Origin of the sequence: Streptomyces sp. NPDC052016, assembly GCF_044548445.1 — a bacterium.
Lineage (GTDB): Bacteria > Actinomycetota > Actinomycetes > Streptomycetales > Streptomycetaceae > Streptomyces.
On the sequence record NZ_JBIUBX010000014.1, the window covers coordinates 79,931 to 194,642 of the forward strand.

At 72.1% G+C, this 114,712-nt stretch carries 103 protein-coding genes, 1 pseudogene and 1 riboswitch (2 of these 105 cut by a window edge); of the genes and pseudogenes, 82 read left to right on the plus strand and 22 right to left on the minus strand.

The genetic code is table 11. From position 1 onward, the window contains the following. From pdxS to ACIHAR_RS18975, 11 genes are all read left to right on the plus strand, one after another. On the plus strand, positions 1-327 hold the end of the coding sequence (gene pdxS, locus ACIHAR_RS18925; RefSeq protein WP_360345081.1) for a pyridoxal 5'-phosphate synthase lyase subunit PdxS. It extends 579 nt beyond the left edge of the window; only the last 327 of its 906 coding nucleotides appear in the window; the start codon falls outside the window, past its left edge; the stop codon is at positions 325-327. A gap of 30 nt (positions 328-357) precedes the next feature. Continuing rightward, the gene (gene pdxT / locus ACIHAR_RS18930) at positions 358-963 is read left to right on the plus strand and encodes a pyridoxal 5'-phosphate synthase glutaminase subunit PdxT (RefSeq protein ID WP_365455482.1); all 606 of its coding nucleotides are present in this window, start codon (positions 358-360) and stop codon (positions 961-963) included. 76 nt (positions 964-1,039) lie between these two features. After that, on the plus strand, positions 1,040-1,792 hold the full coding sequence (locus ACIHAR_RS18935; RefSeq protein WP_132853616.1) for a YebC/PmpR family DNA-binding transcriptional regulator: 753 nt from the start codon (positions 1,040-1,042) through the stop codon (positions 1,790-1,792). Positions 1,793-1,932: 140 nt separating this feature from the next. After that, complete coding sequence (gene ruvC, locus ACIHAR_RS18940; protein ID WP_365455479.1) at positions 1,933-2,463, plus strand: crossover junction endodeoxyribonuclease RuvC; 531 nt, start codon at positions 1,933-1,935, stop codon at positions 2,461-2,463. Further along, positions 2,460-3,065 carry a Holliday junction branch migration protein RuvA gene (ruvA, locus tag ACIHAR_RS18945; RefSeq protein WP_388751867.1) on the plus strand — a complete coding sequence of 202 codons (606 nt, stop codon included), beginning with the start codon at positions 2,460-2,462 and terminating at the stop codon, positions 3,063-3,065. The genes ruvC and ruvA overlap by 4 nt, the downstream gene beginning before the upstream one ends. Before the next feature lie 25 nt (positions 3,066-3,090). Next, positions 3,091-4,185, plus strand: coding sequence for a Holliday junction branch migration DNA helicase RuvB (gene ruvB, locus ACIHAR_RS18950; protein ID WP_365455473.1), 1,095 nt, complete (start codon positions 3,091-3,093; stop codon positions 4,183-4,185). A gap of 226 nt (positions 4,186-4,411) precedes the next feature. Then, positions 4,412-4,900: a preprotein translocase subunit YajC gene (gene yajC / locus ACIHAR_RS18955; protein WP_365455470.1), complete on the plus strand. Its 489-nt coding sequence runs from the start codon at positions 4,412-4,414 to the stop codon at positions 4,898-4,900. A gap of 137 nt (positions 4,901-5,037) precedes the next feature. Continuing rightward, positions 5,038-6,801 carry a protein translocase subunit SecD gene (secD, locus tag ACIHAR_RS18960; protein ID WP_365455467.1) on the plus strand — a complete coding sequence of 588 codons (1,764 nt, stop codon included), beginning with the start codon at positions 5,038-5,040 and terminating at the stop codon, positions 6,799-6,801. A gap of 2 nt (positions 6,802-6,803) precedes the next feature. After that, entirely contained in the window at positions 6,804-7,916 is a 1,113-nt protein-coding gene (gene secF / locus ACIHAR_RS18965) for a protein translocase subunit SecF (protein WP_400020650.1), read from the plus strand. Further along, complete coding sequence (locus ACIHAR_RS18970; protein ID WP_365455464.1) at positions 7,913-8,452, plus strand: adenine phosphoribosyltransferase; 540 nt, start codon at positions 7,913-7,915, stop codon at positions 8,450-8,452. The genes secF and ACIHAR_RS18970 overlap by 4 nt, the downstream gene beginning before the upstream one ends. A 194-nt stretch (positions 8,453-8,646) precedes the next feature. Beyond that, positions 8,647-11,175, plus strand: coding sequence for a bifunctional (p)ppGpp synthetase/guanosine-3',5'-bis(diphosphate) 3'-pyrophosphohydrolase (locus ACIHAR_RS18975; RefSeq protein WP_365455461.1), 2,529 nt, complete (start codon positions 8,647-8,649; stop codon positions 11,173-11,175). Between the two features lie 224 nt (positions 11,176-11,399). Here the strand turns inward: ACIHAR_RS18975 and ACIHAR_RS18980 are convergent, their stop codons facing one another. The 3 genes from ACIHAR_RS18980 to ACIHAR_RS18990 form a co-directional block, all read right to left on the minus strand. Beyond that, the gene (locus ACIHAR_RS18980; RefSeq protein ID WP_365455458.1) at positions 11,400-11,609 is read right to left on the minus strand and encodes a hypothetical protein; all 210 of its coding nucleotides are present in this window, start codon (positions 11,607-11,609) and stop codon (positions 11,400-11,402) included. A gap of 94 nt (positions 11,610-11,703) precedes the next feature. Next, positions 11,704-12,933 (minus strand): DUF349 domain-containing protein, encoded by a 1,230-nt coding sequence (locus ACIHAR_RS18985; protein WP_365455455.1) that lies wholly within the window; start codon positions 12,931-12,933, stop codon positions 11,704-11,706. Positions 12,934-13,076: 143 nt separating this feature from the next. Next, on the minus strand, positions 13,077-13,892 hold the full coding sequence (locus ACIHAR_RS18990) for a peptidylprolyl isomerase (RefSeq protein ID WP_400020520.1): 816 nt from the start codon (positions 13,890-13,892) through the stop codon (positions 13,077-13,079). Between the two features lie 178 nt (positions 13,893-14,070). On the opposite strand from ACIHAR_RS18990, the gene ACIHAR_RS18995 reads away from it, so the two are divergent. The 19 genes from ACIHAR_RS18995 (at position 14,071) to nusB (ending at position 33,211) form a co-directional block, all read left to right on the plus strand. Further along, a complete protein-coding gene (locus tag ACIHAR_RS18995) occupies positions 14,071-14,778 on the plus strand; it encodes an MBL fold metallo-hydrolase (protein ID WP_400020522.1) in 708 nt (235 codons plus the stop codon). Positions 14,779-14,791: 13 nt separating this feature from the next. After that, positions 14,792-16,054 carry a histidine--tRNA ligase gene (gene hisS, locus ACIHAR_RS19000; protein ID WP_400020524.1) on the plus strand — a complete coding sequence of 421 codons (1,263 nt, stop codon included), beginning with the start codon at positions 14,792-14,794 and terminating at the stop codon, positions 16,052-16,054. A 197-nt stretch (positions 16,055-16,251) separates the two neighbouring features. Further along, positions 16,252-16,911, plus strand: a complete 660-nt coding sequence (locus ACIHAR_RS19005) for a vitamin K epoxide reductase family protein (protein WP_365455443.1) — start codon at positions 16,252-16,254, stop codon at positions 16,909-16,911. Positions 16,912-16,997: 86 nt separating this feature from the next. Further along, the gene (locus ACIHAR_RS19010; RefSeq protein WP_365455440.1) at positions 16,998-18,353 is read left to right on the plus strand and encodes a replication-associated recombination protein A; all 1,356 of its coding nucleotides are present in this window, start codon (positions 16,998-17,000) and stop codon (positions 18,351-18,353) included. A 338-nt stretch (positions 18,354-18,691) separates the two neighbouring features. Beyond that, on the plus strand, positions 18,692-19,306 hold the full coding sequence (gene rpsD / locus ACIHAR_RS19015) for a 30S ribosomal protein S4 (protein WP_208781099.1): 615 nt from the start codon (positions 18,692-18,694) through the stop codon (positions 19,304-19,306). A gap of 222 nt (positions 19,307-19,528) precedes the next feature. Continuing rightward, entirely contained in the window at positions 19,529-19,975 is a 447-nt protein-coding gene (locus tag ACIHAR_RS19020) for a DUF948 domain-containing protein (RefSeq protein ID WP_365455436.1), read from the plus strand. 7 nt (positions 19,976-19,982) lie between these two features. Next, entirely contained in the window at positions 19,983-20,330 is a 348-nt protein-coding gene (locus tag ACIHAR_RS19025) for a hypothetical protein (protein ID WP_365455433.1), read from the plus strand. Then, positions 20,330-23,002 carry an alanine--tRNA ligase gene (gene alaS, locus ACIHAR_RS19030; protein ID WP_365455430.1) on the plus strand — a complete coding sequence of 891 codons (2,673 nt, stop codon included), beginning with the start codon at positions 20,330-20,332 and terminating at the stop codon, positions 23,000-23,002. Before ACIHAR_RS19025 ends, alaS begins: the two co-directional genes overlap by 1 nt. Beyond that, a complete protein-coding gene (gene ruvX / locus ACIHAR_RS19035) occupies positions 23,002-23,466 on the plus strand; it encodes a Holliday junction resolvase RuvX (RefSeq protein ID WP_400020528.1) in 465 nt (154 codons plus the stop codon). Before alaS ends, ruvX begins: the two co-directional genes overlap by 1 nt. 122 nt (positions 23,467-23,588) lie before the next feature. After that, positions 23,589-25,364 carry an endolytic transglycosylase MltG gene (gene mltG, locus ACIHAR_RS19040; RefSeq protein ID WP_400020530.1) on the plus strand — a complete coding sequence of 592 codons (1,776 nt, stop codon included), beginning with the start codon at positions 23,589-23,591 and terminating at the stop codon, positions 25,362-25,364. A gap of 4 nt (positions 25,365-25,368) precedes the next feature. Then, positions 25,369-26,220 (plus strand): shikimate dehydrogenase, encoded by an 852-nt coding sequence (locus ACIHAR_RS19045; protein ID WP_400020532.1) that lies wholly within the window; start codon positions 25,369-25,371, stop codon positions 26,218-26,220. 52 nt (positions 26,221-26,272) lie between these two features. Then, on the plus strand, positions 26,273-26,722 hold the full coding sequence (locus ACIHAR_RS19050; protein ID WP_400020533.1) for a hypothetical protein: 450 nt from the start codon (positions 26,273-26,275) through the stop codon (positions 26,720-26,722). A 173-nt stretch (positions 26,723-26,895) separates the two neighbouring features. Then, positions 26,896-28,080: a chorismate synthase gene (gene aroC, locus ACIHAR_RS19055; RefSeq protein WP_365455415.1), complete on the plus strand. Its 1,185-nt coding sequence runs from the start codon at positions 26,896-26,898 to the stop codon at positions 28,078-28,080. After that, positions 28,077-28,589, plus strand: a complete 513-nt coding sequence (locus ACIHAR_RS19060) for a shikimate kinase (protein WP_365455412.1) — start codon at positions 28,077-28,079, stop codon at positions 28,587-28,589. Before aroC ends, ACIHAR_RS19060 begins: the two co-directional genes overlap by 4 nt. After that, entirely contained in the window at positions 28,586-29,677 is a 1,092-nt protein-coding gene (aroB, locus tag ACIHAR_RS19065) for a 3-dehydroquinate synthase (RefSeq protein ID WP_400020536.1), read from the plus strand. Before ACIHAR_RS19060 ends, aroB begins: the two co-directional genes overlap by 4 nt. A 214-nt stretch (positions 29,678-29,891) precedes the next feature. After that, positions 29,892-30,803 (plus strand): Pro-rich N-terminal domain-containing protein, encoded by a 912-nt coding sequence (locus ACIHAR_RS19070; protein WP_400020538.1) that lies wholly within the window; start codon positions 29,892-29,894, stop codon positions 30,801-30,803. Positions 30,804-31,054: 251 nt separating this feature from the next. Next, entirely contained in the window at positions 31,055-32,161 is a 1,107-nt protein-coding gene (locus ACIHAR_RS19075) for an aminopeptidase P family protein (RefSeq protein WP_365455403.1), read from the plus strand. Between the two features lie 52 nt (positions 32,162-32,213). Beyond that, positions 32,214-32,780 (plus strand): elongation factor P, encoded by a 567-nt coding sequence (efp, locus tag ACIHAR_RS19080; RefSeq protein WP_014671526.1) that lies wholly within the window; start codon positions 32,214-32,216, stop codon positions 32,778-32,780. A 2-nt stretch (positions 32,781-32,782) separates the two neighbouring features. Then, complete coding sequence (gene nusB / locus ACIHAR_RS19085) at positions 32,783-33,211, plus strand: transcription antitermination factor NusB (protein ID WP_365455400.1); 429 nt, start codon at positions 32,783-32,785, stop codon at positions 33,209-33,211. Between the two features lie 271 nt (positions 33,212-33,482). Here nusB and bldD read toward each other — a convergent pair whose 3' ends face one another. Beyond that, a complete protein-coding gene (gene bldD / locus ACIHAR_RS19090; RefSeq protein ID WP_009313753.1) occupies positions 33,483-33,983 on the minus strand; it encodes a transcriptional regulator BldD in 501 nt (166 codons plus the stop codon). Positions 33,984-34,236: 253 nt separating this feature from the next. Here bldD and pyrR point away from each other — a divergent pair, with 253 nt between their 5' ends. From pyrR to ACIHAR_RS19160, 14 genes are all read left to right on the plus strand, one after another. Next, positions 34,237-34,830 carry a bifunctional pyr operon transcriptional regulator/uracil phosphoribosyltransferase PyrR gene (gene pyrR, locus ACIHAR_RS19095; protein ID WP_365455397.1) on the plus strand — a complete coding sequence of 198 codons (594 nt, stop codon included), beginning with the start codon at positions 34,237-34,239 and terminating at the stop codon, positions 34,828-34,830. An 82-nt stretch (positions 34,831-34,912) separates the two neighbouring features. Beyond that, complete coding sequence (locus ACIHAR_RS19100; protein WP_365455395.1) at positions 34,913-35,902, plus strand: aspartate carbamoyltransferase catalytic subunit; 990 nt, start codon at positions 34,913-34,915, stop codon at positions 35,900-35,902. Between the two features lie 6 nt (positions 35,903-35,908). Then, on the plus strand, positions 35,909-37,195 hold the full coding sequence (locus ACIHAR_RS19105) for a dihydroorotase (protein ID WP_365455393.1): 1,287 nt from the start codon (positions 35,909-35,911) through the stop codon (positions 37,193-37,195). After that, the gene (locus ACIHAR_RS19110) at positions 37,192-37,761 is read left to right on the plus strand and encodes a hypothetical protein (protein WP_365455390.1); all 570 of its coding nucleotides are present in this window, start codon (positions 37,192-37,194) and stop codon (positions 37,759-37,761) included. Before ACIHAR_RS19105 ends, ACIHAR_RS19110 begins: the two co-directional genes overlap by 4 nt. Beyond that, complete coding sequence (gene carA / locus ACIHAR_RS19115) at positions 37,758-38,915, plus strand: glutamine-hydrolyzing carbamoyl-phosphate synthase small subunit (protein WP_400020543.1); 1,158 nt, start codon at positions 37,758-37,760, stop codon at positions 38,913-38,915. Before ACIHAR_RS19110 ends, carA begins: the two co-directional genes overlap by 4 nt. Continuing rightward, on the plus strand, positions 38,908-42,216 hold the full coding sequence (gene carB, locus ACIHAR_RS19120; protein WP_400020545.1) for a carbamoyl-phosphate synthase large subunit: 3,309 nt from the start codon (positions 38,908-38,910) through the stop codon (positions 42,214-42,216). The genes carA and carB overlap by 8 nt, the downstream gene beginning before the upstream one ends. Before the next feature lie 58 nt (positions 42,217-42,274). After that, positions 42,275-43,381, plus strand: coding sequence for a quinone-dependent dihydroorotate dehydrogenase (locus ACIHAR_RS19125; RefSeq protein WP_365455381.1), 1,107 nt, complete (start codon positions 42,275-42,277; stop codon positions 43,379-43,381). Next, positions 43,378-44,220, plus strand: a complete 843-nt coding sequence (gene pyrF / locus ACIHAR_RS19130; protein WP_400020548.1) for an orotidine-5'-phosphate decarboxylase — start codon at positions 43,378-43,380, stop codon at positions 44,218-44,220. Before ACIHAR_RS19125 ends, pyrF begins: the two co-directional genes overlap by 4 nt. Positions 44,221-44,498: 278 nt before the next feature. Next, positions 44,499-44,822: an integration host factor gene (locus ACIHAR_RS19135; protein ID WP_189936491.1), complete on the plus strand. Its 324-nt coding sequence runs from the start codon at positions 44,499-44,501 to the stop codon at positions 44,820-44,822. Between the two features lie 60 nt (positions 44,823-44,882). Continuing rightward, positions 44,883-45,440 carry a guanylate kinase gene (gmk, locus tag ACIHAR_RS19140; protein WP_400020550.1) on the plus strand — a complete coding sequence of 186 codons (558 nt, stop codon included), beginning with the start codon at positions 44,883-44,885 and terminating at the stop codon, positions 45,438-45,440. 53 nt (positions 45,441-45,493) lie between these two features. Then, complete coding sequence (gene rpoZ, locus ACIHAR_RS19145) at positions 45,494-45,766, plus strand: DNA-directed RNA polymerase subunit omega (RefSeq protein ID WP_003977348.1); 273 nt, start codon at positions 45,494-45,496, stop codon at positions 45,764-45,766. 184 nt (positions 45,767-45,950) lie between these two features. Then, positions 45,951-47,153, plus strand: coding sequence for a bifunctional phosphopantothenoylcysteine decarboxylase/phosphopantothenate--cysteine ligase CoaBC (coaBC, locus tag ACIHAR_RS19150; RefSeq protein ID WP_400020552.1), 1,203 nt, complete (start codon positions 45,951-45,953; stop codon positions 47,151-47,153). A 239-nt stretch (positions 47,154-47,392) separates the two neighbouring features. Continuing rightward, a complete protein-coding gene (gene metK, locus ACIHAR_RS19155; protein WP_365455368.1) occupies positions 47,393-48,601 on the plus strand; it encodes a methionine adenosyltransferase in 1,209 nt (402 codons plus the stop codon). Positions 48,602-48,818: 217 nt separating this feature from the next. After that, positions 48,819-50,993, plus strand: coding sequence for a primosomal protein N' (locus tag ACIHAR_RS19160; protein ID WP_400020555.1), 2,175 nt, complete (start codon positions 48,819-48,821; stop codon positions 50,991-50,993). A gap of 110 nt (positions 50,994-51,103) precedes the next feature. Here the strand turns inward: ACIHAR_RS19160 and ACIHAR_RS19165 are convergent, their stop codons facing one another. Next, positions 51,104-51,646 (minus strand): hypothetical protein, encoded by a 543-nt coding sequence (locus ACIHAR_RS19165; protein WP_365455362.1) that lies wholly within the window; start codon positions 51,644-51,646, stop codon positions 51,104-51,106. Positions 51,647-52,008: 362 nt separating this feature from the next. On the opposite strand from ACIHAR_RS19165, the gene fmt reads away from it, so the two are divergent. From fmt to ACIHAR_RS19225, 12 genes are all read left to right on the plus strand, one after another. After that, positions 52,009-52,941, plus strand: coding sequence for a methionyl-tRNA formyltransferase (gene fmt / locus ACIHAR_RS19170; protein WP_400020557.1), 933 nt, complete (start codon positions 52,009-52,011; stop codon positions 52,939-52,941). A gap of 767 nt (positions 52,942-53,708) precedes the next feature. Beyond that, a complete protein-coding gene (locus ACIHAR_RS19175) occupies positions 53,709-55,127 on the plus strand; it encodes an RsmB/NOP family class I SAM-dependent RNA methyltransferase (RefSeq protein WP_400020559.1) in 1,419 nt (472 codons plus the stop codon). Between the two features lie 446 nt (positions 55,128-55,573). Next, positions 55,574-56,260, plus strand: coding sequence for a ribulose-phosphate 3-epimerase (rpe, locus tag ACIHAR_RS19180; RefSeq protein WP_365455353.1), 687 nt, complete (start codon positions 55,574-55,576; stop codon positions 56,258-56,260). A gap of 78 nt (positions 56,261-56,338) precedes the next feature. Then, positions 56,339-57,382, plus strand: coding sequence for a sugar-binding domain-containing protein (locus ACIHAR_RS19185; protein ID WP_365455350.1), 1,044 nt, complete (start codon positions 56,339-56,341; stop codon positions 57,380-57,382). 80 nt (positions 57,383-57,462) lie between these two features. Next, positions 57,463-57,774, plus strand: a complete 312-nt coding sequence (locus ACIHAR_RS19190; RefSeq protein ID WP_365455347.1) for a barstar family protein — start codon at positions 57,463-57,465, stop codon at positions 57,772-57,774. 170 nt (positions 57,775-57,944) lie between these two features. After that, positions 57,945-59,387, plus strand: a complete 1,443-nt coding sequence (locus ACIHAR_RS19195) for a GuaB1 family IMP dehydrogenase-related protein (protein ID WP_365456123.1) — start codon at positions 57,945-57,947, stop codon at positions 59,385-59,387. A 94-nt stretch (positions 59,388-59,481) separates the two neighbouring features. Next, positions 59,482-59,973, plus strand: a complete 492-nt coding sequence (locus tag ACIHAR_RS19200) for a GNAT family N-acetyltransferase (protein ID WP_400020653.1) — start codon at positions 59,482-59,484, stop codon at positions 59,971-59,973. A gap of 235 nt (positions 59,974-60,208) precedes the next feature. Beyond that, on the plus strand, positions 60,209-61,687 hold the full coding sequence (locus tag ACIHAR_RS19205; RefSeq protein WP_365455344.1) for an amino acid permease: 1,479 nt from the start codon (positions 60,209-60,211) through the stop codon (positions 61,685-61,687). A 10-nt stretch (positions 61,688-61,697) separates the two neighbouring features. Further along, positions 61,698-62,150: an Lrp/AsnC family transcriptional regulator gene (locus ACIHAR_RS19210; RefSeq protein WP_189936465.1), complete on the plus strand. Its 453-nt coding sequence runs from the start codon at positions 61,698-61,700 to the stop codon at positions 62,148-62,150. Positions 62,151-62,452: 302 nt separating this feature from the next. Continuing rightward, positions 62,453-63,631, plus strand: a complete 1,179-nt coding sequence (locus tag ACIHAR_RS19215; protein ID WP_365455341.1) for an MFS transporter — start codon at positions 62,453-62,455, stop codon at positions 63,629-63,631. Between the two features lie 1,097 nt (positions 63,632-64,728). Further along, on the plus strand, positions 64,729-65,517 hold the full coding sequence (locus ACIHAR_RS19220; RefSeq protein WP_365455338.1) for a carbon-nitrogen hydrolase family protein: 789 nt from the start codon (positions 64,729-64,731) through the stop codon (positions 65,515-65,517). 48 nt (positions 65,518-65,565) lie between these two features. Then, positions 65,566-67,263 (plus strand): flavin monoamine oxidase family protein, encoded by a 1,698-nt coding sequence (locus ACIHAR_RS19225; RefSeq protein WP_400020563.1) that lies wholly within the window; start codon positions 65,566-65,568, stop codon positions 67,261-67,263. A gap of 16 nt (positions 67,264-67,279) precedes the next feature. Here ACIHAR_RS19225 and ACIHAR_RS19230 read toward each other — a convergent pair whose 3' ends face one another. Next, positions 67,280-67,987 (minus strand): DUF5995 family protein, encoded by a 708-nt coding sequence (locus ACIHAR_RS19230; RefSeq protein WP_388751925.1) that lies wholly within the window; start codon positions 67,985-67,987, stop codon positions 67,280-67,282. Positions 67,988-68,129: 142 nt separating this feature from the next. Between ACIHAR_RS19230 and ACIHAR_RS19235 the strand changes: the two genes are divergently transcribed. Further along, entirely contained in the window at positions 68,130-69,227 is a 1,098-nt protein-coding gene (locus ACIHAR_RS19235) for a glycoside hydrolase family 6 protein (RefSeq protein ID WP_400020655.1), read from the plus strand. On the opposite strand, the gene ACIHAR_RS19240 is transcribed toward ACIHAR_RS19235, so the two are convergent. Next, positions 69,209-70,612 carry a uracil-xanthine permease family protein gene (locus ACIHAR_RS19240; RefSeq protein ID WP_400020565.1) on the minus strand — a complete coding sequence of 468 codons (1,404 nt, stop codon included), beginning with the start codon at positions 70,610-70,612 and terminating at the stop codon, positions 69,209-69,211. The genes ACIHAR_RS19235 and ACIHAR_RS19240 overlap by 19 nt on opposite strands. Before the next feature lie 153 nt (positions 70,613-70,765). Here ACIHAR_RS19240 and ACIHAR_RS19245 point away from each other — a divergent pair, with 153 nt between their 5' ends. Beyond that, positions 70,766-71,224, plus strand: a complete 459-nt coding sequence (locus ACIHAR_RS19245) for an acyl-CoA thioesterase (protein ID WP_400020567.1) — start codon at positions 70,766-70,768, stop codon at positions 71,222-71,224. On the opposite strand, the gene ACIHAR_RS19250 is transcribed toward ACIHAR_RS19245, so the two are convergent. Then, positions 71,184-72,395, minus strand: a complete 1,212-nt coding sequence (locus ACIHAR_RS19250) for an MFS transporter (protein ID WP_365455324.1) — start codon at positions 72,393-72,395, stop codon at positions 71,184-71,186. The genes ACIHAR_RS19245 and ACIHAR_RS19250 overlap by 41 nt on opposite strands. 152 nt (positions 72,396-72,547) lie before the next feature. Between ACIHAR_RS19250 and ACIHAR_RS19255 the strand changes: the two genes are divergently transcribed. Further along, the gene (locus ACIHAR_RS19255; RefSeq protein ID WP_400020569.1) at positions 72,548-74,026 is read left to right on the plus strand and encodes an ROK family transcriptional regulator; all 1,479 of its coding nucleotides are present in this window, start codon (positions 72,548-72,550) and stop codon (positions 74,024-74,026) included. Positions 74,027-74,285: 259 nt separating this feature from the next. On the opposite strand, the gene ACIHAR_RS19260 is transcribed toward ACIHAR_RS19255, so the two are convergent. Beyond that, positions 74,286-75,029: an NAD(P)H-binding protein gene (locus tag ACIHAR_RS19260; protein ID WP_365455318.1), complete on the minus strand. Its 744-nt coding sequence runs from the start codon at positions 75,027-75,029 to the stop codon at positions 74,286-74,288. Positions 75,030-75,204: 175 nt separating this feature from the next. Then, positions 75,205-77,628, minus strand: coding sequence for a chitinase C-terminal domain-containing protein (locus ACIHAR_RS19265; protein ID WP_400020572.1), 2,424 nt, complete (start codon positions 77,626-77,628; stop codon positions 75,205-75,207). A 215-nt stretch (positions 77,629-77,843) separates the two neighbouring features. Then, positions 77,844-77,974, plus strand: a riboswitch (FMN riboswitch). 146 nt (positions 77,975-78,120) lie between these two features. Between ACIHAR_RS19265 and ACIHAR_RS19270 the strand changes: the two genes are divergently transcribed. From ACIHAR_RS19270 to ACIHAR_RS19310, 9 genes are all read left to right on the plus strand, one after another. After that, positions 78,121-78,726 (plus strand): riboflavin synthase, encoded by a 606-nt coding sequence (locus ACIHAR_RS19270; protein ID WP_400020573.1) that lies wholly within the window; start codon positions 78,121-78,123, stop codon positions 78,724-78,726. Beyond that, positions 78,723-79,364, plus strand: a complete 642-nt coding sequence (pnuC, locus tag ACIHAR_RS19275) for a nicotinamide riboside transporter PnuC (RefSeq protein ID WP_400020575.1) — start codon at positions 78,723-78,725, stop codon at positions 79,362-79,364. The genes ACIHAR_RS19270 and pnuC overlap by 4 nt, the downstream gene beginning before the upstream one ends. Further along, positions 79,361-80,650, plus strand: coding sequence for a bifunctional 3,4-dihydroxy-2-butanone-4-phosphate synthase/GTP cyclohydrolase II (locus ACIHAR_RS19280; RefSeq protein WP_365455306.1), 1,290 nt, complete (start codon positions 79,361-79,363; stop codon positions 80,648-80,650). Before pnuC ends, ACIHAR_RS19280 begins: the two co-directional genes overlap by 4 nt. Positions 80,651-80,685: 35 nt before the next feature. After that, positions 80,686-81,171 (plus strand): 6,7-dimethyl-8-ribityllumazine synthase, encoded by a 486-nt coding sequence (gene ribH, locus ACIHAR_RS19285; RefSeq protein ID WP_189936439.1) that lies wholly within the window; start codon positions 80,686-80,688, stop codon positions 81,169-81,171. A 34-nt stretch (positions 81,172-81,205) separates the two neighbouring features. Beyond that, entirely contained in the window at positions 81,206-81,478 is a 273-nt protein-coding gene (locus tag ACIHAR_RS19290) for a phosphoribosyl-ATP diphosphatase (protein WP_365455302.1), read from the plus strand. Between the two features lie 46 nt (positions 81,479-81,524). Beyond that, positions 81,525-82,373, plus strand: a complete 849-nt coding sequence (gene hisG, locus ACIHAR_RS19295; protein ID WP_365455300.1) for an ATP phosphoribosyltransferase — start codon at positions 81,525-81,527, stop codon at positions 82,371-82,373. Between the two features lie 39 nt (positions 82,374-82,412). After that, entirely contained in the window at positions 82,413-82,868 is a 456-nt protein-coding gene (locus tag ACIHAR_RS19300) for a PH domain-containing protein (RefSeq protein ID WP_400020579.1), read from the plus strand. 235 nt (positions 82,869-83,103) lie between these two features. Then, positions 83,104-84,429, plus strand: a complete 1,326-nt coding sequence (locus ACIHAR_RS19305) for a hemolysin family protein (RefSeq protein ID WP_365455294.1) — start codon at positions 83,104-83,106, stop codon at positions 84,427-84,429. After that, a complete protein-coding gene (locus ACIHAR_RS19310; protein WP_400020581.1) occupies positions 84,426-85,529 on the plus strand; it encodes a hemolysin family protein in 1,104 nt (367 codons plus the stop codon). Before ACIHAR_RS19305 ends, ACIHAR_RS19310 begins: the two co-directional genes overlap by 4 nt. 141 nt (positions 85,530-85,670) lie before the next feature. Here ACIHAR_RS19310 and ACIHAR_RS19315 read toward each other — a convergent pair whose 3' ends face one another. Both ACIHAR_RS19315 and ACIHAR_RS19320 read right to left on the minus strand, forming a co-directional pair. Further along, a complete protein-coding gene (locus tag ACIHAR_RS19315; protein ID WP_365455288.1) occupies positions 85,671-87,536 on the minus strand; it encodes an AAA family ATPase in 1,866 nt (621 codons plus the stop codon). Positions 87,537-87,977: 441 nt separating this feature from the next. Then, positions 87,978-88,598, minus strand: coding sequence for a uridine kinase (locus ACIHAR_RS19320; RefSeq protein ID WP_400020657.1), 621 nt, complete (start codon positions 88,596-88,598; stop codon positions 87,978-87,980). Positions 88,599-88,845: 247 nt separating this feature from the next. On the opposite strand from ACIHAR_RS19320, the gene ACIHAR_RS19325 reads away from it, so the two are divergent. From ACIHAR_RS19325 to ACIHAR_RS19335, 3 genes are all read left to right on the plus strand, one after another. Further along, the gene (locus tag ACIHAR_RS19325; protein WP_400020584.1) at positions 88,846-90,246 is read left to right on the plus strand and encodes a peptidase C39 family protein; all 1,401 of its coding nucleotides are present in this window, start codon (positions 88,846-88,848) and stop codon (positions 90,244-90,246) included. Positions 90,247-90,372: 126 nt separating this feature from the next. Next, entirely contained in the window at positions 90,373-90,513 is a 141-nt protein-coding gene (locus tag ACIHAR_RS19330; RefSeq protein WP_365455282.1) for an SCO1431 family membrane protein, read from the plus strand. A gap of 97 nt (positions 90,514-90,610) precedes the next feature. Continuing rightward, positions 90,611-91,270 carry a TetR/AcrR family transcriptional regulator gene (locus ACIHAR_RS19335; protein WP_365455279.1) on the plus strand — a complete coding sequence of 220 codons (660 nt, stop codon included), beginning with the start codon at positions 90,611-90,613 and terminating at the stop codon, positions 91,268-91,270. A gap of 54 nt (positions 91,271-91,324) precedes the next feature. Here the strand turns inward: ACIHAR_RS19335 and ACIHAR_RS19340 are convergent, their stop codons facing one another. Continuing rightward, complete coding sequence (locus ACIHAR_RS19340; RefSeq protein WP_400020587.1) at positions 91,325-92,566, minus strand: glycoside hydrolase family 18 protein; 1,242 nt, start codon at positions 92,564-92,566, stop codon at positions 91,325-91,327. A 207-nt stretch (positions 92,567-92,773) separates the two neighbouring features. Here ACIHAR_RS19340 and ACIHAR_RS19345 point away from each other — a divergent pair, with 207 nt between their 5' ends. Beyond that, positions 92,774-93,949 (plus strand): acyl-CoA dehydrogenase family protein, encoded by a 1,176-nt coding sequence (locus tag ACIHAR_RS19345; RefSeq protein ID WP_400020589.1) that lies wholly within the window; start codon positions 92,774-92,776, stop codon positions 93,947-93,949. Positions 93,950-94,477: 528 nt separating this feature from the next. On the opposite strand, the gene ACIHAR_RS19350 is transcribed toward ACIHAR_RS19345, so the two are convergent. Next, positions 94,478-94,936 (minus strand): hypothetical protein, encoded by a 459-nt coding sequence (locus ACIHAR_RS19350; RefSeq protein ID WP_365455270.1) that lies wholly within the window; start codon positions 94,934-94,936, stop codon positions 94,478-94,480. Between the two features lie 264 nt (positions 94,937-95,200). Here ACIHAR_RS19350 and ACIHAR_RS19355 point away from each other — a divergent pair, with 264 nt between their 5' ends. From ACIHAR_RS19355 to fxsA, 4 genes are all read left to right on the plus strand, one after another. Beyond that, complete coding sequence (locus ACIHAR_RS19355) at positions 95,201-95,641, plus strand: Lrp/AsnC family transcriptional regulator (RefSeq protein ID WP_365455267.1); 441 nt, start codon at positions 95,201-95,203, stop codon at positions 95,639-95,641. Between the two features lie 309 nt (positions 95,642-95,950). Continuing rightward, positions 95,951-97,552, plus strand: a complete 1,602-nt coding sequence (locus ACIHAR_RS19360) for an amidohydrolase (protein ID WP_400020592.1) — start codon at positions 95,951-95,953, stop codon at positions 97,550-97,552. Positions 97,553-98,111: 559 nt separating this feature from the next. Further along, complete coding sequence (locus ACIHAR_RS19365; RefSeq protein WP_400020594.1) at positions 98,112-99,044, plus strand: polyprenol monophosphomannose synthase; 933 nt, start codon at positions 98,112-98,114, stop codon at positions 99,042-99,044. A gap of 46 nt (positions 99,045-99,090) precedes the next feature. After that, positions 99,091-99,660 (plus strand): FxsA family membrane protein, encoded by a 570-nt coding sequence (gene fxsA / locus ACIHAR_RS19370; protein WP_400020596.1) that lies wholly within the window; start codon positions 99,091-99,093, stop codon positions 99,658-99,660. A 202-nt stretch (positions 99,661-99,862) separates the two neighbouring features. Here the strand turns inward: fxsA and ACIHAR_RS19375 are convergent, their stop codons facing one another. The 4 genes from ACIHAR_RS19375 to ACIHAR_RS19390 all read right to left on the minus strand — a co-directional run bounded on the left by ACIHAR_RS19375 (position 99,863) and on the right by ACIHAR_RS19390 (position 103,383). Further along, positions 99,863-100,237: an RNA polymerase-binding protein RbpA gene (locus ACIHAR_RS19375; RefSeq protein ID WP_010357981.1), complete on the minus strand. Its 375-nt coding sequence runs from the start codon at positions 100,235-100,237 to the stop codon at positions 99,863-99,865. 278 nt (positions 100,238-100,515) lie between these two features. Continuing rightward, positions 100,516-101,862, minus strand: coding sequence for an MFS transporter (locus ACIHAR_RS19380; protein WP_400020598.1), 1,347 nt, complete (start codon positions 101,860-101,862; stop codon positions 100,516-100,518). 70 nt (positions 101,863-101,932) lie between these two features. Continuing rightward, a complete protein-coding gene (locus ACIHAR_RS19385; protein WP_365455252.1) occupies positions 101,933-102,700 on the minus strand; it encodes a glycerophosphodiester phosphodiesterase in 768 nt (255 codons plus the stop codon). Then, positions 102,697-103,383: a hypothetical protein gene (locus ACIHAR_RS19390; RefSeq protein WP_365455249.1), complete on the minus strand. Its 687-nt coding sequence runs from the start codon at positions 103,381-103,383 to the stop codon at positions 102,697-102,699. The genes ACIHAR_RS19385 and ACIHAR_RS19390 overlap by 4 nt, the downstream gene beginning before the upstream one ends. Positions 103,384-103,447: 64 nt before the next feature. Between ACIHAR_RS19390 and ACIHAR_RS19395 the strand changes: the two genes are divergently transcribed. Then, on the plus strand, positions 103,448-104,956 hold the full coding sequence (locus ACIHAR_RS19395; protein WP_388752080.1) for a PLP-dependent aminotransferase family protein: 1,509 nt from the start codon (positions 103,448-103,450) through the stop codon (positions 104,954-104,956). 61 nt (positions 104,957-105,017) lie between these two features. Here the strand turns inward: ACIHAR_RS19395 and ACIHAR_RS19400 are convergent, their stop codons facing one another. Beyond that, positions 105,018-106,589, minus strand: a complete 1,572-nt coding sequence (locus ACIHAR_RS19400) for a hypothetical protein (protein WP_400020601.1) — start codon at positions 106,587-106,589, stop codon at positions 105,018-105,020. Between the two features lie 52 nt (positions 106,590-106,641). Further along, positions 106,642-106,836, minus strand: a complete 195-nt coding sequence (locus ACIHAR_RS19405) for a hypothetical protein (RefSeq protein WP_365455240.1) — start codon at positions 106,834-106,836, stop codon at positions 106,642-106,644. Positions 106,837-107,097: 261 nt separating this feature from the next. On the opposite strand from ACIHAR_RS19405, the gene ACIHAR_RS19410 reads away from it, so the two are divergent. From ACIHAR_RS19410 to ACIHAR_RS19430, 5 genes and pseudogenes are all read left to right on the plus strand, one after another. Then, on the plus strand, positions 107,098-107,490 hold the full coding sequence (locus tag ACIHAR_RS19410) for an ankyrin repeat domain-containing protein (protein ID WP_365455237.1): 393 nt from the start codon (positions 107,098-107,100) through the stop codon (positions 107,488-107,490). A 322-nt stretch (positions 107,491-107,812) separates the two neighbouring features. Next, the gene (locus tag ACIHAR_RS19415) at positions 107,813-109,234 is read left to right on the plus strand and encodes a HEAT repeat domain-containing protein (RefSeq protein WP_400020604.1); all 1,422 of its coding nucleotides are present in this window, start codon (positions 107,813-107,815) and stop codon (positions 109,232-109,234) included. A 170-nt stretch (positions 109,235-109,404) separates the two neighbouring features. Continuing rightward, complete coding sequence (locus ACIHAR_RS19420; RefSeq protein ID WP_400020606.1) at positions 109,405-110,532, plus strand: glycosyltransferase family 4 protein; 1,128 nt, start codon at positions 109,405-109,407, stop codon at positions 110,530-110,532. Positions 110,533-111,017: 485 nt separating this feature from the next. After that, positions 111,018-112,184: pseudogene (locus ACIHAR_RS19425) on the plus strand (glycosyltransferase); the annotation flags it as partial. Between the two features lie 233 nt (positions 112,185-112,417). Further along, positions 112,418-113,278, plus strand: coding sequence for an SGNH/GDSL hydrolase family protein (locus ACIHAR_RS19430; protein WP_400020608.1), 861 nt, complete (start codon positions 112,418-112,420; stop codon positions 113,276-113,278). 385 nt (positions 113,279-113,663) lie between these two features. Here the strand turns inward: ACIHAR_RS19430 and ACIHAR_RS19435 are convergent, their stop codons facing one another. Next, on the minus strand, positions 113,664-114,533 hold the full coding sequence (locus ACIHAR_RS19435) for a biotin-dependent carboxyltransferase family protein (protein WP_400020610.1): 870 nt from the start codon (positions 114,531-114,533) through the stop codon (positions 113,664-113,666). Further along, a protein-coding gene (locus tag ACIHAR_RS19440) for an allophanate hydrolase subunit 1 (RefSeq protein ID WP_400020612.1) crosses the window boundary here: on the minus strand, positions 114,530-114,712 show its 3' portion. Its footprint extends 444 nt past the window's final position; only the last 183 of its 627 coding nucleotides appear in the window; its start codon lies off the right edge, out of view; its stop codon occupies positions 114,530-114,532. Before ACIHAR_RS19440 ends, ACIHAR_RS19435 begins: the two co-directional genes overlap by 4 nt.

Consider the following 114,712-nt stretch of genomic DNA (forward strand, 5'->3'; position numbering starts at 1 on the left):
AAGGAGCTGCGCGCCCCGTACGAGCTGGTCAAGGAAGTCGCCGAGCTGGGCAAGCTCCCGGTGGTCCTGTTCTCCGCCGGTGGCGTCGCCACCCCGGCCGACGCCGCCCTGATGCGCCAGCTCGGCGCCGAGGGCGTCTTCGTCGGCTCCGGCATCTTCAAGTCGGGCGACCCGGCCAAGCGCGCGGCCGCCATCGTCAAGGCGACCACCTTCTACGACGACCCGAAGATCATCGCGGACGCGTCCCGCAACCTCGGCGAGGCCATGGTCGGCATCAACTGCGACACCCTCCCCGAGACCGAGCGCTACGCCAACCGCGGTTGGTAACCAGCCTGGCAAGGATCCGGTAACCACTCCATGAACACCCCTGTCATAGGCGTCCTGGCCCTCCAGGGCGACGTACGGGAGCACCTCATCGCCCTGGCCGCGGCCGACGCCGTGGCCAGGCCGGTGCGGCGCCCCGAGGAACTCGCCGAGGTCGGCGGCCTGGTCATCCCCGGCGGCGAGTCCACGACCATCTCCAAGCTGGCCATCCTGTTCGGCGTGATGGAGCCCCTCCGCGCGCGCGTGCGCGACGGCATGCCCGTCTACGGCACCTGTGCGGGCATGATCATGCTCGCCGACAAGATCCTCGACCCGCGCTCGGGTCAGGAGACCGTCGGCGGCATCGACATGATCGTGCGCCGCAACGCCTTCGGACGGCAGAACGAGTCCTTCGAGGCGTCCGTCGACGTCAAGGGCGTCGACGGTGATCCCGTGGAGGGCGTCTTCATCCGCGCCCCCTGGGTCGAGTCCGTCGGCGCGGGGACCGAGGTGCTCGCCGAGCACGACGGTCACATCGTCGCCGTCCGTCAGGGCAACGCGCTCGCCACGTCGTTCCACCCGGAACTCACGGGCGACCACCGCGTGCACTCCCTTTTCGTCGACATGGTGCGCGCGAACGGGGCAGCGGAGTCCTTGTAGGATCTCCGGGGTACCTCCCAGGCTTCTGAAGCGTGGGGGAGTTCGTCAGGATGGGTTACGCGAAGGAGACAGGCAGATGTCCGGCCACTCTAAATGGGCCACGACGAAGCACAAGAAGGCCGTGATCGACGCCAAGCGCGGCAAGCTCTTCGCGAAGCTCATCAAGAACATCGAGGTCGCGGCGCGCATGGGTGGTGTCGACCTCGAGGGCAACCCGACGCTGTACGACGCCGTCCAGAAGGCCAAGAAGCAGTCGGTGCCGAACAAGAACATCGACTCCGCGATCAAGCGCGGTGGCGGTCTCGAGGCCGGTGGCGCCGACTACGAGACGATCATGTACGAGGGCTACGGCCCGAACGGCGTCGCCGTGCTGATCGAGTGCCTCACCGACAACCGCAACCGCGCCGCCTCCGAGGTCCGCGTCGCCATGACCCGCAACGGCGGCTCCATGGCCGACCCGGGTTCGGTGTCGTACCTCTTCAACCGCAAGGGCGTCGTGATCGTCCCCAAGGGCGAGCTGACCGAGGACGACGTGCTCGGCGCCGTCCTGGACGCGGGCGCCGAGGAGGTCAACGACCTCGGTGAGAACTTCGAGGTCATCAGCGAGGCCACCGACCTGGTCGCGGTCCGTACCGCTCTGCAGGACGCCGGCATCGACTACGACTCCGCCGAGGCCAACTTCGTCCCGACCATGCAGGTCGAGCTGGACGAGGAGGGCGCCAAGAAGATCTTCAAGCTGATCGACGCGCTCGAGGACAGCGACGACGTGCAGAACGTCTTCGCCAACTTCGACGTCAGCGACGAGGTCATGGAGAAGGTCGACGCGTAGCACCGCCGCGGGCTGAACCGGCTCAACGGGCCGACGGGACACACCCGTCGGCCCGTCGCTTTGCCGGGCGTGGCCGGCGGGCCTTGTCAGTGGCACCCGATAGCCTGCACAAACAGGCGATCGAGAGGGAGGGGGCGCGCATGCGCGTACTCGGGGTGGACCCCGGTCTGACGCGGTGCGGTGTCGGCGTGGTCGAGGGGGTCGCGGGCCGCCCGCTCAGCATGCTGGGAGTCGGCGTCGTCCGCACGCCCGCGGACGCCGAGTTGGGGCAGCGCCTCGTCGCCGTCGAGCAGGGCATCGAGCGGTGGCTGGACGAGCACCGGCCCCAATGCGTCGCCGTGGAGCGGGTGTTCAGCCAGCACAACGTCCGTACGGTGATGGGCACCGCCCAGGCCAGCGCCGTCGCCATGCTGTGCGCCGCCCGCCGCGGCATCCCCGTCGCCCTGCACACGCCCAGCGAGGTCAAGGCCGCCGTCACCGGCAGCGGCCGCGCCGACAAGGCCCAGGTCGGCGCCATGGTCACCCGACTGCTGCGGCTCGACGCGCCGCCCAGACCCGCCGACGCCGCCGACGCCCTCGCCCTCGCCATCTGCCACATCTGGCGCGCCCCCGCGCAGAACCGACTCCAGCAGGCCGTCGCCCTGCACGCATCGAAAGGCCGTACGGCATGATCGCCTTCGTCAGCGGTCCGGTCGCCGCCCTCGCCCCCGACTCCGCGGTCGTCGAGGTGGGCGGCATCGGCATCGCCGTCCAGTGCACGCCGAACACCCTGTCCGGGCTGCGCACGGGCCAGCACACCAAGCTCGCCACGTCCCTCGTCGTCCGCGAGGACTCCCTGACGCTGTACGGCTTCGCGGACGACGACGAGCGGCAGGTCTTCGAGCTGCTGCAGACGGCCAGCGGGGTCGGCCCGCGCCTCGCCCAGGCCATGCTCGCCGTGCACACCCCGGACGCCCTGCGCCGGGCCGTCGCCACCGGTGACGAGAAGGCGCTCGTCGCCGTCCCCGGCATCGGCAAGAAGGGCGCCCAGAAGCTGCTGCTGGAGCTGAAGGACCGGCTCGGCGAGCCGACCGGGGCCCCCGCGATCGGCTCCCCGGTCACCCAGGGCTGGCGCGACCAGCTCCACGCGGCCCTCATCGGCCTCGGGTACGCCACCCGCGAGGCCGACGAGGCCGTGGCGGCCGTGGCCCCGCAGGCCGAGGCCGCCGAGGGCACCCCGCAGGTCGGCCACCTGCTGAAGGCGGCCCTGCAGACCCTGAACCGAGCCCGCTGACCCACCACCTTCGTAAGGCACACACATGAACTGGGACGACCCGACCGACACCCCGGCGCCCGAAGGGCTCGTCGGCCCCGCCGCGGAGCGGCTGGTGGGCTCCGTCGCCGACCGGGAGGACCAGGCCGTCGAGGCCGCCCTGCGCCCGAAGGACCTGGGCGAGTTCATCGGCCAGGAGAAGGTCCGCGAACAGCTCGACCTCGTCCTGCGCGCCGCCCGCGCGCGGGGCGCCACCGCCGATCACGTGCTGCTCTCCGGCGCCCCCGGCCTCGGCAAGACCACCCTCTCGATGATCATCGCCGCCGAGATGGGCGCCCCCATCCGCATCACGTCCGGCCCCGCCATCCAGCACGCCGGCGACCTCGCCGCGATCCTCTCCTCCCTCCAGGAGGGCGAGGTCCTCTTCCTCGACGAGATCCACCGCATGTCCCGGCCCGCCGAGGAGATGCTCTACATGGCGATGGAGGACTTCCGCGTCGACGTCATCGTCGGCAAGGGCCCCGGCGCCACCGCCATCCCGCTGGAGCTGCCCCCGTTCACGCTGGTCGGCGCCACCACGCGCGCGGGCCTGCTGCCGCCCCCGCTGCGCGACCGCTTCGGCTTCACCGCCCACATGGAGTTCTACGAGCCCGCCGAACTGCAGCGCGTGATCCACCGTTCGGCGAACCTCCTCGACGTCGAGATCGACGGTGCCGGCGCCGCCGAGATCGCCGGCCGCTCCCGCGGCACCCCCCGCATCGCCAACCGCCTGCTGCGCCGCGTCCGCGACTACGCGCAGGTCAAGGCCGACGGCGTCGTCACCCGCGAGATCGCCTCGGCCGCCCTCGCCGTCTACGAGGTCGACGCCCGAGGCCTCGACCGCCTCGACCGCGCGGTCCTGGAGGCCCTGCTGAAGCTGTTCGGGGGCGGTCCGGTCGGCCTGTCCACGCTCGCCGTCGCGGTGGGGGAGGAACGCGAGACCGTCGAGGAGGTCGCCGAACCCTTCCTGGTCCGCGAGGGGCTGCTCGCCCGCACACCGCGCGGCCGTGTCGCCACCCCCGCGGCCTGGGCCCACCTGGGCCTCACCCCGCCCCGCTCCGCCACCACGGGAAACGGACAACAGGACCTGTTCGGGGCGTGACGCCGCGTGACGGCGGACGGGGCGCCCCGCCGGCCGGACACCGACGGCCGGTGACGTGACATCGGCGAGGGCATTGGCCGGGTCAGGAACCCAGGTGCCATCCTGAACGTTGTTCCCTGCGCGCGGACTCGCTTAGACTCCGCCGATGCCGCCGTTGTCGGCAGCACACATACCCCCAACCATCAGGCCGCTCACCATCGCGGTCACGTGAAGGAAGTACCGACCCGTGAGTCTCGTGACCCTCCTCCCGTTCATCGTGCTCATCGGGGCCATGTTCCTGATGACCCGGTCGGCCAAGAAGAAGCAGCAGCAGGCCGCCGACATGCGGAACGCAATGCAACCCGGCAGTGGTGTCCGCACCATCGGGGGCATGTACGCGACCGTCAAGGAGGTCAGCGAGGACACGGTCCTCCTTGACGCCGGCCCGGGGGTGGAACTGCTCTTCGCCAAGAACGCGATCGGCGCCGTCCTGTCCGACGACGAGTACAACCGCATCGTCCACGGCGTCGAGCACGACCTGAAGTCCGACTCCGACGTCGTCCCGGACGACGCCTCCTCCCTCACCGAGACCGACGGGTCCGCCGACGCTGCCGCCGCCTCCGAGGACAAGCCCGTCGACTTCGGCAAGAAGGACGCGACCGAGGAGCAGACCGCCGACGCGGAGGCCGACGCAGAGCCGAAGAAGACCGACGGCGACTCCGACGCGAAGAAGTAGCCACGCCCCCCGGGGTCAGCGGGCACGACCCGCTGCCCCGGGGCGCGCGCATCTCGCACATAGGGGATCCCGACACCATGTCATGGCCGCCACCGCGCTGACCCGGCGCGGGGCGGCCCGAGAGGGAGTACGAGAAGGTGGCAGCACCTAAAAAGGGCCGGAGCGCGAGTGCCCAGAGCAAGCCGGGGCGCTCGCTGGCCCTGATCCTGATCGCCATCGTGGGGCTCACCGGGGGCATGTTCGCCACCGGGGACACCACCCCGCGTCTGGGCATCGACCTTGCCGGCGGTACCAGCATCACGCTGGAGGCGAAGGCCGACCAAGGGTCCGCGATCAACAAGGCCAACATGGACACCGCGGTCGAGATCATGAACCGCCGTGTCAACGGCCTGGGCGTGACCGAGGCGGAGGTGCAGACCCAGGGCGACCGCAACATCATCGTGAACATTCCCAAGGGCACCGACTCCAAGGAAGCCCGGGAACAGGTCGGCACCACCGCAAAGCTGTACTTCCGTCCCGTCCTGGCCAGCGAGCCCAGCGGCACCGCCGCCGACGCCTCGCCGAGCCCCTCGGCGAGCGGCTCCCCCAGCGCCTCGCCGAGCCCGTCCGTGAGCGCCTCCGGCGCCGACGACAAGGCCACCTCCTCCTCCACCCCGTCGGCCTCCGCCACCTCCCAGGGCCGCGCGGTCACCAACGGTCTGAAGGCCGACGCCACGCCGTCGGCTTCGGCCTCCGCTACCGCCTCGCCCTCGGCTTCCGCGGACGGGACCGCCGCCAACGACGAGGCGAAGATCCAGGCCCAGTACGCCTCCCTGGACTGCTCGAAGGAGTCGGTCCGCGCCGAGGCCGGCGAGGGCGCCAAGCCCGGGGACACCACCGTGGGCTGCGGTGAGATCCAGGGCGTCTGGTACAAGTACCTGCTCGGCGCCGCCGCCGTCGACGGAACCGAGGTCGAGAAGGCCCAGGCCGTCTTCGACACCCAGACCGCCGCCGGCTGGCAGGTCACGATGAAGTTCAACTCCAAGGGTGCGAAGAAGTTCGCGGACATCACCGGCAAGCTGGCGCAGAACCAGGACCCGCAGAACCAGTTCGGCATCGTCCTGGACGGCGACGTCGTCTCCAGCCCGTTCGTCAGCTCGGCCATCACCGGCGGCCAGGCCCAGATCTCCGGCAGCTTCACGCAGGAGGAGGCCCAGGGCCTCGCCAACATGCTGTCCTACGGTGCGCTCCCGCTCTCCTTCCGCGAGCAGAGCGTGACCACGGTGAGCGCCGCCCTCGGCGGTGACCAGCTGCAGGCCGGTCTGCTGGCCGGCGCCATCGGCCTCGCCCTGGTCGTCATCTACCTGGTGGCCTACTACCGAGGCCTGTCCCTCATCGCGATCGCCTCGCTGCTGGTCTCCGCGGCCCTGACCTACCTGCTCATGTCGCTGCTCGGCCCGGCCATCGGCTTCGCGCTGAACCTGCCGGCCGTCTGCGGTGCCATCGTCGCCATCGGCATCACGGCGGACTCGTTCATCGTGTACTTCGAGCGCGTCCGCGACGAGATCCGCGAGGGCCGCTCGCTGCGCCCCGCCGTCGAGCGGGCCTGGCCGCGTGCCCGGCGCACCATCCTGGTCTCCGACTTCGTGTCGTTCCTCGCCGCCGCCGTGCTGTTCGTCGTCACCGTCGGCAAGGTCCAGGGCTTCGCGTTCACCCTGGGGCTGACCACCGTCCTCGACGTCGTCGTGGTCTTCTTCTTCACCAAGCCGCTGATGACGCTGGCCGCGCGCCGGAAGTTCTTCGCGAACGGTCACAAGTGGTCCGGCCTCGACCCGAAGAGCCTGGGTGCCAAGCCGCCGCTGCGCCGCACCCGCCGTCCCGCCGGTCCCGTCGCCGGCCCCGTCGAGACGAAGGAGGCGTGAGCGTGTCGAAACTCGGCAACCTCGGCGCCCGACTGCACCGTGGCGAGGTCAGCTACGACTTCATCGGCCACCGCAAGATCTGGTACGGCATCTCGATCCTGATCACCATCACGGCCATCGTCGGCCTGGCGGTGCGCGGCCTGAACATGGGCATCGACTTCCAGGGCGGCGCGGTCTTCACCACCCCGAAGACCAGCGTCTCCGTCTCGCAGGCCGAGGAGTACGCGCACGACGCGTCAGGCCACGAGGTGGTCGTGCAGAAGCTGGGCAACGGCTCGCTGCGCATCCAGATCGCGGGCATGGACACCCAGCAGTCCGACAAGATCCAGAGCGCCCTCGCCGAGGACTTCAAGGTCGACCGGGACGCGATCAACGCGGAACTGGTCGGTCCCAGCTGGGGCGACCAGATCGCCGACAAGGCCTGGCAGGGTCTCGCGATCTTCATGGTCCTCGTCGTGATCTACCTGGCGATCGCCTTCGAGTGGCGCATGGCCGTCGCCGCGCTCGTCGCCCTGATCCACGACATCACCATCACCGTCGGCATCTACGCCCTCGTCGGATTCGAGGTAACGCCGGGCACGGTGATCGGTCTGCTGACCATCCTCGGTTACTCGCTGTACGACACGGTCGTCGTCTTCGACTCCCTCAAGGAACAGACGAAGGACCTCACGAAGCAGACCCGCTTCACCTACAGCGACGTCGCCAACCGCTCCATCAACAGCACCCTGGTCCGCTCCGTCAACACCACCGTGGTCGCGCTGCTGCCGGTCGCGGGCCTGTTGTTCATCGGCGGCGGCTTCCTCGGCGCGGGCACGCTCAACGACATCTCGCTGTCGCTGTTCGTCGGCCTCGCGGCCGGTGCGTACTCCTCGATCTTCATCGCCACGCCGCTCGTCGCCGACCTCAAGGAGCTCGAGCCGCAGATGAAGGCCCTCAGGAAGCGTGTCCTGGCCAAGCGGGCCCAGGGCTCTGCCGACGAGGACTACAGCCGGCCGCACGGCGACGAGGTGCACGACGACGAGCCTGAGGACCACGCGGCCGCGGTGGTCGGCCCGCGTCCCCAGCCCGCCGCCCGCAGCCGGGGCCGCAGCCGGCCCTCGGGGAAGCGCCGATGACGGACATCAAGGAGCTGCTGCTCAGCCGCATCCGGGACGTGACCGACTACCCGGAGCCGGGCGTGGTGTTCAAGGACATCACCCCGCTGCTCGCGGACCCCGCGGCGTTCACCGCGCTCACCGACGCGTTCGCCGAGATCGCCGCGCGCACCGGCGCCACCAAGGTCGTCGGCCTGGAGGCCCGGGGCTTCATCCTCGGCGCCCCCGTCGCCGTCCGCGCCGGCCTCGGCTTCGTTCCCGTGCGCAAGGCGGGCAAGCTCCCCGGAGCGACCCTCGCCCAGGCCTACGACCTCGAGTACGGCTCCGCCGAGATCGAGATCCACGCCGAGGACCTGACCGCCGACGACCGCATCCTGATCGTCGACGACGTCCTCGCCACCGGCGGCACCGCCGAGGCGTCGATCCAGCTCATCCACCGCGCGGGCGCCGAGGTCGCGGGCGTCGCCGTGCTGATGGAACTCGGCTTCCTGGACGGGAGGCCCCGCCTCGAGGCGGCGCTGAACGGAGCGCCGCTGGAGGCACTGCTCACGGTCTGAGCACCGTCGTACGCCTCGCTTGCTGCGGGTCGTACGGACAGGGGGCGGGCCCGGAGGAATCCGGTGCCCGCCTCTCGTGTTTCACGGGTAGACGGTCCTCACAACGGCCTGGAGGCGATCCAGGAGCCCAGGATCGCTACGATGGGTGCTCCGGAGCCTGACCGGGGGACCCGGATCGCGCACGAGGAGTCCTCTTGCCAGACGAGGCCCAGCACCTGACCGCCGCAAAGCCCGAGTCCGCCTCGGCGCCCGCGGCAACGCCCGCGTCGCAAGCGCAGAACGACGCACGCGGGCCGGTCGAGCACGACCGTTCCGCGCCCGTCGACAAGCCGGCCGAGCAGCCCCGCCCCAAGCCGGCCCCGCCCGAGCGGGCCGCGACCCCGCCCGCGGCCCGCCCGGCCGCCGCGCAGCCGCCCGCCCGCTCCGGCTCCTCCAACCGCGTCCGTGCCCGCCTGGCCCGCCTCGGCGTCCAGCGCGCCAACCCCTACAACCCGGTCCTGGAACCGCTGCTGCGGATAGTCCGCAGCAACGACCCCAAGATCGAGACGGCGACGCTGCGCCAGATCGAGAAGGCCTACCAGGTCGCCGAGCGCTGGCACCGGGGCCAGAAGCGCAAGAGCGGCGACCCGTACATCACCCACCCCCTCGCGGTCACCACGATCCTCGCCGAGCTCGGCATGGACCCGGCCACCCTCATGGCGGGCCTGCTGCACGACACCGTCGAGGACACCGAGTACGGCCTGGAGGACCTGCGCCGCGACTTCGGCGACGTGGTCGCCCTCCTCGTCGACGGCGTGACCAAGCTCGACAAGGTCAAGTTCGGCGAGGCCGCGCAGGCCGAGACCGTCCGCAAGATGGTCGTCGCCATGGCCAAGGACCCGCGTGTCCTGGTCATCAAGCTCGCCGACCGCCTGCACAACATGCGCACCATGCGCTACCTCAAGCGCGAGAAGCAGGAGAAGAAGGCGCGCGAGACCCTCGAGATCTACGCGCCCCTCGCCCACCGCCTCGGCATGAACACCATCAAGTGGGAGCTGGAGGACCTCGCCTTCGCGATCCTCTACCCCAAGATGTACGACGAGATCGTACGGCTGGTGGCCGAGCGGGCACCGAAACGCGACGAGTATCTGGCCATAGTGACCGACGAGGTCCAGGCCGACCTGCGCGCCGCCCGCATCAAGGCGACCGTCACCGGCCGGCCCAAGCACTACTACAGCGTCTACCAGAAGATGATCGTCCGCGGCCGTGACTTCGCGGAGATCTACGACCTGGTGGGCATCCGCGTCCTCGTGGACACCGTCCGCGACTGCTACGCGGCCCTCGGCACGGTGCACGCGCGATGGAACCCGGTCCCCGGCCGGTTCAAGGACTACATCGCGATGCCCAAGTTCAACATGTACCAGTCGCTGCACACGACGGTCATCGGCCCCAACGGCAAGCCGGTCGAGCTGCAGATCCGCACCTTCGACATGCACCGCCGCGCCGAGTACGGCATCGCCGCGCACTGGAAGTACAAGCAGGAGGCCGTCGCGGGGGCGTCCAAGGTGCGCACCGACGCGCCGAAGTCGTCCGGCAAGGACAAGGACGCCATCAACGACATGGCGTGGCTGCGGCAGCTGCTGGACTGGCAGAAGGAGACCGAGGACCCCAGCGAGTTCCTCGAGTCGCTCCGCTTCGACCTCTCCCGCAACGAGGTCTTCGTCTTCACCCCGAAGGGCGACGTCATCGCGCTCCCGGCCGGGGCCACGCCGGTGGACTTCGCTTACGCCGTCCACACGGAGGTCGGCCACCGGACCATAGGAGCACGGGTCAACGGCAGGCTGGTGCCCCTCGAATCCACCCTGGACAACGGCGACCTGGTGGAGGTCTTCACGTCCAAGGCGCCCGGCGCCGGCCCGTCCCGGGACTGGCTCGGCTTCGTCAAGTCGCCGCGCGCCCGCAACAAGATCCGGGCCTGGTTCTCCAAGGAGCGCCGCGACGAGGCGATCGAGCAGGGCAAGGACGCCATCGCGCGCGCGATGCGCAAGCAGAACCTGCCGATCCAGCGCATCCTCACCGGCGACTCCCTGGTCACGCTGGCCCACGAGATGCGCTACCCGGACATCTCCTCGCTCTACGCGGCGATCGGCGAGGGCCATGTGGCCGCGCAGAACGTCGTGCAGAAGCTGGTGCAGGCCCTCGGCGGCGAGGAGGCGGCCACCGAGGAGATCGACGAGGCGGTCCCGCCGTCCCGCACCCGCGGCCGCAAGCGGCGCACCAGCAACGACCCGGGTGTCGTGGTCAAGGGCGTCGAGGACGTCTGGGTCAAGCTGGCCCGCTGCTGTACCCCCGTTCCCGGCGATCCCATCATCGGGTTCGTCACGCGGGGTAGTGGTGTATCGGTTCACCGCAGCGACTGCGTCAACGTCGAGTCACTGTCCCGCGAGCCGGAGCGCATCCTGGACGTCGAGTGGGCGCCGACCCAGTCCTCGGTCTTCCTGGTCGCCATCCAGGTCGAGGCCCTGGACCGCTCCCGGCTCCTCTCGGACGTCACCCGCGTCCTGTCCGACCAGCACGTCAACATCCTCTCGGCGGCCGTCCAGACCTCCCGCGACCGCGTCGCCACCTCCCGCTTCACCTTCGAGATGGGCGACCCCAAGCACCTGGGCCACGTCCTGAAGGCCGTACGGGGTGTGGAGGGCGTGTACGACGTGTACCGGGTGACGTCGGCGCGGAGACCGTGACCTAGGGGGTTGCTCACCGCCGTCGACGGCCCGACCGGGGACAGCGAGGCCTGGGACCGCGTCCAGCGCGAGGCCCGCGCCCGCCCCGGCCCGGACCGACCACCCCGGCGTCGTCACGCCGTACGACAGCGGTGTCGACGACGGCACTCCAGGACGCCGGCCGTGTGGCCGGCTCCGAGGGATTCCGCGATGCCGAACGCCACCGTGCGCACCACCGGGGTCGGTCACGGCGCCCACCGCGAGACCAGGTCGGCCAGGCTCGTGCCGTCGTGCACCTGCATCACGAGGTACGGGCCGACGGCGAGCGCCGCACCGCCTTCACCGGGGGACTCCTCGGCGTCCCGCGCCACGGCGTCGAGGACGGCTCCGCGCTCCGCCGTCGCCCGCCTCCCGCGCGCCGAGGCCTGCGAGGTGCTCGAGCACGCCCTGGACATCAGCGAGCGGAGCGGGCCGGGCCGAGGCCACAACGCGCAACGGCCCGGCCGTGGTCTCCCACAGCCGGGCCGCGACGCCCGCGACGGGTCCCGCTCAGCCGCCGAACTCCTGCAGACCCTTCAGCGCCTGGTCCAGCAGTGCCTGACGGCCCTCCAGCTCGCGCTCCAGCTTGTCCGCCTTCGCGGTGTTGCCCTGGGCGCGCGCCTGCTCGATCTGGGACCGCAGCTTGTCCACGGCCGCCTGGAGCTGACCGGTCAGACCCTCGGCACGCGCGCGTGCCTCCGGGTTGGTCCGGCGCCACTCGGCCTCCTCGGCCTCCTGGATCGCGCGCTCCACGGCGTGCATCCGGCCCTCGACCTTCGGCCGGGCGTCCCGCGGCACATGGCCGATGGCCTCCCAGCGCTCGTTGATCGAGCGGAACGCGGCCCGGGCCGCCTTCAGGTCCTCGATCGGCAGGAGCTTCTCGGCCTCCTCGGCCAGCCCCTCCTTCAGCTTCAGGTTCTCCCCCTGCTCGGCGTCCCGCTCCGCGAAGACCGAGCTGCGGGCGGCGAAGAAGACGTCCTGGGCACCGCGGAAGCGGTTCCACAGGTCGTCCTCGTGCTCGCGCTGGGCGCGGCCCGCGGCCTTCCACTCCGCCATCAGCTCGCGGTAGCGCGCGGCCGTCGGACCCCAGTCCGTCGAGCCCGACAGCGACTCGGCCTCGGCGACCAGCCGCTCCTTGGTCCGGCGGGCCTCCTCGCGCTGCGCGTCCAACTGCGCGAAGTGCGCCTTGCGGCGCTTGGAGAACGCCGAGCGCGCGTGCGAGAACCGGTGCCACAGCTCGTCGTCCGACTTGCGGTCGAGGCGGGGCAGGCCCTTCCAGGTGTCCACCAGGGCACGCAGCCGCTCGCCGGCCGCCCGCCACTGGTCGGACTGCGCCAGCTGCTCCGCCTCCGTGACCAGGTCCTCCTTGGCCTTGCGGGCCTCGTCGGACTGCCTGGCGCGCTGCTGCTTGCGCTCCTCCCGGCGCGCCTCGACCGTCGCCACCAGCTTGTCCAGCCGGGCCCGCAGCGCGTCCAGGTCGCCGACCGCGTGGTGCGCGTCCACCTGCTCGCGCAGGTGGTCGATGGCGGCCTGGGCGTCCTTCGCCGACAGGTCGGTGGTCTGGACTCGCTTCTCGAGGAGGCCGATCTCGACAACCAGGCCCTCGTACTTGCGCTCGAAGTAGGCCAGCGCCTCCTCGGGGGAGCCTGCCTGCCAGGAGCCGACGACCTGCTCGCCGTCGGCCGTACGCACGTACACGGTCCCCGTCTCGTCGACGCGGCCCCACGGGTCGCTGCTCACAGCGCCTCCTCCACATGATGCCTCCGTGGGGCTTCCTCGCCCCCGGGCATCGTCCACAGTTTCGTCACGGCCAACATAGGCGACCGGCGGGTCGCCTGTCCGCATCCGCGCGACCGAAATTGCGCAGTTGACCGCCCTTGTCGTCAGGACTTCGCGACCGTCGCCTTGTTGATCACGACCGTCGCGTTCGGGGCGCCGTCACCGGCGCCCGTGTTCTCACCCGCGGCGGCGATCTTCTTCAGGACCGTCATGCCTTCGGCCGACACCGTACCGAACGGTGTGTAGCTGGGCGGGAGCGAACTGTCCTGGTAGACGAGGAAGAACTGGCTGCCGCCGGTGTTCGGCTGGCTGGTGTTGGCCATCGCCACCGTGCCCGCCGGGTAGATGTTGTCCTTGAGGCTCTTGTCCTTCAGGTTCTCGTCCGGGATGGTGTAGCCCGGTCCGCCGCTGCCGCTGCCCGTCGGGTCGCCGCACTGCAGCACGTAGATGCCGTTGGTGGTGAGGCGGTGGCACTTGGTGTGGTCCAAGTAGCCCTTGCCCGCGAGGAAGTTGAACGAGTTCACGGTGTGCGGGGCGGCCGACGCCTTCAGCGCGATGTCTATCTCGCCGCACGTCGTCGCGAGCTTCATCGTGTACTTCGCCGACTTGTCGATCGTCATCGCCGGCTCCTTCTTCCAGGTCTGCGACTTGACCGAGCCCGCGGCGGGCTTCTCGCACGGGTCCTCGACCGCGCTGGGGGTGGCGGACGGGGTCGACTCCGCGCTCGCGTTCGACTTGTCGTCGTCCTTCAGGACGCCCGTGGTGTACAGGGTGAGGCTGCCCACCACGATCACGCCGAGCACCGACGCGATCACCGAGTTGCGCACGCGCGCCTTGCGCCGCGCGGCCGTGCGGCGCTGCTGCTGCCGCAAGAACTTCTCCCGGGCGAGCTGACGCTTGCGCTGTTCCTGGGTGACCACCGGGTTCTCTCCTCATGCGTCTCGTACGTCGGCCGGTACGCGTGCGTGGGTGAGCCGACCGCCCGCGTGTGCCCCGTACCGTATATGGGTTCGCTGAGGAAACGGCAGCGCCGGTAGGCTCTGACGACGGGCGCAGCCGCTCGCAAGCCACCCGTACCGATACAAACGAAGGACGATCGTGCTCATTGCCGGGTTCCCCGCCGGGGCCTGGGGGACGAACTGTTATCTCGTCGCCCCCGCCGCCGGTGAGGAGTGCGTGATCATCGACCCGGGCCACCAGGCGGCCCCCGGAGTCGAGGAAGCGATCAGGAAGCATCGGCTCAAGCCCGTCGCCGTCGTCCTCACCCACGGCCACATCGACCACGTGGCCTCGGTCGTCCCGGTGTGCGGCGCACACGACGTGCCGGCCTGGATCCACCCCGAGGACCGGTACATGATGAGCGACCCCGAGAAGGCGCTCGGCCGGTCCATCGGGATGCCGCTGATGGGCGAGCTGACGGTGGGGGAGCCGGACGACGTCCGCGAGCTGACCGACGGCGCCACGCTGGCCCTGGCGGATCTGGAGTTCTCCGTCGCGCACGCGCCGGGCCATACCAAGGGGTCGGTGACCTTCCGGATGCCCGAGGCGGCGGACATCCCGCCCGTCTTCTTCTCGGGCGATCTGCTCTTCGCCGGCTCCATCGGACGCACCGACCTGCCCGGCGGTGACATGGCCGAGATGCTCGACTCGCTGGCCCGCGTGTGCCTGCCGCTCGACGACTCGACCGTGGTGCTGTCCGGCCACGGCCCCCAGACGACCATCGGCCAGGAGCGCGCCACCAACCCGTATCTGCGGCAGGTGGCCGCCGGCCAGGGAGCCTCACCGGCTCCCCGACGAGGAATGTGACGAGAGACTTCCCGTGAGCACCTTTCAGGCCCCCAAGGGCACGTACGACCTGATCCCGCCGGACAGCGCCACGTACCTCGCCGTCCGCGAGGCCATCGCCGCCCCCCTGCGCACCTCCGGCTACGGCTACATCGAGACGCCTGGCTTCGAGAGCGTCGAGCTCTTCGCGCGTGGTGTCGGCGAGTCCACCGACATCGTGACCAAGGAGATGTACGCCTTCGAGACCAAGGGCGGCGACAAGCTGGCCCTGCGTCCCGAGGGAACCGCGTCCGTCCTGCGCGCCGCGCTGGAGGCCAACCTCCACAAGTCGGGCAACCTCCCGGTCAAGCTCTGGTACTCGGGTTCGTACTACCGCTACGAGCGCCCGCAGAAGGGCCGCTACCGCCACTTCTCCCAGGTCGGTGCCGAGGCGATCGGCGCCGAGGACCCGGCCCTGGACGCCGAGTTGATCATCCTGGCCGACCAGGCGTACCGCTCGCTGGGCCTGAGGAACTTCCGCATCCTCCTGAACAGCCTGGGCGACAAGGAGTGCCGCCCCGTCTACCGGGCCGCTCTCCAGGACTTCCTGCGCGGCCTGGACCTGGACGAGGACACGTTCCGCCGCGCGGAGATCAACCCGCTGCGCGTGCTGGACGACAAGCGCGAGTCGGTGCAGAAGCAGCTCGGAGGCGCCCCCCTCCTGCGTGACTACCTCTGCGACGCCTGCAAGGCGTACCACGAGGAGGTCCGTGAGCTGGTCACCGCGGCGGGCGTCGCCTTCGAGGACGACCCCAAGCTGGTCCGCGGCCTGGACTACTACACGCGCACGACCTTCGAGTTCGTCCACGACGGACTCGGTTCGCAGTCCGCGGTCGGCGGCGGCGGCCGCTACGACGGCCTGTCCGAGATGATCGGCGGCCCCGCGCTGCCGTCCGTCGGCTGGGCCCTCGGCGTCGACCGCACGGTCCTCGCGCTGGAGGCGGAGGGCGTCGAGCTCGAACTCCCCTCGACCACCAGCGTGTACGCCGTCCCGCTCGGCGAGGAGGCCCGCCGCGTCCTCTTCGCCAAGGTGACCGAACTGCGCAAGCTGGGCGTCGCCGCCGACTTCTCCTACGGCGGCAAGGGCCTCAAGGGCGCGATGAAGAACGCCAACCGCAGCGGGGCCCGTTACGCGATCGTCGCCGGTGAGCGCGACCTCGCCGAGGGCGTCGTCCAGCTCAAGGACATGGAGTCGGGCGAGCAGACGGCGGTCGGGGTCAACGAGATCGTCGCGGAGCTCGAGTCGCGGCTCGGCTAGAGCGGCACGCGCGCGTGGGCGCCGGATGCCTGAGGCGTCCGGCGCCTTCCTCGTCCCCGGGCGGTGGCCGGAACCGGGCGTTCACCGCGCGTCGCTCGTTCATCCTTATGTGAAGCGAACGGTGCGCAGACGCACGTGTGCGGCACAATGGCCCCTGCCCGAAGATGGTCCAAGTCTCAAGTGACGGAATCGGCGTGATGAGCAAGACGACAGTCCAAGACGTCTCCACCGAGCCCGAGCCGGAGGGCGCCGGGGCGGCCGCGCCGGGAACGGCGGGCGGCAGCCGGGCGTTCGCCCTGCTGCTGGTGATCACCGGCGCGGCCGGTCTGCTCGCCGCGTGGGTCATCACGATCGACAAGTTCAAGCTGCTCGAGGCGAAGGTCGAGGGCAAGACGTTCACGCCCGGCTGCAGCCTGAACCCCATCGTCTCCTGCGGCAGCGTCATGGAGAGCAAGCAGGCAGCCGCCTTCGGCTTCCCGAACCCGATGCTCGGCCTCGTCGCCTACGGCATCGTCATCGCCGTCGGCATGACCCTGCTGGCCCGCGCCCGCTTCCCCCGCTGGTACTGGCTCACCTTCAACTTCGGCACGCTCTTCGGCGTCGCCTTCTGCACCTGGCTGCAGTTCCAGTCCCTGTACCGGATCAACGCCCTGTGCCTGTGGTGCTGCCTGGCCTGGGTCGCGACGATCATCATGTTCTGGTACGTGACCTCGTTCAACGTCCGCAACGGCTTCCTGCCCGCCCCCGGCTGGCTGAGGAGCTTCTTCGGCGAGTTCACCTGGGTCATGCCCGTCCTGCACATCGGCATCATCGGCATGCTGATCCTGACCCGCTGGTGGGAGTTCTGGACCAGCTGACCCCCGGCGCCGGGCGGCCGCCGGCACCGTCCCGGGCCGCCGACTGCGCCGGCCGGATTGTCAGTGCGGTCCTTTAGGGTTTCAGCGTGGAGCCCGACCTGTTCACCGCCGCAGCAGAAGAACGCCAGGAGAAGGACCCCGCCGGCAGCCCCCTGGCGGTCCGCATGCGCCCGCGCACCCTCGACGAGGTGGTGGGCCAGCAGCACCTGCTGAAGCCGGGCTCACCCCTGCGCCGCCTGGTCGGCGAGGGCGCCAAGGGCCCGGCAGGCCCCTCCTCCGTGATCCTCTGGGGCCCTCCCGGCACGGGCAAGACGACCCTGGCGTACGTCGTCTCCAAGGCCACCAACAAGCGCTTCGTGGAACTCTCCGCGATCACCGCCGGCGTCAAGGAGGTCCGCGCGGTCATCGACGGAGCCCGCCGCGCCACCGGCGGCTTCGGCAAGGAGACCGTCCTCTTCCTCGACGAGATCCACCGCTTCAGCAAGGCCCAGCAGGACTCCCTCCTCCCGGCCGTCGAGAACCGCTGGGTCACCCTCATCGCGGCGACCACCGAGAATCCGTACTTCTCGGTGATCTCGCCCCTGCTGTCCCGCTCGCTGCTGCTGACCCTCGAACCCCTCACCGACGACGACCTCCGCGGACTCCTGCGGCGGGCGCTCGACGACGAACGCGGCCTCAAGGGCGCCGTCACCCTCCCCGATGACACCGAGGCCCACCTCCTGCGCATCGCCGGCGGTGACGCCCGCCGCGCCCTGACCGCCCTGGAGGCCGCCGCCGGGGCCGCACTCGACAAGGGCGAGACGGAGATCGCCCTGTCGACGCTCGAGGAGACGGTCGACCGGGCCGCGGTGAAGTACGACCGCGACGGCGACCAGCACTACGACGTCGCCAGCGCGCTCATCAAGTCCATCCGCGGCTCCGACGTCGACGCCGCCCTGCACTACCTGGCCCGGATGATCGAGGCCGGCGAGGACCCCCGCTTCATCGCCCGCCGTCTGATGATCTCCGCCAGCGAGGACATCGGCCTCGCCGACCCCAACGCGCTGCCCGTCGCCGTCGCCGCCGCCCAGGCCGTCGCCCTGATCGGCTTCCCCGAGGCCGCCCTCACCCTCAGCCACGCCACCATCGCCCTCGCACTGGCCCCCAAGTCGAACTCCGCGACGACCGCGATCGGCGCCGCCCTGGACGACGTGCGCAAGGGACTGGCCGGACCCGTGCCGCCGCACCTGCGGGACGGGCACTACAAGGGCGCGGCCAAGCTGGGTCACGCGCAGGGGTACGTGTACCCGCACGACCTGCCCGAGGGGATCGCCGCGCAGCAGTACGCCCCGGACGCGATCAGGGAGCGGGAGTACTACACGCCCACCCGGCACGGCGCCGAGGCCCGGTACGCGGACGCCGTGGAGTGGACCCGCAAGCACCTCGGTCGCAAGCGGTCCTGAGCACCCTGTAGACTCGCGTGAAGTGCTGAGTCCTGTGTCCGGGCCCTTGTCGAAGAGGGACCGGCTCACCAGAGCGGGACATCCAGCCGGAGACCTGGTCCGCCAGGCACTCCAGGAGCGTCGCGCACCGTCGAACGGTGTCGCGGGCAGCCCACCACCACCCCGGATGCCGGGAGCGGTCGGTGGGCCACTCGCGTGCTGCACGTATGTGCCCAGACCAGGGGAGCGGCTGCCCTCCAGGCCCCGAGCGGGCCCGGCGGGTTTCCCCGGCTGCGGATGCGACCTCCCCTAACCCTGGTGAAGCCGTATTCGCATAAGAAACACGAGGTGTTTGGTTCATGGCGAACCAGTCCCGCCCCAAGGTCAAGAAGTCGCGTGCCCTCGGCATCGCGCTGACCCCGAAGGCCGTCAAGTACTTCGAGGCCCGCCCCTACCCGCCGGGTGAGCACGGCCGTGGCCGCAAGCAGAACTCGGACTACAAGGTCCGTCTGCTGGAGAAGCAGCGTCTGCGCGCGCAGTACGACATCTCCGAGCGCCAGCTGGTCCGCGCCTACGAGCGTGCCTCCAAGGTGCAGGGCAAGACCGGTGAGGCCCTGATCGTGGAGCTCGAGCGCCGTCTCGACGCCCTGGTCCTGCGTTCGGGCATCGCCCGCACCATCTACCAGGCCCGTCAGATGGTCGTTCACGGCCACATCGAGGTCAACGGCCAGAAGGTCGACAAGCCGTCGTTCCGCGTCCGTCCCGACGACGTCGTGATGGTCCGCGAGCGCAGCCGCGAGAAGACCCTCTTCCAGATCGCCCGTGAGGGCGGTTTCGCCCCCGACGGCGAGACCCCGCGCTACCTGCAGGTGAACCTCAAGGCCCTGGCGTTCCGCCTGGACCGCGAGCCGAACCGCAAGGAAGTTCCGGTCATCTGCGACGAGCAGCTCGTCGTCGAGTACTACGCCCGCTGATCCCTCGGCGGTCGTAGGACTTCTGCGCCCTGAACCCGTCGTCCCCCCGCCCTTCCGGGCGGGCGGGGCGGCGGGTTCGCGCATGTGCGCGCATGGGCGGGGGAGCCGTGGCTACCCGGCTGTCCGCACCGGCAAATCCGGTTCGGAGCGCCGCCCCCGGCGCGATAGGCTCGGTGCACGACTTTTTCGATGCAGAGGCACGTATCAGGGAGCGGGTGCGCAGTGTCCGGTGGAGAAGTGGCCGGCATCCTGGTGGCCGTGTTCTGGGCGATCCTGGTCTCCTTCCTCGCCGTCGCGCTGGCGAGGCTGGCCCAGACGCTCAGGGCGACCACCAAGCTGGTCGCGGACGTGACCGACCAGGCCGTTCCGTTGCTGGCCGACGCGTCCGCCGCGGTGCGCTCGGCGCAGACCCAGATCGACCGGGTCGACGCGATCGCCTCGGACGTCCAGGAGGTCACGTCGAACGCCTCCGCGCTGTCCACCACGGTCGCCTCCACCTTCGGCGGACCCCTGGTCAAGGTCGCCGCCTTCGGCTACGGCGTCCGCCGGGCCCTCGGCGGCCGCAAGGACGACGTGCCCGCCGAGGAGCCCAGGCGTACCGTGATCGTGGGCCGGACCGTGCCGGCCTCACGGCGGGCGAGGCGCACCTCCCGTGGAAAGAGGGACTGACGCAGCGATGTTCCGCCGTACGTTCTGGTTCACCACGGGCGTCGCCGCCGGTGTGTGGGCCACCACCAAGGTCAACCGCAAGCTGAAGCAGCTGACCCCCGAGAGCCTCGCCGCGACCGCGGCCAACAAGGCACTCGAGACGGGAGCGCGCCTCAAGGACCGCGCGGTGGGCTTCGCGCTCGACGTCCGCGACAACATGGCCCGGCGGGAGGCCGAGCTGGAGGAGGCCCTCGGGATCCACGCGGACCCCGGACTCCAGGCACCCCGGCGGCCCGCCGCCATCGAGAACGACCGCAGCAACCCGAAGTACATCGAGAACACGACGTACTCGTACAACCGGAATGAGGACCACTGATGGAGTCGGCTGAGATCCGCCGCCGCTGGCTGAGCTTCTTCGAGGAGCGCGGGCACACCGTCGTCCCTTCGGCGTCGCTCATCGCGGACGACCCGACTCTGCTCCTCGTCCCGGCCGGCATGGTGCCCTTCAAGCCCTACTTCCTGGGTGAGGTCAAGCCGCCCTTCGCCCGCGCCACCAGCGTGCAGAAGTGCGTGCGCACGCCGGACATCGAAGAGGTCGGCAAGACCACGCGCCACGGCACGTTCTTCCAGATGTGCGGCAACTTCTCCTTCGGCGACTACTTCAAGGAAGGCGCCATCAAGTACGCCTGGGAGCTGCTCACCAGCCCCCAGGACAAGGGTGGTTACGGCCTGGAGCCGGAGAAGCTCTGGATCACCGTCTACAAGGACGACGACGAGGCCGAGCGCATCTGGCACGAGGTCGTCGGTGTGCCGAAGGAGCGCATCCAGCGCCTCGGCATGAAGGACAACTACTGGTCCATGGGCGTCCCCGGCCCCTGCGGCCCCTGCTCCGAGATCAACTACGACCGCGGCCCCGAGTTCGGCGTCGAGGGCGGCCCCGCCGTCAACGACGAGCGGTACGTGGAGATCTGGAACCTCGTCTTCATGCAGTACGAGCGCGGCGAGGGCATCGGCAAGGACAACTTCGAGATCCTCGGCGAGCTGCCGAGCAAGAACATCGACACGGGCCTCGGCCTGGAGCGCCTCGCCATGATTCTGCAGGGCGTGCAGAACATGTACGAGATCGACACCTCCATGGCCGTCATCAAGAAGGCCACCGAGCTGACCGGCGTGGCCTACGGCGACGCCCACGACTCGGACGTCTCCCTGCGCGTGGTCACCGACCACATGCGCACGTCCGTCATGCTCATCGGCGACGGCGTCACCCCCGGCAACGAGGGCCGCGGGTACGTGCTGCGCCGCATCATGCGCCGCGCCATCCGCAACATGCGCCTGCTCGGCGCCACCGGCCCGGTCGTCAAGGACCTCATCGACACCGTCATCGGGATGATGGGCCAGCAGTACCCCGAGCTGGTCACCGACCGCGAGCGCATCGAGAACGTCGCCCTCGCCGAGGAGGCCCGCTTCCTCAAGACCCTCAACGCCGGCACCAACGTCCTGGACGGCGCCGTCAGCGAGACCAAAGCCGCCGGATCCACCGTGCTGCCCGGCGACAAGGCCTTCCTGCTCCACGACACCTGGGGCTTCCCGATCGACCTCACCCTCGAGATGGCCGCCGAGCAGGGCCTGTCCGTGGACGAAGAGGGCTTCCGCCGCCTGATGAAGGAGCAGCGGGAGCGCGCCAAGGCCGACGCCCAGGCCAAGAAGACCGGCCACGCCGGCGCCGGCGCCTACCGCGAGATCGCCGACAAGGCCGGCGCGACCGACTTCATCGGCTACACCGACACCCAGGGCGAGTCCACGATCGTCGGCATCCTCGTCGACGGCGTCTCCTCCCCGGCCGCCGGCGAGGGCGACGAGGTCGAGATCGTCCTCGACCGCACCCCCTTCTACGCCGAGGGCGGCGGCCAGATCGGCGACACCGGTCGCATCAAGGTCGACACCGGCGCCGTCGTCGAGATCCGCGACTGCCAGAAGCCCGTCCCCGGCGTCTACGTGCACAAGGGCGTCGTCCAGGTCGGCGAGGTCACCGTCGGCGCCAAGGCCCACGCCTCGATCGACGCCCGCCGTCGCACGGCCATCGCCCGCGCCCACTCGGCCACCCACCTCACCCACCAGGCCCTGCGTGACGCGCTCGGCCCGACGGCCGCCCAGGCCGGTTCCGAGAACCAGCCCGGCCGCTTCCGCTTCGACTTCGGCTCGCCGTCCGCCGTCCCGACGGCCGTGATGACCGACGTCGAGCAGAAGATCAACGAGGTGCTCGCCCGCGACCTCGACGTGCACGCCGAGGTCATGGGCATCGACGAGGCCAAGAAGCAGGGCGCCATCGCCGAGTTCGGCGAGAAGTACGGCGACCGGGTCCGTGTGGTGACCATCGGCGACTTCTCCAAGGAGCTGTGCGGCGGCACGCACGTGCACAAGACCTCCCAGCTGGGCCTGGTCAAGCTGCTCGGCGAGTCGTCGATCGGCTCGGGCGTGCGCCGTATCGAGGCTCTCGTCGGTGTGGACGCCTACAACTTCCTCGCCCGCGAGCACACCGTCGTCGCCCAGCTCCAGGAGCTGATCAAGGGCCGTCCGGAGGAGCTCCCGGAGAAGGTCTCCGCCATGCTCGGCAAGCTGAAGGACGCCGAGAAGGAGATCGAGAAGTTCCGCGCCGAGAAGGTGCTGCAGGCCGCCGCCGGTCTCGCCGAGTCCGCCAAGGACGTACGCGGCATCGCTCTCGTCACCGGTCAGGTGCCGGACGGCACGACCGCCGACGACCTGCGCAAGCTCGTCCTCGACGTCCGTGGCCGCATCCAGGGCGGCCGGGCCGCCGTCGTCGCCCTGTTCACCGTGGCGAACGGCAAGCCGCTCACGGTGATCGCCACCAACGAGGCCGCCCGCGAGCGCGGCCTCAAGGCCGGAGAGCTGGTCCGTACGGCTGCCAAGACCCTCGGCGGCGGCGGTGGCGGCAAGCCGGACGTCGCCCAGGGCGGTGGCCAGAACCCGGCCGCCGTCGGCGAGGCCGTCGACGCCGTCGAGCGCCTCGTGGCGGAAACGGCCAAGTGATGCGCCGCGGCCGTCGCCTCGCGATCGACGTCGGGGACGCCCGCATCGGGGTCGCCTCGTGCGACCCCGACGGCATCCTCGCCACCCCGGTGGAGACCGTCCCCGGGCGCGACCTCCCCGCGGCCCATCGCCGGCTGAAGCAGCTGGTCGAGGAGTACGAACCGATCGAGGTCGTCGTCGGTCTCCCTCGCTCCCTGAAGGGGGGCGAGGGCCCGGCGGCCGTCAAGGTCCGCGGTTTCGCCCAGGAGCTGGCCCGGGGCATCGCGCCGGTCCCGGTCCGGCTCGTCGACGAGCGGATGACGACCGTGACGGCCGGCCAGAGCCTGCGGGCCTCCGGCGTGAACGCCAGGAAGGGACGTTCCGTCATCGACCAGGCGGCCGCTGTGATCATCCTCCAGCAGGCGCTGGAATCCGAACGAGTGTCAGGCACAGCACCCGGCGAGGGCGTCGAAGTGGTCATCTGATCGCGATACGGTAACGTTCCGCGCGATGCGGCGGTGTTCGAACAGCCGCCGCACAGAGAGAGGCGGAGCGGAAGCCGGGCCCACAGGCCGCGCGTCCGCCGCCTCGCGGCTCTAGGGGATCGATGACTGAGTATGGCCGGGGTCCAGGCTCCGAACCGTGGCATCCGGAGGACCCGTTGTACGGGGACGGCGGATGGGAAGGGCAGCAGGCCCACGTCGGCCATCAGCCTGCCCACGGCGGCCAGCCACAGCACTACCCGCAGCAGCCGCAGCAGGCGCAGTACGGCGACTGGGGCAACGGACAGGCGCAGCAGTACGGCCAGCACTACGACCCGCAGCAGTACCAGCAGCCCTACGACCCGCAGCAGTACCAGCAGTACGCCCAGGCCCACCAAGGTCACCCCGGCCAGCAGGGCCATCCCGGACAGCAGGGCCACCCGGGGCAGCAGGGTCACCCGCAGACGTACCACGAGGGCGGCTGGGACGGCACCGGCACCCACGCGCACGTCCCGTACGCCGCCGACCCCGGTGACCCGTACGGCCAGCAGGCAGCGGCCTACGGGGCCGAGCAGCCGGACTTCTACGGCACCCCGGACGCCTACCCACCGCCCGAGCCGCCCGCCCGTCGACGTCCCGAGCCGGAGCCCGAGGCCGTACCGGAGGCCGAGCAGCCGCGGCCCGACTGGGACCCGGGACCCGACCAGGGCGAACACGCCTTCTTCGCGGGTGGCGGGGGCGACGACGAGGACGACGAGCCGGAGGGCCGGGAGAGCCGCCGGGGCCGGGGCGGCAAGGGCGCCAAGGACCCCAAGGGCAAGAAGCGCCGCAACGGATGCGCCTGCCTGGTCGTCGTGCTCGTGTTCGGCGGCGGTATCGGCGGCGTCGGCTACTTCGGCTACCAGTTCTACCAGAATCGTTACGGCGCGGCCCCGGACTTCGCGGGCGCGGGAAACAGCCAGACGGTGAGCGTCGAGGTGCCCAAGGGCGCGGGCGGCGCGGAGATCGGCCGCAGGCTGAAGGAGGCGGGCGTCGTCAAGAGCGTCGACGCCTTCGTGTCCGCGTTCACCAGCAATCCCGAGGGCGCCAAGATCCAGGCGGGCGCGTACATCCTGAAGAAGGAGATGTCCGCGAAGAGCGCCGTCGAGATGATGCTGGACCCGAAGAGCCAGGCCAACGTGATGGTCACGCCCGGCCAGCGCAACATCAAGGTCTACCAGGCGATCGACGCGAAACTCGGCCTGTCCTCCGGCACCACCCGGGGCGTCGCCGAAAAGGAGTTCAAGAGCCTCGGGCTGCCCAGTTGGGCCAACAGCGACAGCGACATCAAGGACCCGCTGGAAGGCTTCCTCTACCCCGGCACCTATCCCGCGGCCAAGGGCATGAAGCCGGCCGCGGTGCTCAAGGAGATGGTGCAGCGGGCCAACGAGGCCTACGGCAAGTACGACCTGCAGGCCAAGGCCGAGTCGCTCGACCTGGAGAACCCGCTGCAGGTCATCACGGTCGCCAGCCTCGTCCAGGCCGAGGGCAAGACGGACGACGACTACCGCAAGATGGCCGAGGTCGTCTACAACCGTCTCAAGCCGACGAACACCGAGACCAACCAGTTGCTGCAGTTCGACTCGACGTTCAACTACCTGAAGAACGAGAGCAACATCCACATCAGCGAGTCCGAGATCAACAGCAACAAGGACCCGTACAACACGTACACCCAGAAGGGTCTGCCGCCGGGTCCGATCGGGAACCCGGGCGCCAACGCCCTCGCGGCGACGCTGAATCCGACGAGCGACGGCTGGATCTACTTCGTCGCGACCGACGGTGCGCACAAGACCGAATTCGCGAAGACCTATGCGCAGTTCGAGGAACTCAAGGCCAAGTTCAACAAGAATGCCGGTAACTGAGGAAATGAGCGGCACAAACCGGACGCGTGACGTCCGTCGTCACCGGGCGGCGGTGCTCGGCAGCCCCATCGCCCACTCCCTCTCGCCGGTGCTGCACCGCGCCGCGTACCGGGCGATGGAACTCACCGACTGGACGTACGACCGCTTCGACGTCGACGAGGCGGCCCTGCCCGGGTTCGTCGAGGGGCTCGGCCCCGAGTGGGCGGGGCTGTCGCTGACCATGCCGCTCAAGCGGGCGGTGATCCCGCTGCTCGACGAGATCAGCGAGACGGCGGCCTCCGTCGAGGCGGTCAACACGCTCGTGTTCACCGAGGACGGCCGACGCGTCGGCGACAACACCGACATTCCCGGCATGGTGGCCGCGCTGCGTGAGCACGGTGTCGAGCAGGTCGACACGGCGGCCATCCTCGGCGCCGGCGCCACCGCCTCCTCCGCGCTGGCCGCCCTGGCCCGCGTCTGCACCGGCGAGGTCGTCGCCTACGTGCGCAGCGCTGCCCGGGCCGCCGAGATGCGGGAGTGGGGCGAGCGCCTCGACGTCGAGGTCCGTACGGCGGACTGGGCGGAGGCGGCCGAGGCGCTGCGCTTCCCGCTGGTCGTCGCGACCACCCCCGCCGGAGCGACGGACGCCCTCGCCGCCGCGGTGCCGGAGCGGCCCGCGACCCTCTTCGACGTGCTGTACGAGCCGTGGCCGACCGAGCTGGCCGCCCGCTGGTCCATGTTCGGCGGCGCCGTCGTCAGCGGGCTGGACCTGCTGGTGCACCAGGCGGTGTTCCAGGTGGAGCAGATGACCGGCCGCTCGCCGGCCCCCGTCGACGCCATGCGAAAAGCGGGCGAACACGCCCTCGCCTCCCGCTAGGATCCGCTGAGTTCCGCAGGGGGCGGAGCATGGTGTGGGGGGAGTCAGGTACATGCCCAACGTGTCGGCCGGGGAGTCGCTGGCGTCGGTCAAGGGTGAGATCTTCGAGGCCGTGCTGTGGTTCCTGCCCGAGTGGGCGCAGCTCACGGTGCTCGCGCTGATCGTGCTGGCCGTCCTCGCCTCGTGGATCCTGAAGCTGAAGCGCAGGATCGCCCACCGGCGGGCCGTGCGGGCCGGTGCGGCCGTGCCCGCGGCCGCGCAGTCCGGGCAGGGGCGCGGCGCGGACCACCTCGGCGCGTACGCCCCGCAGCAACGGCGCGGCGGGCAGAACCCGTCACCGGGCCGGCCGAGCGGCGCCGACTTCCTCGGCGCCTACGCTCCGCAGCGGGACCAGCGGAGCCCTGGCGGCCTGCCTGAGCAGCCCCAGGCGCCCGCCGGGCCCAGCGGCGCCGACTTCCTCGGCGCCTACGCCCCCCAGTCGCGGCAGGGCGACGCGCGCTGACCCCGGCCACCGCGCCAGCCCCGTCCGCCTGGTGGACCGGCGGCCGGTTCCGGGTCGCGGACGTGGGAGGATCGTAGGTGGCGGGCCTGGGTCGCGCACCCGGTCACGTCGTTGCCGTACGCGAGGACGCGCGTGCGCAGGGCAGTACCAGGCGCGAGCACTGAGGAGCACCGTTGAGCAGGTTGCGCTGGCTGACCGCGGGGGAGTCCCACGGTCCCGCACTCGTGGCGACGCTGGAGGGCCTTCCCGCCGGCGTGCCGATCACCACGGAGATGGTGGCGGACCATCTGGCGAGGCGCCGGCTCGGCTATGGGCGCGGTGCGCGAATGAAATTCGAGCGGGACGAGGTCACCTTCCTCGGCGGTGTCCGGCACGGCCTCACCCTCGGCTCCCCGGTCGCGATCATGGTGGGCAACACCGAGTGGCCGAAGTGGGAGCAGGTCATGGCGGCCGACCCGATCGACCCCGAAGTGCTCGCCGGACTCGCCCGCAACGCGCCGCTGACCCGGCCGCGCCCCGGCCACGCCGACCTGGCCGGCATGCAGAAGTACGGCTTCGACGAGGCCCGCCCGATCCTGGAGCGCGCCTCCGCGCGCGAGACGGCCGCCCGTGTCGCGCTCGGCGCCGTCGCCCGGTCGTACCTGAAGGAGACGGCCGGCATCGAGATCGTCAGCCACGTCGTCGAGCTGTGCTCCGTGAAGGCCCCGCAGGGTGTGTACCCCACCCCGGCCGACGTCGAGAAGCTGGACGCCGACCCGCTGCGCTGCCTGGACGCGGACGCGTCGAAGGCGATGGTCGCCGAGGTCGACCAGGCCCACAAGGACGGCGACACCCTCGGTGGCGTGGTCGAGGTGCTGGCGTACGGCGTTCCCGTCGGCCTCGGCTCGCACGTCCACTGGGACCGCAAGCTGGACGCCCGCCTGGCCGGTGCGCTGATGGGCATCCAGGCCATCAAGGGCGTCGAGGTCGGCGACGGCTTCGAGCTGGCGCGCGTGCCGGGTTCCAAGGCGCACGACGAGATCGTCAACACGCCCGAGGGCATCCGGCGTGTGTCGGGCCGCGCGGGCGGTACCGAGGGCGGCCTGTCCACCGGTGAGCTGCTGCGGGTGCGCGCCGCCATGAAGCCGATCGCGACCGTGCCGCGGGCGCTGCAGACCGTCGACGTGACCACCGGCGAGGCCGCGCAGGCCCACCACCAGCGCTCCGACGTCTCCGCGGTCCCGGCCGCCGGCATCGTCGCCGAGGCCATGGTGGCCCTCGTCCTGGCGGACGCGGTGGCGGAGAAGTTCGGCGGCGACAGCGTGGCCGAGACCCGCCGCAACGTCACCTCGTACCTCGAGAACCTGGCCATCCGATGAACCCCGTCGTGGTGCTCGTCGGCCCCATGGGCGTGGGCAAGTCCACGGTGGGGCAGCTGCTGGCCGCGCGGCTCGGCGTCGGCTACCGGGACACCGACGACGACATCGTGGCCGAGCAGGGCCGGACGATCGCCGAGATCTTCGTCGACGAGGGCGAGCCCGCCTTCCGGGCGATCGAGAAGGAGGCCGTGCGGCGGGCGCTCGGCGAGCACGACGGCGTTCTGGCGCTCGGCGGCGGGGCGATCCTCGACGAGGACACCCGCGCGCTGCTGGCCGGGTCGCGGGTGGTCTACCTCTCCATGGACGTCGAGGAGGCGGTCAAGCGCACCGGCCTGAACGCGGCCCGCCCGCTGCTCGCGATCAACCCGCGCAAGCAGTGGCGCGAGCTCATGGAGGCCAGGCGGCACCTGTACGAGGGGATCGCCACGGCGGTCGTCGCCACGGATGGCCGTACGCCCGAAGAAGTCGCCGAAGTCGCCCTGGACGCCCTGGAGTTGAAGGAAGCATGAGTGAGGCAGTGACGCGTATCCGGGTCGGCGGCAGCGCGGGTGCCGACCCCTACGAGGTGCTGATCGGCCGTCAGCTCCTGGGGGAGCTCGGCGGACTGATCGGCGACCGGGCCCGGCGGGTCGCCGTCATCCACCCCGAGGCGCTCGCCGAGACCGGCGACGCGCTCCGCGCCGACCTGGCCGAGCAAGGCTACGAGTCCGTCGCCATCCAGGTGCCGAACGCGGAGGAGGCGAAGACCGCCGAGGTCGCCGCCTACTGCTGGAAGGCGCTCGGCCAGTCCGGGTTCACGCGCACGGACGTCGTGGTGGGCGTCGGCGGCGGCGCGACCACCGACCTCGCCGGGTTCGTCGCCGCGACCTGGCTGCGCGGAGTGCGCTGGATCGCCATCCCGACGACGGTACTGGCCATGGTGGACGCGGCCGTCGGCGGCAAGACCGGCATCAACACCGCCGAGGGCAAGAACCTCGTCGGAGCCTTCCACCCCCCGGCCGGCGTGCTGTGCGACCTGGCCGCGCTGGACTCGCTCCCGGTCAACGACTACGTCTCCGGGCTCGCGGAGATCATCAAGGCCGGCTTCATCGCCGACCCGGTGATCCTCGACCTCATCGAGGCCGACCCCGAGGCCGCCCGCACACCGGCCGGCCCGCACACCGCCGAGCTGATCGAGCGCTCCGTCCAGGTCAAGGCGGACGTCGTCTCCTCCGACCTGAAGGAGTCGGGCCTCAGGGAGATCCTCAACTACGGCCACACCCTGGCCCACGCGATCGAGAAGAACGAGCGGTACAAGTGGCGCCACGGCGCCGCCGTCGCGGTCGGCATGCATTTCGCCGCCGAGCTCGGCCGACTCGCCGGCCGGCTGGACGACGCCACGGCCGACCGCCACCGCACCATCCTCCAGGCGGTGGGCCTCCCGCTGCACTACCGCTACGACCAGTGGCCCAAACTGCTGGAGACCATGAAGGTCGACAAGAAGTCCCGCGGCGACCTGCTGCGCTTCATCGTCCTGGACGGCCTGGCCAAGCCCACCGTCCTGGAAGGCCCCGACCCGGCGGTCCTGCTCGCCGCGTACGGCGAAGTGGGGGAGTAAGTCCGCGGGCTTCCCTTCCGCCCGATTCGCTTTCCACAACGGGCACTTCGCACCGCCCCCGGCCGTTCACCCATCGACGGCCGGGGGCGGTACCGTTCAGTGGCGAGCGGGCGGTCCGCCTTCCCGCTGCCAGCGTCAAGCGCCTGCGGCGAGCGAGCCGAAGGGGCGTGCCGGGGGCGACCCAGCCCAGAAGAACGAGACGGAGTGGCACCGGATGCAGCACGCAGTGGGTTCTCCGCTGCCGCCGCCCCACCAGCCGGGGCACGGACCGGCCGTCGGCTGGTCACCGGCCGCACAACACCCGGGACCGCACCACCCGCGCGGCAACCCCCCGCAGCCGGCCCCCGGGCCCCCGCCGCACCCAGCGCCGGGCTTCACCGGAGCACCCCCCTCCGGCCCGGTCCCGCCCATGCCCCGGCCACCGGTCCCGCCCGTGCCGCACCCCCCGACACCGCAGCACGCCTCCGTCCCGCCGGGCACCGACACCACCGGCCACGTCCCGCTGCCCCCCGGCGGCCCCGTCGCCGTGCCCAGCGCGTCCCCCGCCGCGAGCGCCCCCGACCCGGCGGCCACCACCCTCGCGGTGCTGCTGATCGGCCCCGCGGGCGCCGGGAAGACCAGCGTCGCCAAGTTCTGGGCCGACCACCGCCGGGTGCCGACCGCCCACATCAGCCTGGACGACGTGCGCGAATGGGTCCGCTCCGGCTTCGCCGACCCGCAGCGGGGGTGGAACGACAACTCCGAGGCCCAGTACCGTCTGGCCCGCCGCACCTGCGGCTTCGCCGCCCGCAATTTCCTGGCCAACGGCATCTCGTGCATCCTGGACGACGCGATCTTCCCCGACCGCCCGGCCGTCGGCCTCGGCGGCTGGAAACGCCACGTGGGCCCCGGGCTGCTCCCGGTCGTCCTCCTCCCCGGCCTCGAGGTCGTCCTGGAACGCAACGCCGAGCGCTCCGGCAACCGCCGCCTCACCGACGAGGAGGTCGCCCGCATCCACGGCCGCATGGCCGGGTGGTACGGCTCCGGCCTGCCGATCATCGACAACTCCCAGCTCGACGTCCCCGCGACGGCCAGGGCCCTGGACGAGGTCCTGGCGAGGGCGATCGCGAGTCCTCCGAAGTGGTAGGGGGCCGGCCCGGCACCTGATGCCGGGTGCGCGCCCGCGCGCCGCAGCCGCACGGGGGGTACCGCGTGCCCCTGGCAGGCCGGTCCCCACCGGCCCGCACCCGGCGGACCAGCCCACCTGGCCTCTCGCCACCGGCCCGCACCCGGTGGACCAGCCCACCTGGCCTCTCGCCACTGGCCCGCACCCGGCTAATCAACCCACTCGGCCCCTCCCAACCGGCGCAAACCGGTCATGGCTCCTACGCTCGACTCATGTCAGAGGTGTACGCGTCCCGCCGAACCCGCCTACGGGAACGCTGCAACGCGTCGGGCAACGCGGCAGCGCTGATCTCCCGCCCCGCCAACGTCAGATACCTGGCGGGCGCGGCGCCCCTGGGCGCCGTCCTCCTGCTGGGCAAGGACGAGGACCTCCTCGTCTGCACGGGCCCGCCCGACGAGCGCCCCACCGAGGGCCGGCCCGACGAAGCGCTGAAGGTGCACGTCCTTCCCCGCACCGGAGGCGACCCCGCCGTGGCCGCCACGGGCATCCTCGCGGCCGAGGACGCCGACTCCCTCGCGGTGGAGGAACATCACCTCACGGTGGCCCGCCACCGTGCCCTCCGCTCGGTCGCACCGCGGGTGCGCCTGGCCGACCTCGGCGGCGCGGTCGAACAGCTGAGGATCGTCAAGGACGAGGAGGAGATCTCCTGCCTGCGCATCGGCGCCGAGATCGCCGACCAGGCCCTGGGGGAACTGCTCGAATCCATCCTCGTCGGCCGCACCGAGCGCCATCTCGCCCTCGAACTGGAGCGTCGGCTGGTCGACCACGGCGCCGACGGCCCCGCGTTCCCCACCGCCGTGGGCACCGGCCCCCACTCCGGCCGGCGCGGCCACCGGCCCACCGACCGGCGCGTGGAGGAGGGCGACTTCCTCTCCGTCTGCCTGGGTGCGACCTACCGGGGCTACCGCTGCGAGATCGGCCGCACCTTCGTCATCGGCACGTCGCCGGCGGACTGGCAGGTCGAGCTGTACGACCTCGTCTTCGCCGCCCAGCGGGCCGGCCGCGAGAGCCTGGCACCCGGGGCCGCCTACCGTGACGTGGACCGTGCCGCACGCCAGGTGCTGTACTCCGCGGGGTACACGGAGGGTCTGCCGGCGATGACCGGGCACGGCGTCGGGCTCGAAATCGACGAGGACCCGCAGTTGGCTCCCGCGGCCATGGGTAAACTGGACGCTTGCGTGCCGGTCACCGTCGAACCGGGGGTCCACCTCCCGGGCCGGGGCGGTGTCCGGATCGATGACACGCTCGTCGTACGCCCCGAGGCGGACGGCGGACCCGAGCTACTCACCATCACGACCAAGGAGCTGCTCGCACTATAGGCAGGTGCGTGCCCCCGGGGTCGTCCACGTCAGTCCAGGAGATTCCGCAACCGTGGCTTCCACGAACGACCTCAAGAACGGCATGGTGCTCAAGCTCGAAGGCGGCCAGCTCTGGTCCGTCGTCGAGTTCCAGCACGTCAAGCCCGGCAAGGGCCCCGCCTTCGTGCGCACCAAGCTCAAGAACGTGCTCTCCGGCAAGGTCGTCGACAAGACCTTCAACGCCGGCGTCAAGGTCGAGACGGCCACTGTCGACAAGCGCGACATGCAGTTCTCGTACATGGACGGCGAGTACTTCGTCTTCATGGACATGGAGACCTACGACCAGCTGCACATCGACCGGAAGGCCGTCGGCGACGCCGCCAACTTCCTCGTCGAGGGCTTCACCGCCACCGTCGCGCAGCACGAGGGCGAGGTGCTCTTCGTCGAGCTGCCCGCCGCCGTCGAGCTGACCATCGCCGAGACCGAGCCGGGCGTCCAGGGCGACCGCTCCACCGGTGGCACCAAGCCCGCCACCCTGGAGACCGGTCACCAGATCCAGGTCCCGCTCTTCATCACCACCGGTGAGAAGATCAAGGTCGACACCCGCACGAGCGACTACCTCGGCCGGGTGAACAGCTAACCGTGGCCGCCCGCAACACGGCCCGCAAGCGCGCCTTCCAGATCCTCTTCGAGGGCGACCAGCGCGGCGCCGACGTCCTGACGGTCCTCGCGGACTGGATCCGGCTGTCCCGGGACGACACCCGGCAGCCGCCGGTGAGCGAGTACACGATGCAGCTGGTCGAGGGCTACGCGAAGCACGCGAAGCGCATCGACGAGCTGATCGCCCAGTACGCGGTCGGCTGGACGCTCGACCGGATGCCGGTCGTCGACCGCAACATCCTGCGGCTCGGCTCCTACGAGCTGATCTGGGTCGACGAGACCCCGGACGCCGTCGTCCTCGACGAGATGGTGCAGCTGGCGAAGGAGTTCTCCACGGACGAGTCGCCCTCGTTCGTCAACGGTCTGCTCGGCCGGCTGAAGGAGCTCAAGCCTTCGCTGCGCCGCGACTAGCTCCGCCGGGAGACGCGACCGGCTCCGCCGGGAGAGCCGGGGAACTGCGGGCCGTACATGGCCTGCGGGCCGATCGCGGCTCGTCACGCGGTTCCCCGCGCCCCTCGCGGGGCGCGCACGGCGCCGGAGGGCCCACAGCACACGCTGTGGGCCCTCCGGCATGTGCGGGGAAGGCGAGCGCGGAAAGCGTGCGCGGCAAAAAGCCGGGGTGGCCGGAACCGTCTGGTTCCGGCCACCCCGGCGGCACGTTTCTGCTGAGACGCTACGGCGCTCAGCTCTCCTCGTGGGAGACCGCGCGACGCGCGTCCGCGTCCAGCACGCCCCAGCTGATCAGCTGCTCGGTGAGGACCGAGGGGGACTGGTCGTAGATGACGGCGAGCGTGCGCAGGTCGTCCTGGCGGATCGAGAGCACCTTGCCGTTGTAGTCACCGCGCTGCGACTGGATCGTCGCGGCGTACCGCTGCAGGGGGCCCGCCTTCTCGACCGGCACGTGGGCCAGCCGCTCAAGGTCCAGGACGAGCTTCGGCGGGGGCTCGGCGGCGCCGCCCGGGGTGGTGCCCGGGAGCAGTTCCTGGACGGGGACGCCGTAGAAATCGGCCAGCTCCGCAAGGCGCTGCACGGTCACGGCGCGGTCGCCGCGCTCGTAGGAACCGACCACGACCGCCTTCCAGCGTCCCTGGGACTTCTCCTCGACACCGTGGAGGGAAAGGCCCTGCTGGGTGCGGATCGCCCGGAGCTTGGCCCCGAGCTGTTTGGCGTATTCGCTGGACATATAGCTCCCCGGCACTGGGTCGACGCGGCCGGATTGGCTTCCATGCCGCGCGGTTGGTAACTCACTGTGAGGTTACGCAGCGTGATTCTTCTGCGTCAAGCCGAATGGTCCACACCGACTCTTCCGTGGTATCGGTGGCTGATTAGGCCAAGGGGGTGATCGGGGGTGTGACCCCGGCCTGCTACCGTGGATGGCGCAATTCCGACGTCCTTTAAGGTCCGTCCCGTGAGGCGGAGAAGGAGGTCCGTTTCGTATGGACAAGCAGGACACGCGGCGCGAGCCGCAGCAGTCCGATGCGCGGCCCGTTCTCGAAGGCCCCGACATCGCGCGGGTACTGACCCGCATCGCCCACGAGATCGTCGAACGCGCCAAGGGCGCCGACGACGTGGTGCTCCTCGGCATCCCGACCCGTGGCGTCTTCCTCGCCCGGCGGCTCGCCGCCAAGCTCGAGCAGATCACCGACCGCACGATCCCGGTCGGCTCCCTCGACATCACCATGTACCGCGACGACCTCCGCATGCACCCGCCGCGTGCGCTGGCCCGCACCGAGATCCCCGGTGACGGCCTCGACGGCAGGCTCGTCGTCCTCGTCGACGACGTGCTCTTCTCCGGCCGCACCATCCGCGCCGCCCTCGACGCCCTGAACGACATCGGGCGCCCGCGCGCCGTGCAGCTCGCGGTCCTGGTCGACCGCGGGCACCGTGAACTGCCCATCCGAGCCGACTACGTCGGCAAGAACCTCCCCACGTCGCTGCGGGAGACGGTCAAGGTCCAGCTCGCCGAGGAGGACGGTCGCGACACCGTGCTGCTCGGTGTGAAGCAGACCACCCCGGGCGCGCAGCAGTAGCAGTCCGGCGTACGCCCCCGCGTGCGCGCTCCCATGCGCCCGCATGCCCGAAAACTCCCGAATGTCTTACGGAGCCTGACAGATGCAGCGTCATCTCATCTCGGCCGCCGACCTCACCCGCGACGACGCCGTCCACATCCTCGACACCGCCGAGGAGATGGCCCGGGTCGCCGACCGGCCCATCAAGAAGCTGCCGACCCTGCGCGGCCGCACCATCGTCAACCTCTTCTTCGAGGACTCCACCCGCACCCGGATCTCCTTCGAGGCCGCCGAGAAGCGCCTGTCCGCGGACGTCATCAACTTCTCCGCCAAGGGTTCCAGCGTCTCCAAGGGCGAGTCCCTCAAGGACACCGCCCAGACGCTGGAGGCCATGGGCGTCGACGCCGTCGTCATCCGGCACGGCGCCTCAGGAGCCCCCTACCGCCTGGCCAACTCCGGCTGGATCGACGCCGCCGTCATCAACGCCGGTGACGGCACCCACCAGCACCCCACCCAGGCCCTGCTCGACGCCTTCACCATGCGCCGCCGGCTCGTCGGCCGGGACGCGGGGATCGGCCAGGACCTGTCCGGCAAGCACATCACCATCGTCGGCGACGTCCTGCACAGCCGGGTCGCCCGCTCCAACGTCGACCTGCTGCACACCCTCGGCGCCGAGGTGACCCTCGTCGCCCCGCCCACCCTGGTGCCGGTCGGCGTCGAGACCTGGCCCTGCGAGGTGTCGTACGACCTCGACACCACGCTGCCGAAATCCGACGCGGTCATGATGCTGCGCGTCCAGCGCGAGCGGATGAACGCCGCCTTCTTCCCCACCGAGCGCGAGTACTCGCGCCGCTACGGCCTCGACGGGGACCGGATGGCCCGGATGCCCGAGCACGCCATCGTGATGCACCCCGGCCCGATGGTCCGCGGCATGGAGATCACCGCCGAGGTCGCCGACTCCGACCGCTGCACCGTCGTCGAGCAGGTCGCCAACGGCGTCTCCATCCGCATGGCCGTCCTGTACCTGCTCCTGGGCGGGAACGAACCCGCCGTCAGCCACGCCCGTACCACCGGTTCCACCGAGGAGAAGTAAGCGACCATGAGCAAGATCCTGATCCGTGGTGCGAAGGTGCTCGGCGGCGAGCCGCAGGACGTCCTCATCGACGGCGAGATCATCGAGGCCGTCGGCAGCGGGCTGTCCGCCGAGGGCGCCGAGGTCGTCGAGGCCGACGGCAAGGTGCTGCTGCCGGGCCTGGTCGACCTGCACACCCACCTGCGCGAGCCCGGCCGCGAGGACTCCGAGACCGTCCTGACCGGCACCCGGGCCGCGGCGAGCGGCGGGTACACGGCCGTGTTCGCGATGGCCAACACCTTCCCCGTCGCCGACACCGCCGGCGTCGTCGAGCAGGTGTACCGGCTCGGGCGGGAGCACGGCTACTGCGACGTGCAGCCCATCGGCGCCGTCACCGTCGGCCTGGAGGGCAGGAAGCTCGCCGAGCTGGGCGCCATGCACGAGTCGGCGGCCGGTGTCACCGTCTTCTCCGACGACGGCAAGTGCGTCGACGACGCCGTGATCATGCGGCGGGCGCTGGAGTACGTGAAGGCCTTCGGCGGGGTCGTCGCCCAGCACGCGCAGGAGCCGCGGCTGACCGAGGGCGCCCAGATGAACGAGGGCGTCGTCTCCGCCGAGCTGGGGCTGGGCGGCTGGCCCGCGGTGGCCGAGGAGTCGATCATCGCCCGGGACGTCCTGCTCGCCGAGCACGTCGGCTCCCGCGTCCACATCTGCCACCTGTCGACCGCGGGCTCGGTCGAGATCGTCCGCTGGGCGAAGTCCCGCGGCATCCAGGTCACCGCCGAGGTCACCCCGCACCACCTCCTCCTCACCGACGAGCTGGTGCGCACCTACAACCCGGTCTACAAGGTCAACCCGCCGCTGCGCACCGAGCGTGACGTGCTCGCCCTGCGGGAGGCGCTCGCCGACGGCACGATCGACATCGTCGCCACCGACCACGCCCCGCACCCGCACGAGGACAAGGACTGCGAGTGGGCCGCGGCCGCCATGGGCATGGTCGGCCTGGAGACCGCGTTGTCGGTGGTCCAGGAGACCATGGTGGAGACCGGGCTCCTCGACTGGGCCGGTGTCGCCGACCGCATGTCCTCCACGCCCGCGCGGATCGGGCAGGCCAGGGGCCACGGGCGTCCCGTCTCGGCAGGTGAGCCCGCCAACCTCACGCTGGTCGACACGGCATACCGTGGGTCGGTGGACCCCGCGGGCTTCGCCTCGCGCAGCCGCAACACCCCGTACGAGGGGCGTGAGCTGCCGGGCCGTGTCACGCACACGTGGCTCCGGGGCAAGGCCACGCTCGTCGACGGGAAGCTCACGTGACACCTGTAATCCTGCTCGCGGCCGAGAAGGAATCGGCCGAAGTGACCGACTGGGCCGCCCGGATCGGCTGGGTCGTCGGCCTCGCCCTGTTCGTCGCGCTCGTCTACTGGCTGATGCGCGAGGGCTGGAAGTGGCGCGGCACGCTCCAGAGCGACCTGCCCGAGCTGCCCACCGCGCCGGACGACCCGGGCCCGGCGAGACTGAGCATGAGCGGTCGCTACCACGGCTCCACCACCGCCGGGCAGTGGCTCGACCGCATCGTGGCCCACGGCCTGGGCACCCGTAGCCGGGTCGAGCTCACCCTCACGGACGCGGGACTGGAGGTCGTACGCCCCGGTGCGACCGACTTCTTCATCCCGGCCGGTGCGCTGCGCGAGGCCGTGCTCGGCAAGGGCATCGCGGGCAAGGTCCTCACCGAGGGCGGACTGCTCGTGGTGACCTGGGCACACGGCGACAAGCTGATCGACTCCGGCTTCCGCTCGGACCACGCGGCCGAGCACACCGAGTGGGTCGACGTCATTAACTCCATGATCGAAACAACCACCAGGGAAGGCGCCGAACGATGACGACCTCCATCCAGGGGACCGCCTCGCAGAGGCACAAAGCGGCTCCCGCCGTACTCGTCCTGGAGGACGGCCGGACCTTCCGCGGCCGCGCCTACGGGGCCGTGGGGGAGACCTTCGGCGAAGCGGTGTTCTCCACCGGCATGACGGGCTACCAGGAGACTCTGACCGACCCCTCGTACGACCGCCAGATCGTCGTCGCCACCGCTCCGCAGATCGGCAACACCGGCTGGAACGACGAGGACGACGAGTCCAAGCGCATCTGGGTCTCCGGCTACGTCGTGCGCGACCCCGCGCGCGTGCCCTCCAACTGGCGGGCCCAGCGCTCCCTCGACGACGAGCTGGTCGCCCAGGGCATCGTCGGCATCTCCGGCATCGACACCCGCGCCCTCACCCGCCATCTGCGCGAGCGCGGCTCCATGCGCGCCGGCATCTTCTCCGGCGAGGCGAGCGCCCCCGAGCCGGAGCTCCTCGCGCGCGTGCAGGCCCAGCCGCACATGAAGGGCGCGAGCCTCTACGAGGAGGTCGCCACCCAGGAGGCCTACGTCGTCCCGGCGGTCGGCGAGAAGCGCTTCACCGTCGCCGCGATCGACCTCGGCATCAAGGGCATGACCCCGCACCGGATGGCCGAGCGCGGCATCGAGGTGCACGTGCTGCCGGCCACGGCCACGGCGGACGAGATCTACGCCGTCAACCCCGACGGCGTGTTCTTCTCCAACGGCCCCGGCGACCCGGCGACCGCCGACGGCCCGGTCGCGCTGATGAGCGAGGTGCTCGAGCGCAAGACGCCCCTGTTCGGCATCTGCTTCGGCAACCAGATCCTGGGCCGCGCCCTCGGCTTCGGCACCTACAAGCTGAAGTACGGCCACCGCGGCATCAACCAGCCGGTCCAGGACCGTACGACCGGCAAGGTCGAGGTCACCGCGCACAACCACGGCTTCGCCGTGGACGCGCCCCTCGACAAGGTCAGCGAGACCAAGTTCGGCCGCGCCGAGGTCTCCCACGTCTGCCTCAACGACAACGTCGTGGAGGGGCTGCAGCTGCTCGACCAGCCGGCCTTCTCCGTCCAGTACCACCCCGAAGCGGCAGCCGGCCCGCACGACGCCGCCTACCTGTTCGACCGCTTCGTTTCCCTGATGGAGGGCCAGCGTGCCTAAGCGCACCGATATCCAGTCCGTCCTGGTCATCGGCTCCGGCCCGATCGTCATCGGCCAGGCCGCCGAGTTCGACTACTCCGGCACCCAGGCGTGCCGGGTCCTGAAGTCCGAGGGCCTGCGGGTCATCCTCGTGAACTCCAACCCCGCGACGATCATGACCGATCCGGAGATCGCCGACGCCACCTACGTCGAGCCGATCACCCCGGAGTTCGTCGAGAAGATCATCGCCAAGGAGCGTCCCGACGCCCTGCTGCCCACCCTGGGCGGCCAGACGGCCCTCAACACCGCCATCTCGCTGCACGAGAACGGCGTCCTGGAGAAGTACGGCGTCGAGCTGATCGGCGCCAAGGTGGAGGCCATCCACAAGGGCGAGGACCGCGACCAGTTCAAGCTGGTCGTCGAGGCGGTCAAGGCCAAGATCGGGCACGGCGAGTCCGCCCGCTCGGTCATCTGCCACTCCATGGACGACGTCCTGGCCGGCGTCGAGGAGCTCGGCGGCTACCCCGTCGTCGTCCGCCCCTCCTTCACCATGGGCGGCGCCGGCTCCGGGTTCGCCCACGACGAGGAGGAGCTGCGCCGCATCGCCGGCCAGGGCCTCACCCTCTCGCCGACCACCGAGGTGCTCCTGGAGGAGTCCATCCTCGGCTGGAAGGAGTACGAGCTGGAGCTGATGCGCGACAAGCACGACAACGTCGTGGTCGTCTGCTCCATCGAGAACTTCGACCCGATGGGCGTGCACACCGGTGACTCGATCACCGTCGCGCCGGCGATGACGCTGACCGACCGCGAGTACCAGATCCTGCGGGACATCGGCATCGCCGTCATCCGCGAGGTCGGCGTCGACACCGGCGGCTGCAACATCCAGTTCGCGGTGAACCCCGTCGACGGCCGGGTCATCGTCATCGAGATGAACCCGCGCGTGTCGCGCTCCTCGGCGCTGGCCTCCAAGGCGACCGGCTTCCCGATCGCCAAGATCGCGGCCAAGCTCGCCGTCGGCTACACCCTCGACGAGATCCCGAACGACATCACCCAGGAGACCCCGGCCTCCTTCGAGCCGACGCTCGACTACGTGGTCGTGAAGGCCCCGCGCTTCGCCTTCGAGAAGTTCCCGAGCGCCGACTCCACGCTGACGACGACCATGAAGTCGGTCGGCGAGGCCATGGCCATCGGCCGCAACTTCACCGAGGCGTTCCAGAAGGCGCTGCGCTCGCTGGAGAAGAAGGGCAGCCAGTTCACCTTCGTCGGCGAGCCCGGCGACAAGGAGACCCTGCTGGAGGAGGCCGTCCGCCCCACCGACGGCCGGATCAACACCGTCATGCGGGCCATCCGCGCGGGTGCCACGCCCGAGGAGGTCTTCGAGTACACGAAGATCGACCCCTGGTTCGTCGACCAGCTCTTCCTGATCAAGGAGATCGCCGACGAACTGGCCGCCGCCCCCGAGCTCACGCCCGATCTGCTCGCCGAGGCCAAGCGGCACGGCTTCTCCGACCAGCAGATCGCCGAGATCCGGGGCCTGCGCGAGGACGTCGTGCGCGAGGTGCGGCACGCGCTGGGCGTCCGCCCGGTCTACAAGACGGTCGACACCTGCGCCGCGGAGTTCGCCGCCAGAACGCCCTACTTCTACTCGTCGTACGACGAGGAGAGCGAGGTCGCCCCGCGCGAGAAGCCGGCCGTCATCATCCTGGGCTCCGGCCCGAACCGCATCGGCCAGGGCATCGAGTTCGACTACTCCTGCGTCCACGCCTCCTTCGCGCTGTCCGACGCCGGGTACGAGACCGTGATGGTCAACTGCAACCCGGAGACCGTCTCCACCGACTACGACACCTCCGACCGCCTGTACTTCGAGCCGCTCACGCTCGAGGACGTGCTGGAGATCGTCCACGCGGAGGCGCAGGCCGGCCCGATCGCCGGCGTCGTCGTCCAGCTCGGCGGCCAGACCCCGCTGGGCCTGGCGCAGGCGCTCAAGGACAACGGCGTGCCGATCGTCGGCACCTCGCCCGAGGCCATCCACGCGGCCGAGGACCGGGGCGCCTTCGGGCGCGTGCTCGCGGAGGCGGGTCTGCCGGCCCCGAAGCACGGCACGGCCACCACCTTCGCCGAGGCGAAGTCCATCGCGGACGAGATCGGCTACCCGGTCCTGGTGCGGCCGTCGTACGTCCTGGGCGGACGCGGCATGGAGATCGTCTACGACGAGGCCCGGCTGTCCTCCTACATCGCCGAGTCGACCGAGATCAGCCCCACCCGGCCGGTCCTGGTCGACCGCTTCCTCGACGACGCCATCGAGATCGACGTCGACGCCCTGTACGACGGCGAGGAGCTGTACCTCGGCGGTGTCATGGAGCACATCGAGGAGGCCGGCATCCACTCCGGCGACTCGGCGTGCGCCCTGCCCCCGATCACCCTCGGCGGCTTCGACATCAAGCGCCTGCGCGCCTCCACGGAGGCCATCGCCAAGGGCGTCGGCGTACGCGGCCTGATCAACATCCAGTTCGCGATGGCCGGCGACATCCTCTACGTCCTCGAGGCCAACCCGCGCGCGTCCCGCACGGTGCCCTTCACCTCGAAGGCGACCGCGGTGCCGCTGGCGAAGGCCGCCGCCCGGATCTCCCTGGGCGCCACCATCGCCGAACTGCGCGCCGAGGGGCTCCTCCCGGCGACCGGCGACGGCGGCGAGCTGCCGCTGGACGCGCCGATCTCCGTCAAGGAGGCCGTGATGCCGTGGACCCGCTTCCGGGACACCTCCGGCCGCGGCGTCGACACCGTCCTCGGCCCGGAGATGCGCTCCACCGGCGAGGTCATGGGCATCGACTCCGTCTTCGGCACGGCGTACGCCAAGTCGCAGGCGGGAGCCTACGGCCCGCTGCCGACCAAGGGCCGCGCGTTCATCTCGGTCGCCAACCGCGACAAGCGCTCGATGATCTTCCCGGCGCGCGAGCTGGTCGCCCACGGCTTCGAGCTGCTCGCCACCTCCGGCACCGCCGAGGTCCTCAAGCGCAACGGCATCAACGCCACGGTCGTGCGCAAGCAGTCCGAGGGCACCGGTCCCAACGGCGAGAAGACCATCGTCCAGCTCATCCACGACGGCGAGGTCGACCTCATCGTCAACACCCCGTACGGCACCGGCGGCCGCCTCGACGGCTACGACATCCGTACGGCCGCCGTGGCGCGCTCCGTGCCGTGCCTGACGACGGTCCAGGCGCTCGCCGCCGCCGTCCAGGGCATCGACGCCCTCCACCACGGTGACGTGGGCGTCCGTTCGCTCCAGGAACACGCGGAACACCTGACCGCGGCCCGCGACTAGCAGCCGACGAGGGGGACACCGGAAACGGTGTCCCCCTCCGTATGAGGACACGTCTGAGATGTACAAGCTCTTCTTCCGCCTGGTGTTCCAGCGCATGGACCCCGAGCAGGCCCACCACCTCGCCTTCCGCTGGATCCGCCTCGCCGTCCGCATCCCCGTGCTGCGCACCTTCGTCGCGGCCGCCCTCGCCCCCCGCTACAGGGAACTGCGCACCGAGGCCTTCGGGCTGCGCATGCACGGCCCCTTCGGGCTCGCCGCCGGCTTCGACAAGAACGCCGTCGCCGTCGACGGCATGGCGATGCTGGGCTTCGACCACGTCGAGATCGGCACCGTCACCGGGGAGCCGCAGCCCGGCAACCCGAAGAAGCGGCTGTTCCGGCTCGTGCCCGACCGGGCGCTGATCAACCGCATGGGCTTCAACAACGAGGGCTCGCTGGCCGTCGCCGCCCGCCTGGCCTCCCGCGAGCCCGTGTTCAGGACGGTCGTGGGCGTCAACATCGGCAAGACCAAGGTCGTCCCGGAGGCCGAGGCCGTCCTCGACTACGTGAAGTCGACCGAACGTCTCGCACCGTACGCCGACTACCTCGTCGTGAACGTCTCCTCGCCGAACACGCCCGGCCTGCGCAACCTGCAGGCCACCGAGGCGCTGGGCCCCCTGCTCAGCGCCGTGCGCGAGGCCGCCGACCGCACGGTGACCGACCGCCGGGTGCCGCTGCTGGTGAAGATCGCCCCGGACCTGGCCGACGAGGACGTCGACGCGGTCGCCGACCTGGCCGTGGAACTCGGCCTGGACGGGATCATCGCCACGAACACCACCATCGCGCGCGACGGGCTCGGCCTGACGTCCGCCCCCTCCCTGGTCAAGGAGACCGGCGGACTGTCCGGCGCGCCGCTGAAGGCGCGCTCCCTCGAGGTGCTGCGCCGCCTGTACGCGCGCGTGGGCGACCGCATCACCCTGGTGGGCGTCGGAGGCGTGGAGAACGCCGAGGACGCCTGGCAGCGCATCCTCGCGGGCGCCACGCTCGTCCAGGGCTACAGCGCCTTCATCTACGAGGGGCCCTTCTGGGGCCGCGCGATCCACAAGGGGCTCGCGGCACGGCTGCGCCAGAGCCCGTACGCCACCCTGGCCGACGCGGTCGGCGCCGACGTGAGGAGCACGGCATGACCCTGGAACCCTTCGGCGCGCGTCTGCGCCGGGCCATGGACGAGCGCGGCCCGCTCTGCGTCGGCATCGACCCGCACGCGTCCCTGCTCGCCGAGTGGGGGCTGAACGACGACGTCGCCGGGCTGGAGCGGTTCAGCAGGACGGTCGTCGAGGCGATGGCCGACCGGGTCGCCGTCCTGAAGCCGCAGAGCGCCTTCTTCGAGCGGTTCGGCTCGCGCGGTGTCGCCGTCCTGGAGAAGTCCGTCGCGGAGGCGCGGGCGGCCGGCGCCCTGGTCGTGATGGACGCCAAGCGCGGCGACATCGGGTCGACCATGGCCGCGTACGCCGAGTCGTTCCTGCACAAGGACGCCCCGCTGTTCTCCGACGCCCTCACCGTCTCGCCGTACCTCGGCTACGGCTCGCTCAGCCCCGCCGTCGTGCTGGCACGGGAGAGCGGCGCCGGGCTGTTCGTGCTGGCGCTGACCTCCAACCCGGAGGGCGGTGAGGTGCAGCACGCGGTGCGCGCCGACGGGCGGAGCGTGGGCGCCACGATGCTGGGCCACCTGGCGGCCGAGAACGCGGGGGAGGAGCCGCTGGGCTCCTTCGGGGCGGTCGTCGGGGCCACCCTGGGCGATCTGTCGACGTACGACCTCGACATCAACGGGCCGCTCCTCGCGCCCGGCATCGGGGCCCAGGGCGCGACGCCCGCGGACCTGCCCCGCGTCTTCGGCGCCGCCGTCCGCAACGTCGTGCCGAACGTGAGCCGCGGAGTGTTGCGCCACGGTCCCGACGTGGTCGCTCTGCGTGACGTCGCGGAGCGGTTCGCGGACGAGGTCAGAACCGCGGTGACGGCCGCCTGAACGCCGTCGGGCGCCCGACCGGGGACTCCGGCGGGCGGCCGCAGGACGATTTGAGCCTGGATACATCCTCAAATCAGGGGCATTATGTCCTAAATATCCGTCCTGACGGAGGCTGACCAGGACTTTTCCTCTGTTCTCGCTGACTCTCGCGGACTTGACCGCTAGTCTCCGACGGAGAGTGAACGGGCAAGCGTGTTGCTCGTGGCTCCCCAGGTGTGGGGCGACTAGGTTCCTCACCGGTCCGTATCCGACAGTTCGACATCCGAGGTGACGTAGGCGTGGCTCTTCCGCCCCTTACCCCCGAACAGCGCGCAGCCGCGCTCGAAAAGGCCGCCGCGGCTCGCCGGGAGCGGGCCGAGGTCAAGAATCGACTGAAGCACTCCGGCGCCTCCCTTCACGAGGTCATCAAGCAGGGCCAGGAAAACGACGTCATCGGCAAGATGAAGGTCTCCGCCCTGCTCGAGTCCCTGCCGGGCGTGGGCAAGGTCCGCGCCAAGCAGATCATGGAGCGACTCGGCATCTCCGAGAGCCGTCGTGTGCGCGGCCTCGGGTCCAACCAGATCGCCTCTCTGGAGCGTGAGTTCGGCGACACCGCCAAGTGAGTCCGAGGTGCTCCGGGCGGACCGTCCCGGGCACTGCGGCACAACTGGAATAATCGCTGCATGAGTGAACGTCCGCGGCTGACCGTGCTCTCCGGCCCCTCCGGGGTCGGCAAGAGCACGGTCGTCGCCCATATGCGCAAGGAACACCCCGAGGTCTGGCTCTCGGTGTCGGCGACGACCCGCAAGCCCCGCCCCGGCGAGCAGCACGGAGTCCACTACTTCTTCGTCACCGACGACGAGATGGACAAGCTGATCGCCAACGGCGAGCTGCTGGAGTGGGCCGAGTTCGCCGGCAACCGCTACGGCACCCCGCGGGCCGCCGTGCTGGAGCGACTGGAGGCGGGTGAGCCCGTCCTCCTGGAGATCGACCTCCAGGGCGCGCGGCAGGTCCGCGAGTCCATGCCCGAGGCCCAGCTGGTGTTCCTGGCTCCGCCCTCCTGGGAGGAGCTGGTGCGCAGGCTCACCGGACGCGGCACCGAGCCGCCCGAGGTGATCGCACGCCGTCTGGAGGCGGCGAAGATCGAACTCGCGGCCGAGCCGGAGTTCGACGTGACCCTGGTCAACACCTCCGTCGAGGACGTGGCGGGCGAGCTGCTAGCCTTGATGGATGTTGTGTGATCACGCGTGATGTGATCACGGCCGATCTTTTCCCACCCATCGGAAGGTAGAGCGTGTCCTCTTCCATCTCCGCGCCCGAGGGCATCATCAACCCGCCGATCGACGAGCTCCTCGAGGCCACCGACTCGAAGTACAGCCTCGTGATCTACGCGGCCAAGCGGGCGCGCCAGATCAACGCGTACTACTCGCAGCTCGGCGAGGGCCTCCTCGAGTACGTCGGTCCGCTCGTCGACACCCACGTCCACGAGAAGCCGCTCTCGATCGCCCTCCGCGAGATCAACGCGGGACTCCTGACGTCCGAGGCCATCGAGGGCCCCGCGCAGTAGTCTTCTCGGCTCGCAGTTCTTCCCACAGGCCCGGCAGTGCGACTGCCGGGCCTGTGGTCTGCTCCGGGTGCCTCTGCTCGGGGTGCATCCGCCCGGGGGCGCGGACGCCGTCCCGCCGCGATGATGCAGCATGGACTCGCACGCGGGAGCCCGCGGCGTTCGTTTCGAGGTCCGGGGAGAGACGGTGGACAAGCCGAAGGTCGTTCTGGGGGTCAGCGGTGGCATCGCCGCGTACAAGGCCTGTGAGCTGCTGCGCAGACTGACGGAGTCCGGCCACGACGTGCGCGTCGTCCCCACCGCCTCCGCCCTGCACTTCGTCGGCGCCGCCACCTGGTCCGCCCTCTCCGGCAACCCGGTCTCCACCGAGGTCTGGGACGACGTCCACGAGGTCCCGCACGTCCGTATCGGCCAGCACGCCGATCTGGTGGTCGTCGCCCCCGCCACCGCCGACATCCTCGCGAAGGCCGCCCACGGCCTGGCGGACGACCTGCTGACGAACACGCTGCTCACCGCCCGCTGTCCGGTCGTCTTCGCCCCCGCGATGCACACGGAGATGTGGGAGCACCCGGCCACCCAGCAGAACGTGGCGACGCTGCGCCGCCGCGGGGCCGTCGTCGTCGAACCGGCCGTGGGCCGGCTCACCGGCGTCGACACCGGCAAGGGCCGGCTGCCCGACCCGGCCGAGATCTTCGAGATCTGCCGCCGGGTGCTGGCCAGGGGCGTGCGTGAACCCGACCTCGCCGGCCGGCATGTGGTCGTCAGCGCCGGCGGCACCCGTGAGCCCCTCGACCCCGTCCGCTTCCTCGGCAACCGCTCCTCCGGCAAGCAGGGCTACGCCCTCGCCCGTACGGCCGCCGCCCGCGGCGCCCGCGTCACCCTGGTGGCCGCCAACACCGGCCTGCCCGACCCGGCGGGTGTCGACGTCGTCCAGGTCGGCACCGCCGTGCAGCTGCGCGAGGCGGTCCTGAAGGCCGCCGCGGACGCCGACGCGGTCGTCATGGCCGCCGCCGTCGCCGACTTCCGCCCGGCGGCGTACGCGGCCGGCAAGATCAAGAAGAAGGACGACCGGGAGCCGGACCCCATCGTCCTCGTACGGAATCCGGACATCCTCGCGGAGATTTCCGCCGAGCGCGCCCGCCCTGGTCAGGTGGTCGTCGGCTTCGCCGCCGAGACGGACGACGTGCTGGCCAACGGCCGGGCGAAGCTTCGGCGCAAGGGCTGCGACCTGCTCGTGGTGAACGAGGTCGGGGAGCGCAAGACCTTCGGCTCCGAGGAGAACGAGGCCGTGGTCCTGGGCGCCGACGGCAGCGAGACCCCCGTCCCGTACGGCCCCAAGGAAGCTCTGGCCGAAATCGTGTGGGACCTGGTGACGCCACGCCTGGTCTGACGGTCTGATGCGCTGCACCGTGCCCACCGGGCTCGCCCGAACGGACGTGGCTCGTCTGGCCAACGGCGCTCCGCATTCGGCAGAATGCTTGTGCCGCAGGTCACAGCGCTCCCGAGAGGCGAGACAGGTGGGCCGGCGGTCGGGCGCGACCGATAAACTGTTCTCGGACGTGTCCGGGCGCAGCCCCCGCCGCGTCCGCCAATGATCAGCCAGCAGCCGCTGCAACCCCAGGGAGCGTTGTGTCCCGTCGCCTGTTCACTTCGGAGTCCGTGACCGAGGGTCACCCCGACAAGATCGCTGACCAGATCAGCGACACCATTCTCGACGCGTTGCTCCGTGAGGACCCGACGTCCCGTGTCGCCGTCGAAACGTTGATCACGACCGGTCTGGTGCACGTGGCCGGCGAGGTCACCACGAAGGCGTACGCGCCGATCCCGCAGCTCGTCCGGGACAAGATCCTCGAGATCGGGTACGACTCCTCGAAGAAGGGCTTCGACGGCGCCTCCTGCGGTGTCTCCGTGTCGATCGGCGCGCAGTCCCCGGACATCGCCCAGGGCGTCGACACCGCGTACGAGTCGCGGGTCGAGGGCGACGACGACGAACTGGACCGACAGGGCGCCGGCGACCAGGGACTGATGTTCGGCTACGCGTCCGACGAGACGCCGACGCTGATGCCGCTGCCGATCTTCCTGGCCCACCGCCTGTCCAAGCGCCTGTCGGACGTCCGCAAGAACGGCACGATCCCCTACCTGCGCCCCGACGGGAAGACCCAGGTCACCATCGAGTACGACGGTGACAAGGCGGTCCGCCTCGACACGGTCGTCGTCTCCTCGCAGCACGCGTCCGACATCGACCTGGACTCGCTGCTCGCTCCCGACATCCGCGAGTTCGTCGTGGAGCCGGAGCTGAAGGCGCTCCTCGACGACGGCATCAAGCTCGACACCGAGAGCTACCGCCTGCTGGTCAACCCCACCGGCCGCTTCGAGATCGGCGGCCCGATGGGTGACGCCGGACTGACCGGCCGCAAGATCATCATCGACACCTACGGCGGCTTCGCCCGCCACGGCGGCGGCGCCTTCTCCGGCAAGGACCCGTCCAAGGTGGACCGCTCCGCGGCCTACGCGATGCGCTGGGTCGCCAAGAACGTGGTCGCCGCGGGCCTGGCCGCGCGCTGCGAGGTCCAGGTCGCCTACGCGATCGGCAAGGCCGAGCCGGTCGGCCTGTTCGTCGAGACCTTCGGCACCCACAAGGTCGACCCGGAGAAGATCGAGAAGGCCATCGACGAGGTCTTCGACCTCCGCCCGGCCGCGATCATCCGCGACCTCGACCTGCTCCGCCCGATCTACGCCCAGACCGCCGCGTACGGCCACTTCGGCCGTGAGCTGCCCGACTTCACGTGGGAGCGCACGGACCGGGTGGACGCGCTGCGGGAGGCGACGGGGCTGTAAGCCCCCCGCGACAGCTGGTACGCGAGGCCCGGCAGCCCTTCGGGGGTGCCGGGCCTCCGTGCTGCCGGTCTCACGCCCGCGCACACCGGGTCCGTGTGCGGGGTCCTCAGCCAGGCCGGCCACGGTGGGGCCGGGGTTCCCCCGCTCACGCGGGCCGCCCGCGGGGAGCGACAGCCGTGGCGGGACCGTTGTCAGTGCCGTTTGGAAGAATGCAAGCGTGAGCAGCGAGAACGGGCAGGGGGGCGGTGACGCCGCGGGGGAGGCGGCGGCGCCGGAGCAGCTCGCGCTGATTCGGGAGAGCGTGCGCAAGGCCAAGGTGCCGCGGGCGAAGCCGCGGACGTGGCGGGGGGCCGCGCTGGCCGGGGAGCTGCCGATCGCTCGGGTGCTCGTCGACAAGGGGGTGCTGCATCTCGACCGGTACTTCGACTACGCGGTGCCGGCCGAGCTGGACGCCGACGCTCAGCCGGGCGTGCGGGTGCGGGTGCGGTTCGGGGCCGGCCGCGGGCGGGTGCGCGAGGGGAGGCGAGAGGGCGGGGGACTCATCGACGGGTTCCTGGTCGAGCGGCTCGCCGAGTCGGACTACTCGGGCCCGCTGGCCGCCCTCGCCCAGGTGGTGTCGCCCGAGCCCGTGCTCAGTCCGGAACTGCTCGGACTGGCGCGAGCCGTCGCCGACCGGTACGCGGGCAGCCTGGCGGACGTGCTCCAGCTGGCCGTGCCGCCGCGCAGCGCGCGGGCCGAGCAGCGACCGTCGCCCGCGCCTCTTCCGCCGCCGGAGGTCCCGGCGGTGGGGTCCTGGGCGCGGTACGAGCACGGGGACGCCTTCCTCCGGGCCCTGGCCTCGGGAGCGTCCCCTCGGGCCGTGTGGAACGCGCTGCCCGGCCCCGAGTGGAGCGAGGAGGTGGCGCGTGCCGTCGCCGCGACGCTGGCCTCCGGGCGGGGTGCCCTCGTCGTCGTACCGGACGGGCGGGCCGCCGCGCGGGTGGACGCCGCGCTGACCGGTGTGCTGGGGGAGGGGCGGCATGCGCTGCTCACCGCCGACGCCGGGCCCGAGAAGCGGTACCGCGAGTGGCTCGCCGTGCGGCGGGGGGCCGTGCGGGCGGTCGTCGGCACGCGGGCCGCCATGTTCGCGCCGGTGCGTGACCTGGGGCTGGTGGCGGTCTGGGACGACGGGGACGACAGCCACAGCGAGCCGCACGCTCCCCAGCCGCACGCGCGCGACGTGCTGCTGCTGCGCGCCGCACACGACAAGTGCGCCTTTCTGCTGGGGGGTTGGAGCTGCACCGTCGAGGGCGCGCAGCTCGTCGAGAGCGGGTGGGCGCGGCCGCTGGTCGCCGCGCGGGAGCAGGTGCGGCGCGCGGCTCCGCTGGTGCGGACCGTGGGGGACCAGGATCTCGCGCGCGACGAGGCGGCCCGGGCCGCCCGGCTGCCCACGCTCGCCTGGCAGGCGGTCCGGGAGGGGCTGCGGCGCGGGCCGGTGCTCGTGCAGGTGCCGCGGCGGGGGTACGTGCCGCGGATGGCGTGCGCCGCCTGCCGTGCTCCGGCACGCTGCCGGCACTGTTCCGGGCCGTTGGAGACACGGGACGGCGGAGCGTTGGCGTGCGGGTGGTGCGGGCGGGAGGAGACCGCCTGGCACTGCCCGGAGTGCGGGGGCTTCCGGCTGCGGGCTCAGGTCGTCGGGGCGCGGCGCACCGCCGAGGAGCTGGGGCGGGCCTTCCCCGCCGTCCCGGTGCGGACGTCCGGACGTGAGCAGGTGCTGGACACCGTGCCGGGGACGCCCGCGCTCGTCGTGAGCACACCGGGCGCCGAACCGGTCGCCGAGGGCGGGTACGCGGCGGGCCTGCTGCTGGACGGCTGGGCCATGCTCTCCCGGCCCGACCTGCGGGCCGGGGAGGACGCGCTGCGGCGGTGGATCGCGGCCGCCTCGCTGGTGCGGCCGCAGGAGGACGGGGGGACCGTGGTCGTCGTCGCCGAGCCCACCCTGCGGCCGGTGCAGGCGTTGGTGCGGTGGGATCCCGTCGGGCACGCCGTGCGGGAACTCGCCGAGCGGGCCGAGCTCGGGTTTCCGCCGGTGTCGCGGATGGCGGCGGTCGCGGGGCCGCAGGAGGCGGTGCTCGCGTTCCTGGGGACCGTGGAGCTGCCCGCGGAGGCCGAGGTGCTGGGGCCCGTTCCGCTGCCGGTCACCCCCGCCGGGCGGACACGGCGGCCCGGGACGCCGCCTCCCGGGGAGCTGTGGGAGCGGGCGTTGATCCGGGTGCCGCCGGGGAAGGGGGCCACGCTGGCCTCGGCGCTCAAGGCCGCCCAGGCAGCGAGGATGGCCCGGAGCGGAAGCGGGAACGGCGGGGGTGGCGGATCCGCGGTGTGGGTGCGGATCGATCCGCCCGACATCGGGTGAGGGCCGGTGCGCCGGGCGGGCGCCGCGGTACCGGTGGACCTGATCGGCGCCGGATACGCGACTGCCCTCTCGGGCGGGGTGCGTACCGAGAGGGCAGGCGGGGCCGCGCGTCAGCCGTTGCGCGGGCCGGGGACGGCCGAGGGTCTCGCCTCGTCGCGCAGGGACGGGCTGCCCGCCGTCGGCTGGGTCGGCATCGAGCGGGCCGCGGGGACCGTCGGCACCACGGGGATGCCGGTGCCCACGTTGACCGTGCGGGTGCCCGACGGCTCCGTCGTACGGTCGGGCTCCGGGGTGGCCTGGGCGGCGGCGCGGCGGGAGCCGTAACGGCGGTGGACCGCCTGCTTGGTGACGCCGAGTGCGGAACCCACCGCGTCCCACGAGAAGCCGAGCGAGCGGTCGAAGTCCACCGCGGCGGTGACCAGGGTCTCGACGCTGTCCCGCAGCTCCTGCGCGAGGCGCACGGTGGGGGCGGGGGCGCGTCCGTAGACGACGAAGCCCGTGGACGGGCCGGAGCGGCGCGGGCGGTAGACGTTGCCCAACTGGGCGGTCAGGGTGCGCAGCGCGTCCACCTGCCGGCGGACCCGCTCGATGTCCCGCACCAGCAGGTGCAGGCTGGCCCGGGCCTGGGCGTCGTGGGTTGCGTGGTCGGCCATGAACAAGCCTCTCGAACCGGCGTTGAAGAAGGGTTCGGGCCGCTGCGGGGAGCGGTCCGGTGTGGTCAACTCTTTCTTGACCAACGCGGGTTCGCTCCGCGGGTCACGGTGTGGGGGCGTATGGGCATATGCGTACGCCCCCCCGCGGCGGAGTGCGCGCGGCTCGGCCTCCGGCCGTCGCCGTCGCCGTCCTGCATCCGTGCACCGCCGGTGCGGTTCGGGCAGGAAGCGGACCCCTCACGTCGGGGTGGGACGCCGTCGGCGGCTTGACGTCCGGGGGCGGCGCGCCGGCTTCGGCCGACCTCCCTGCCCATAAAATCGTGCGTTGCCCTGTCCACCCCTCCGAGAGGCCCGTCCCACCCATGAAGCTCGTCTTCGCCGGTACCCCCGAGGTCGCCGTTCCCGCTCTGGACGCACTGATCGCCTCCGGGCGGCACGAGGTGGCCGCCGTCGTCACGCGGCCCGACGCTCCCGCGGGGCGGGGGCGCAGGCTGGTCGCGTCCCCTGTGGCCCAGCGGGCCGAGGAGGCCGGGATCGAGGTGCTGAAGCCGGCCCATCCGCGGGAGCCGGAGTTCCTGGAGCGGCTGAAGGAGATCGCCCCGGACTGTTGTCCCGTCGTCGCCTACGGCGCCCTGCTGCCCAAGGCGGCCCTCGACATCCCGGCCCACGGCTGGGTCAACCTGCACTTCTCCCTGCTGCCGGCCTGGCGGGGGGCCGCACCCGTGCAGCACGCCATCATGGCGGGGGACGAGATCACCGGCGCGTCCACCTTCCTCATCGAGGAGGGACTCGACTCCGGTCCTGTTTACGGGACGGTCACGGAGGAGGTCCGGGCCACCGACACCAGCGGTGACCTGCTGACCCGGCTCGCCTTCGCGGGCGCCGGGCTCCTGGCCGCCACCATGGACGGGATCGAGGACGGCACGCTGAAGGCCGTACCGCAGCCGAACGACGGCGTCACCCTCGCCCCGAAGATCACCGTCGACGACGCGCGCGTCGACTGGAACGCCCCCGCGCTGCGGGTCGACCGGGTGGTGCGCGGGTGCACGCCGGCCCCGGGCGCCTGGACCACCTTCCGGGGCGAGCGGCTCAAGCTGATCCAGGTGCAGCCGGTTCCGGGGCGCGACGACCTCGCTCCGGGGACGCTGGCCGTCGGCAAGAACAGCGTGCACGTGGGCACCGGGTCGTACGCCGTCGAGCTGCTGTGGGTCCAGGCGCAGGGCAAGAAGCCGATGCGCGCGGCCGACTGGGCCCGCGGGGTCCGCATCGCGGACGGCGAGCACGTCGGCGCGTGACGCGACCGCGCGGGCTCCGTCGGCTTCGGTGTATGGCTGCGGCGGGCGCTCCGTCGGCTCCGGCGTATGGCTGCGGCGGGGGCTCCGTCTGCTCCGGTGTATGGCTGCGGCGGGGGCTCCGCTGGCTCCGGTGTATGGCTGCGGCGGGGGCTGCCCCGCCCCGGGCGTTGGCTGCTGAGCCGCTTCCGATGGTCTCTGAGCGTGCTGCCGTACGGCTCCGGCTGTGTCCCGGCGTAAAGCCTCTGCGGGCGGGCTCGCTGGGCCCCGCGTACGGCTGCTGCGCCGGTTCCGTTGATCCTTGAGCACGCTCCTGTGCGGGTCCGGGTGGTCCCGGCGTAACGCTTCTGCGCGCGCTGCGGCCTCCCGGTGCTCGCGGCGTGACGCTGCCGCGCCGGCGGCCCGTCGCGCGCCTCTGCGGGGGCCTCGGTGCCGTGCGCTCCTATGCGGGCCCCGGTTCGGCGTGTGCTCTTGCGCCGGCCTCGGTTCGGCGCGTGCTCCTGCGGGGCCCCGGTTCCGGCGCGCGCTCCTGGGCCGGCTCCGGTTCCGGCGTGTGCTCTTGCGGGGGTCCCGATGCGGCCTGTGCTCATGCGCGGGGCCCCGGCCCGTCGCGCCCTTCTGCGCGGCGCCGGTCGTGTGCTCCTGCGCCGGACCCCGGTGCGAGGCGAGCTCCTGCGGGCCCCGGTTCGGCGTGTGCTCCTGCGCGGGCCGTGGTGCGCCCGACGTACGCTGGTGGCGTCTTTCTTCCTGCAATCCGGAGCACCTTTTTCGTGAGCGATCAGCCCCGCCGTTCCCGCCCCACCGGCAAGCCCTACCGTCGGCCCAAGAAGGACCCCGTCCGTGTCCTCGCCTTCGAGGCGCTGCGGGCCGTGGACGAGCGGGACGCCTACGCCAACCTCGTGCTGCCGCCGCTGCTGCGCAAGGCGCGCGAGAGCGGGGACTTCGACGGGCGGGACGCCGCGCTCGCCACCGAGCTCGTGTACGGCACGCTGCGGCGGCAGGGGACGTACGACGCGATCATCGCCGCCTGCGTCGACCGGCCGCTGCGGGAGGTCGACCCGCCGGTGCTCGACGTCCTCGGTCTCGGTGCGCACCAGTTGCTCGGAACGCGGATCCCGACGCATGCCGCCGTGTCCGCCTCCGTCGAGCTGGCGCGGGTGGTTCTCGGCGACGGGCGGGCCAAGTTCGTGAACGCCGTACTGCGCAAGGTCGCGCAGCACGACCTCGACGCGTGGGTCGAGCGGGTCGCTCCGCCCTACGACGACGACCCCGAGGACCACCTGGCCGTCGTGCACTCGCACCCCCGCTGGGTCGTCTCCGCCCTGTGGGACTCCCTCGGCGGCGGGCGGGCCGGCATCGAGGACCTGCTGGAGGCCGACAACGAGCGGCCGGAGGTAACCCTGGTCGCCCGGCCCGGGCGGGCCACGGTCGACGAGCTGCTGCGCGAGGAGGCCGCGATGCCGGGGCGCTGGTCGCCGTACGCCGTACGGCTCACCGAGGGCGGCGAGCCCGGGGCCGTCGAGGCCGTACGGGAGGGGCGCGCGGGTGTGCAGGACGAGGGAAGTCAGCTGGTGGCGCTCGCCCTCGCCAACGCGCCGCTCGACGGGCCCGACGGGCGGTGGCTCGACGGGTGCGCCGGTCCCGGCGGCAAGGCCGCACTCCTGGCGGCCCTCGCGGCCGAGCGGGGTGCCGTGCTGCTCGCCTCGGAGAAGCAGCCGCATCGGGCCGGGCTCGTGGCCAGGGCCCTGGACGGGAATCCGGGGCCGTACCAGGTGATCGCCGCCGACGGGACGCGGCCGCCGTGGCGGCCCGGGTCCTTCGACCGCGTGCTGATGGACGTGCCCTGCACCGGGCTCGGCGCCCTGCGGCGACGGCCCGAGGCGCGGTGGCGGCGCCGCCCGGAGGATCTGGAGGGCTTCGCGCCGCTGCAGCGCGGGCTGCTGAGGACCGCGCTGGAGTCCGTACGGGTCGGGGGCGTCGTCGGGTACGCCACCTGCTCGCCGCACCTCGCCGAGACCCGGGCCGTCGTCGCCGACGTCCTCAAGCAGTACCCGGAGGCCGAGCTGATCGACGCCCGGCCCCTCCTCCCGGGTGTGCCGGCCCTCGGCGACGGGCCCGACGTGCAGCTGTGGCCGCATCTGCACGGGACGGACGCGATGTATCTGGCGGTCGTCCGGCGGACCGGGTGAGCTGAGGGGGCGGGGACGGGCCGCTGCGCGCGGCCGCGCGTGCACAGGCGACGCCGCGCTTCCCGGCGCGCCTGCACGGAGACCCGGTCGCCTTCGGTACGCCCCGGCCGCGCGCTCGAACTGCGGAAGGCCGCGACCGCACTCGACCGTCACGCACGGCCCGGGCGCGGCGAAGGCACCGGTCAGGTCACGCCCGAGGGCGGCGAGGGCACCGGTCAGGTCACGCCCGAGGGCGGCGAGGGCACTGGTCATGACCGGGCCGCCCGCACCACGGCCACCGTCATGGCGAGGCCGCGCGCGGCAGCGCCGGGCAGGGGACGCCGGCTGTGCCTGTGCGGCTCCGCCGCGTGGGCGCGGCCGGTCGCAGCCGGTCCGCGATCGCCGTACCGCGGCCTCCACCCGGCACCGATGTCCGCAACCCCCGGAGGGCATGGCAGGCTTGGGTCATGGCCGCGCAGATCAATCCCAGCATCCTGTCCGCCGACTTCGCCCGCCTCGCGGACGAGGCCCGGGCGGTCGCGGGAGCCGACTGGCTCCATGTCGACGTCATGGACAACCATTTCGTCCCGAACCTCACGCTCGGTGTGCCGGTCGTGGAGTCGCTGGCCCGTGCGACGGACACCCCGCTGGACTGCCACCTGATGATCGAGAACCCCGATCGGTGGGCTCCGCAGTACGTCGAGGCGGGCGCCTCCTCGGTCACCTTCCACGTCGAGGCGGCCGCCGCACCCGTGCGGCTAGCCCGCGAGATCCGGGCGAAGGGCGCCCGTGCCTCCATGGCGCTCAAGCCCGCGACGCCGATCGAACCGTTCGAGGATCTGCTGCCCGAGCTCGACATGCTGCTGATCATGACGGTCGAGCCGGGCTTCGGAGGTCAGGCCTTCCTCGACATCATGCTCCCGAAGATCCGCCGCACCCGCGAACTGATCGCCAAGCACGGCCTCCAGCTGTGGCTCCAGGTCGACGGCGGTGTCTCGGCCTCGACGATCGAGCGGTGCGCCGACGCCGGCGCGGACGTCTTCGTGGCCGGATCCGCCGTGTACGGGGCCGAGGACCCGGCGGAAGCGGTACGTGCACTGCGCACGCAGGCGGAGACGGCCACCGCCAAGGCGTCGTGGGCGTGCGACCACTGAGCCACAGCTACGTGAACGGCTCTCATCAGGGCTGATCGACCGCGCCGGATCTGCAAGGATGAACGGCGAATCCAGAGTGTGAACAGCAGTGAGGAGATCGCCGTGTCGGGTATGTCGGCGGGCCGGTCAGCCATGCGGATGGGACCCGCAGAGCTGGTGCAGGCGGCGGCCATGGCCCGCCGCTTCTACCTCGAGGGCAAGTCCAAGATCCAGATCGCGGAGGAGTTCGGCGTCAGCCGCTTCAAGGTGGCCCGGGTCCTGGAGACCGCTCTCGAACGGGATCTCGTACGCATCGAGATCCGCGTGCCGGCCGAACTGGACGCCGAGCGCTCCGACGCGCTCCGCGCCCGTTACGGCCTCCGGCACGCCGTCGTGGTCGAGTCCCCGGCCGATGCCGAGGAGTCGCCCGATCCCGAGAACCTGGGGGAAGTGGCCGCCGACCTGCTCGGCGAGCTCGTCAACGAGGGGGACGTCCTGGGCCTGGCCTGGGGCCGCTCCACCATCCACATGGCGGCGGCGCTGGACCGGCTGCCACCGTGCACGGTGGTGCAGCTGACGGGCGTGTACGACGCCGGGACCGCCGAGCGCGGCTCGGTCGAGGCCGTCCGCCGTGCCGCCCAGGTGTCCGGCGGCGACGCGCACCCCATCTACGCGCCGATGCTGCTGCCGGACGCGGCCACCGCGGCGGCGCTGCGGCACCAGACCGGGATCGCCCGGGCCTTCGAGTACTTCGACAAGGTCACGGTCGCCTGCGTGTCCATCGGCTCCTGGGAGCCGGGCATCTCGACGGTGCACGACATGCTCAGCGACGAGGAGCGCGGGCACTACGCCTCGCTCGGTGTCGCCGCGGAGATGTCCGCTCACCTCTTCGACACCGAGGGCCGCCGGGTCGGGCGCGACCTGGGCGAGCGGTGCATCACGGTCAAGGCCGACCAGCTCCGCCGTATCCCCGAGGTCGTCGCGATCGCGGGCGGGCAGCGCAAGGCGGCCGCGATCGACGCGGTGCTGCGGTCCGGGCTCGTCACCAGCCTGGTGACGGACACCTCGGCCGCGGACTACCTGATGACGGCCGGGCCGACGCCGAGGCCGGCACTCAACCGGGCGGACCCGGACGGGAACTGACGGACAGTCGGAAGGCGGGGGCGGCCCTCCCGGCCGTCCCCGTGGGCCGGAACCACGACTCGATCAGGGCGGTGGCTGGAATGACGGACCACGTACTCACGCTGGACCTCGACGGAGTCACGGACAAGGCGAGCCTGATGGAGCGCTGCGTCCGGGACCTGGAGTTGCCCGACTGGTTCGGCCGCAACTGGGACGCCCTCGCCGACAGCCTCACCGACCTCCCGTCCCGGTCCGGGGCCGAGGGGCTGCTGGTCGTCGTGCGCAACTGGCAGCCGTACGCGAAGGCGCGGCCGGAGGAGTGGGAGATCGCGCAGGAGGTGTTCTCGGCGGCGGTGGACCAGGCCCCCGAGCTCTCCGCGGTGCTCGCCCTCGGGGGAAAGCCGGGCGCTTGACCGCCGCGGCCGACGGGTATGCCTTGGATGTTCCTCCGAAGCCCCTCTGACCAGCCTGGATGATCGTCCCGGGCAGGGCACGGGGGCTGTCATGGGACAATGAAGTACGTGCTCTTCCCCCTGGCTGACCGGTCCGGGGGTCACCTCTGATCGACTGGGATGTGCAGCACGTGCGTTTCCTCAACGACATCCAGCCCGCGTACGACCTGACGTACGACGACGTCTTCATGGTCCCGAGCCGCAGTGCGGTCGGATCGCGTCAGGGCGTGGACCTCACCTCGCCGGACGGCACGGGCACCACCATCCCGCTGGTCGTCGCCAACATGACCGCCGTCGCCGGGCGTCGTATGGCCGAGACCGTGGCCCGGCGGGGCGGAATGGTGGTGATCCCGCAGGACATCCCGATCGACGTGGTCACCGATGTCATCTCCTGGGTGAAGAGCCGCCACCTGGTGCTGGACACCCCCATCGTGCTCTTCCCGCACCAGACCGTCGCCGACGCGCTGGCGCTGCTGCCCAAGCGCGCGCACAACGCCGGTGTCGTCGTGGACGAGGACCACCGGCCCGTCGGCGTCGTCACCGACGCGGACCTCACCGGAGTCGACCGCTTCACCCAGCTCGAAGTGGTCATGTCCAAGGACCTGCTGCTCCTCGACGCCGACATCGACCCGCGCGAGGCCTTCAACCGGCTGGACGCGGCCAACCGGCGCTACGCCCCCGCCGTCGACGCGGACGGCAGGCTGGCCGGCATCCTCACCCGCAAGGGCGCCCTGCGCGCCACGCTGTACACGCCGGCCACCGACGCGCGGGGCCGGCTGCGGATCGCCGCCGCCGTCGGAGTCAACGGCGACTTCGCGGGCAAGGCCAAGCTGCTGCTCGACGCGGGCGTGGACACGCTCGTCATCGACACGGCGCACGGCCACCAGGAGTCGATGATCAACGCGATCAAGCTGGTCCGCGACCTCGACCCGCAGGTCCCGATCGTGGCGGGCAACATCGTCTCCGCCGAGGGCGTCAAGGACCTGGTCGACGCGGGCGCCGACATCATCAAGGTCGGCGTCGGCCCCGGCGCCATGTGCACCACCCGCATGATGACCGGCGTCGGCCGGCCGCAGTTCTCGGCCGTCCTGGAGTGCGCCGCCGAGGCGAAGAAGTACGGCAAGCACGTGTGGGCCGACGGCGGTGTCCGCCACCCGCGCGACGTCGCCATGGCCCTGGCCGCCGGCGCCTCGAACGTGATGATCGGCTCGTGGTTCGCGGGCACGTACGAGTCGCCGGGCGACCTCCAGCAGGACGCGAGCGGCCGCTTCTACAAGGAGTCGTTCGGCATGGCGTCCGCGCGCGCCGTGCGCAACCGGACGGCCGAGGAGTCGGCCTACGACCGCGCCCGCAAGGGACTGTTCGAGGAGGGGATCTCCACCTCCCACATGTTCCTCGACCCGGCCCGCCCGGGCGTCGAGGACCTGATCGACGCGATCATCGCGGGCGTCCGCTCCTCCTGCACCTACGCCGGCGCCGCCTCCCTGGAGGAGTTCGCCGACAAGGCGATCGTCGGCGTCCAGAGCGCGGCCGGCTACGCCGAGGGCAAGCCGCTGCACGCCAGCTGGAACTGATCCGACTCCCTTGCGCACGGCCCCCGTCGACCCGAACACCGGGAAAAACGGGGGCCGTGCGCATGTCCCGGCGGCTACCGTCGGGCGCACGGAGATCACCGTCTGCCGGGCCGCCGGCGTGGCGCTCCTCGACCGGCACATCGGCTCGCCAGGGGTCACGTCGTTCCACGCCCGCCGGTTCGCACGCCAGGAGCGGGGCGAGAGCACCTACCTGGTCGCCTGGCTGGACGGGCGGCCCGTCGGGAACGCGGAGATGCGCTGGACCGGCTGCGACGCCCCGGACGTGCGCGCCGCACGGCCCGGCTGCCCGGAGACCGGAGGGCTCGGCGTGTGGCCCGAGGAACTCCGCTCGCGCGGCATCGGCACAGGCCTCGTGCGCGCCGCCGATAACCCGGCCCGGGAACGGGGCATCACGGTGGCCGGCCCCGGCGTCGCGAAGGACAACCCACGCGCGGCCGCCCTCCACGCGCGGCTCGGCTACCGGCCCCTCACCGACTACCTCGACCGCTGGACGTACGAGGGCACCGACGGCATCGCCCACGAGTGCGTCGACCCGTGGGCCTTCCTCGTCCGGGAACTGTCCTGACCAGCCACTACGCAACGGCTCGAAGTCCCCGCGCAACGAATGCCCGGTCACCCGCGAGGAACGCAATGATCTTGCGGTGACGCGCAAGGTTGCTGCATTACAACGGCAACGCTCCGCCTCGTAGGGTCATGCGCTGTACGTGGCGTGGCAGGGACCCCGCTCGGTGGGTGCCTGCTCGCGCGGGTCTGCCTCCGGTCCCCGCCGCCCCGATCGGCAGCGACGAAGGAGTCAGCGCGTGCTCGACCAAGGCGCACCCCCGCAACAGCGCAGTCAGACCGCCCCGCCGTCCCCCGGGGCCATCGCCCGGCTCATGCGGCGCAAGCCCGTGGAACGCCTGGTCGCCGAGGGTGGCCAGGGCGAGGGAGGGGCCCTGAGGCGTTCGCTGGGGCTCTGGCAGCTCACCATGATCAGCATCGGCGCGACGCTCGGCACGGGCATCTTCGTCGTCCTCGGGGAGGCGGTGCCGAAAGCCGGTCCGGCCGTCACCCTCTCCTTCGTGATCGCCGGACTCACGGCCCTCTTCTCGGCCCTGTCCTACGCCGAACTGGCCGGCACCATCCCCGTCTCCGGCTCCTCCTACTCGTACGCATACGCAACGATGGGCGAGCTGATCGCCTGGATCTGCGGCTGGTGTCTGGTCCTGGAGTACGGCGTGTCGGTGGCCGCCGTGGCCGTCGGCTGGGGCGAGTACCTCAACGAACTGCTCGACGGCACCATCGGCGTCACCATCCCGGCCGCGCTCTCCGCCCCGCCCGGCGACGGAGGCGTCTTCAACCTGCCCGCCCTGATCGTCGTCCTCCTCGCGATGGCCTTCCTGCTCGGCGGGGCCCGCGAGTCCGCCCGCGCCAACACGGTCATGGTCGTCGTCAAGATCGCCGCGCTGGTGCTGTTCTGCGCGATCGGCGTCCAGGGCTTCCGCTCCGGCAACTACGAGAACTTCATGCCGCTCGGCATGGCCGGCGTCAGCGCGGCCGGCGCGACGCTCTTCTTCTCCTACATCGGCTTCGACGCCGCCTCCACCGCCGGTGAGGAGGCGAAGAACGCGCAGCGCGACCTGCCCCGCGCGATCATGCTGTCGCTCGTCATCGTGACGGTGCTGTACGTCCTCGTCGCCGCCGTCGCGGTCGGCGCCAAGCCCTGGGAGGGCTTCACGGACTCCGAGGCCGCGCTCGCCCAGATCATGCGCGAGGTCACCGGCCAGACCTTCTGGGGCACGCTGCTGGCGTTCTGCGCCGTCGTCGCCATCGCCAGCGTCGTCCTGACCGTGCTCTACGGCCAGACCCGCATCCTCTTCGCCATGTCCCGGGACGGGCTCGTGCCCAAGGTGTTCGCCCGCGTCCACCCGAAGACCGGCACACCCCGCGCCAACACGCTGATCGTCTCCCTGTTCTGCGGCGTCCTGGCCGCCGCCGTTCCGCTCGGCCAGCTCGCCGACGCCACCAGCATCGGCACCCTCTTCGCCTTCGCGCTGGTCAACGTGGCCGTCGTGGTCCTGCGCCGGACCCGTCCCGAGATGCCCCGCACCTTCCGCGTCCCGCTGTCGCCCGTGCTGCCCGCCCTGGGCTTCGGCTTCTGCGTCTGGATGATGGGCAGCCTCTCCACCGTCACCTGGGTGGTCTTCGGAGTCTGGATGGCCGTCGGTCTCGTGTTCTACTTCGTGTACGGCTACCGCCGCTCCCGACTCGCACCCCCAGCAGCATCAGAAGTGAAGTGAACCGACCGCAGTGCTGAACGATCTCGACGAACGCATCGTGCACGCCCTCGCCGAGGACGCCCGCCGCTCCTACGCGGACATCGGCCAGCTCGTCGGCCTGTCCGCGCCCGCCGTGAAACGGCGTGTGGACCGGCTGCGCGCCACCGGAGCCATCACCGGCTTCACCGTCCGCGTCGACCCTGCGGCCCTCGGCTGGGAGACCGAGGGGTTCGTCGAGATCTACTGCCGGCGCAACACCTCGCCGGAGACCATCCAGCGGGGCCTGGAGCGCTACCAGGAGGTCGTCGCCGCCTCCACCGTCACGGGCGAGGCTGACGCGATCGCCCAGGTCTTCGCCGCCGACATGCGCCACTTCGAGCGTGTGCTGGAGCGGATCGCGGGTGAGCCGTTCGTCGAGCGGACGAAGTCCGTGCTCGTGCTGTCCCCGCTGCTGCGGCGCTTCTCGTCCGGGTCGCCCACCTGACCCCTGCGGCGAGCCGTCCACGGGCACGCGCGTGGAAGCGGTGGTGAGCCGTCCACGGGCACGCGCGTGGAAGCGGCGTCCACGGGCACGCGCGTGGAAGCGGTGGTGAGCCTTCCGCGGGTCCCGCTGAAGCGGTGGCGGGCCGTCCGCGGGCCTCCGCCCGAAAGCGGTGGTGACCCGGACGGACGACGGTCTACGCTCGGTGCCATGACCTGGCGACATTGATCCACCAGCCGTGCCTCCCGAGGGCCGCCTCGGACGCCGTACCCCCGGTGTCCGAACCGTCCCTGCCGGAAGGCCTCATGACTCTCTCACCTGCGCGTGTGCCCGCCGTCGGTGTCCGGCGGCTCACCGCCACGCTGTACGGCTACTCGTTCCTCGACGAGTTCGTCCTGCTCTACCCGGTGTACGCGCTGCTGTTCGCGGACACCGGTCTGTCCGTCTGGCAGATGTCGTCGCTGTTCGTCCTGTGGTCGGCGACCGGCGTCCTGCTGGAGGTGCCCTCCGGCGCCTGGGCCGACGCCGTGTCCCGGCGGCTGCTGCTGTGGCTCGGTCCGCTGCTGGGCGCGGCCGGCTTCGCCCTGTGGGTGCTCGTCCCGTCGTACTGGGCGTTCGCGGCCGGCTTCGTCCTGTGGGGCGCCCGAGGGGCGCTGGGCTCCGGTGCGCTCGAGGCGCTCGTCTACGAGGAGCTGGAGCGGCTCGGCGCCGCGGACCGGTACGCCCGCGTCATGGGCCGGGCCCAAGCCGCCGGACAGGTCGCCACGATGGCCGCCATGGCCGTGGCCGGACCGGTGTTCGCGGCCCACGGGTACCCGGCGGTCGGTGCGGCCAGCGTGCTGGCCTGCCTGCTGACCGCGGCCGTCGCGACCCGCTTCCCGGAGGTGCGGACGACCGACAGCGAGCGCGAGGACTGGGCCGCCACCCTGCGTTCCGGTCTCGCCGAAGCCCGCGGCGACCGCTCCGTCCGCGGCGCCCTGCTGCTCGTCCCCGCCGTCGCCGCCGTCTGGGGCGCCCTCGACGAGTACACACCGCTGCTGGCCCGCGGCACCGGGGTGCCGGACGTCGCCGTCCCGTACCTGCTGGTCCTGATCTGGGCCGGCGTCACGGCCGGCAGCCTGCTGGCCGGCCCGGCCGAACGCCTGGGCCGCAACGGACTCGCCGGGGTGCTGTCCCTCTCCGCGGTCGCCCTCGCGGCCGGCGCGACCGCCGGGACACCGGCCGGCATCGTTCTGGTGGCGGTCGCCTTCGGCGGCTTCCAACTGGCGACCGTACTGGCCGACGCCCGGCTGCAACAGCGCATCGACGGCACCGGACGGGCCACCCTCACCTCGGTCGCGGGCCTGGGCACCGAGCTGGCCACCATCGCCGTCTACGGCTCCTATGCGATCCTCGCCTCGACGGGCACCCACGGCCTCGCCTTCGCCCTGTTCGCCGTGCCGTACCTGGCGACGGCGCTGGTGCTGTACCGACGCCGCCGGTGACGGCACCGGTTGGCACCGCGCGGGCAGGCCGACACCCACCGGCGTTCGTGACCACCGGCCACGGACGCCGATGGCACTTCGCGACCCATGCACGGGTGGCGGACGCGCCCGAGCGCCGGGAGGCGGTCCACCCCTGCGCGCGGCGCGCAGAGCCGTGCGCGCGCCCACCGCCGCCGCGGCCGGGCCGGCGCGTGTCGCCTCCTGTCCGGCGGGTTCTCGGTCCTGGGCGGCGCGGCACCTGGTGCTCTGCGGGGCCGACCGGTGGCGGTGGTCGCTGTCGTGGCCGGGCCGGTGCGTGTCGCCTCCTGTCCGGCGGGTTCTCGGTCCTGGGCGGCGCGGCACCTGGTGCTCTGCGGGGCCGACCGGTTGGCGGTGGTCGCTGTCGTGGCCGGGCCGGTGCGTGTCGCCTCCTGTCCGGCTGGTCCTTCGTGCTGGGCGGCGCGGCACCTGGTGCTCTGCGGGGCCGACCGGTGGCGGTGGTCGCTGTCGTGGCCGGGCCGGAACGTCGGCACCTCGCGTGGGGCGGGTGGCGGTCGTGGCCCCGGGCCTCGCACGGGCGGAGACGGCCGAGGGCGTCCGCGTACGGCTGTCTCGACGCCTTGTGCGCGTCGATGCGCGCGCTGTCCGGGCGGTCGTGCGGAGTCGCGTCGCCGGTGACGGCGGCTGCTGTCGGGGTCCCGGGCGGGCGTCGCTACGGGCGGGCGTCGCTTCGGGCGGGCGTCGCTTCGGGCGGTGCTTCTGCGGTCGGTGGCGGTGCTTCTGCGGTCGGTCCGGGTGGTGCGGTCGCCTTGCGGTGCGCGCGGCCGGCCGACGGTGTGCGGCGCCGGGCCGGGTTCGGCGCGGTCCCGGGCGGGAGTCGCTCCGGGCGGCGCCTCTGCGGTCGGTGGCGGCGGCGGGCGGCCGCGGTGGCCCCCGCGTGCGTCGCCGCGGGCGGGCATGAGGGCGCCGTGGGAGGCGTGCAACGAATCGCCGCCGAGTGGCCGGGCGACGCAACGAACCGCTCACCGGCGCGCAACGGCTCCTTCTTGTCCGCCCTGGTCAGCCGCCCGTACGGTCTACGTGGCCCCCCGAACCCCCTCTACCGGTGAGGAACACGCATGCGCACCGCCCTGCTCCAGAGCTCCGGCCGCCCCGGCTCGGTCGCCGAGAACCTCAAGGTCCTCGACGAGGCCGCGGGCCGGGCGGCAGCCGCGGGCGCCGGGCTGCTCGTCGCGCCGGAGCTGTTCCTCACCGGGTACGCGATCGGCGACGACATCGCCCGCCTCGCCGAACCCGCCGACGGCGACTCCGCGGACACGGTCGCGGAGACCGCGTCCCGGCACGGGCTGGCGATCGCGTACGGCTACCCGGAGCGCGACCGCGCGACGGTGTACAACTCGGCCCAGCTGATCTCCGCCGACGGCACCCGTCTCGCGAACTACCGCAAGACCCACCTCTTCGGCTGCTTCGAGCGCGACCAGTTCGCGCCCGGCGGGCAGCCGGTCGTCCAGGCCGAGCTGAACGGCCTCACCGTCGGCCTGATGATCTGCTACGACGTCGAGTTCCCGGAGAACGTCCGCGCCCACGCCCTGGCCGGCACCGACCTCCTGGTGGTGCCGACGGCGCAGATGCACCCCTTCCAGTTCGTCGCCGAGTCGATGATCCCGGTGCGCGCCTTCGAGAACCAGATGTACGTCGCGTACGTCAACCGGGTCGGCAGGGAAGGGGAGTTCGAGTTCGTCGGACTCTCCACGCTGGCCGGTCCCGACGGCTTCGCCCGCGCCCGTGCCGGACGCGGCGAGGAGCTGGTGTTCGCCGACGTCGACCCCGCCTTCCTGGCCGCCGCCCGCGAGGCGAACCCGTACCTGAAGGACCGCCGCCCGGGTCTGTACGGGTCCCTGGTCTGACACCCCCCGAGCCTCCCCCAGTTCTTTCGCGCAAGGAGTCCGTACCCCATGACGTCCACGGTGCCCAACGCCGTAGAGCACGCCGACGAGCAGCAGCCGCCGATCACCATGTTCGGCCCGGACTTCCCGTACGCGTACGACGACTTCCTCGCGCACCCGGCGGGCCTCGGCCAGGTACCGGCGACCGAGCACGGCACGGAGGTCGCGGTCATCGGCGGCGGCCTGTCCGGCATCGTGGCCGCGTACGAGCTGATGAAGATGGGCCTCAAGCCGGTCGTCTACGAGGCCGACCGGATCGGCGGCCGGCTGCGCACCGTCGGCTTCGACGGCTGCGACCCGTCGCTGACCGCCGAGATGGGCGCGATGCGCTTCCCGCCGTCCTCCACGGCGCTCCAGCACTACATCGACCTGGTGGGCCTTCAGACCCGGCCCTTCCCCAACCCCCTCGCCGAGGCGACCCCTTCGACGGTCGTCGACCTCAAGGGCGAGTCGCACTACGCCGAGACGATCGACGACCTGCCGCAGGTCTACCGGGACGTCGCCGAGGCGTGGAACCGCTGCCTGGAGGAGGGCGCCGACTTCTCCGACATGAACCGCGCCATGCGCGAGCGGGACGTGCCGCGCATCCGCGAGATCTGGGCGAAGCTCGTCGAGAAGCTCGACAACCAGACCTTCTACGGCTTCCTCTGCGACTCCGAGGCCTTCAGGTCCTTCCGGCACCGCGAGATCTTCGGCCAGGTCGGCTTCGGCACGGGCGGCTGGGACACCGACTTCCCGAACTCCATCCTGGAGATCCTCCGGGTCGTCTACACCGAGGCCGACGACCACCACCGCGGCATCGTCGGCGGCTCCCAGCAGCTGCCGCTGCGCCTGTGGGAGCGCGAGCCGGAGAAGATCGTCCACTGGCCCTACGGCACCTCGCTGGCCTCGCTCCACGAGGGCGGCGAGCCCCGCCCGGCCGTGACCCGCCTGAACCGCACCGCCGGCAACCGGATCACCGTGACCGACGCCGACGGGGACATCCGCACCTACCGGGCGGCGATCTTCACCGCCCAGTCCTGGATGCTGCTGTCGAAGATCGCCTGTGATGACTCGCTCTTCCCGATCGACCACTGGACCGCGATCGAGCGGACCCACTACATGGAGAGCTCCAAGCTCTTCGTGCCCGTGGACCGGCCGTTCTGGCTCGACAAGGACAAGGACACCGGGCGGGACGTCATGTCGATGACGCTCACCGACCGCATGACCCGCGGGACGTACCTCCTCGACGACGGCCCCGACAAGCCCGCCGTCATCTGCCTGTCCTACACCTGGTGCGACGACAGCCTGAAGTGGCTGCCGCTGTCCGCGAACGAGCGGATGGAGGTCATGCTGAAGTCGCTCGGCGAGATCTACCCCAAGGTCGACATCAGGAAGCACATCATCGGCAACCCGGTGACGGTCTCCTGGGAGAACGAGCCCTACTTCATGGGCGCGTTCAAGGCCAACCTGCCCGGCCACTACCGCTACCAGCGGCGCCTGTTCACGCATTTCATGCAGGACCGGCTGCCGGAGGACAAGCGGGGCATCTTCCTCGCCGGCGACGACATCTCCTGGACGGCCGGCTGGGCCGAGGGCGCCGTCCAAACCGCGCTGAACGCGGTCTGGGGAGTCATGCACCACCTGGGCGGCTCGACGGACGCGGCCAACCCGGGCCCGGGTGACGTGTACGACGAGATCGCCCCGGTGGAACTGCCGGAGGACTGACCTCCGCGCCGCCGGATCAGTCCGGCAGCGGTGTCAGCAGCATGCGGCCCGCGAAGCCGACGGCCGCGTCGAGGCGGTCGGTGAACTCCTCGGCGAGGTCCGGGAGCCGGCGCAGCGCCCACAGGGCCCGGGCGGCCGACCAGGTGGCGTCGCGGGCGCGCTCCAGGCTCCAGGCGCCGAGGAGGTGGGTGAGCGGGTCGGCGATCTGGAGCAGGTCGGGGCCAGGCATCAGCTCCTCGCGGATGCGTTCCTCCAGCGTGACCAAAAGGTCGCCCACACGGTCGAACTCGTCCTCCAGCTCGGCCGGTTCGCAGCCGAGGCTGCGACAGGCGTCCACGACGGCGAGCGCGAGGTCGTGACCGATGTGCGCGTTGATGCCCGCGAGAGCGAACTGCAGCGGCCGCACGCCCGGATGGCGGCGGAGCTGGAACAGCGGGCGCCAGCAGGCCGGCGGGCGGCGGTCGGACGCGGCCGCGTCCACCGCCGCGAGGTAGCGCTCGGCGAACCGTACGTCCAGCGTGATCGCGGCCCGCGCGTCCGCGAAGCGGCCCGCGTCGATGCGCCGGCCGACCTCCTCGGTGACGGCGAGGTAGACACGGTTGAAGACCGCGATCCCGTCCCGGGACGGCAGCGCCGCGTCGAGGGCGCGCATACGGCGGAGCACTCCGTCGAGGGGGGCGCCGGCGGTGTCCGGGGCAGGGGCGGACTGTTCCAAGTACGGCATGGGGGAAGGGTCGCAGGCCTAGGCTGGCCCGTGGGCCGACCGGCCCGGTGCTTCCCCGGAACGGGGGAACGCGCCCGTCGCGCGGGAGGGGAACAGCACGGTGCGAGGCTCACGGGAGCGGCGGGCGGTCCGCGGGCGCGCCATGGTGGTCGTCGCCTCGGCCGTGGCCGCCCTGGCCGCGGTGGCCGGCACGGTCGTGGTGCTCGGCGACAGCGGTGACGGAGGGGACGGGCGCGATGCCGACCGGGCCGGCTCGGCGGTGAGTCGCGGGCCGGCCGCGCCTTCCCCGTCCGGCTCCCCGCTCGTTCTCCCGTCGGGCCCGCCCGCGGCCGCCCCGACGACGTGGCCCTCCGCCGCCGCGAGCCGCGGGGAGGGGCGGGCGGCCCGGCTCTACCTCCACCCCGAGTCCCAGGTCCGGGACTGGGTGCGGGCCAACCCCGGCGACGGGCGCCGCGCCGTCATCGAGTCCCGCATCGCGGACCGGCCGGCCGCCGTGTGGTTCGCCGAGTACGCGCCGGAGACGATCACCTCCCGGGTCCGCGCGGTCACCTCGGGCGCCGCCGCCCAGGGCCGGGTGCCCGTTCTGGTGCCGTACGCGATCCCGGACCGTGACTGCGGCGGGGCCTCGCAGGGCGGCGCGCCGGATGTCGAGGCGTACGGGGACTGGATCGAGCGGTTCGCCGCCGGGCTCGGCTCCGGGGAGGTCGTCGTGATCCTCGAGCCCGACTCGATCGCCCAGACCGACTGCCTCTCCGCGGACCGGCGCGCCGACCGCTTCGCCGCGCTGGCCCGCGCCGGCCGCGTGCTGAAGGCGGCGAACCCGAGGGCACGCGTCTACTACGACGCCGGCCACTCGCACTGGCACGCCCCCGCGCGCCAAGCGGCCCTGCTGAAGCAGGCCGGCGCCGCCTCGGCCGCCTCCGCCGGAATCTTCAGCAACGTCTCCAACTTCCGCACCACGGCTGACGAGATCGCCTACGACCGGCAGGTCCTCGACGCCCTCGGCGGTCCGGCGGGCCTGGGTGCCGTCGTCGACACCAGCCGCAACGGCAACGGCCCGCCCGCCGACGGCCGGTGGTGCGACCCGGACGGGCGCAGGATCGGGCGGGCTCCCACGCTCGACACCGGCGAGGCCCGCATCGACGCCTACCTGTGGGTGAAGCTCCCGGGCGAGTCCGACGGCTGCAAGGGGGCGGCGGGCACCTTCAGCCCCGCGTACGCCTACGAGCTCGCCCGCTGATTCCCGTTCTCCTCGTCCGTGTCGTACGAGGACGTGCCCTCGTCCAGCAGGGGTTCCTGGGTCTTGAGGTGGGCGGGGGCGAAGGCGCGCAGGGCGTGGTAGCCGGTGATGACGACCAGGGTGCCGAGGGCGATGCCACTGAGGGAGAAGGTGTCGGTGAACTCCATGGTGACGTTCCCGACGCCGATGATGATGCCGGCCGCGGCCGGGACGAGGTTCAGCGGGTTGCGCAGGTCGACCTTGGCGTTGATCCAGATCTGGGCGCCGAGCAGGCCGATCATGCCGTAGAGGATGACGGTGATGCCGCCGAGGACGCCGCCCGGGATGGCGGCCACCACCGCGCCGAACTTGGGGCACAGGCCGAAGAGCAGCGCGAAGCCGGCGGCGGCCCAGTAGGCGGCCGTGGAGTAGACACGGGTCGCGGCCATCACGCCGATGTTCTCGGAGTACGTGGTGTTGGGCGGCCCGCCGACCGCGGTGGACAGCACCGAGCCGACACCGTCGGCGGAGATCGCCGTGCCGAGCTTGTCGTCGAGCCGGTCGCCGGTCATCTCGCCGACCGCCTTCACGTGCCCCGCGTTCTCCGCGACCAGCGCGATGACGACGGGGAGCGCGACCAGGATCGCCGACCACTCGAAGGACGGGCCGTGGAAGGAGGGCAGACCGATCCAGTCGGCCTGGCCGACGGCGGAGAAGTCCAGCCGCCAGTGGTCGGTGACCTTGCCGCTCGCGTCCGCCGAGTGGATCCGGCCGAGGATCCGGTCGAACGCCCACGAGATGCCGTAGCCGAAGACCAGGCCCAGGAAGATCGCGATGCGCGACCAGAAACCGCGCAGACAGACGACCGCCAGACCGGTGAACAGCATGACCAGCAGGGCCGTCCACTGGTCCTGCGGCCAGTAGGTGGAGGCGGTGACGGGGGCGAGGTTGAAGCCGATCAGCATCACGACCGCTCCCGTGACGACGGGCGGCATCGTGGCGTGGATGATCCGCGCGCCGAAGCGCCGCACGGCGAGCCCCACGAGGAACAGCGCCACACCCACGACGAGGACCGCGCCGGTGACCGTGGAGCTCGTGCCGCCCTGCGCGCGGATGACCGCGGCGACGCCCACGAAGGAGAGGGAGCAGCCGAGGTAGCTGGGCACCCGGCCGCGGGTGGCGAGCAGGAAGATGACGGTCGCCACGCCCGACATCATGATCGCCAGGTTCGGGTCCAGCCCCATCAGTACGGGCGCGACGAAACTCGCCCCGAACATGGCCACCACGTGTTGCGCGCCGAGGCCCACCGTGCGGGGCCAGGAGAGCCGCTCGTCGGGACGGACCACCGCGCCGGGCGCGGGGGTGCGTCCGTCGCCGTGCAGTTTCCAGCGGACGCCGAGATCCATGAGGGGGTTTCGCTTTCGTTCGTACGGGGCGGTGGTGCAGATGTCCGGCCCATTGTCGCGTGAAACGACAGGGTGAGCGTCCGCTTAGGATAGGGATGGTTGTCCTGTACACCTGCCGTGTACGCCGTCCCCCGCACTTCAGGAGCCCCACCTGTGACCGCCGAAGCCCCGACCGCACCCGCCCTGGCGTACGGCCGGCTCATCCCCGTCACCGTCCACTTCGACGACCTGGACGCGCTCGGACTCCTGCACAACGCCCGCTACCCGCTGATGGTCGAGCGTGCCTGGACCGAGCTCTGGCAGGAGCACGGGGTGCGTTTCGAGGGCGACTGGGCGGCGGCCGGCGACGCGTGCAACGCGGTCAGGGAACTGCGCATCACCTACGAGGCCCCGGTCACCAAGCCCGGCGCGTACGCCGTCCACCTGTGGCTGGAGCGGCTCGGCAGGACCGGCCTGACGTACGGCTTCCGCTTCTGTTCGACCGACGGCGCGGTCACCTACGCGCAGGGCACCCAGGTCCTCGTCCGGCTGGACCCGGCGACCATGCGGCCGGCGCCGTGGAGCGAGACGCTCAGGACCGCGGGCCGGGCACTGCTTCGCTCGGCCGGCTGACCTGCGGCCGGTCGCGGTCGCCCGCGCGCAGCACCCCCGCGAAGCCCGCCAGCCCACAGGCCAGCAGTGTCACCAGCAGGAACGACACCGTCAGGCTGGTCGCCTGGGCCAGCCCGCCGATGGCGCTCGGCGCGATCAGGCCGGAGGTGTACGTGATGGTCGCGACGCCCGCGATGGCCTGGCTCGGGTTGGGGCCGCTGCGGCCCGCCGCCGCGAAACAGAGCGGGACCACGACGGCGATCCCCAGGCCCATGAGCGCGAACCCGCCCATCGCCACGGCCGGATGCTCGGCCACGACGACGAGCAGACCCCCCAGGACGGCGAGGACGCCACTCGCGCGGACCGTCCGCACCGACCCGTACCGGTCCACCACCTTGTCGCCGGCGATCCGCGCGATCGCCATGGTGAGCGTGAACCCGGTCGTGCACGCGGCGGCGAGTCCCGCGGACGACTCCAGCCGGTCGCGCAGGTAGACCGCCGACCAGTCCAGGCTCGCGCCCTCCGCGAACACCGCGCAGAAGCCGATTGCTCCGATGAGCAGCGCCGACCTGGGCGGCAGGGCGAACCGCGGCGGCGGCTCCTCGTCCTCGGCCGGCTTCAGGTCGAGCACCCAGGCGCAGGCCGCCACACCCACCACGGTCAGCACCGCGGCCGCCAGCAGGTGGTGCAGCCGGGCGTCCGCGCCCAGATGGGCGGCGAGCGTCCCGCCGGCCGAGCCGATCAGGGCGCCCGCGCTCCACATGCCGTGCAGTCCGGACATGATCGAGCGCCCGAGCCGGTTCTCGACCTCCACACCCAGCGCGTTCATCGCCACGTCCGCCATGCCCGCAGTGGCGCCGTACACGAACAGGGCCAGACAGAGGGTCAGCAGGTTCGGGGCGAGGGCCGGCAGGACGAGCGACAGCGTCCACAGGGCCATCAGGCCGCGCAGGGCGTTCCGGGCGCCGAACCGGTGGCTGACGCGGCCCGCGAGCGGCATCGCGACCGACGCGCCCAGCGCGGGAAAGGCGAGTGCGAGCCCCAACTGCCCGGCGCTGACCGACGCGTGGTCCTGGATCCACGGCACCCGGGTGGCGAACGAGCCGGTGACCGCGCCGTGCACGGCGAACACCGTGGCCACGGCATAGCGGGCGCGCCGCACCTCCGACGGTGCGTAGGCCACTTCGCTCATCCCCGGTCCCTTCGCGTCCGTGCGGGTGCGGTGCCTTCCACGGTGCCCACGTCCCGTCCGTGTGCGCCGCCGACGTAAACTATCAGGAAGCCTGCCTGATAAATAGAGGCCGTCCGGCACCCCCTCGGGCGCCCCATGGGAGGATTCCCCGCATGCCCGCATCCCCGAGCACCGCCCGGGCCATCAACGACCGGCTCGCCCTGCGGCTGATGCAGGACGAAGGCCCGCTGACGGCAGGGCAGTTGAAGCAGCTCACCGGCCTGTCCCGGCCGACCGTCGCGGACCTCGTCGAACGTCTCACCGCCTCCGGCCTGATCGAGGTCGTCGGAGAGGCGGGCGCACGACGACGCGGCCCGAACGCCAAGCTGTACGGCATCGTCGCCGGCCGCGCCCAGTTGGCGGCCCTGGACGTGCGCACGGAAGGCGTCGCGGTGCTCGTGTCCGACTTGGTGGGCCGGGTGCTCGCCGAGGCGTCCGTGCCGATCGGCGGCGACACCGGCACGGGCCCGGCCGTCGAGCAGGCCGTGACCCTCGTCGAGCGGGCGGTCAAGGAGGCCGGCGCCGACCGGCTGCACACCGTCGGCATCGGCGCGCCCGGCCTGATCGACCCCGCGAGCGGCGAACTGCGCGACTCCACGGGCCTGCCCGAGTGGCACCGGCGCCTGGTGGCCGCCCTGCAGGAACGCCTCCCCGACGCCCGCGTCAGCGTCGAGAACGAGACCAACCTCGCCGCGCTGGCCGAACAGCGCGAGGGCGTCGCCCGGGACCGTGACACCTTCGTCCTGCTGTGGCTCGGCCACGGCACCGGCGCCGCCGTCGTGCTCGACGGCGCCCTGCGCCGCGGGGCCTCCGGCGGCACCGGTGAGATCGGCTTCCTGCCGGTGCCGGGAACGACCGGGCTGCCCTCGGCGACGGACTGCGAGGGCGGCTTCCACTCGCTGGCCGGGGCGGCGGCGATCGTGGCGCTCGCGGGGGAGCACGGGCTGAGCGTCCCACCGCACTCCGACGGGCCGGGAGCCGCGGCGGTAGTCCGCGAGGCGGTGCTGGCGGCGGCCGCGGGGCCCGGCCGTGCGGCGGAGCCCGGCGACGAGGCGGGGCGCCGCAGCGGGTCGGGGGATCCTCGCGAGGCCGGGCGGGAACCTGAGGCAGGCCATGGTCACGGGGCGCGGTCCGCGCACGAGGCGGGGCCGCGCATTGCGGGCGGGGCAGGGGACGAGCCCCGGGTCCGGGATGACGCCCGGGCGGGGGGCGAGGCGCCGCTCGGGAGTGCGGGGGAGCCGGCCTCCGGTGCGTTGCGCGCGGGGCGTTCGTCGGCCGGGCAGGCACCGCTCGTACCGGACGCGGCGCGCGCCGGTGCCGCCGTCGGTTTTCTCGACGCCCTCGCCGAGCGCCTGGCCGTCGGAGCCGCTTCCGTCGTCGCCGTCCTCGACCCCGGGTGCGTGGTGCTCGGCGGCGAGGTCGGCCAGGCCGGAGGGGAGGCACTCGCGGCCCGGGTGGAAGAACGGCTGCGACGGATGGCTCCGCTGCCCACGGAGGTACGGCCGAGCAGCCTGGGCGGCGCCGCGGTGCTGCGCGGGGCGCTGCTCACGGCCCGCGAGTCCGCCCAGGCGGAGCTGTTCGGCAGGCCCTGACCGCGAGTCCGGCCCGGGCCTGTCGCAGGGAGGCGACGGTGCTTTCCAGACCCCGCCTCGGCGCGATCCGAACGACAGGCCTCAGGGGATGTCCGCGCAGTCTCGCCTGGCCCGCGACGCCGGGCACGCACTCTCGCCGCACCGGGCGAACACCCGAGTACGACCAGTACGCGGGCGTCCGCCCGGCACGCCGAGAGCGCGCCACCAGACGCCGCAGGCCCCGCCCTCCGGGCGGACGACGCGATTTTGCGGACACCCTCTAGCGGGCGGTCCGCCTCGCCAGGTACTCCTCGAACGTCCCCTTCCCCGCCGCCGACTCCGGCGCCAGGTGCCCACCGGCCCGGAACCCCCGGTAGGCCGCGCCCCCCAGCGGCACGTTCACCACGGCACGCCGCCTGCCCCTGGCCCCGAGATACGCGCGGGCCAGCGACTCGAGCGTACGGACCTCGGGTCCGGCCATGTCCTCGACCCGCCCGGCCGGCGCCCCGGCGGCCAGCTCCGCGAGCCGCTCCGCGACCTCCGTCACCTCCACGGGCTGGTCGCTCACCCCTGCAGGCAGGAACATCACCGGCAGCTTCGCCACCATCTCGAACACCTGCGCGACCAGGTCGTGGAACTGGGTCGCGCGCAGCACGGTCCAGCCCAGTCCCGACTCCTCCACGAGCCGTTCGACGGCGAGCTTCGAGCGGTAGTAGCCGAACGGCACACGGTCCACGCCGACGATCGAGACGTAGACGAGGTGCCCGACGCCCGCCTCCCGCGCCGCCCCGATCAGGCGCGTGGCCGCCTGCTCGTCGCCCCCGCGCGGTGAGGTGGCGCAGTGCACGATCGTGTCCACTCCGGCGACGGCCGCGTCCAGTCCCGGACCGCCTTCGCGCAGATCGACGGCGTACGGCTGTGCGTGCCGGCTCAGCACCCGCACCTCGTGGCCGTCCGCGCGCAGCCGCTCGGCGACGAGCCGGCCGAGGGTTCCGGTACCCCCGGTCACCAGGATCGTGGTCATGCTGGTCAGTCCCTTCGGGCGCGGGGCGCTCCCGACCGGAACGCCCTCCGCCGGTTGAGACGGGGCTGACCCCGGAAAACGTGACGTCCGGGGTCAGCCTGCCCGCACCCCCCAGGTGGGAGGCCCGGCGGCGGGCAAGGGCCGTCGTCACCGCCGCCGGGCCGGTCCGTACGGGTCAGCAGGACCCGAGGTCCTGCCACACCCCCCATTCCCCTGTGGTGCCGGGCTCCTCACCCTTCGTCCACCACTTGGCCTTCCAGGAGTGCCCCTTGTGGGAGACCACGCTGCCGCCGGTGTACTCCGTGGCGGAGTTCCAGGCCGCGCCCGCGCACGTGCCGCCGGACGGGGACGGGGAGGGCGAGGACGTGCCCGAAGGATTGCCCGACGGGGTGCCGGAAGGACTGCCCGAGGCGGTTGCGGACGGGGTGACCGACGGCGTCCCCGACGGGGTTCCCGACGGCGACGGGGTTCCCGAACCCGGCTCCACCACCGTCACGCCCCGCGCCAGATCACCGGCGAGCGCGTACGTCCTCCCGCCGAACGTCACCGTCCAGTTCGACGGCGTCGACACGGGCAGGTAATACACGAAGTCCAGCTCGGCCGACGCCCCCGGGGCCAGTGTCTGCCAGGCCGGCAGCTTCAGCGAGACCCGGTGGTGGTCGCCCTTCAGCCCGCCGACGTTGGTTCCCGTGTGATCGCTGCGGATCACCGAAGTCCCCCAGCCGGACTGGTCCTTGGCGTTGCCGGGAGCCGAGGTGCCGTAGTCGAAGCGGAACTCCGTGCCGCCGGGGAGGGTCGCCGAGGTGTTGTTCGTGATCCTCAGCTTGGGGCTGATGGGGTAGTTGGAGTCGCCGAGCGGGAACTGCCCGAACTCCACGTCGATCCTCAGCACCTCCGCCGGCAGGGCGACCGTCGACCGTGTCGCGCCGTAGGGGGACGCCGACTTGAACTTCTCGTACATCGCCGAGGTCAGCGTCGACCCCGGCTCGTACTGCCCCTCGGCCGCGTTCCAGCCGTAGTCGCCGGCCAGCTCCCACACCATCGTGCCGCCGATGCCGTTGGCCACGACGTAGTCCGCCTTGGCGTTCACGGACTGCTCGTCCTCGGTGGACAGGAACACCTTCTTCTCGGCGTTCCACAGCCAGGGCGCGACCAGGGTGGCATCGTACTTCCGGGCGTACGTGCCCGTCAGCCGGGTGTCGGCCGGGAAGCCGTACCGCGTGACGTAGTCCCCGACGATGCCCTTCTCCAGGTTCTTGGCGTGCCACATCGGGTTCGAGCCCGCGGGCGCCTCCTTGCCCGCGGTGTCGAGGTCGTGCCAGAGGTTGTCGATGCCCACGGCGCCGTCACCGCACCTGGTGAGGCCGGACCCGGCCGGGCAGGTGGTCGAGGGCGCCCTGCCCCACAGGCCGTCGGTCCCGCCGGTGACGTTCTTGAAGCCCCGGGTGTAGTAGGGGAGTCCGATGTTGATCCGGCCGGGCGGCATCGAGCCGCGGAAGTAGTGGTAGGCCCAGTCGGTGTTCAGATAGCCGATCCCGCCGTACTGGGAGGTGGAGTACACGCCCGCGGCGGCGAGTTCGGCGTCCTTCCCGTCGTCGAAGAGGGAGGCGTTCGGGCCGACGTACTCGTTCCAGGCGCCGTGCAGGTCGTAGGACATGATGTTGACGTAGTCCAGGTACTTCTGGACCTGGAACGTCTCCATGCCGCGCAGCAGGTATCCGGACGAGGGCGCCGCGACCGACAGCAGGTAGTGCTTCCCGTCCGCGGCGCCCGCGCGGTCGAGCTTCTCGCGCAGCGTCTTCATCAGGGCCGCGTAGCCCTTGACCAGACCGGCCCGGCGGGCGTTGGAGAGGGACCAGTCGAGCGGGTTGCCCGCGTCCTTCATGGACGTCGGGTACTCGTAGTCGATGTCGACGCCGTTGAAGCCGTACTTCCTGAGGAAGTCGACGGCGGAATCCGCGAACGTGTCGATGCCCGTCCGGTTGACCGAACCGTCGGCGTTCGTGGCCATCGAGTAGAAGCCGCCGGAGTTCACCCGGGTGCCGCTGTCGTCGAAATACCCGCCCGTCTCCGCCCAGCCGCCCACCGAGATCAGCGTCTTGACGTCGGGGTGTTGCTTCTTGAATTTGTTCAGCAGGTTGAAGTGGCCCCTGTAGGGAAAGGCCGGGTCCATTTCGGCCCCCGCCACCCCCGGCCATGTCATCCCGGTCGCCGCGTTCGTGGCGCCGTCCGTGCCGACGGAGATCCTGTTGCCGCCGTCGACGTGCGCGAACGCGTAGTTGAGGTGGGTGACCTTGTCCCACGGGATGTCGGACGCCAGATAGGCGGGCGTGCCGTCCTTGCCGGTGCGCCAGCCGGTGAAGTAGCCGATCACCCGGCGCTGGTGGTCGGCGCCCATCTTCTCGCGCCCGGCCGAGTCGTAGACCGAGCAGTAGGGGACGTCGACGCCCGGTGTCGCGTACAGCCCGTCGGGGCGGCAGGACGCCTGGTCGGCGGCGCGGGAGACGGTCGCCGGCAGGGCGGCCAGCAGCAGGCCCGTGACCGCCGCGGCCGCCGCGAGCAGCGCCGGTCGCGCCCGGCGTCGTGAAAGGGACAGCACAGTCGGTTCCTCTCCACGGAATGTGCGCAGACCCTAGAGAGGACTAGACCAGTGCGTCAATAGGTATGGACCAATCTCAAGCGAGCCCGGCAGGTGGGGAGTTGCCGGTGCCTCGGCCCGCCCGAGAAGTCCATGCGCGCGGCCTGTGAGCCACTCCACATCGTTCGCCCGTATGGACGACGACCCGGCGTGGCACACTGGCCCTGTACCTAAAGCAGCGCACTCCGGGGTCGGTGAAAGTCCGAACCGGCGGTTACAGTCCGCGACCCGGTCGCCTCCAGCGACCGGTTGACCAGGTGAAATTCCTGGACCGACGGTTAAAGTCCGGATGGGAGGCAGTGCGCGGCGGGCGGGCATTCGTGCGCGCCGCCGTATACGTACTCGTCCGTGGACGAGTCTGTCCGGCGTCGCCCCCGGTGTCCTCGCTCGTACTTTCTGTCGTCATCGACAGGCCCCGGAGTCCGTGCCCAACGAGGCAGGAGGACCCGGGAAGTGTTCACCGGAATCGTCGAAGAGCTGGGTGAGGTCACCGCCGTCGAGAACCTCGGCGACGCCTCCCGCTTCCGGCTGCGCGGACCCGTCGTCACCGAGGGCGCGAAGCACGGCGACTCCATCGCCGTGAACGGGGTCTGTCTCACCGTCGTCGAGCACGAGGGCGACGAGTTCACCGCCGACGTCATGGCGGAGACCCTCGACCGCTCCAGCCTCGGCGCCCTCACCGTCGGCTCCCGCGTCAACCTCGAACGGCCCACCGCGGTCGGCGCCCGTCTCGGCGGCCACATCGTCCAGGGCCACGTCGACGGCACCGGCCAGGTCCTCGAGCGCCGGCCGTCCGAGCACTGGGAGATCGTGAAGGTCTCGCTCCCGGCCCACCTCTCCCGGTACGTCGTCGAGAAGGGCTCCATCACCGTCGACGGCATCAGCCTCACCGTCGTCGACGCCGGCGCCGACCACTTCACCGTCAGCCTCATCCCCACCACCCTCGCACTGACCACCCTGGGCCTGAAGCAGCCCGGCGACCCGGTCAACCTCGAGGTGGACGTCGTCGCCAAGTACGTCGAGCGGCTGCTCGCCGGCACTCAGGGAGCAGCCAAGTGAACTGGCTGAACTCCGAGGCCTTCGTCATGTTCGACCAGCACATCATCTGGTCGGACATGATCGGCAACATCCTCGGCCTGATCACGCTCGCCCTCGGCTGGCGGCGCTCCCTGCTGACCTGGCCGGTCCAGTTCCTCTCCGGCCTCGTCCTCTTCGTCGCCTTCTACGGCCACCTGGCCGGCAGCGCCGGCAAGCAGGTCGTCGTCATGGCCGTCGCCCTGTACGGCTGGTGGCAGTGGAACCGGAACAAGGGCCAGTCCGAGGACGGTCACATCGCCCCCCGGTTCGCCACCTGGCACGAGCGCGCCGCGATGATCGCCGCCGCGGCCGCCGGCACGGTCGCCGTGGCCCTCCTCTTCAAGGCCTACCCCACCCTGTCCTGGGACCCCTGGCCGGACGCCTACATCTTCGTCGGCACCGTCGTCGCCATGTACGCCCAGGCCCGCGGCATGGTCGAGTTCTGGTTCGCCTGGCTCCTCGTCGACCTCGTCGGCGTCCCTCTGAACTTCGCCAACGGCTACGCCTTCTCCGGCTTCGTCTACGTCATCTACGGCGCGCTCGTCCTGTGGGGCATGCGCGACTGGTGGCTGCGCTCCCGCAAGGGCCCGCAGCCCGCTCTGGAAGGAGCGCCGGCATGAGCACGGCACCGCTGCTGTACAGCACCGACGGAATCGAGAACTTCGCGCTGGACCCCGTCGAGCAGGCCATCGCCGACATCGCGGCCGGCCGCCCCGTCGTGGTCGTCGACGACGAGGACCGGGAGAACGAGGGCGACCTCGTCATCGCCGCCGAGAAGGCCACCCCCGAGATCGTCGCCTTCATGATGAGCGAGTGCCGCGGCCTGATCTGCGCCCCCATGGAGGGCGACGAACTGGACCGGCTCCAGCTCCCCCAGATGGTCGCGGACAACACCGAGTCGATGAAGACCGCGTTCACGGTCTCCGTCGACGCCTCCGCCGCGCACGGGGTGACCACCGGCATCTCCGCCTCCGACCGCGCCACCACCCTCCAGCTGCTGGCGAGCGGTGAGGCACAGCCGACGGACCTCGTCCGCCCCGGCCACGTCTTTCCGCTGCGCGCCAAGCCCGGCGGCGTCCTCGTCCGCAACGGCCACACCGAGGCGGCCGTCGACCTGGCCCGCCTCGCGGGCCTGCGCCCGGCCGGGGCGATCGTCGAGATCGCCGGCGAGGACGGCCGCATGCTGCGCCTGCCCGAGCTGATCCCCTTCGCCCGCAAGCACGGCCTGACGATCATCTCCATCGAGGACCTGATCGCCTACCGCCGCAACGCCGAGCCCACCGTCCGCCGCGAGGCCGAGACCCGGCTGCCCACCGCCCACGGCACCTTCACCGCCTACGGCTACCGCTCCACCGTCGACGGCGTCGAGCACGTCGCCCTGGTCCACGGCGACATCGGCGACGGCGAGGACGTCCTCGTCCGCGTCCACTCCGAGTGCCTCACCGGCGACGTCTTCGGCTCGGCCCGCTGCGACTGCGGCCCCCAGCTCGACGCGGCGCTGCAGCGCGTCCAGAGCGAGGGCCGGGGCGTGGTGGTCTACCTGCGCGGGCACGAGGGCCGCGGCATCGGCCTGCTGTCCAAACTCAGGGCGTACGAACTCCAGGAGCGGGGCCACGACACCCTCGACGCCAACCTGGAGCTCGGCCTGCCCGCCGACGCCCGCGACTACGCCGCCGGCGCCCAGATCCTCACCGACCTCGGCGTGCGCAGCGTCCGCCTGATGACCAACAACCCCGAGAAGACCGAGGCGCTGCTGCGCCACGGCCTCGAGGTCAGCGCACGCGAGCCGATGCCCGTACAGGCGGGCGAGCACAACATCCGCTACCTGCGCACCAAGCGGGACCGGATGGGACACGACCTGCCCTGGCTGGACACGGCCCCCGTGTCCCCCTGCGGCAACCAGTAACCACAGCACCACAGCAGAAGGCACGAAGGAGAGACGTGAGCGGCAAGGGCGCACCGGAACTGTCCGTACGCAATGTGGGTGACCTGCGGGTCGCCGTCATCGCGGCCCAGTGGCACGAGAAGGTGATGGACGGTCTGGTCGACGGCGCCCTGCGCGCCCTGCACGACCTGGGCATCGACGAGCCGACCCTGTTGCGGGTCCCCGGCAGCTGGGAGCTCCCGGTCGTCGCCAAGGTGCTCGCCGGACGGGGCTACGACGCGATCGTCGCCCTCGGCGTCGTCATCCGCGGCGGCACCCCCCACTTCGACTTCGTGTGCCAGGGCGTCACCCAGGGCCTCACCCAGGTCTCCGTCGAGACCGGCGTCCCCGTCGGCTTCGGCGTGCTCACCTGCGACACCGAGGAGCAGGCCCTGGACCGGGCCGGCCTGGAGGGCTCCAACGAGGACAAGGGGCACGAGGCGGTGACGGCGGCGGTGGCGACCGCGGCAACCCTCCGCTCAGTATCCGAACCGTGGCGCTAGGCCGGTCGGCACACCGCGTAAAGTGGGCGTCACCATGTCCAAGAAGACGTTCGAGGAGCTCTTCACCGAGCTCCAGCAGAAGGCCGCCACCGGCGACCCCACCACTTCCCGCACCGCCGAACTGGTCGAGAAGGGCGTCCATGCCATCGGCAAGAAGGTCGTCGAGGAGGCCGCCGAGGTCTGGATGGCCGCCGAGTACGAGGGCAAGGACGCGGCCGCCGAGGAGATCTCGCAGCTCCTGTACCACGTCCAGGTGATGATGGTCGCCCGCGGGATCTCCCTGGACGACGTCTACGCCCACCTCTGAGCCGCAACCGCACCCCCTTTCCGTACGAACGAAGGAAGCTCGCCTCATGCTGCGCATCGCCGTCCCCAACAAGGGTTCACTGTCCGGCCCTGCGGCGGAGATGCTGCATGAGGCGGGTTACCAGCAGCGCCGTGAGTCCAAGGAGCTGCGGATCGTCGACCCGGAGAACGAGGTCGAGTTCTTCTACCTCCGCCCCCGCGACATCGCGATCTACGTCTCCTCCGGCCGCCTCGACATCGGCATCACCGGCCGCGACCTGCTGATCGACTCCGGCGCCAACGCCGAGGAGATCCTCCCGCTCGGCTTCGCCCGCTCCACCTTCCGCTACGCCACCAAGCCCGGCGCCGCGAAGGGTGTCGAGGACCTCGGCGGCATGACCGTCGCCACCTCCTACGAGGGCATCGTCGCCAAGCACCTCGCCGACAACGGCATCGACGCCTCCGTCGTCCACCTCGACGGCGCCGTCGAGACCGCCATCGAGCTCGGTGTCGCCGAGGTCATCGCGGACGTCGTCGAGACCGGCACCTCCCTGCGCAACGCGGGCCTGGAGGTCATCGGCGAGCCGATCATGAAGTCCGAGGCCGTCGTCATCCGCCGCACCGGCGCGGACGCCGAGGAGCCGAAGGTGCAGCAGTTCCTGCGCCGTCTCCAGGGCGTCCTGGTCGCCCGGACGTACGTGATGATGGACTACGACTGCCGCGTCGAGCAGTTGGAGAAGGCCGTCGCCCTCACCCCGGGCCTGGAGTCGCCCACCGTGTCCCCGCTGCACAACGAGGGCTGGGTCGCCGTCCGCGCCATGGTCCCCGCCAAGGAAGCCCAGCGGATCATGGACGACCTCTACGACATCGGCGCCCGGGCGATCCTGACCACGGCCATCCACGCCTGCCGTCTCTGAGACCCACAGCCGTGTCCGACCGTCTCTGAGAGCCGCCACATGTCCGACCTCCCCACCCTGCCCGTCACGTTCCGGCCGGGCCGCACCCGCGCGGTGCTGCTCACCGCCGGTGTCGCGATCTTCGTCGTCATCTCGGTCGTCGCGCTCCTCCTGGAGCAGCTCGGCCCGGGGGAGCGACTCAGCTTCATCGTGACCGGGGGGCTCATCTTCTGGGTTCTGGCCCAGCTCGCCCGGGTCCGGGTCGTCGCGGACGACTCCGGTGTCACCGTCGTCAACATCGCCGGCAAGAGGCGACTGGACTGGGCGGAGATCGTCCAGGTGAACCTCCGACCGGGTGATCCCTGGGTGTTCCTCAACCTCAGTGACGGCACCAGCCTGCCCGCGCTCGGCATCCAGCCGGGCATCGCCCGGGAGCGGGCCATCGCCGACGCGCGCACCCTGCGCGCCCTCGTCGAAGCGCGTTCCGTCCGCGACCCCGAGCAGGATCAGGGCTGACTCGGGGCGTCCACCCTGCCGCAGGAGCCCCTGTCTTGATTAATCTGGTGGCGGAGACGCTCCCCTTGCGTCTCCGCCCCTGTCGTGCCGTGCCCGGCGCACAGGGGTTCCTGCTACCCGAGGAGTGACCCTCTCCGGCAATGGACGGATCGTCCTGCAGTACCTGCGCCGCCCCCTGCCGACATAGCGCGGACCGCGATCTCGCGGTCCGCGGCTCTGCGGAGGCGGCGGCATCATGACCACCCCCCTGCTGCTCCTGGCAGCCGCGTTCCTGCTCATCCTCGCCAACGGCTTCTTCGTCGCCGCCGAGTTCGGCCTCGTCACCGTCGAGCGCCCGGACGCCGAGAAGGCCGCCGCCGAGGGCGACCGACGAGCCCGTACGGTCGTCGAGTCGCTCAAGGAGCTGTCCTTCCAGCTCTCCGGCACCCAGCTCGGCATCACCATCACCTCCCTCGTCGTCGGCATGCTCGCGGAGCCCGCGCTCGCCGAGCTGCTGCACGGACCGTTCACCGCGATCGGCGTCCCCGAGGGAGCCGTCTCCGGCGTCGCCGTCGCCGTCGGCATGCTCCTGGCCTCCGCCGTGCAGATGGTCATCGGCGAACTCGTGCCCAAGAACTGGGCCGTGTCCAGGCCGATGGAGGTCGCACGCTTCGTCGCCGGCCCGCAGTACGCCTTCGCGCGTCTCTTCCGGCCGGTCATCGCGGGCCTCAACGCCGTGGCCAACCGCCTGGTGCGCACCCTCGGTGTCGAGCCCGCCGAGGAGCTGGCCTCCGCCCGCACCCCCGGCGAACTCGTCTCCCTGGCCCGCCACTCCGCCCGGGCCGGCGCCCTCGAACAGGACACGGCCGACCTCTTCGTACGGACCCTGTCCCTGGCCGAGCTGACCGCACAGCACGTCATGACCCCGCGCGTGAAGGTCAGTGCCCTGCAGGCGTCGGCCACCGCCGAGGACGTGGTCAACCTGACCCGCGCCACCGGCCTGTCCCGCTTCCCCGTCTACCGCGACAAGATCGACGAGATCGTCGGCATGGTGCACCTCAAGGACGCCCTCGCCGTCCCCGTCCACGACCGGCTGCGTACGCCGGCCGGCCGTATCGCCCGCCCGGCGCTGCTCGTCCCCGAGACCCTGCCGGTCCGGCCGCTGCTGGCCCGGCTGCGCAGCGAGCAGCCCATCGCCGTCGTCGTCGACGAGTACGGCGGCACGGCCGGCGTGGTGACGCTGGAGGACATCGTCGAGGAGATCGTCGGCGAGGTCCGCGACGAGCACGACGGTCTGGACACGCCCGAACTCGCCGCCGCCCCGCCCGAGGACGGCCGGCCCGCCTGGGACGTCGACGGCAGCTGCCGTGTCGACACCCTGCTGCGCATAGGCCTCGAGGTACCCGAGGGACCGTACGAGACGGTCGCCGGGCTCGTCGCCGACCTGCTCGGCCGCATCCCGGCCGTCGGTGACCGGGCGGAGCTGCCGGGCTGGCGGCTGTCGGTGCGTCGCGTCGGCCACTACCGGGCCGAACGGGTCAGGCTGGTGCGCACCGGCGTGGTCGTGGAGGTCGCCCGATGAGCGTCCTCCAACTCGCCTTCGCCGCACTCCTCGTGCTCGCGAACGGCTTCTTCGTCGGCGCCGAGTTCGCCCTGGTCTCCGTGCGCCGCAGCCAGATCGAACCGCTCGGCACGGCGAGGGCCCGCCAGGTCCTCCACGGTCTGGAACGCCTGCCCCAGATGATGGCCGCGGCCCAGTTCGGCATCACCGTCTGCTCCCTCACCCTGGGCGCGGTCGCCGAGCCGACGGTCGCGCACCTGCTGGAGCCGGTCTTCGAGTGGATACACCTGCCGCACGGCATGATCCACCCGCTGGGCTACGTCATCGCCCTGGCGGCGGTGGTCTTCTTCCACCTCGTGATCGGCGAGATGGTCCCGAAGAACCTCGCCATGGCCGCCCCGGAGAAGGCCGCGCTGTGGCTCAGCCCCGGCCTGGTCTGGTTCGCCCGCTTCTGCCGTCCGATCACCGTCGCCCTCGGCGCCTGTGCGCGAGGCATCCTGCGCCTCTTCCGCGTCGAGCCCAAGGACGAGGTCGAGGCCGTCTTCACCAGCGAGCAGCTCAACCGGCTGGTGGAGGACTCCGGGCAGGCCGGTCTGCTCGACCCCGAGGAGCAGGAGCGGCTGGAGGACGCGCTGGAGCTGGGTTCCCGCCCGGTCACGGACGTACTGCTGAAACGCGAGTCCCTGGTGACGGTTCCGCCGGCGGTCACCCCGGGACAGATCGTCGACCTCACCGCCCGTACCGGCTACTCCCGGTTCCCGCTCGCCGCGGAGAACGGCGCCTTCATGGGCTATCTGCACGTGAAGGACGTGCTGGACCTGGAGGACTCCGACCGCGCGGTGCCGCAGCAGCTGTGGCGTCCGATGACGACACTCCGCTCGGAACTGCCGCTGGACGACGCGCTGACCGTCATGCGCAGGGCGGCGACCCATCTGGCGCAGGTCGCCGACGGCTCGGGAAAGGTTCTGGGTCTGGTCGCGCTGGAGGACGTACTGGAGCTGCTGGTGGGCGAGGTACGGGACCCGGCGCACCGGGAGGCGCCGAAGGCCTGGACCGAGACCAGGCCGGCCCCCGCCCAGCCGCTGGTGACCGGCGAGCCGGAGGAGGCCATGGCGACGTAGCCGTCAGCGGTCGCCCGAAGGGCCGGGGGGCTTACCCCCGGCCCTTCGAGGTGCCGGGGACGAGGAAGGCGCCGGGTTTCCCGAGGGGAGCGCGGCGCCTTCGGCGTACATACGAGTGCCCGCACACGTGCCGGGCCGGGATCACATCGCCGACGGATCCTGCGGCCCCCGCCCCGACAGCACCTCCCCGTACGCCTGCATCAGGTCCGGCAACCGCAGTGTCGACAAGTCGTCCCGCGACAGCATCCCCGGATAGGTCGACAGCCGCAGATCCCGGTAGGCGCAGCTCTTCTCGTACAAGGTCCGCAGGAACCGCCCGTTGCCCAGTTCGTCGATCCAGCCCTGGTCCACCACGTGCCCGGCGATCGACCGCAGTTCGTCGAGGGCCTCCTCGTCCCACACGTCACCGTTCTCCGCGGCGAGCACCTCACCGATCGAGGTGAGTTCGAGGGGCCGGTACGACGGGAAGTCGACGCGTGTCGTGAAACGGGACGACAGCCCGGGGTTGGCGGCGAGCAGGCGGTCCATGCCCTCCGGATAGCCGGCCAGGATGACCACCAGGTGGTCCCGGTTGTCCTCGGCCCGCTTCAGCAGCACCTGCAGCGCCTCGTCGCCGTACGCGTCGCCCTTGCCGTATCCGGAATTTGACAGGGAGTAGGCCTCGTCGACGAAGAGCACACCGCCCAGCGCGGAGTCGATCAGCTCGTTGGCCTTCACAGCGGTCTGGCCGAGGTACTCGCCGACCAGGTCGGCCCGCTGGGCCTCCACGAGGTGGTCGCCGCCGAGCAGCCCCAGGGCGTAGAAGACACGGCCGAGGATGCGGGCCACCGTGGTCTTGCCGGTGCCGGACGGGCCGGAGAAGACGAAATGCCGCTTGGGCGGCTGGACCGGAAGGCCCTGCCCGGCCCGCAGCCGGGCCATGTTGAGCTGCGCCGACAATGCCTTGACCTGGCGTTTCACCGGCTCCAGACCCACCATGCGCTCCAGTTCGGCGAGCGCCTCCTCCAGCAGGACGGGGTCGGTGGGGCCGGCGGGCAGTGCCGAGGACGCCATCGTCTTCTCGCGCACCGCCGGATCGGTCACCGACGGCAGGGGAGCGACGGGCGGCAGGTCGGCCGGCTCGGTGAGCTTCAGGTCCCGCCCTTCGGTGCCGAACAGCGGGTCGAGGGCGTCCGGCCCGTCCCCGGTGTCCTGGCCGGCTCCGGTGAGGGTGATCGCGGCGAGGTCGGCGGGATCGTCGTAGCCGTCGCCCTCGGCGATCGCGGCGAGCCGGGCCGAGGTGTCCATGAAGGCGGGGTCCACGCGGTGGACGGCCCGGTACAGGGGGAGAGCGGCCGCGGAACGGCCGGTGCCCTCGTGGGCGCGGGCCAGCCAGTACCGCAGCTCCTTGCGCTGCGGCTGTTCGCTGCGGCAGCGCATCAGGGCCGTCGAGAGCAGCGGCTCGGCCTGCCCGTACATCTCCAGCCGGACCCGCGCCATGCCGCCGAAGAGACCGGCCTCGATGCCGAGGAGCGGGTCGTCGAGCAGGGGGTCGGTGTGCCGGACGAGCTGCTCCCAGTCCTTGACCAGGTAGGCGCGGCAGGCGTGCAGGAAGCGGACCTGGTGGTCGGCGTCGACGGGCGGGAGCCCGGCCAGCGCCCGGTCCAGCTCGGGCACGTGCCGGCCGTCCAGCCAGTGCGAGGCGTGCGCGAGGAGCAGGTCACGCGGGCTCTCGAGCACCGGCTGCACCCACCAGCCGAGCCAGTACCAGGAATTGAGGGTGCGGCGGTGCCGGGTGCGCTGTTCGCCGAAGCGGTCTCGGTGCCGGAACATCCTGAGCAGCGCGGTCGTCGTGTCGACGCGCAGCGCGTGCAGCCCGAGCCAGCCGTCGGCCATGCCGGGATCGATCCGCACCGCGGTGCGGAACTCCTCCTCCGCCTGCGGATAGGCGCCCATGGTGTAGGCGTCCACGCCTCGCAGCCAGGCGAGGTCGGCCGGGGCCTCGGGGCCCTGCGTGCCGAAGTCCATCACGTCCCCCACAAACCGTGCCCCCGTCGGTGTGCCGACGGGCCCTCGCCCCTCGGCTGCCTTGGTCGAACCGCTGTGCCGCGGACCGGAGTTGCAAGGTGCGCGCAGCAGATGTCCGGAGATCGCACCGAGGGCATCGTACCTGCGGGGTGTCGCCCGTCGAAGGGTGCCGCACGGGCCGTTCGGCGAGGTGGGAGCAGAGGGGGCGCACCGCGCGCCGGTGACCCTGGGTGAGCGAACGGCGCCGTGGCGCGGTCGGAAGGGGCGCGGGAAACGGGGTGCGGACAGAACGAAGCCCCCGATCACGGGGGAACAACCGGGGGCTTCGCGTCCTGAGGCGGCTTCGATTGCCGCACATTGAGAACGTAAGTCCTGTACGGGCTGCCGGTCAAGCCGAGTTGAAGCAGTTGGCGAAGTTCGAACGCAAGGCTCTTCACAAGTTCACCACATCGCGGGTGGTTCCTCACGGTGCGTGACACCGTCGTCGGGGCCGGGCGTTCCCATGGGCCCCGGCAGCACCTCGTATCCCTCTTTCAACTGCCGTACCAGCGCGTCCGCGTACGGCCTCGAGGGGTCTTCGGCGAAATGCCGTAGCTCGGCCTGGACCCACCGGTCCCAGAACTCCCGCTGTGCCTCTCCGTCCCGTGAGCGCCCCCGTGCCCATGCCTCCTCGCGGGCCACCTCCATCCACAGCAGATGCGCCAGGTACGGCCGCAGGGCGCGGCGGCCCGCGCCGACGCCCTCGACGAGGACCACGGGGGACGGGGGCAGCGGGCGGGGCGGCCCGAAGCGGCGGACGCGCCAGTCGTAGGGGGTGTAGTTCGCCGTCTCGCCCCGGTGGAGGGGCTCGATCACCTGCGTCAGCAGACGTCCGGTCCACGCGAACAGCTCGTCGTGGCTCGCGATGTCGTCGAGGTGGAGGACGGGCGCCTCGCCCAGCGCCTCGGCCAGCCGCCCCGCGAACGTGGACTTCCCCGAACCGGCGTACCCGTCCACGCCGATCAGACGGACCGGTCCGCAGGACGGGGGGAGGCGGCGGAGCCGGGAGGCGAGGTGATGGATGGCGGTTCCTGGGGTGTGCGGGGTTGGGGTGTGCGGGGGTGCGGCGCGCAAGTCTAGTGCGGCGCGCGGGGGTCCGCCGCTGTCACGCCATCGGCCCAGAGCCGTGTGCCCGTCAGTGGCCCAGACCCATGTTGGTGGGCGTGGCATGGGCGGAAGTGCTGGCAGGGCCGGCCGAGCGCCGCCATAGTTGGCGCACACCGTGCACCGGAGCAGCCACGACTCGGACATCCCTGGGGGTCTTCCGCCCATGAGCAGAGCCGAACAGCCGTCCCACAGAGCCGATCAGCGCCCGTCCGCCATCGATCAGCCGTCCCGCAGAACCGTCCTCGCCGCCGCCGTCGTCGCCGCGGTCGCCGGGGGGTCCGGGGCGGCGGTCGCCGACACGACCGACACCGCCGGCCGGGAAACGGCACCGGCCCGCCCCGTCGACCACCGCTCCTGGACCACCTACGCCGACTGGCGCACCGGCACCGCGCGGGGGACCCGGGCCGTCGCGGGCACCAGGCCGGGCCTGGTCATCGGCACCCCCGCCGGCACCGCCGACTACACCGACCCGCACACCGGCACCACCGCCGCCTGGGAGTACGCCACCTGGACGTCCCCGGTGCACCGGCTCCCCGTCCCCTCCACCGAGGCGATCGTCTCCTGGAACGCGAGCACTCCGGCCGGCACCTGGCTCCAGGCCGAGCTGAAGGGCACCTACTCCGACGGCACGGACACCCCCTGGTACGTGATGGGGCGGTGGGCGGCCGGCGACCAGGACATCAAGCGGACCTCCGTCGACGACCAGAGCGACGGCAGGAGCACCGTCTGGACGGACACCCTGGCGATCGACGACGCCTCCACCGGCCTGCGCCTCACCTCGTACCGGATCCGTCTGACCCTCCACCGCAGGCCCGGCACCAAGCGCACCCCGACCGTGTGGCGGGTGGGCGCGATGGGGTCCGACGTCCCGGACCGCTTCACCGTCCCGGCGTCGGTGCCCGGCCTCGCCCAGGAACTGAGCGTCCCGCGCTACTCGCAGGAGATCCACACGGGGCAGTACCCCGAGTACGACAACGGCGGCGAGGCCTGGTGCAGCCCCACCTCCTCGCAGATGATCATCGAGTACTGGGGCGGCCGCCTCACCCGCGAGCAGCTTGCCTGGGTGAACCCCGCGTACGCCGACCCCCAGGTGTGCCACGCCGCCCGGTACACCTACGACCACCAGTACGCGGGCTGCGGCAACTGGCCGTTCAACGCGGCCTACGCGGCCACCTTCAAGGATCTCCAGGGCGTGGTGACCCGGCTCACCTCGCTCACCGATCTGGAGACGCTGATCGCGGCCGGCATCCCGGCCATAACGTCCCAGTCCTTCCTCAAGGAGGAGCTCACCGGCGCGGGCTACGGCACCTCCGGCCACCTGATGACCGTGATCGGCTTCACCGCCGACGGTGACGTGATCGCCAACGACCCCGCCTCGCCGAGCAACGCGGCGGTGCGGCGCGTCTACTTGCGGCGGGAGTTCGAGAACATCTGGCTGCGGACCAAGCGGTACAACGCGAGCGGCAAGGTCGTCTCCGGCACCGGAGGCGTCTGCTACCTCTACTTCCCGGCGCGTCCGAGCGCGCGCCAGCACAAGGCTCTCGCGGCGGTGGGAGTGCGCTGACCCGGGCACACGGCGGGAGGTGCGGGCACATCTCCCGCCGTGTGAGCAAGCTCTCGGCCGCAAAAGCCCTGACCGGTGGCAAGGTGGACAGACCGGACCCTGTACGCCCGACCTCAGTGAGACACCATGAGCGCACACGCAGCAACCGCCCCCCGTACCCGCACCGGCGGCCCCCAGGACGACGGCCCGAAGATCGTCGAGCACGTCATGGGCTGGGTCCTCGTCGCGGTCGTGGCGATGCTGGTGACCCAGCTCGGACTGCTGTGAATTAGGCGCCTGCGGTCCCCCCGGTGCTGTGACCTGACCCACCCTTCGACCTGACATACTGACGTCGTCCCGCCGACCGTTGAGACCAGGGTCGAAATTGAATATCAGCCACCAGCGCGACCCCGCACGTCCCCGCGCGCGCGGTACCGAGCGCTCACTGGCGCGTCGCGCCGAACTCATCGCCATCGGGCGGAAGTTGTTCGCCGACACGTCCTACGACGCGCTCTCGATGGACGACATCGCCCGGCAGGCGCACGTCGCCAAGGGGCTGATCTATTACTACTTCCAGTCCAAGCGCGGCTACTACCTGGCGATCATTCAGGACTCCGTCGCCGACCTGGTCTCCTTCGCCGCGAGCGGTGTCGAACTGCCCCAGGTCGACCGGGTGCACCGCACGATCGACAGCTATCTGAGCTTCGCCGAGCACCACCAGGCGGCCTACCGCACGATCGTGAGCGGCGGCGTCGGCTTCGACACCGAGGTGCACGCCATCCGGGACGGGGTGCGCGAGGCGATCGTGGCGACCATCGCCGAGGGCGCCTACGGCCGCAGCGACATCCCGTCGCTGCCCCGCATGGCCCTGCTCTCCTGGGTGTGCAGCGTGGAGGGCGCCACCCTCCACTGGATCGACCGCCCCGACCTCTCCCGCGACGTCATGCGCGACCTCCTGGTGAAGACCCTGGGCGGTGCCCTGCGCGCGATCGAGGAACTGGACCCCGCGTTCCCGGCCCCGAAGCCGGCCCGCCGGGAGCTGTGACGGGCCGGGGGCGGAGGCTCGTGGTCCCCCGCCCCAGGTCCCCCGTGCACCGGGCTACTTGATCGCCTTGATCAGCTCACCGTCCGCGGTGTCCCCGCTCAGCTCCCAGAAGAACGTCCCGCCGAGCCTCTGACGGTTCTTCCAGGCCGTCTTGCTCGCGATGGTCTTCGGGGTGTCGTAGCTCCACCACTCCGCACCGCACGAGGCGTAGGCGGTGCCGCCGACCGTGCCGGTCGCCGGGCACCTCTCCTTGAGGACCTTGTAGTCCTCGGTGCCGGCCTCGTACGTCCCCGGCGCGGGCCCGGTGGCCGTACCGCCCGGCTTCGCCTGGGTGACGCCGGTCCAGCCGCGCCCGTAGAACCCGATGCCGAGCAGCAGCTTCCGCGACGGGATGCCCAGGCTCCTGAGCTTGGCGATCGTGGAGGCGGTGTCGTGGCCCCGCTGCGGGATCCCGGGGTACGGGGTCAGCGGCGAGTGCGGTGCCGTGGGGCCGGTGGCCGCCCAGGCGCCGAAGTAGTCGTACGTCATCGGGTTGTACCAGTCGACGTACCGTGCCGCGCCCGCGTAGTCCGCCGCGTCGATCTTGCCGCCGCTGGTGGCGTCCGCCGTGATAGCCGCCGTGACCAGCGCGCGCTTGCCGAACTGGGCGCGCAGGGCCCTCATCAGCTCCGGGAACGCCTCGCGGCCGCTGGTGTCGCAGGTGAGGCCGCAGGCGTTGGGGTACTCCCAGTCGATGTCGATGCCGTCGAAGACGTCCGCCCATGCGGAGTTCTCCACCAGGTCGTGGCAGGACCGGGCGAAGGCAGCCGGGTCCTTGGCCGCCTCGCCGAAGCCGCCCGACCAGCTCCAGCCGCCGAAGGACCAGATGACCTTCAGGTCGGGGTGGAGCTTCTTCAGCTTGCGCAGCTGGTTGAAGTTGCCGCTGAGCGCCTGGCCGGCGGTGTCGGCGACGCCGTCGACCGACTCCTCGGCGGTGAACGGCTTGTCGGTGTCCGCCCAGGGGTCGCCGAGGACGCACTTGCCGTCGGTGACGTTGCCGAAGGCGTAGTTGATGTGGGTGAGCCGGTCCGCGGAGCCGGACGTCTCGATGTTCTTGACGAAGTACCGGCGGTCGTAGATGCCCCATTCGGTGAAGTAGCCCACGACCTTGGAGCCGGTCGCGGGCGCCTTGGCGGGGCCCGGCTCGTCGGCGGTGGCGGTGCCCGCACCGGCGAGCAGGCCGGCGCCGAGGGCGGCGCAGCAGCCGGCGGCCAGGAGCGTCCGGAGCCGGGCGAGGGGGCGCATCGGGGTGTGCATCGGGTGTCTCCTCGCAGGGGGCAGGGAGGGATCGCACGCCGATTGGCATGAACGCGTGGAGCGTTGGACCGAAACGGTAGGAGGACTAGACCAGTACGGTCAATGGTCCGGACCAATCCCGGAAGGGTCCGCCCGTGCGGGCAAGGCCTGGCGCGGGCATACTCACAGCGCCGAGCCGCTGGTCGGCCCAGGGAGGAGAGCGTCGCCATGCCCGACCGTGCCCCGCCACCGGTGGACCGCCTCCTGCCCACCGACGAGGCCCGCGATCTGCTCGCACTCGTCCGGGACATCGCCCGCCGCGAGATCGCCCCCACGGCCGCCGAGGAGGAGGACGCCGCCCACTTCCCGCGCGAGCTGTTCACCCTGCTGTCCGAAGCGGGCCTGCTCGGCCTGCCCTACGACTCCGCGCACGGCGGAGGCGACCAGCCGTACGAGGTCTACCTCCAGGTCCTGGAGGAGCTCGCCACCGCCCGCCTCACCGTCGGGCTCGGCGTCAGCGTCCACACCCTGGCCACCTACGCGCTCGCCACCCACGGCACGGAGGAACAACGGGCCGCGCACCTGCCCGCGATGCTCGGCGGCGGGCTGCTCGGCGCGTACTGCCTCTCCGAGCCCGCCTCCGGCTCGGACGCGGCCTCCCTGCGCACGCGCGCGGTGCGGGAGAGCGGGGGAGACTGGGTGATCAACGGGACCAAGGCCTGGATCACGCACGGCGGCATCGCCGACTTCTACACGGTCCTGGCGCGCACCGGTGGCGAGGGGCCGGGCGGGATCACCGCGTTCCTGGTACCGGGCGACGCCGAGGGCCTGACCGCCGCGCCGCCCGAGAGGAAGATGGGGCTGAAGGGCTCACCGACGGCCCAGCTCCACTTCGACGGCGTGCGGATCCCCGACGCGCGCCGTCTGGGTGAGGAGGGCCAGGGCTTCGCCATCGCGCTGGCCGCCCTGGACTCCGGGAGGCTGGGCATCGCCGCCTGTGCCGTCGGGGTCGCCCAGGCGGCTCTGGACGAGGCGGTCGCGTACGCGCGTCAGCGGCGCCAGTTCGGGCGGCCCATCGCCGACTTCCAGGGGCTGCGCTTCCTGCTCGCCGACATGGCGACCCGCATCGAGGCGGGCCGGGCCCTGTACCTGGCGGCGGCGCGGCTGCGGGACGCCGGCCGGCCGTTCGCGGCGCAGGCGGCCATGGCCAAGCTGCACTGCACCGACGCCGCGATGCAGGTCACCACCGACGCCGTCCAGGTCCTCGGCGGCTACGGCTACACCGCGGACTTCCCCGTCGAGCGGTATCTGCGCGAGGCCAAGGTGCTGCAGATCGTCGAGGGCACCAACCAGATCCAGCGGATGGTCATCGCCCGTCACCTAGTGGGTCCGGAGACCCGCTGAACTGCCCCGGCCGCACCAGCGGGGCCACCAGCCGCACCCACTCCGGGTCGTGCCGGCCCGGCAGCGTACGGCCCCGGTCGGCCCAGGTGCGCAGCATGTCGCGGTAGATCGGCGGGTCCGGTACGGACGGCGGAGCCGGCGGATGCGGTTCTGCGGGCGCGGGGACGAAGAGCTGGCGGTGACGCCCGGGCGCCGCTTGGTAGGTGGTGGCCATACCAGGGCAACGCGAGCGCGCGACTCCAGGTCACCCGCTCGCCCGGTCGGGCGTGAGTTCGGAAGGTGCCCCCGGGTCCCGTGGGTGGCGATTCGGTCACCGGGCACACTGACTGACCCACCGTCACATCCGGCGTTCGGATCGCGCCTCAGACGCGGGGTCCGGCACGCACATCCGCGATGTCGTGGCCTCAGCGGCGGGCCGGATGGCCGGCTCGGGCTGAAGTCGACACACCGATCCTGCACCACGGCAGTCCGCGGGCCATGGTGCAGGGCAGCTGCTGGAGGTGAGCCGACGCCGGCGAGCGACGACGCTCAGGCGGCGTGGCGGCGCATCGCCGGGACGCGCATCGGGCGCGAGCCCGGGCCGCCGACGTGCGAGAAGGGCTGCATCCGCCAGTCGAGTCCCTGAGGGAGCGTCAACAGGAGGGCGGTGTCCTGCTCCTGGGGTTCGAAGGACTCGTCCGCGGGGCGCGCCTCGGACGCCGCGCGTCCGGTGCCGGCGCACACCGTGAGCCCGAACGGGTTCCACGGAGAGGCGCACAGCGCGTGCTCCGGCAGGACCTCCTCGTCCGCGAGCAGCGCGATGGGCTGCGCGCAGTCCGGGCAGACCACGCGGTACATCTCGAAGGTGTCGTACGCGTCGAACTCGTCGGTGCCGTCGGCGAACTCGGCGTCGAAGCCGTCGGGTTCGACACCCTCCGGCTCGGACTCGACGACGACGGGCTGGAACCGCTTGGACGCGGTGCGACCAGGGCGCTTAAGACTCTGCATGGGATTCTCCCCCTCGGGCTGGGCCGTGAAGGCGCTGCGGCCTCGACCACAGCAAGCACTTCCCACCCCCTCTCGGGGGTAATCACGAGAACATCACGGAGCCTTGACAGAGCCTGTGGCGTTCGTCACATGCCGTTCGCAGGTGCCCGCGCGGCCGGCGGAGCGCCCGGACGACTCACAGGCGGCTCCCGCCACATCACGAACCGGTATGACCTGGGCTGCATACGTATACGAAGACTTCGGCGCCCTGTAAGTTCTTGCGTCATGGAGGAGCTGGACCGACAAATCGTGCAGCTGCTCGTCAAGGACGGGCGGATGAGTTACACCGACCTGGGCAAGGCCACGGGCCTGTCCACGTCGGCCGTGCACCAGCGGGTGCGGCGGCTGGAACAGCGGGGCGTCATCCGCGGCTACGCGGCCGTCGTCGACCCCGAGGCCGTCGGGCTGCCCCTGACCGCCTTCATCTCGGTGAAGCCGTTCGACCCCAGCGCCCCCGACGACATCGCCGAACGCCTCGCCGGGGTACCCGAGATCGAGGCCTGCCACAGCGTGGCCGGCGACGAGAACTACATCCTCAAGGTGCGCGTGGCCACCCCGCACGAACTGGAGGAGCTGCTGGGAAGGCTCCGCGCGCTCGCGGGAGTCTCGACACGGACGACGGTCGTGCTCTCCACCCCGTACGAGGCCAGGCCTCCGCGGATCTGAGGGCTCGCGATGCGGGCGGCCACGGAACCGCGGTTCTGGGAAGGCCTGGCCGGTACGGGGCCGAGGGGCCGGGGTGCGGGCAGGTTCGGGGCCGAGGGGTCCGGGTGCGGGTCGGCACGGGTGCAAGAGGTCCGGGCGTTGGTCGGTTCGGGTCCGGGGAATCCGGGTGCCGGTCGGTTCGGGTCCGGGGAGTTCGGATGCCGGTCGGTAGGGATCCGGGGGTCCGGCAGTTCGGGCCGGGTGCCGGTGGGCTCAGATCCGGGGGGTCCGCGTGCCGGTCGGCAAGGGTGAGGCGCGAAACTGTTCCCCATGAGTGAGCGCATCCCCGAGCCGAAGACCGTCCTGCTCCGCCGCGGAGAGGTCCACAGCCCCGCCGACCCCTTCGCGACCGCGATGGTCGTCGAGCGCGGCCAGGTCGCCTGGGTCGGCTCCGAGGGCGCGGCGGACGCCTTCGCGGACGGCGTCGACGAGGTGGTCGACCTGGACGGCGCCCTGGTCACCCCCGCGTTCACCGACGCGCACGTCCACACCACCGCCACCGGCCTCGCCCTGACGGGACTCGACCTGTCGACCGCCCCCGATCTGGAGGCGGCCCTCGACCGCGTGCGGGACTTCGCCGCCGCCCGACCGCAGGACAAGGTGCTGCTCGGGCACGGCTGGGACGCCTCCCGCTGGCCCGGCGGCCGCCCGCCGACGCGCGCGGAACTGGACGAGGCCACGGGCGGCCGTCCCCTCTACCTCTCCCGGATCGACGTCCACTCCGCGGTCGTCACCACGGCCCTGCTCGACCTGACACCGGGCCTCGGCGCAACGGACGGTCCGCTCACCGCCGACGCCCACCACACGGTGCGCGCCGCCGCGTTCGCGGCTGTGACGCCCCAGCAGCGCACCGAGGCCCAGCGCACCGCGCTCGCGCACGCGGCCTCCCTCGGCATCGGCTCGATCCACGAGTGCGGCGGCCCGGAGATCTCCTCCGAGGACGACTTCACCGGCCTGTTGCGGCTCGCCGCGGAGGAATGCGGCCCCCGGGTCGTCGGCTACTGGGCCGAGCAGGACGTCCGGAAGGCGCGGGAACTGGGCGCCCTCGGGGCGGCCGGTGACCTCTTCGTCGACGGCGCCCTCGGCTCCCACACGGCCTGCCTGCACACCCCGTACACCGACGCGGCCCACACCGGCACCGCCTACCTCGACGCCGCCGCGGTCGCCGCCCACGTCGTGGCCTGCACCGAGGCCGGACTCCAGGCCGGCTTCCACGCCATCGGCGACGCCGCCGTCACCGCTGTCGTCGAGGGCGTGCGAGCCGCCGCCGAGAAGGTCGGCCTCGCCCGGGTCCGCGCCGCCCGTCACCGCGTCGAGCACGCCGAGATGCTCACCCCGGAGACCATCGCCGCGTTCGCCGAACTCGGCCTGACCGCCTCCGTGCAGCCCGCCTTCGACGCCCTGTGGGGCGGGGAGGACGGCATGTACGCCCAGCGCCTGGGCGCAGAACGGGCCCGAACCCTGAACCCGTTCGCGGCCCTGCTGCGGGCCGGCGTCCCGCTCGCCTTCGGCTCCGACAGCCCCGTCACACCCCTCGATCCGTGGGGCACGGTCCGGGCCGCCGCCTTCCACCGCACCCCCGAGCACCGGGTCTCCGTCCGCGCCGCGTTCACCGCCCACACCCGCGGTGGCTGGCGGGCGGTCGGACGCGACGACGCGGGCGTCCTCGTGCCGGGCGCACCGGCGGACTACGCGGTGTGGCGTACGGACGAGCTGGTGGTCCAGGCGCCCGACGACCGGGTCGCCCGCTGGTCCACCGACCCCCGCTCCGGCACCCCCGGCCTGCCCGACCTGAGCCCGGGCGCCGACCTGCCCGTATGCCTGCGCACGGTGGTCGGCGGGCGGACGGTGTTCGTACGGCCGGGCGAGTGATCCCCCGGGCGGGCGGGCGGAGGATCACCCGTCCGCCTGCCGTTCCGCGACCTCCCCGCTGACCAGGGCATTGACCGAAGATCCGCAGGTGGAACGGCTGTTGACAGCCGACGGCGTGGGGCCGGTAGGTTCGGCGGAGTCCACCACCGGACGCCCCGCCGGGGAACGTCCGCGCACTCGCCGAGGCGCCGCTGGGTCAGGGACGGTCCGCCGCACCGGCGCACCGCCACTGGGAGCCAGGCTCAGCGCCCGCGCCGAGCGAGGGAAGGTTCCGGCCGGTCGGGGAGGTGTGACCCGGGTGGGGCCCGGGCGCTCAGTAGACAACGGCTTTGTGTCGATCCGCAGCCAGCGGGTCCCAGGTCGGCCCGAAGGGCGCCGGGCCCCCATCCGCAGCACCGGGTGGGCGCACCCGTACGCAGTAGCCTCGTACATACAAGACCAAAAGCGCGTACCTACCCCGCTCGTCGGGAAATGACACCACCATAGGAACGTCCCGTCACGTCACCGCAGGCGGTGGCCACTATGGTGGTCCCCTGCGTACGGACATGAAGGGGCAGTAGTGAACGACGGCGACGCGACCCGCGCGGCACAGGACCGCGGGAGGCAGTTCGGTCCGCTCGGCAAGGCCTTGGTGATCATCCCGACCTACAACGAGGCGGAGAACATCAAGGCCATCGTCGGCCGGGTGCGCAAGGCTGTCCCCGAGGCCCACGTCCTCGTGGCCGACGACAACAGCCCCGACGGCACCGGCAAGCTCGCCGACGAGCTGGCCGCCGAGGACGACCAGGTCCGGGTCCTGCACCGCAAGGGCAAGGAGGGCCTCGGCGCCGCCTACCTCGCCGGCTTCCGCTGGGGTCTGGACAACGGCTACGGCGTGCTGATCGAGATGGACGCCGACGGCTCGCACCAGCCTGAGGAACTGCCCCGTCTGCTGACCGCCCTCAAGGGCGCCGACCTCGTCCTGGGCTCCCGTTGGGTGCCGGGGGGCCGCGTCGTGAACTGGCCCAAGTCCCGCGAGATCATCTCCCGTGGCGGCAGCCTCTACTCCCGCCTCGCCCTGGACCTGCCGCTGCGGGACATCACCGGCGGCTACCGCGCCTTCCGGCGGGAGACGCTCGAGGGCCTCGGCCTCGACGAGGTCGCCTCCCAGGGCTACTGCTTCCAGGTCGACCTCGCCCGCCGCGCGGTCAAGGCCGGCTTCCACGTCGTCGAGGTGCCCATCACCTTCGTCGAGCGTGAACTCGGTGACTCCAAGATGAGCCGGGACATCCTCGTCGAGGCTTTGTGGCGGGTCACGGCGTGGGGCGTGGGGGAGCGGGTCGGAAAGATCGCCGGCAAGGGGGAGCGGCAGGATCAGCCGTCGCCGTCGCCGTCCTCCGCGCCGCAGTCCTCGCCGTCGCAGCCTTCCGCGTCGCAGCCTTCGGCGCCGCAGTCGTCGGCGTCGGCTCCCGCGTCGTCGACGTCGCCGCCCGAGTCGCACGGCAACGGCTGATCGTCCCCTTATCCCGCTCTGAGCCGGGTGCAGGCACACTGGGGGCATGACGACTGGCGCTCCCACCCATCCCTACCCCGCCCGGCCCCGGCGCTCCCGCCTGCGGAGGTATCTGCCGCTGGGCCTCGCCGCGTGGCTGGTGCTGGAGATCTGGCTGCTGACCGTCGTGGCGGGCGCGGCCGGTGGGTTCACCGTCTTCCTGCTGCTGGTCGCCGGGCTGGTCCTCGGCTCGGTGGTCATCAAGGGCGCCGGCCGACGCGCCTTCCAGAACCTCAACGAGGCGCTCCAGCGCGGCGCGCCCCCGTCCCGCGGCGGTGGCAACGGCCTGATGATGCTCGGCGGCCTGCTGCTGATGATCCCGGGCCTGGTCTCCGACGTGCTGGGTCTGCTCCTTCTGCTTCCGCCGGTCCAGAAGGTCGTCGGCGGCTATGCGGAGCGCACGGTCGACCGCAAGCTGCGGGCCGCGGCCTCGGGTTCACTGGGTGACGCCTTCCAGCAGGCCCGTATCCACCGTCCCGACGGCAAGGTGGTGCAGGGCGAGGTGATCCGGGACGGCGATCAGGGATACGGCACGGGCGACACGGGCCGGGAACCACGCCCACCGCTCACCCGCTGACCCGCGGCCTTTCCGGTCCTCGCGGCACACGCCGACGCCGGTCGGGCGCTTTCGGCCCGTCCGGCGTTCGAGGACGAGGTCCGTCGGGCCTCCAGGGCCGAGCGGCGGGGTCCGGTAGGCAGAACAACGACCGCGGGCGCCGTACGTCGACCTCACGTACGGCGCCCGCGGTCATGTGCGTGCGCTGAGTGCCGGTGTCCCGCTACGCGGACTTGCGGCTGTCCCGGGGATGCACCGCCAGGTTCATCGCCCCGGACCGCAGAACGGCCAGCCGCTCCTCGAGGACCTCTTCGAGTTCCTCACGGGTCCGCCGCTCCATCAGCATGTCCCAGTGCGTACGCGCGGGCTTGGCCTTCTTCTCCTCAGGGCCGTCGCCGTCCACGAGGAGTGCCTGGGCCCCGCAGACCTTGCACTCCCACTCCGGCGGGATCTCCGCCTCGACCGAGAAGGGCATCTCGAAGCGGTGCCCCTTCTCGCATGCGTACTCCACGGCCTGGCGCGGGGCCAGGTCGATGCCGCGGTCCGTCTCGTAGCTGGTCACCACGAGGCGCGTGCCGCGAAGAGCTCGCTCACTCATGAATCGTGCCTCCCGGGCTTGTCGCCCACAGGACAGGTGTCGCTGTCGTCGTCATCCGGTCAACGTCCGGTCGGCGGTAAAGATTCCCGTTCCGAGTCCCGTTCCGGGTCATGCGTCGCCGTCGTAGCCGCAGCCTTGTCAACCAGTGCAGTACCCACCGGCGCCCGGTTTGTCACATCTGCAAGGAGATGTCACCCAGCGTTTCGGCATCTTTGACGCGCAGTAACGGTACGCCTGGCAGGCCAAACGCGTACACTACCGCCCTTTCGCCTTGAGCGCTAAATCCTTTCGGGCACCGGGTTCCCCGCGGCCTCGATCGCCCGCCGCAGGGGAACCCGTGCGAGCAGCAGGAACCCGAGGACGAAGAAGGCCACCAGGGAGATGATCGCGGCGCGATAACTTCCGGTCAGCTGGTACGTGAGCCCGAACAGCAGCGGGCCCAGCCAGCTCATCCCGCGGTCGCTCAGCTCGTACGCGGAGAAGTACTCGGCCTCCTTGCCGGGCGGGACGAGGTGGGAGAAGAGGGAGCGGGACAGGGCCTGGCTGCCGCCGAGCACCAGTCCGATCGCGGCGGCCAGCACGAAGAAGCCCACCGGCGCCCCGGCCGGCAGGAAGTATCCGGCGGCGAGGGTGAGCGTCCACGCCACGAGCGAGCCGAGGATCGTGCGCTTCGCGCCGTACCGGCGGGCCAGTCGTCCCATCGTCAGCGCGCCCGCGACGGCCAGCAGCTGGACCAGCAGGACGGCGCCGATGAGGGTGGACTGGCCGAGGCCGAGTTCCTCGGAGCCGTAGACGGAGGCCTGGGTGATGACCGTCTGGATGCCGTCGTTGTAGACGAGGTAGGCCAGCAGGAAGGCGAGGGTCAGGGGGTGGCGGCGCATGTCCCGGATCGTCGCCGCGAGTTGCCGCAGGCCGGGGGCGGTCGCCTCGCGCGCGGCCGACGGGCGGTCGCGCAGCCTCAGCAGCGGGACGAGGGCGAAGCCGCCCCACCACAGACCGGCCGAGGCGAGACAGATGCGCACGGCCGTCGACTCGGAGACCCCGAAGGAATCGTGGGCGAGGTACAGCGCCAGGTTGACGACCAGGACCAGGGAGCCCGCCGCGTACCCGAAGGCCCAGCCGCGCGAGGAGACCGCGTCGCGTTCCTCGGGCGGGGCGATCTGGGGCAGATAGGAGTTGTAGAGCATCATCGCCACGGACTGGGCCGCGTTCGCGACCACGAGCAGCACGCCGCCCAGCAGATAGCGGTCCCCGGAGAGGAAGAACATGCCCGTCGTGGCCGCGGCCCCGACGTAGGCGGCGGCTGCCAGGAGCGGCTTCTTGCGGCCCGTGCGGTCGGCCGCCGCACCCACCAGCGGCATCACCAGCACGGCCACGATCACCGACAGGGACACCGAGTACGCGAAGAAGGAGCCCGCGCGGACCGGTATGCCCAGGGGATGCACGTACCCGCCGGCGTCCGCCGCCTCCTCGGCGACCGATGTCAGATACGGCCCGAGGAACACGGTGAGCACGCTCGTCGAATAGACGGAGCACGCCCAGTCGTAGAAGTACCAGCCGCGCTGTTCGCGCCGCCGCCCCGCGGCGTCGTCGGACGCCTCCGTCCGCACGGTGTCGGTGCCCACCCGTGCCCTCGCTTCCCCGCTGCCGTGGCCGTGCGAGGTCCGCGGAGGGGCCGGCGGGGGCGGTCCGGGGTCAGGCCCAGGCGCCCCGCTCCTCCATGACCTTGCGCAACATGTCGATGTGATCGGTCATGATGCCATCGACCCCCAGGTCAAGAAGCCGGTGCACACGATCCGGTTCGTTGACCGTCCACACGTGCACCTGCAACCCGCGCGCGTGGGCGGCGCGGACGAAGCGCTGGTCCACGACCTGGACGCCGCCGTGCGCCTCGGGCACCTGCGCGGCGACCGCCGACCGGCGCAGCGCCGCGGGCACACCCCAGGACCGCAGCCGCAGCCCGAGCACGCCCCGGGTGCCGTACGACGTCGCCAGGCGCGGCCCCGCCAGGCGCTGCGCGCGGGTCACGCGGGCCTCGGAGAAGGAGCCGACGCAGACCCGGTCCCAGGCGCCCGCGCGCCCGAGCAGGTTGAGCAGCGGGTGCAGAGCGGACTCGGCCTTGACGTCCACGTTCCAGCGCACCTCGGGGAAGGTTTCCAGGAGCTCCTCGAACAGCGGGACGGGCTCCTCGCCGCCCACGCGCGCGTGCCGTACCTCCGCCCACGGCAGATCGGCGATGCGGCCCGCGCCGTCGGTCACCCGGTCCAGCGTCGCGTCGTGGAAGGCGACGAGTCTGCCGTCCCGCGTGGCGTGCACGTCCGTCTCGATGTAGCGGTAGCCCGCCTCGACCGCGCGTCGGAACTGCGCCACGGTGTTCTCCAGACCGTCCGCGGCCCCGCCGCGGTGTGCGAACGGGATGGGCCCCGGATGGTCGAGGTACGGGTGGCGTATGAGGGTGCTCACGGACGAAGTATCGCTCCCCGCGGTGACCCGGTGGCAACGACCGTGCTGCCGGATGCCGGGGGAAGGGCGAACACCCGCAGGAAGAGCTGGGCGAGCGGACCGATCGACACCGCGTACAGCAGCGTGCCGACGCCGATGGTGCCGCCGAGCGCGAAACCGGTCACCACGACCGCCACCTCCACGGCCGTCCGCATCAGGCGGATCGAGCGGCCGGTACGCCGGTGCAGCCCCGTCATCAGCCCGTCGCGCGGACCCGGCCCGAAGCTGGCCGCTATGTAGAGGCCCGTCGCCACGCCGTTGAGGACGATGCCGGCCAGCAGCAGGGGAACGCGTACGGCCAGGGCGTCGGCCTCGGGGACCAGGGCGAGGGTGCCGTCCATCGCGATACCGACGACGAAGACGTTGGAGACCGTGCCGAGGCCCGGGCGCTGGCGCAGCGGGATCCACAGGAGCAGCACCGCCGCGCCCACGACGATCGACACGACGCCGATCGTGAGGCCGGTGAGCCGGGCCAGGCCCTGGTGGAGCACGTTCCAGGGCTCCAGGCCCAGGCCCGCTTCGACCAGCAGGGCCGAGCTTGCGCCGTAGAGCGCGAGGCCCGTGTACAGCTGCAGCAGCCGTCGTGCGAGATGTCCCTTGGCGGACAAGAGGTTCCCCCCGGTGGTGGCAGTGGACTGATGCATGACACTCTGTGGCTTGGAAGGAAACGTCATCCATGGCCAATTCCGGAAAGGTGGACTGGTAACCATGGCGCAGTGGACCTCCGCGGTGGGGGCCGCGCAGCTGGCACGGCTGCTCACGTCCCAGCAGGACCGCCCGGCCGGCGCCGGCACGCGCCGCCCGCCCGCCTACCGCGCCCTCGCCGACGGCATCCGGCTGCTGGTCCTGGAAGGGCGCGTCCCCGTGGCCGCCCGGCTGCCCGCCGAGCGGGAGCTAGCGCTGTCCCTGTCCGTGAGCCGTACGACCGTCGCCGCCGCGTACGAGGCGCTGCGCACGGAGGGCTTCCTGGAGTCGCGTCGGGGCGCCGGCAGCTGGACCGCCGTCCCGGCGGGCAACCCGCTCCCCGCGCGCGGTCTGGAGCCCCTGCCGCCCGAGGCCCTCGGCTCGATGATCGACCTGGGCTGCGCCGCCCTTCCCGCGCCCGAGCCCTGGCTCACCCGCGCCGTGCAGGGCGCGCTGGAGGAACTGCCCCCGTACGCGCACACGCACGGCGACTATCCGGCGGGCCTGCCGGCGCTGCGCGCGATGATCGCCGAGCGCTACACCGCGCGCGGGATACCGACGATGCCCGAGCAGATCATGGTGACGACGGGGGCGATGGGCGCGATCGACGCCATCTGCCACCTCTTCGGCGGGCGCGGGGAACGCATCGCCGTCGAATCGCCGTCCTACGCCAACATCCTCCAGTTGATGCGCGAGGCGGGCGCCCGGCTGGTGCCGGTCGCCATGGCGGAGGGCCTCGCCGGGTGGGACATGGACCGCTGGCGCCAGGTCCTGCGCGAGGCCGCGCCGCGGATCGCCTATGTCGTCGCCGACTTCCACAACCCGACCGGCGCGCTCGCCGACGAGGACCAGCGGCGCCGTCTCGTCGAGGCGGCCCGGTCGGCCGGGACCGTGCTCGTCGCGGACGAGACGATGAGCGAGCTGTGGCTGGACGAGGACGTCGCCGGCGCCGCGATGCCGCGGCCCGTCTGCGGCTTCGACCCCGCCGGATCGACGGTGATCACCGTCGGGTCGGCCAGCAAGGCCTTCTGGGCCGGGATGCGCATCGGCTGGGTCAGGGCCGCGCCGGACGTCATCCGCAGCCTGGTCGCCGCGCGCGCGTACGCCGACCTGGGCACCCCGGTGCTGGAGCAGCTGGCCGTGAACTGGCTCTTCAGCACCGGCGGTTGGGAGCAGGCCGTGGCCCTGAGGCGCGACCAGGCCCGGGAGAACCGGGACGCGCTGGTCGCCGCGGTGCGACGGGAGCTGCCCGACTGGGAGTTCGCCGTGCCGAAGGGCGGGCTGACGCTGTGGGTGCGGGCCGGGGGCCTGTCGGGGTCGCGGCTCGCCGAGGCGGGGGAGCGGGTCGGGGTCCGGGTGCCCTCGGGGCCGCGGTTCGGCGTCGACGGCGCCTTCGAGGGGTATGTGCGGCTGCCGTTCACCGTGGGGGGCGCGGTCGCGGAGGAGGCGGCGGCGCGGTTGGCCGCGGCGGCGCAGATCGTGCGCAGCGGGGGGACCGTGGGCGCGGAGGGGCCGCGGACGTTCGTCGCATAGGAACGCGGGCGGGTGTGGGGGGCACCCGCCCGCGTCGGCCCTTGTCCGCGCCGGCAGCTCGTTAGGAACTGCTCTCCGCGGCCAGGGCCTTGGACGGCACCGGCAGGGTCTCGCCGTCCGCCGGGGTGGTGCGCGGCGGCAGCAGATCCAGCACGGCCTGCCGGTGCGTGTCGCTGGTGGCGTCGTCGTACGGGTCCGGGGTGGCCGGCACCTGGAGGCGGTGCACCGGGCCGGTGCCGAGCCGTGCGTAGCCGCGCCCCGGTGGGACATGGTCGACGGGAGCGGTGTGCGGACGGGCGCCGAGGACCGCTTCCAGCAGATCGGCCGACGCCGGGCCGAGGACGACCCGCGCGCGCGTGTGCTGCCGTACGGCCTCGCTCAGGGTGTCCAGGGCGTCGAACTGTTCCGCCACGACCACCGTCACGCGGGCCGCGCGGCCGTGCCGGAGGGGAACCTGGAGGAAGGACTGCGGGTCCTTGCGGCCTTCCGCGTCGGCGAGGTGGGTGAACGCGGTGGGGCGGTCGAGGATGATCCACAGGGGGCGCCTGGTGTCGTCCGGCGGTGGGTGGCCCTCCTGGCGGGCGAGATTGGCGGCGATCAGCCGTCGCTCGGTCTCCTGCGCCGCCCACTCCAGGCCGGCCAGCGTGCCCGCCAGTCCCACCTCGACGCCGAGGACGCCGTCCCGGCCGGTCAGGCAGGCGTACTCGCCGGTGCCGCCGCCGTCGACGACGAGGATGTCTCCGTACTGGAGGGCCTGGAGGGCGATGGAGCGCAGCAGGGTCGAGGTGCCGCTGCCGGGCTGGCCGACCGCCATCAGGTGCGGCTCGGTGGAGCGGACGCCGGTGCGCCAGACGACCGGCGGGACGTCGCGTTCCTCCGCGCCGAAGGTGAGGGGGAGGGTGCGCGGGACCTGCGAGGGGTCGGTGAAGCCGAGCACCGTCTCGCCGGGCGCGGTCACGAAGCGCTGGGCGCAGATGTCGGTGGGGAGCGGGGCGAGGACCGTCAGGGTGAGGGTGTTGCCCTCCTCGTCCCAGCCGAAGTGGTATTCGCGGCCGCGGCCGGACTTGGCCGTCAGCAGGTGCTCGACCCGCGCGCGTGCTTCGGCCTCGCCGTCCGGGAAGTACGCCGGGTAGCGGATCTCGAGGTGCGCGATCCGGCCGGAGCCGTCGAACTCGTACGACGGGAAGGCCTTCTCCCACTCGCCGCCGTGGGCGTACAGGGGAGAAGGGTCCTCCTCGGTCGAGAAGTAGGGGACCAGGGCCTCGTACAGCGCCTGGAGTCGCTGGATCTGCGACTCGTCGGGGCCTTCGGGAGCCGGTGGGATGCGGTCCCGGCCCTGCCAGGCCGCCGCCGCCATCAGGGTGATGACGGCGAGCAGCGGGCCGTACGGAACGAGCGCCAGGACCAGGATCGCCGAGGCCGCCAGGAACAGCAGCGGGCCGCGTTTGTCCTTGGGGGTCTCTGCCCACCTGCGCCGCCCGGCCGAGGCCAGCCGGCGCAGACCGCGGGTGATCGTGATCAGTGGGTGGAGGATGTCGGTGGCGCTGTCGGCCGCCGTCCGGGCCAGTTCCCGGCTCCGGGCGATCTGTGTGCTGCCTGTGCTCAGGATGCGGGGGAGAGGGCGCCTGGCCACTGCTGTCTCCTGAAGGTGCGTACCGGAGGGACGGACGGCGGGACGGGCGGCGTCAGAACTTGATGCCGCCGAGGAGGCTCGCCAGGCTCTCGCCCCCGGCCTTGATGCTGGGGGCGATGGCCGTACTCGCCAGGTAGAAGCCGAACAGGGCGCAAATGCAGGCGTGCGAGCCCTTCAGCCCGTCCTTGCGGAAGAAGAGGAAGACGATGATGCCGAGCAGGACCACGCCTGACATGGACAGGATCATGTGAGTTCTCCTGGTTCGGGGGGACAGTCACCATGAGTACTTCCAGGATCACAGGATGTATCCATACGATTAAAGGTGCAACTGGGTGAAATCCGGTAGATTTCCCCCGGATGGCGGAGGCCCTGAAGGCCCGCCTGAGCAGGGAAGTTGCGTCGAACGGGTCTGGTGGTGATCTTTGCCTGCGACGGGTCCCGCCATGTGCCCGTCGAGCCAGTACCCTTGCGATTCACCTGAACGGCTGCAACGAGAGGCGGTCCCGCCATGAGCGAAGCCCCCGACCCCGAGGTCGTGGAGCTGGCGACCAAGATCTTCGATCTGGCCCGCCGGGGACAGACCGAGGCGCTCGTGGCGTACGTCGACGCGGGCGTTCCGGCCAACCTCACCAACGACCGCGGCGACTCCCTCGTGATGCTCGCCGCCTACCACGGTCACGCCGACGCGGTCCGGGCGCTCCTGGCCCGCGGCGCCGAGGCCGACCGCATCAACGACCGAGGCCAGACCCCGCTCGCCGGGGCCGCCTTCAAGGGTGAGGCGGAGGTCGTCAAGGCCCTCCTGGAGGCCGGCGCCGACCCGGCGGCGGGCACCCCCTCGGCCGTCGACACAGCGCGTATGTTCGACCGCAAGGAGCTGCTCGAGCTGTTCGAAGGGCAGTGACACGGGCCGTCCTGTACAGGTAGAACGAAGGTCCTGAGCAGATAAATCGACGACCACGGGGGAGGCGGTACGGGGCCGCCGGAAATTTCGGTCGCGGCAGGCTGAGCTGCCGGGTCATCATGACGACGTGATTCACGGACGCGATGGCTGGGCAGGTGCCGCACCGCGCGGGCCGTGATGCGGTCCGCATGGGCCACCGACGAGAGGCAGAGGAAGATGGTCTTCAACAAGCAAGAGACGGCGGGCGCTCCGACGTGTTGTCACGCGGCCAGGTAATGCGTGGTCCCCGGTTGCGTCGACGCTTGATGTGAGGCTGTTTCCCATGTTCGATCCGGTCATAGCGCCCAGCGGTACGCTGCTCGGCCTGCTTCAGAGGGGCCGCGGCGACGGCACACTGCACGCGCTCACCGCCCCCCGCCCCGAGGCCCTCGCGGCACTGAACCACTGTGTGCTGCGCGACCCCCGCCACGACTGGCAGGTGGAGAACCGCTCCCTCTACTACGCCCGTCTCTACCTCGACCTCCACGGCGAGCTGGACGAGATCGAGGCGCACCTCTTCGACGTCGAGGACGTCTTCGACACCGAGGAGTCCCGCACGGGCCTCGCCCTCGCCGTCCTCGGCCACCTCGCCTCCTACGGCAGGCGGGACGCCCTGGAGCTGCTGCGCAGGTACGCGGCCTCCGGGTCCAACTGGGCCTGGGCCCTGGACGAACTCGCGCTGCGCGACGACGACGCGGGCCTGCGCGCCCTGGCGGCGCCCGTGCTGGCGCGGTTCGCGACCGACGCCGAGGGCGAGGCCGAGCTGGCCGCCGCCGTGCGGGACGCCTTCGAGCCACGGCCCTGGCGGTTGTGGGCCGACGATCCCCGCGAGTACATCGCCACGCGCGTGCGTGCCGCCCATGAGGCCGGCTGTTTCGACCGCTGGCAGCGCCAGATGAGCCCCACCGGCCCCCGCCCCGGCTGGAGCGTGCAGGCCGTGTTCGAATGGGCCCAGCAGGGCGTCGAACGGGGCGCCGCACTCCACGTCCCCGCCGCCCGCTGCCTCACCGCCGTGGCCGGGCCCGAGGACCGGCCGGTCATCGTCCAGGCGGCGAAGGACGGCACCGAGGGAGCCCGGTGCACCGCCCTGCGCTACCTGGCCGACAGCAACGATCCCGAGGCCCTCGACCTGGTCGAGGGCGCCGTGGCCACCGGCTCGACGGCTGTCGTGGAGGCCGCCGTGGACGCATTCGAACGCATGCGCAGCGTCGCCGCCGTCGACCGTGCCCGCGGCTGGGCGCACCGGCCCGACGCCCTCGGCGCCGCCGCCGGCCGCATGCTCGCCGCCCGGGGCGCCGCCCGGGACAGCGACCTGGTCCTCGGCGCGCTGCGCGAAGCCGTACGCGGCGAGGGCTGCGACGCGCCGACGCTGTGGACCCTCGTCGACGGCGCCGGGCGCCTCGGCATCGTCTGCGCGGCCCCCGTCCTGCGCCACATCTACCGCGAGACCGCCTCGTCCCATCTGCGCGGGCGCTGCGCCCGCGCACTGGCCGCCACCGATCCCTCCTTCGGCACCGGCTTCGCCGTCGAATGCCTGTGGGACTGCGAGGAGGCCACCCGTGAGATCGCCGCCCGGCACGCCGAGACCGGCGACACCCGGGTCGTCGAACGGCTGCGCCGGCTCGCCGCCGACCCGGCCGAGGAGGCGGAGGTCCAGACGGCCGTCCGCAGCCGGATCGGCCCGGACGCGGCATCCGCCATGTGATCACCGAGGCCGAGCCGTGCCCGCCGGGTGAACAGGGGATGACCCTCGGGGCGGGCGGGCATGGACACTGTCCGACCTGCGCGGGTGTGCAGCGCAACGCTCATGGGACGTTTGTCGTCCGGACAGATCCACTTTGACGCGGCCACGTCCAGGACGGCGACAACACCGGTATGCGTGTCGTCATCGTGACCGAATCCTTTCCCCCCGACGTGAACGGCGTGGCCCACTGCGCGCTCCAGACCGCCCGGCACCTCGTAGATCGCGGTCACCTTCCGCTCGTCGTCGCGCCGGCCACCGCGGCCGGCACCGGGTCCGACGCCGAGGCACCGTGCCCCGTCGTCCGCGTCCCCTCCCTACCGCTCCCGGGCTACCCCCAGGTCCGCGTCGCCCTCCCCAGCCGACGCGTCGCCGCCGCACTCACCGACCACCGGGCCGACATGGTCCACCTGGCCAGCCCCTTCGTCCTCGGCGTCCGCGGCATGGCGGCCGCCGCCCGGCTGGGCATCCCCGCCGTCGCCGTCTACCAGACCGACCTGGCCGGCTACGCCCGCACCTACATGGGCGTCGGCGAGGCCGCTGCCTGGCGGCGCATACGGTCCGTCCACGCCGCCGCCCACCTCACCCTCGCCCCCTCCAGCGCGGCCCTGCGCGACCTCGAGACGCACGGGATCCCCCGGGTCAAGCTGTGGGCCCGGGGCGTGGACACCGTCCGCTTCCGCCCCGACCACCGCGACGAGGCACTGCGCCGTGAACTCGCGCCGAACGGCGAGGCGATCGTCGGCTACGTCGGCCGGCTCGCCCCCGAGAAGCAGGTCGAGCTGCTGGCCGGGGTGTGCGGCCTGGAAGGAGTGCGGGTCGTGGTCGTGGGGGACGGGCCCAGCCAGGGCCAGCTGGCGGAGGCCCTGCCGGGCGCGGTGTTGCTGGGGCGGCGCACCGGCGACGACCTCGCCCGCCTCTTCGCCTCGCTGGACGTCTTCGTGCACACCGGTCCCTTCGAGACGTTCTGCCAGACCGTGCAGGAGGCCATGGCCAGCGGCGTTCCGGTCGTCGCACCCGCCGCGGGCGGACCACTGGATCTCGTCGCCCACGGGCGCACCGGCCTGCTCGTCCCGCCGCGCGACGCCGCCGCCGTGCGTGACGCGGTGCGGTCCCTCGTCGCCGACCCCGGGCGGCGGTCGGCCTACGGCGCCGCCGGGCGCGCCAAGGTGGAGGGGCGCACCTGGGCCGCCGTCGGTGACCAGCTGATCGGCCACTACACGGACGTGCTCGCCGCGCGGCACCTGGTGGTGGCGGCATGAGCGGCGGGGCGCGGATGGGTGGGGACGGCTCGAGCGGTGGGTTGCCGGTGGGCGGCGGCTTGAGCGGTGGGGCGCCGGTTGGTGGCGGCTCGAGTGGCGGGTTGCCGGTTGGTGGCGGCTTGAGTGGCGGGTTGCCGGTGGGCGGCGGCTTGAGCGGTGGGGCGCCGGTTGGTGGCGGCTTGAGTGCCGGGGCGCGGATGGGTGTGGACGGCTTGCGCTTCGGGTCGAGGACGGGTCGGGACGGTCTGAGTGGCGGGTCGCCGACCGGTGGGGGCGTAAGCGGCGGGTCGCCGACCGGTGGGGGCGTGAGTGGCGGGTTGCCGACCGGTGGGGGCATGCGTGCTGGGTTGCCGACTGATGGGGGCGTGAGTGCCGGGTCGCCGACCGGTGGGGGCGTGAGTGGCGGGTTGCCGACCGGTGGGGGCATGCGTGCCGGGTCGCCGACCGGCGGGGGCGTGAGCGGCGGGTTGCCGACCGGTGGGGGCATGCGTGCCGGGGCGCGCGGGCCGCTGAGGATCGTCCGGCTCGCCAACTTCGTCGCGCCCGCCTCGGGCGGGCTGCGCACGGCGCTGCGCGAGCTGGGCAAGGGGTACCGCGCCGCCGGCCACGAGCCCGTGCTGATCGTGCCCGGCGAGCGGACGGGCGACCGTGAGACCGAACAGGGCCGTGTGATCACCCTGCCCGGGATGCTGCTGCCCGGCACCGGCGGCTACCGCGTCCTCACCGACAAGCGGCGCGTGGCCCGCCTGCTGGAGGAGCTCGCGCCGGACCGCCTGGAGGTCTCCGACCGCACGACGCTGCGCTGGACCGGCAAGTGGGCGCGACGGGCCCGGGTGCCCGCCGTGATGGTCTCCCACGAGACGGCCGACGGCGTGCTGCGTACCTGGGGCGTGCCCGATGGAGCGGCGCGACGGGCCGCCGACGCACTCAACATCCGCACGGCGCACACCTACGCGCGCGTGGTGTGCACCACCGAGTTCGCCGAGCGGGAGTTCGTGCGGATCGGCGTCCGCAATGTGGTGCGCGCGCCGCTCGGCGTCGACCTGGTCGAACGGCACCCCGCACTGCGGGACGAGGAGCTGCGGGCCCGGCACGCGCGCGCGGATGAGGCGCTGCTGGTCACGTGCACCCGGCTGTCCGTCGAGAAGCGGCCCGGTACGGCCCTGGACGCTCTGGAGGCCCTGGTGCGGCGCGGTCGGCGCGCGGTGCTGGTCGTCGCCGGGGACGGACCGCTGCGAGGCCGGCTCGAACTGCGGGCGCGGGAGCGCGGGCTGCCAGTCACCTTCGTGGGTCATGTGGCCGACCGGGGTGCGCTGGGCGCTCTCCAGGCGTCCGCGGACGTGTGCCTGGCGCCGGGGCCCGCGGAGACCTTCGGGCTGGCCGCGCTCGAGGCCATGGCGTGCGGGACACCAGTGGTGGTGAGCGCGTCCTCCGCGCTGCCCGAGGTGATCGGGACCGCGGGGGCCGTCGCGGCCGACAGCGGAGAGGCCTTCGCGGACGCGGTGGAGACGCTCCTGGAGCAGCCTGCCGTGCAGCGGCGGGAGGCGGCACGCGCGCGTGCGGAGTGCTTCGGGTGGGGGACGGCGGTGGAGGCGTTCCTCGCGGCACACGAGGCGACGGTGCTCGCCCGCTCCGGCGTGGGCGAGGGGATGGTTCCGTCCCTTTCGTCCATGGGTGAGGGGACGGTGGCGTTCGGTCCTGGCATGGGTGAGGGGAGGGTCCCGTCCCTTTCGTCCGTGGGCGAGGGGACGGTGGCGTTCCGTCCTGGCGGGGCTGAGGGGAGGGTCCCGTCCCCTTCGTCCGTGGGCGACGCGACGGTGCCGTCCCGTTCCGGCGAGCACGACGCCACGCCGCCGCTCCGTTCCTTCGTGTCCGGAGGGCTCGGATGAGACCCGTCCGGTTCGTGGCCCTCGGGGACTCGCTCACCGAGGGCGTCGGGGATCCCGTGGGCGACGGGTGGCGCGGCTGGGCCGCGCTGCTCGCCGGCGGACTCTCGGGGCGGCCCGGGGAACGGGGCGAATGCACCAGCCTCGCGGTCAGCGGGGCGCAGACGCGGGACGTCCTGGAGCGGCAGCTCCCGGCCGGGCTCGCCCTGCGGCCCGACATCGCCTCCGTCGTGGTCGGCGTCAACGACACCCTGCGCTGCACCTTCGACATCCACGCCGTCGCCGCCCGCCTCGACACGGTGTACGGCTCCTTCGCCGAGCAGCGCGCCGTCCTGCTCACGGCGTGCCTGCCCGAACCGGGCGGGATGCTGGGGCTGCCCGGCGCCCTCGCCCGGCCGCTCGCCCGACGGCAGCGCGCGATCAACACAGTCGCTCACGCGCTCTCCGACCGCTACGGGGCGATCCACCTGCACGCGTCCGAGGGCGCGTGGCTGACGGACCGCGCGATGTGGAACGTGGACCGGCTGCATCCCGGTGAGCGGGGACACCGGCAGCCGGCGGTGCGCTGCCACGCGCTGCTGGCCGAGGCGGGCGTCGCCACCGGTGCCGCGCCCGTGCCCGAGCCGGAGTTCCCTGCACCGTCGAGGACGGTCGGCCTGTGGTGGCTGGCGACGGCGGGCACCGGCTGGGTGGCCCGGCGGTGCACCGACCTGCTGCCCCAACTGCTCGCGCCGGCCGCCGACGAGATGCGGCACCGTGCACGCGGCACGAGCGCCCGCCTCGACCTGCGGGCCTCCGCCGCCGTGTCGGCCGCTCTGGCGGCGCTGTCGGCGGCGGAACGACAGCCGGACGCCGCCTGAACCCGGCCCGCCCGGCGTCCGGCGCGTCGCCGACGGCGCCACAGGGCATCGGCGACGGCGTGGGGACGCCGGAATCGGCACGTGGGCGTCAGCGGCGGCTCAACATCACCGCGCCGGCTCCAGCGGAGGCGTACATCGGCGTGCGGGCGTCAGCGCCGGCGTACCTCAACGCGCGGGCTCCAGGAGGCGCGTACATCGGCGTACGTCAGTGGCGGCGTTCTGTGGCGTGCGGGCTTCAGTGGCGGCGTTCTGTGGCGTGCGGGCTTCAGTGGCGGCGTTCTGTGGCGTGCGGGCTTCAGTGGCGGCGTTCTGTGGCGTGCGGGCTTCAGCGGCGGCGTTCTGCGGCGTACGGCTTCAGCGGCGGTGTTTCTGCGGCGTGCGGACTTCACCGTCGCCGTACGGCCGTGAAACGGATGGGCGTTCCCGGCACCGCCTGTGCGGCGGACGGGAGGTCGGCCGCGCGGACGACCCCGATCACCGGGTAGCCCCCGGTGGTCGGATGGTCGGCCAGGAAGACGACCGGCCTGCCGTCGGGGGGAACCTGGATCGCCCCCAGCACCATGCCCTCGCTCGCGAGCTCGCCGGGACGGACCCGCTCCAGCGCCGGGCCCTCCGTGCGCAGGCCGATGCGGTTGCTCGCGGACGACACGCGGTACGCGCGCGAGGTGAAAAGACGGACCGCCTCCGGCGTGAACCAGTCGTCGCGAGGGCCCAGGGTCACCCGGAGGAGGAGCTCCGCCGGGGGCGCCGGCTGCGGGGCGACGTCCACGCGCGCGTGCGGGGCCGGGACCCGCCCCAGCGGCAGCACCGTGCCGTCCGTCAGGGGCGCCGGGCCGAGCCCGGACAGCAGGTCCGTGGAGCGGCTGCCCAGGACGGGCTCGACGGCGATGCCCCCGGCCACGGCGACGTAGCTGCGTACCCCGCGGACCGCCGGTCCGACGTCCAGCAGCGCGCCCGCGGGCACCCGCACGGGCGCGCCCCAGGCGGCCGGCCGGCCGTCGACCGTGACCGGGCACGGTGCGCCGCCGACGGCCACGGTGACCGTCGAACGCGGGCGTACCGCGCAGCCGTTGAGCGTCGTCTCCAGGACGGCCGCGTCGGCCGGGTTGCCGACCAGCCGGTTCACGAGCGCCGCCGCGGGGGCGTCGAGGGCGCCGGAGCGGGGCACGCCGAGGTGGGCGTGGCCGGGGCGGCCGCGGTCCTGCACGGTGGTGAGCGCCCCGGCGCGGACGACGGCGAGCGCACGGTCGCTCATGCGGCGCTCTCCGGCGAGGCCGGAACGAACCGCACGCGCGTACCCGGTGCGAGCAGCGCGGCCGGCACGCGCGCGTGGTCCCACAGCACAGCGTCCGTCGTGCCGATCAACTGCCAGCCGCCCGGTGAGGAGCGCGGGTACACGCCCGTGTAGGGGCCGGCCAGCGCCACCGACCCGGC

Coding starts and splice junctions, on each gene's coding strand:
- pdxT (WP_365455482.1), top strand. CDS start 358: ATGAACACCCCTGTCATAGGCGTCCTGGCCCTCCAGGGCGACGTACGG.
- ACIHAR_RS18935 (WP_132853616.1), top strand. CDS start 1,040: ATGTCCGGCCACTCTAAATGGGCCACGACGAAGCACAAGAAGGCCGTG.
- ruvC (WP_365455479.1), top strand. CDS start 1,933: ATGCGCGTACTCGGGGTGGACCCCGGTCTGACGCGGTGCGGTGTCGGC.
- ruvA (WP_388751867.1), top strand. CDS start 2,460: ATGATCGCCTTCGTCAGCGGTCCGGTCGCCGCCCTCGCCCCCGACTCC.
- ruvB (WP_365455473.1), top strand. CDS start 3,091: ATGAACTGGGACGACCCGACCGACACCCCGGCGCCCGAAGGGCTCGTC.
- ACIHAR_RS18970 (WP_365455464.1), top strand. CDS start 7,913: ATGACGGACATCAAGGAGCTGCTGCTCAGCCGCATCCGGGACGTGACC.
- ACIHAR_RS18980 (WP_365455458.1), bottom strand. CDS start 11,609: ATGTCCAGGGCGTGCTCGAGCACCTCGCAGGCCTCGGCGCGCGGGAGG.
- ACIHAR_RS19005 (WP_365455443.1), top strand. CDS start 16,252: ATGAGCAAGACGACAGTCCAAGACGTCTCCACCGAGCCCGAGCCGGAG.
- rpsD (WP_208781099.1), top strand. CDS start 18,692: ATGGCGAACCAGTCCCGCCCCAAGGTCAAGAAGTCGCGTGCCCTCGGC.
- ACIHAR_RS19025 (WP_365455433.1), top strand. CDS start 19,983: ATGTTCCGCCGTACGTTCTGGTTCACCACGGGCGTCGCCGCCGGTGTG.
- alaS (WP_365455430.1), top strand. CDS start 20,330: ATGGAGTCGGCTGAGATCCGCCGCCGCTGGCTGAGCTTCTTCGAGGAG.
- ruvX (WP_400020528.1), top strand. CDS start 23,002: ATGCGCCGCGGCCGTCGCCTCGCGATCGACGTCGGGGACGCCCGCATC.
- mltG (WP_400020530.1), top strand. CDS start 23,589: ATGACTGAGTATGGCCGGGGTCCAGGCTCCGAACCGTGGCATCCGGAG.
- ACIHAR_RS19045 (WP_400020532.1), top strand. CDS start 25,369: ATGAGCGGCACAAACCGGACGCGTGACGTCCGTCGTCACCGGGCGGCG.
- ACIHAR_RS19050 (WP_400020533.1), top strand. CDS start 26,273: ATGCCCAACGTGTCGGCCGGGGAGTCGCTGGCGTCGGTCAAGGGTGAG.
- ACIHAR_RS19060 (WP_365455412.1), top strand. CDS start 28,077: ATGAACCCCGTCGTGGTGCTCGTCGGCCCCATGGGCGTGGGCAAGTCC.
- aroB (WP_400020536.1), top strand. CDS start 28,586: ATGAGTGAGGCAGTGACGCGTATCCGGGTCGGCGGCAGCGCGGGTGCC.
- ACIHAR_RS19070 (WP_400020538.1), top strand. CDS start 29,892: ATGCAGCACGCAGTGGGTTCTCCGCTGCCGCCGCCCCACCAGCCGGGG.
- ACIHAR_RS19075 (WP_365455403.1), top strand. CDS start 31,055: ATGTCAGAGGTGTACGCGTCCCGCCGAACCCGCCTACGGGAACGCTGC.
- bldD (WP_009313753.1), bottom strand. CDS start 33,983: ATGTCCAGCGAATACGCCAAACAGCTCGGGGCCAAGCTCCGGGCGATC.
- pyrR (WP_365455397.1), top strand. CDS start 34,237: ATGGACAAGCAGGACACGCGGCGCGAGCCGCAGCAGTCCGATGCGCGG.
- ACIHAR_RS19100 (WP_365455395.1), top strand. CDS start 34,913: ATGCAGCGTCATCTCATCTCGGCCGCCGACCTCACCCGCGACGACGCC.
- ACIHAR_RS19105 (WP_365455393.1), top strand. CDS start 35,909: ATGAGCAAGATCCTGATCCGTGGTGCGAAGGTGCTCGGCGGCGAGCCG.
- carA (WP_400020543.1), top strand. CDS start 37,758: ATGACGACCTCCATCCAGGGGACCGCCTCGCAGAGGCACAAAGCGGCT.
- ACIHAR_RS19125 (WP_365455381.1), top strand. CDS start 42,275: ATGTACAAGCTCTTCTTCCGCCTGGTGTTCCAGCGCATGGACCCCGAG.
- pyrF (WP_400020548.1), top strand. CDS start 43,378: ATGACCCTGGAACCCTTCGGCGCGCGTCTGCGCCGGGCCATGGACGAG.
- gmk (WP_400020550.1), top strand. CDS start 44,883: ATGAGTGAACGTCCGCGGCTGACCGTGCTCTCCGGCCCCTCCGGGGTC.
- ACIHAR_RS19165 (WP_365455362.1), bottom strand. CDS start 51,646: ATGGCCGACCACGCAACCCACGACGCCCAGGCCCGGGCCAGCCTGCAC.
- fmt (WP_400020557.1), top strand. CDS start 52,009: ATGAAGCTCGTCTTCGCCGGTACCCCCGAGGTCGCCGTTCCCGCTCTG.
- rpe (WP_365455353.1), top strand. CDS start 55,574: ATGGCCGCGCAGATCAATCCCAGCATCCTGTCCGCCGACTTCGCCCGC.
- ACIHAR_RS19190 (WP_365455347.1), top strand. CDS start 57,463: ATGACGGACCACGTACTCACGCTGGACCTCGACGGAGTCACGGACAAG.
- ACIHAR_RS19215 (WP_365455341.1), top strand. CDS start 62,453: ATGACTCTCTCACCTGCGCGTGTGCCCGCCGTCGGTGTCCGGCGGCTC.
- ACIHAR_RS19220 (WP_365455338.1), top strand. CDS start 64,729: ATGCGCACCGCCCTGCTCCAGAGCTCCGGCCGCCCCGGCTCGGTCGCC.
- ACIHAR_RS19225 (WP_400020563.1), top strand. CDS start 65,566: ATGACGTCCACGGTGCCCAACGCCGTAGAGCACGCCGACGAGCAGCAG.
- ACIHAR_RS19230 (WP_388751925.1), bottom strand. CDS start 67,987: ATGCCGTACTTGGAACAGTCCGCCCCTGCCCCGGACACCGCCGGCGCC.
- ACIHAR_RS19235 (WP_400020655.1), top strand. CDS start 68,130: ATGGTGGTCGTCGCCTCGGCCGTGGCCGCCCTGGCCGCGGTGGCCGGC.
- ACIHAR_RS19240 (WP_400020565.1), bottom strand. CDS start 70,612: ATGGATCTCGGCGTCCGCTGGAAACTGCACGGCGACGGACGCACCCCC.
- ACIHAR_RS19250 (WP_365455324.1), bottom strand. CDS start 72,395: ATGAGCGAAGTGGCCTACGCACCGTCGGAGGTGCGGCGCGCCCGCTAT.
- ACIHAR_RS19255 (WP_400020569.1), top strand. CDS start 72,548: ATGCCCGCATCCCCGAGCACCGCCCGGGCCATCAACGACCGGCTCGCC.
- ACIHAR_RS19260 (WP_365455318.1), bottom strand. CDS start 75,029: ATGACCACGATCCTGGTGACCGGGGGTACCGGAACCCTCGGCCGGCTC.
- ACIHAR_RS19280 (WP_365455306.1), top strand. CDS start 79,361: ATGAGCACGGCACCGCTGCTGTACAGCACCGACGGAATCGAGAACTTC.
- ACIHAR_RS19290 (WP_365455302.1), top strand. CDS start 81,206: ATGTCCAAGAAGACGTTCGAGGAGCTCTTCACCGAGCTCCAGCAGAAG.
- hisG (WP_365455300.1), top strand. CDS start 81,525: ATGCTGCGCATCGCCGTCCCCAACAAGGGTTCACTGTCCGGCCCTGCG.
- ACIHAR_RS19300 (WP_400020579.1), top strand. CDS start 82,413: ATGTCCGACCTCCCCACCCTGCCCGTCACGTTCCGGCCGGGCCGCACC.
- ACIHAR_RS19305 (WP_365455294.1), top strand. CDS start 83,104: ATGACCACCCCCCTGCTGCTCCTGGCAGCCGCGTTCCTGCTCATCCTC.
- ACIHAR_RS19310 (WP_400020581.1), top strand. CDS start 84,426: ATGAGCGTCCTCCAACTCGCCTTCGCCGCACTCCTCGTGCTCGCGAAC.
- ACIHAR_RS19315 (WP_365455288.1), bottom strand. CDS start 87,536: ATGGACTTCGGCACGCAGGGCCCCGAGGCCCCGGCCGACCTCGCCTGG.
- ACIHAR_RS19325 (WP_400020584.1), top strand. CDS start 88,846: ATGAGCAGAGCCGAACAGCCGTCCCACAGAGCCGATCAGCGCCCGTCC.
- ACIHAR_RS19330 (WP_365455282.1), top strand. CDS start 90,373: ATGAGCGCACACGCAGCAACCGCCCCCCGTACCCGCACCGGCGGCCCC.
- ACIHAR_RS19340 (WP_400020587.1), bottom strand. CDS start 92,566: ATGCACACCCCGATGCGCCCCCTCGCCCGGCTCCGGACGCTCCTGGCC.
- ACIHAR_RS19345 (WP_400020589.1), top strand. CDS start 92,774: ATGCCCGACCGTGCCCCGCCACCGGTGGACCGCCTCCTGCCCACCGAC.
- ACIHAR_RS19350 (WP_365455270.1), bottom strand. CDS start 94,936: ATGCAGAGTCTTAAGCGCCCTGGTCGCACCGCGTCCAAGCGGTTCCAG.
- ACIHAR_RS19355 (WP_365455267.1), top strand. CDS start 95,201: ATGGAGGAGCTGGACCGACAAATCGTGCAGCTGCTCGTCAAGGACGGG.
- ACIHAR_RS19360 (WP_400020592.1), top strand. CDS start 95,951: ATGAGTGAGCGCATCCCCGAGCCGAAGACCGTCCTGCTCCGCCGCGGA.
- fxsA (WP_400020596.1), top strand. CDS start 99,091: ATGACGACTGGCGCTCCCACCCATCCCTACCCCGCCCGGCCCCGGCGC.
- ACIHAR_RS19375 (WP_010357981.1), bottom strand. CDS start 100,237: ATGAGTGAGCGAGCTCTTCGCGGCACGCGCCTCGTGGTGACCAGCTAC.
- ACIHAR_RS19390 (WP_365455249.1), bottom strand. CDS start 103,383: ATGCATCAGTCCACTGCCACCACCGGGGGGAACCTCTTGTCCGCCAAG.
- ACIHAR_RS19395 (WP_388752080.1), top strand. CDS start 103,448: ATGGCGCAGTGGACCTCCGCGGTGGGGGCCGCGCAGCTGGCACGGCTG.
- ACIHAR_RS19405 (WP_365455240.1), bottom strand. CDS start 106,836: ATGATCCTGTCCATGTCAGGCGTGGTCCTGCTCGGCATCATCGTCTTC.
- ACIHAR_RS19410 (WP_365455237.1), top strand. CDS start 107,098: ATGAGCGAAGCCCCCGACCCCGAGGTCGTGGAGCTGGCGACCAAGATC.
- ACIHAR_RS19415 (WP_400020604.1), top strand. CDS start 107,813: ATGTTCGATCCGGTCATAGCGCCCAGCGGTACGCTGCTCGGCCTGCTT.
- ACIHAR_RS19420 (WP_400020606.1), top strand. CDS start 109,405: ATGCGTGTCGTCATCGTGACCGAATCCTTTCCCCCCGACGTGAACGGC.
- ACIHAR_RS19430 (WP_400020608.1), top strand. CDS start 112,418: ATGAGACCCGTCCGGTTCGTGGCCCTCGGGGACTCGCTCACCGAGGGC.
- ACIHAR_RS19435 (WP_400020610.1), bottom strand. CDS start 114,533: ATGAGCGACCGTGCGCTCGCCGTCGTCCGCGCCGGGGCGCTCACCACC.